96 protein-coding genes and 3 pseudogenes (2 of these 99 only partly in view) are annotated in these 115,343 nt (G+C 59.8%); 53 read left to right on the top strand and 46 right to left on the bottom strand.

Features of this window, described 5'->3' with window-relative positions; translation table 11 throughout:
- From AB7M25_RS29275 to AB7M25_RS29260, 4 genes are all read left to right on the top strand, one after another.
- Positions 1-534: the 3' portion of a sulfate ABC transporter substrate-binding protein gene (locus AB7M25_RS29275; protein WP_102701901.1), read on the top strand. It extends 480 nt beyond the left edge of the window; 534 of the gene's 1,014 nt are visible here — the last part of the coding sequence; its start codon lies beyond the left edge, outside the window; it ends in the stop codon at positions 532-534.
- A 180-nt stretch (positions 535-714) separates the two neighbouring features.
- Entirely contained in the window at positions 715-1,533 is an 819-nt protein-coding gene (gene cysT, locus AB7M25_RS29270; RefSeq protein ID WP_007972956.1) for a sulfate ABC transporter permease subunit CysT, read from the top strand.
- A gap of 12 nt (positions 1,534-1,545) precedes the next feature.
- Positions 1,546-2,415, top strand: coding sequence for a sulfate ABC transporter permease subunit CysW (gene cysW, locus AB7M25_RS29265; protein ID WP_007972954.1), 870 nt, complete (start codon positions 1,546-1,548; stop codon positions 2,413-2,415).
- A 3-nt stretch (positions 2,416-2,418) separates the two neighbouring features.
- Positions 2,419-3,408 (top strand): sulfate/molybdate ABC transporter ATP-binding protein, encoded by a 990-nt coding sequence (locus AB7M25_RS29260; RefSeq protein WP_429387405.1) that lies wholly within the window; start codon positions 2,419-2,421, stop codon positions 3,406-3,408.
- A gap of 89 nt (positions 3,409-3,497) precedes the next feature.
- Here the strand turns inward: AB7M25_RS29260 and AB7M25_RS29255 are convergent, their stop codons facing one another.
- Complete coding sequence (locus AB7M25_RS29255; protein ID WP_454238320.1) at positions 3,498-4,022, bottom strand: Mpo1 family 2-hydroxy fatty acid dioxygenase; 525 nt, start codon at positions 4,020-4,022, stop codon at positions 3,498-3,500.
- An 84-nt stretch (positions 4,023-4,106) separates the two neighbouring features.
- Between AB7M25_RS29255 and AB7M25_RS29250 the strand changes: the two genes are divergently transcribed.
- Positions 4,107-4,793, top strand: coding sequence for a Crp/Fnr family transcriptional regulator (locus AB7M25_RS29250; RefSeq protein ID WP_429387411.1), 687 nt, complete (start codon positions 4,107-4,109; stop codon positions 4,791-4,793).
- 193 nt (positions 4,794-4,986) lie between these two features.
- Here AB7M25_RS29250 and AB7M25_RS29245 read toward each other — a convergent pair whose 3' ends face one another.
- Positions 4,987-5,991, bottom strand: coding sequence for an AraC family transcriptional regulator (locus tag AB7M25_RS29245; protein WP_429387414.1), 1,005 nt, complete (start codon positions 5,989-5,991; stop codon positions 4,987-4,989).
- Between the two features lie 100 nt (positions 5,992-6,091).
- Between AB7M25_RS29245 and AB7M25_RS29240 the strand changes: the two genes are divergently transcribed.
- A complete protein-coding gene (locus AB7M25_RS29240) occupies positions 6,092-7,165 on the top strand; it encodes a fatty acid desaturase (protein ID WP_429387417.1) in 1,074 nt (357 codons plus the stop codon).
- 90 nt (positions 7,166-7,255) lie between these two features.
- Here AB7M25_RS29240 and AB7M25_RS29235 read toward each other — a convergent pair whose 3' ends face one another.
- Genes AB7M25_RS29235 through AB7M25_RS29225 form a run of 3 tightly spaced genes read right to left on the bottom strand, consistent with a single transcriptional unit; the run spans position 7,256 to position 11,292 of the window.
- The gene (locus tag AB7M25_RS29235) at positions 7,256-8,866 is read right to left on the bottom strand and encodes an arylsulfatase (RefSeq protein ID WP_454238319.1); all 1,611 of its coding nucleotides are present in this window, start codon (positions 8,864-8,866) and stop codon (positions 7,256-7,258) included.
- Positions 8,867-8,881: 15 nt separating this feature from the next.
- Positions 8,882-9,697, bottom strand: coding sequence for an ABC transporter ATP-binding protein (locus AB7M25_RS29230; protein WP_429387422.1), 816 nt, complete (start codon positions 9,695-9,697; stop codon positions 8,882-8,884).
- Positions 9,694-11,292, bottom strand: coding sequence for an ABC transporter permease (locus AB7M25_RS29225; protein ID WP_454238318.1), 1,599 nt, complete (start codon positions 11,290-11,292; stop codon positions 9,694-9,696). Before AB7M25_RS29225 ends, AB7M25_RS29230 begins: the two co-directional genes overlap by 4 nt.
- A gap of 391 nt (positions 11,293-11,683) precedes the next feature.
- On the opposite strand from AB7M25_RS29225, the gene AB7M25_RS29220 reads away from it, so the two are divergent.
- On the top strand, positions 11,684-12,697 hold the full coding sequence (locus AB7M25_RS29220) for an ABC transporter substrate-binding protein (RefSeq protein ID WP_454238317.1): 1,014 nt from the start codon (positions 11,684-11,686) through the stop codon (positions 12,695-12,697).
- A 123-nt stretch (positions 12,698-12,820) separates the two neighbouring features.
- Here the strand turns inward: AB7M25_RS29220 and AB7M25_RS29215 are convergent, their stop codons facing one another.
- Complete coding sequence (locus AB7M25_RS29215; RefSeq protein ID WP_454238316.1) at positions 12,821-13,741, bottom strand: LysR family transcriptional regulator; 921 nt, start codon at positions 13,739-13,741, stop codon at positions 12,821-12,823.
- Between the two features lie 183 nt (positions 13,742-13,924).
- Between AB7M25_RS29215 and AB7M25_RS29210 the strand changes: the two genes are divergently transcribed.
- The 10 genes from AB7M25_RS29210 (at position 13,925) to AB7M25_RS29165 (ending at position 28,388) form a co-directional block, all read left to right on the top strand.
- Positions 13,925-14,845: a TauD/TfdA dioxygenase family protein gene (locus AB7M25_RS29210; RefSeq protein WP_454238315.1), complete on the top strand. Its 921-nt coding sequence runs from the start codon at positions 13,925-13,927 to the stop codon at positions 14,843-14,845.
- 133 nt (positions 14,846-14,978) lie between these two features.
- Complete coding sequence (locus AB7M25_RS29205; protein WP_454238314.1) at positions 14,979-17,339, top strand: TonB-dependent receptor; 2,361 nt, start codon at positions 14,979-14,981, stop codon at positions 17,337-17,339.
- 259 nt (positions 17,340-17,598) lie between these two features.
- Entirely contained in the window at positions 17,599-18,408 is an 810-nt protein-coding gene (locus AB7M25_RS29200) for an energy transducer TonB (RefSeq protein ID WP_429518370.1), read from the top strand.
- Positions 18,409-18,452: 44 nt separating this feature from the next.
- Positions 18,453-19,178: a MotA/TolQ/ExbB proton channel family protein gene (locus tag AB7M25_RS29195; protein ID WP_429387436.1), complete on the top strand. Its 726-nt coding sequence runs from the start codon at positions 18,453-18,455 to the stop codon at positions 19,176-19,178.
- 1 nt (position 19,179) lies between these two features.
- Entirely contained in the window at positions 19,180-19,581 is a 402-nt protein-coding gene (locus tag AB7M25_RS29190; RefSeq protein ID WP_102701888.1) for an ExbD/TolR family protein, read from the top strand.
- A gap of 279 nt (positions 19,582-19,860) precedes the next feature.
- Entirely contained in the window at positions 19,861-20,442 is a 582-nt protein-coding gene (locus AB7M25_RS29185; RefSeq protein ID WP_429387438.1) for an alpha/beta hydrolase, read from the top strand.
- A 56-nt stretch (positions 20,443-20,498) separates the two neighbouring features.
- Entirely contained in the window at positions 20,499-21,425 is a 927-nt protein-coding gene (locus AB7M25_RS29180; RefSeq protein WP_454238313.1) for a sigma 54-interacting transcriptional regulator, read from the top strand.
- Positions 21,426-21,640: 215 nt separating this feature from the next.
- On the top strand, positions 21,641-22,687 hold the full coding sequence (locus AB7M25_RS29175) for a hypothetical protein (protein ID WP_429387443.1): 1,047 nt from the start codon (positions 21,641-21,643) through the stop codon (positions 22,685-22,687).
- A 32-nt stretch (positions 22,688-22,719) separates the two neighbouring features.
- Positions 22,720-27,426: an RHS repeat domain-containing protein gene (locus AB7M25_RS29170; protein WP_454238312.1), complete on the top strand. Its 4,707-nt coding sequence runs from the start codon at positions 22,720-22,722 to the stop codon at positions 27,424-27,426.
- A gap of 179 nt (positions 27,427-27,605) precedes the next feature.
- Complete coding sequence (locus AB7M25_RS29165; protein ID WP_207260355.1) at positions 27,606-28,388, top strand: MetQ/NlpA family ABC transporter substrate-binding protein; 783 nt, start codon at positions 27,606-27,608, stop codon at positions 28,386-28,388.
- A gap of 297 nt (positions 28,389-28,685) precedes the next feature.
- Here AB7M25_RS29165 and AB7M25_RS29160 read toward each other — a convergent pair whose 3' ends face one another.
- Positions 28,686-29,882 (bottom strand): AAA family ATPase, encoded by a 1,197-nt coding sequence (locus AB7M25_RS29160; RefSeq protein ID WP_454238311.1) that lies wholly within the window; start codon positions 29,880-29,882, stop codon positions 28,686-28,688.
- Between the two features lie 177 nt (positions 29,883-30,059).
- Here AB7M25_RS29160 and AB7M25_RS29155 point away from each other — a divergent pair, with 177 nt between their 5' ends.
- From AB7M25_RS29155 to AB7M25_RS29145, 3 genes are read left to right on the top strand one after another with little or no spacing between them, the layout of a single operon-like run.
- Positions 30,060-31,163 (top strand): efflux RND transporter periplasmic adaptor subunit, encoded by a 1,104-nt coding sequence (locus AB7M25_RS29155; protein WP_429387453.1) that lies wholly within the window; start codon positions 30,060-30,062, stop codon positions 31,161-31,163.
- The gene (locus AB7M25_RS29150; protein WP_429387456.1) at positions 31,160-32,224 is read left to right on the top strand and encodes an efflux RND transporter periplasmic adaptor subunit; all 1,065 of its coding nucleotides are present in this window, start codon (positions 31,160-31,162) and stop codon (positions 32,222-32,224) included. The genes AB7M25_RS29155 and AB7M25_RS29150 overlap by 4 nt, the downstream gene beginning before the upstream one ends.
- On the top strand, positions 32,221-35,271 hold the full coding sequence (locus AB7M25_RS29145; RefSeq protein WP_454238310.1) for an efflux RND transporter permease subunit: 3,051 nt from the start codon (positions 32,221-32,223) through the stop codon (positions 35,269-35,271). The genes AB7M25_RS29150 and AB7M25_RS29145 overlap by 4 nt, the downstream gene beginning before the upstream one ends.
- A gap of 98 nt (positions 35,272-35,369) precedes the next feature.
- Here AB7M25_RS29145 and AB7M25_RS29140 read toward each other — a convergent pair whose 3' ends face one another.
- Together AB7M25_RS29140 and AB7M25_RS29135 are read right to left on the bottom strand one after the other, a co-directional pair.
- Positions 35,370-35,999, bottom strand: coding sequence for a class I SAM-dependent methyltransferase (locus AB7M25_RS29140; protein ID WP_429387462.1), 630 nt, complete (start codon positions 35,997-35,999; stop codon positions 35,370-35,372).
- Positions 36,000-36,196: 197 nt separating this feature from the next.
- Positions 36,197-36,538 carry a DUF6124 family protein gene (locus AB7M25_RS29135; protein ID WP_429387465.1) on the bottom strand — a complete coding sequence of 114 codons (342 nt, stop codon included), beginning with the start codon at positions 36,536-36,538 and terminating at the stop codon, positions 36,197-36,199.
- Positions 36,539-37,003: 465 nt separating this feature from the next.
- Between AB7M25_RS29135 and AB7M25_RS29130 the strand changes: the two genes are divergently transcribed.
- Complete coding sequence (locus AB7M25_RS29130; RefSeq protein WP_454238309.1) at positions 37,004-39,715, top strand: RHS repeat-associated core domain-containing protein; 2,712 nt, start codon at positions 37,004-37,006, stop codon at positions 39,713-39,715.
- A 142-nt stretch (positions 39,716-39,857) separates the two neighbouring features.
- Here the strand turns inward: AB7M25_RS29130 and AB7M25_RS29125 are convergent.
- Positions 39,858-40,200, bottom strand: a pseudogene (locus tag AB7M25_RS29125) (DUF6124 family protein).
- Positions 40,201-40,769: 569 nt separating this feature from the next.
- Between AB7M25_RS29125 and AB7M25_RS29120 the strand changes: the two are divergent.
- The gene (locus AB7M25_RS29120; protein WP_454238308.1) at positions 40,770-43,307 is read left to right on the top strand and encodes an RHS repeat domain-containing protein; all 2,538 of its coding nucleotides are present in this window, start codon (positions 40,770-40,772) and stop codon (positions 43,305-43,307) included.
- Positions 43,308-43,462: 155 nt separating this feature from the next.
- Here AB7M25_RS29120 and AB7M25_RS29115 read toward each other — a convergent pair.
- Positions 43,463-43,582, bottom strand: a pseudogene (locus tag AB7M25_RS29115) (ABC transporter permease); the annotation flags it as partial.
- A 135-nt stretch (positions 43,583-43,717) separates the two neighbouring features.
- Here AB7M25_RS29115 and AB7M25_RS29110 point away from each other — a divergent pair.
- Positions 43,718-46,453 carry an RHS repeat domain-containing protein gene (locus AB7M25_RS29110; protein WP_454238307.1) on the top strand — a complete coding sequence of 912 codons (2,736 nt, stop codon included), beginning with the start codon at positions 43,718-43,720 and terminating at the stop codon, positions 46,451-46,453.
- A 71-nt stretch (positions 46,454-46,524) separates the two neighbouring features.
- Here AB7M25_RS29110 and AB7M25_RS29105 read toward each other — a convergent pair whose 3' ends face one another.
- The 11 genes and pseudogenes from AB7M25_RS29105 to AB7M25_RS29055 all read right to left on the bottom strand — a co-directional run bounded on the left by AB7M25_RS29105 (position 46,525) and on the right by AB7M25_RS29055 (position 58,161).
- Positions 46,525-47,169 carry a methionine ABC transporter permease gene (locus AB7M25_RS29105; protein WP_102701880.1) on the bottom strand — a complete coding sequence of 215 codons (645 nt, stop codon included), beginning with the start codon at positions 47,167-47,169 and terminating at the stop codon, positions 46,525-46,527.
- Positions 47,159-48,280, bottom strand: coding sequence for a methionine ABC transporter ATP-binding protein (locus AB7M25_RS29100; protein WP_429387477.1), 1,122 nt, complete (start codon positions 48,278-48,280; stop codon positions 47,159-47,161). Before AB7M25_RS29100 ends, AB7M25_RS29105 begins: the two co-directional genes overlap by 11 nt.
- 2 nt (positions 48,281-48,282) lie before the next feature.
- Positions 48,283-49,093: pseudogene (locus tag AB7M25_RS29095) on the bottom strand (MetQ/NlpA family ABC transporter substrate-binding protein).
- Positions 49,094-49,212: 119 nt separating this feature from the next.
- The gene (locus tag AB7M25_RS29090) at positions 49,213-50,565 is read right to left on the bottom strand and encodes an LLM class flavin-dependent oxidoreductase (RefSeq protein WP_429561012.1); all 1,353 of its coding nucleotides are present in this window, start codon (positions 50,563-50,565) and stop codon (positions 49,213-49,215) included.
- Positions 50,566-51,759, bottom strand: a complete 1,194-nt coding sequence (locus AB7M25_RS29085; protein WP_454238306.1) for an SfnB family sulfur acquisition oxidoreductase — start codon at positions 51,757-51,759, stop codon at positions 50,566-50,568.
- 23 nt (positions 51,760-51,782) lie between these two features.
- Positions 51,783-53,015, bottom strand: a complete 1,233-nt coding sequence (locus AB7M25_RS29080; RefSeq protein WP_454238305.1) for an SfnB family sulfur acquisition oxidoreductase — start codon at positions 53,013-53,015, stop codon at positions 51,783-51,785.
- A 371-nt stretch (positions 53,016-53,386) separates the two neighbouring features.
- Positions 53,387-54,160 carry a hypothetical protein gene (locus tag AB7M25_RS29075; protein ID WP_454238304.1) on the bottom strand — a complete coding sequence of 258 codons (774 nt, stop codon included), beginning with the start codon at positions 54,158-54,160 and terminating at the stop codon, positions 53,387-53,389.
- Positions 54,161-54,642: 482 nt separating this feature from the next.
- Positions 54,643-55,398, bottom strand: a complete 756-nt coding sequence (gene tcyN / locus AB7M25_RS29070; RefSeq protein ID WP_429387493.1) for an L-cystine ABC transporter ATP-binding protein TcyN — start codon at positions 55,396-55,398, stop codon at positions 54,643-54,645.
- A gap of 4 nt (positions 55,399-55,402) precedes the next feature.
- Positions 55,403-56,068 carry a cystine ABC transporter permease gene (gene tcyL, locus AB7M25_RS29065; protein ID WP_007983131.1) on the bottom strand — a complete coding sequence of 222 codons (666 nt, stop codon included), beginning with the start codon at positions 56,066-56,068 and terminating at the stop codon, positions 55,403-55,405.
- A complete protein-coding gene (gene tcyJ, locus AB7M25_RS29060) occupies positions 56,068-56,868 on the bottom strand; it encodes a cystine ABC transporter substrate-binding protein (RefSeq protein ID WP_015093009.1) in 801 nt (266 codons plus the stop codon). The genes tcyL and tcyJ overlap by 1 nt, the downstream gene beginning before the upstream one ends.
- Before the next feature lie 300 nt (positions 56,869-57,168).
- Complete coding sequence (locus AB7M25_RS29055) at positions 57,169-58,161, bottom strand: D-cysteine desulfhydrase (RefSeq protein WP_429387495.1); 993 nt, start codon at positions 58,159-58,161, stop codon at positions 57,169-57,171.
- Between the two features lie 190 nt (positions 58,162-58,351).
- On the opposite strand from AB7M25_RS29055, the gene epsC reads away from it, so the two are divergent.
- Together epsC and betT are read left to right on the top strand one after the other, a co-directional pair.
- Positions 58,352-59,278, top strand: a complete 927-nt coding sequence (gene epsC, locus AB7M25_RS29050; RefSeq protein ID WP_007972891.1) for a serine O-acetyltransferase EpsC — start codon at positions 58,352-58,354, stop codon at positions 59,276-59,278.
- Positions 59,279-59,654: 376 nt separating this feature from the next.
- Positions 59,655-61,610 (top strand): choline transporter BetT, encoded by a 1,956-nt coding sequence (gene betT, locus AB7M25_RS29045; protein ID WP_454238385.1) that lies wholly within the window; start codon positions 59,655-59,657, stop codon positions 61,608-61,610.
- Between the two features lie 24 nt (positions 61,611-61,634).
- On the opposite strand, the gene AB7M25_RS29040 is transcribed toward betT, so the two are convergent.
- Entirely contained in the window at positions 61,635-61,895 is a 261-nt protein-coding gene (locus AB7M25_RS29040; protein WP_454238303.1) for a hypothetical protein, read from the bottom strand.
- A 235-nt stretch (positions 61,896-62,130) separates the two neighbouring features.
- Here AB7M25_RS29040 and mgrA point away from each other — a divergent pair, with 235 nt between their 5' ends.
- The gene (mgrA, locus tag AB7M25_RS29035) at positions 62,131-63,168 is read left to right on the top strand and encodes an L-glyceraldehyde 3-phosphate reductase (protein ID WP_429518393.1); all 1,038 of its coding nucleotides are present in this window, start codon (positions 62,131-62,133) and stop codon (positions 63,166-63,168) included.
- Between the two features lie 105 nt (positions 63,169-63,273).
- Here the strand turns inward: mgrA and tauD are convergent, their stop codons facing one another.
- The 7 genes from tauD to AB7M25_RS29000 form a co-directional block, all read right to left on the bottom strand.
- Positions 63,274-64,116 carry a taurine dioxygenase gene (gene tauD / locus AB7M25_RS29030; protein WP_454238302.1) on the bottom strand — a complete coding sequence of 281 codons (843 nt, stop codon included), beginning with the start codon at positions 64,114-64,116 and terminating at the stop codon, positions 63,274-63,276.
- Positions 64,117-64,244: 128 nt separating this feature from the next.
- On the bottom strand, positions 64,245-65,078 hold the full coding sequence (gene tauC / locus AB7M25_RS29025; protein WP_429518396.1) for a taurine ABC transporter permease TauC: 834 nt from the start codon (positions 65,076-65,078) through the stop codon (positions 64,245-64,247).
- A complete protein-coding gene (gene tauB, locus AB7M25_RS29020; protein WP_429518398.1) occupies positions 65,075-65,869 on the bottom strand; it encodes a taurine ABC transporter ATP-binding subunit in 795 nt (264 codons plus the stop codon). Before tauB ends, tauC begins: the two co-directional genes overlap by 4 nt.
- A 16-nt stretch (positions 65,870-65,885) precedes the next feature.
- Entirely contained in the window at positions 65,886-66,863 is a 978-nt protein-coding gene (gene tauA, locus AB7M25_RS29015) for a taurine ABC transporter substrate-binding protein (RefSeq protein WP_218485820.1), read from the bottom strand.
- A gap of 280 nt (positions 66,864-67,143) precedes the next feature.
- Positions 67,144-68,727, bottom strand: a complete 1,584-nt coding sequence (gene gshA / locus AB7M25_RS29010) for a glutamate--cysteine ligase (protein ID WP_429387507.1) — start codon at positions 68,725-68,727, stop codon at positions 67,144-67,146.
- Positions 68,728-69,017: 290 nt separating this feature from the next.
- Entirely contained in the window at positions 69,018-69,401 is a 384-nt protein-coding gene (locus AB7M25_RS29005) for a PaaI family thioesterase (RefSeq protein WP_007972875.1), read from the bottom strand.
- Positions 69,401-71,725 (bottom strand): Tex family protein, encoded by a 2,325-nt coding sequence (locus AB7M25_RS29000; RefSeq protein ID WP_429561008.1) that lies wholly within the window; start codon positions 71,723-71,725, stop codon positions 69,401-69,403. Before AB7M25_RS29000 ends, AB7M25_RS29005 begins: the two co-directional genes overlap by 1 nt.
- 361 nt (positions 71,726-72,086) lie before the next feature.
- Between AB7M25_RS29000 and ompR the strand changes: the two genes are divergently transcribed.
- Together ompR and AB7M25_RS28990 are read left to right on the top strand one after the other, a co-directional pair.
- Entirely contained in the window at positions 72,087-72,827 is a 741-nt protein-coding gene (ompR, locus tag AB7M25_RS28995) for an osmolarity response regulator transcription factor OmpR (protein WP_007972873.1), read from the top strand.
- A 115-nt stretch (positions 72,828-72,942) separates the two neighbouring features.
- Positions 72,943-74,256 (top strand): ATP-binding protein, encoded by a 1,314-nt coding sequence (locus AB7M25_RS28990; RefSeq protein ID WP_429387511.1) that lies wholly within the window; start codon positions 72,943-72,945, stop codon positions 74,254-74,256.
- Between the two features lie 183 nt (positions 74,257-74,439).
- Here AB7M25_RS28990 and rimK read toward each other — a convergent pair whose 3' ends face one another.
- Both rimK and rimB read right to left on the bottom strand, forming a co-directional pair.
- Positions 74,440-75,345 carry a 30S ribosomal protein S6--L-glutamate ligase gene (rimK, locus tag AB7M25_RS28985; RefSeq protein WP_007972871.1) on the bottom strand — a complete coding sequence of 302 codons (906 nt, stop codon included), beginning with the start codon at positions 75,343-75,345 and terminating at the stop codon, positions 74,440-74,442.
- Entirely contained in the window at positions 75,342-75,821 is a 480-nt protein-coding gene (rimB, locus tag AB7M25_RS28980) for a retropepsin-like aspartic endopeptidase RimB (RefSeq protein ID WP_007972870.1), read from the bottom strand. Before rimB ends, rimK begins: the two co-directional genes overlap by 4 nt.
- Positions 75,822-76,037: 216 nt before the next feature.
- Here rimB and AB7M25_RS28975 point away from each other — a divergent pair, with 216 nt between their 5' ends.
- From AB7M25_RS28975 to AB7M25_RS28965, 3 genes are all read left to right on the top strand, one after another.
- Positions 76,038-76,442, top strand: coding sequence for an RNA-binding S4 domain-containing protein (locus tag AB7M25_RS28975; protein ID WP_429388075.1), 405 nt, complete (start codon positions 76,038-76,040; stop codon positions 76,440-76,442).
- A gap of 228 nt (positions 76,443-76,670) precedes the next feature.
- Positions 76,671-77,573, top strand: coding sequence for an Hsp33 family molecular chaperone HslO (gene hslO, locus AB7M25_RS28970; RefSeq protein ID WP_015093022.1), 903 nt, complete (start codon positions 76,671-76,673; stop codon positions 77,571-77,573).
- 180 nt (positions 77,574-77,753) lie between these two features.
- Positions 77,754-79,295 carry a phosphoenolpyruvate carboxykinase gene (locus AB7M25_RS28965; protein ID WP_429388073.1) on the top strand — a complete coding sequence of 514 codons (1,542 nt, stop codon included), beginning with the start codon at positions 77,754-77,756 and terminating at the stop codon, positions 79,293-79,295.
- A 136-nt stretch (positions 79,296-79,431) separates the two neighbouring features.
- On the opposite strand, the gene AB7M25_RS28960 is transcribed toward AB7M25_RS28965, so the two are convergent.
- The 4 genes from AB7M25_RS28960 to AB7M25_RS28945 all read right to left on the bottom strand — a co-directional run bounded on the left by AB7M25_RS28960 (position 79,432) and on the right by AB7M25_RS28945 (position 81,055).
- Positions 79,432-79,788, bottom strand: a complete 357-nt coding sequence (locus tag AB7M25_RS28960; protein ID WP_116580877.1) for a DUF1493 family protein — start codon at positions 79,786-79,788, stop codon at positions 79,432-79,434.
- On the bottom strand, positions 79,785-79,973 hold the full coding sequence (locus AB7M25_RS28955) for a hypothetical protein (RefSeq protein ID WP_429388070.1): 189 nt from the start codon (positions 79,971-79,973) through the stop codon (positions 79,785-79,787). The genes AB7M25_RS28960 and AB7M25_RS28955 overlap by 4 nt, the downstream gene beginning before the upstream one ends.
- A gap of 109 nt (positions 79,974-80,082) precedes the next feature.
- A complete protein-coding gene (locus tag AB7M25_RS28950; RefSeq protein WP_429388067.1) occupies positions 80,083-80,382 on the bottom strand; it encodes a hypothetical protein in 300 nt (99 codons plus the stop codon).
- A gap of 394 nt (positions 80,383-80,776) precedes the next feature.
- Complete coding sequence (locus tag AB7M25_RS28945) at positions 80,777-81,055, bottom strand: hypothetical protein (RefSeq protein WP_429388066.1); 279 nt, start codon at positions 81,053-81,055, stop codon at positions 80,777-80,779.
- Between the two features lie 558 nt (positions 81,056-81,613).
- On the opposite strand from AB7M25_RS28945, the gene AB7M25_RS28940 reads away from it, so the two are divergent.
- The 3 genes from AB7M25_RS28940 (at position 81,614) to AB7M25_RS28930 (ending at position 85,592) form a co-directional block, all read left to right on the top strand.
- The gene (locus AB7M25_RS28940; RefSeq protein WP_454238301.1) at positions 81,614-83,548 is read left to right on the top strand and encodes a RecQ family ATP-dependent DNA helicase; all 1,935 of its coding nucleotides are present in this window, start codon (positions 81,614-81,616) and stop codon (positions 83,546-83,548) included.
- Between the two features lie 218 nt (positions 83,549-83,766).
- Positions 83,767-84,993: a 3-hydroxyacyl-CoA dehydrogenase NAD-binding domain-containing protein gene (locus tag AB7M25_RS28935; RefSeq protein ID WP_454238300.1), complete on the top strand. Its 1,227-nt coding sequence runs from the start codon at positions 83,767-83,769 to the stop codon at positions 84,991-84,993.
- A 176-nt stretch (positions 84,994-85,169) separates the two neighbouring features.
- The gene (locus AB7M25_RS28930) at positions 85,170-85,592 is read left to right on the top strand and encodes an acyl-CoA thioesterase (protein ID WP_454238299.1); all 423 of its coding nucleotides are present in this window, start codon (positions 85,170-85,172) and stop codon (positions 85,590-85,592) included.
- Between the two features lie 65 nt (positions 85,593-85,657).
- Here AB7M25_RS28930 and AB7M25_RS28925 read toward each other — a convergent pair whose 3' ends face one another.
- The 4 genes from AB7M25_RS28925 to AB7M25_RS28910 all read right to left on the bottom strand — a co-directional run bounded on the left by AB7M25_RS28925 (position 85,658) and on the right by AB7M25_RS28910 (position 90,669).
- On the bottom strand, positions 85,658-86,149 hold the full coding sequence (locus AB7M25_RS28925) for a glycine zipper domain-containing protein (RefSeq protein WP_104451204.1): 492 nt from the start codon (positions 86,147-86,149) through the stop codon (positions 85,658-85,660).
- Between the two features lie 355 nt (positions 86,150-86,504).
- Positions 86,505-88,853: an FdhF/YdeP family oxidoreductase gene (locus AB7M25_RS28920; RefSeq protein WP_454238298.1), complete on the bottom strand. Its 2,349-nt coding sequence runs from the start codon at positions 88,851-88,853 to the stop codon at positions 86,505-86,507.
- Positions 88,850-89,689: a formate dehydrogenase accessory sulfurtransferase FdhD gene (fdhD, locus tag AB7M25_RS28915; RefSeq protein WP_429561006.1), complete on the bottom strand. Its 840-nt coding sequence runs from the start codon at positions 89,687-89,689 to the stop codon at positions 88,850-88,852. Before fdhD ends, AB7M25_RS28920 begins: the two co-directional genes overlap by 4 nt.
- Before the next feature lie 92 nt (positions 89,690-89,781).
- The gene (locus AB7M25_RS28910) at positions 89,782-90,669 is read right to left on the bottom strand and encodes a LysR family transcriptional regulator (protein ID WP_218475695.1); all 888 of its coding nucleotides are present in this window, start codon (positions 90,667-90,669) and stop codon (positions 89,782-89,784) included.
- A 128-nt stretch (positions 90,670-90,797) separates the two neighbouring features.
- Between AB7M25_RS28910 and lysM the strand changes: the two genes are divergently transcribed.
- A complete protein-coding gene (gene lysM / locus AB7M25_RS28905) occupies positions 90,798-91,238 on the top strand; it encodes a peptidoglycan-binding protein LysM (RefSeq protein ID WP_429388052.1) in 441 nt (146 codons plus the stop codon).
- 118 nt (positions 91,239-91,356) lie between these two features.
- On the opposite strand, the gene yrfG is transcribed toward lysM, so the two are convergent.
- Positions 91,357-92,019 carry a GMP/IMP nucleotidase gene (gene yrfG / locus AB7M25_RS28900; RefSeq protein WP_429388050.1) on the bottom strand — a complete coding sequence of 221 codons (663 nt, stop codon included), beginning with the start codon at positions 92,017-92,019 and terminating at the stop codon, positions 91,357-91,359.
- Between the two features lie 88 nt (positions 92,020-92,107).
- On the opposite strand from yrfG, the gene nudE reads away from it, so the two are divergent.
- On the top strand, positions 92,108-92,674 hold the full coding sequence (gene nudE, locus AB7M25_RS28895) for an ADP compounds hydrolase NudE (protein ID WP_007972833.1): 567 nt from the start codon (positions 92,108-92,110) through the stop codon (positions 92,672-92,674).
- A complete protein-coding gene (gene cysQ, locus AB7M25_RS28890) occupies positions 92,671-93,498 on the top strand; it encodes a 3'(2'),5'-bisphosphate nucleotidase CysQ (protein WP_429388047.1) in 828 nt (275 codons plus the stop codon). Before nudE ends, cysQ begins: the two co-directional genes overlap by 4 nt.
- A gap of 86 nt (positions 93,499-93,584) precedes the next feature.
- On the opposite strand, the gene AB7M25_RS28885 is transcribed toward cysQ, so the two are convergent.
- The 4 genes from AB7M25_RS28885 to rfbC all read right to left on the bottom strand — a co-directional run bounded on the left by AB7M25_RS28885 (position 93,585) and on the right by rfbC (position 97,920).
- Complete coding sequence (locus tag AB7M25_RS28885) at positions 93,585-94,040, bottom strand: YiiD C-terminal domain-containing protein (RefSeq protein ID WP_095964528.1); 456 nt, start codon at positions 94,038-94,040, stop codon at positions 93,585-93,587.
- A 41-nt stretch (positions 94,041-94,081) separates the two neighbouring features.
- Positions 94,082-95,476 carry a sigma-54-dependent transcriptional regulator gene (locus tag AB7M25_RS28880; protein ID WP_429388046.1) on the bottom strand — a complete coding sequence of 465 codons (1,395 nt, stop codon included), beginning with the start codon at positions 95,474-95,476 and terminating at the stop codon, positions 94,082-94,084.
- Positions 95,473-97,281, bottom strand: coding sequence for a sensor histidine kinase (locus AB7M25_RS28875; RefSeq protein ID WP_454238297.1), 1,809 nt, complete (start codon positions 97,279-97,281; stop codon positions 95,473-95,475). Before AB7M25_RS28875 ends, AB7M25_RS28880 begins: the two co-directional genes overlap by 4 nt.
- Before the next feature lie 93 nt (positions 97,282-97,374).
- On the bottom strand, positions 97,375-97,920 hold the full coding sequence (rfbC, locus tag AB7M25_RS28870; RefSeq protein WP_454238296.1) for a dTDP-4-dehydrorhamnose 3,5-epimerase: 546 nt from the start codon (positions 97,918-97,920) through the stop codon (positions 97,375-97,377).
- A gap of 257 nt (positions 97,921-98,177) precedes the next feature.
- On the opposite strand from rfbC, the gene AB7M25_RS28865 reads away from it, so the two are divergent.
- The 3 genes from AB7M25_RS28865 (at position 98,178) to AB7M25_RS28855 (ending at position 102,938) form a co-directional block, all read left to right on the top strand.
- The gene (locus AB7M25_RS28865) at positions 98,178-101,090 is read left to right on the top strand and encodes an aminotransferase (protein ID WP_454238295.1); all 2,913 of its coding nucleotides are present in this window, start codon (positions 98,178-98,180) and stop codon (positions 101,088-101,090) included.
- A 293-nt stretch (positions 101,091-101,383) separates the two neighbouring features.
- The gene (gene aguA, locus AB7M25_RS28860; protein WP_126048659.1) at positions 101,384-102,490 is read left to right on the top strand and encodes an agmatine deiminase; all 1,107 of its coding nucleotides are present in this window, start codon (positions 101,384-101,386) and stop codon (positions 102,488-102,490) included.
- Between the two features lie 235 nt (positions 102,491-102,725).
- Positions 102,726-102,938 (top strand): hypothetical protein, encoded by a 213-nt coding sequence (locus AB7M25_RS28855; RefSeq protein ID WP_429388037.1) that lies wholly within the window; start codon positions 102,726-102,728, stop codon positions 102,936-102,938.
- 177 nt (positions 102,939-103,115) lie between these two features.
- Here the strand turns inward: AB7M25_RS28855 and AB7M25_RS28850 are convergent, their stop codons facing one another.
- On the bottom strand, positions 103,116-105,209 hold the full coding sequence (locus AB7M25_RS28850) for a TonB-dependent receptor (protein WP_429388034.1): 2,094 nt from the start codon (positions 105,207-105,209) through the stop codon (positions 103,116-103,118).
- A 263-nt stretch (positions 105,210-105,472) separates the two neighbouring features.
- Here AB7M25_RS28850 and AB7M25_RS28845 point away from each other — a divergent pair, with 263 nt between their 5' ends.
- The 13 genes from AB7M25_RS28845 to AB7M25_RS28785 form a co-directional block, all read left to right on the top strand.
- Positions 105,473-106,144, top strand: a complete 672-nt coding sequence (locus AB7M25_RS28845; protein WP_429388032.1) for a DsbA family protein — start codon at positions 105,473-105,475, stop codon at positions 106,142-106,144.
- Between the two features lie 259 nt (positions 106,145-106,403).
- Positions 106,404-107,690, top strand: coding sequence for an OprD family porin (locus AB7M25_RS28840; RefSeq protein WP_429518422.1), 1,287 nt, complete (start codon positions 106,404-106,406; stop codon positions 107,688-107,690).
- A gap of 166 nt (positions 107,691-107,856) precedes the next feature.
- Complete coding sequence (locus tag AB7M25_RS28835) at positions 107,857-108,171, top strand: hypothetical protein (protein WP_429388026.1); 315 nt, start codon at positions 107,857-107,859, stop codon at positions 108,169-108,171.
- On the top strand, positions 108,171-108,461 hold the full coding sequence (locus tag AB7M25_RS28830; RefSeq protein ID WP_429388023.1) for a helix-turn-helix domain-containing protein: 291 nt from the start codon (positions 108,171-108,173) through the stop codon (positions 108,459-108,461). Before AB7M25_RS28835 ends, AB7M25_RS28830 begins: the two co-directional genes overlap by 1 nt.
- 264 nt (positions 108,462-108,725) lie before the next feature.
- Positions 108,726-108,947: a tautomerase family protein gene (locus tag AB7M25_RS28825; protein WP_007972813.1), complete on the top strand. Its 222-nt coding sequence runs from the start codon at positions 108,726-108,728 to the stop codon at positions 108,945-108,947.
- Complete coding sequence (locus AB7M25_RS28820; protein ID WP_454238294.1) at positions 108,944-109,600, top strand: DsbA family oxidoreductase; 657 nt, start codon at positions 108,944-108,946, stop codon at positions 109,598-109,600. Before AB7M25_RS28825 ends, AB7M25_RS28820 begins: the two co-directional genes overlap by 4 nt.
- 44 nt (positions 109,601-109,644) lie before the next feature.
- Positions 109,645-110,355 (top strand): SDR family NAD(P)-dependent oxidoreductase, encoded by a 711-nt coding sequence (locus AB7M25_RS28815; protein WP_429388017.1) that lies wholly within the window; start codon positions 109,645-109,647, stop codon positions 110,353-110,355.
- Positions 110,356-110,711: 356 nt separating this feature from the next.
- Complete coding sequence (locus AB7M25_RS28810; protein WP_429388015.1) at positions 110,712-111,977, top strand: hypothetical protein; 1,266 nt, start codon at positions 110,712-110,714, stop codon at positions 111,975-111,977.
- A complete protein-coding gene (locus AB7M25_RS28805; RefSeq protein WP_429388012.1) occupies positions 111,974-112,666 on the top strand; it encodes a WbqC family protein in 693 nt (230 codons plus the stop codon). Before AB7M25_RS28810 ends, AB7M25_RS28805 begins: the two co-directional genes overlap by 4 nt.
- Entirely contained in the window at positions 112,663-113,604 is a 942-nt protein-coding gene (locus AB7M25_RS28800; RefSeq protein WP_217836904.1) for a glycosyltransferase family 2 protein, read from the top strand. Before AB7M25_RS28805 ends, AB7M25_RS28800 begins: the two co-directional genes overlap by 4 nt.
- Entirely contained in the window at positions 113,601-114,263 is a 663-nt protein-coding gene (locus AB7M25_RS28795) for an acetyltransferase (RefSeq protein ID WP_454238293.1), read from the top strand. Before AB7M25_RS28800 ends, AB7M25_RS28795 begins: the two co-directional genes overlap by 4 nt.
- Before the next feature lie 30 nt (positions 114,264-114,293).
- Positions 114,294-115,214 carry a hypothetical protein gene (locus AB7M25_RS28790; protein WP_454238292.1) on the top strand — a complete coding sequence of 307 codons (921 nt, stop codon included), beginning with the start codon at positions 114,294-114,296 and terminating at the stop codon, positions 115,212-115,214.
- Between the two features lie 23 nt (positions 115,215-115,237).
- On the top strand, positions 115,238-115,343 hold the 5' end (the start) of the coding sequence (locus AB7M25_RS28785) for a GtrA family protein (RefSeq protein ID WP_240629032.1). 287 nt of this gene lie beyond the right edge of the window; only the first 106 of its 393 coding nucleotides appear in the window; the start codon lies at positions 115,238-115,240; its stop codon lies beyond the right edge, outside the window.

Below are 115,343 nucleotides of genomic sequence, written 5' to 3'. Positions count from 1 at the left end.
AACTTCCTCGCGGCGTGGGCCTATGGCCTCAAAGCCAATGGCGGCGACGAAGCCAAGGCCAAGGAATACGTGCAAACCCTGTTCAAGCACGTGCCCGTGCTGGACACCGGCGCCCGCGGATCGACCATTACCTTCGTCAACAACGGTCAGGGCGACGTATTGCTGGCCTGGGAAAACGAAGCCTTCCTGGCGCTGAAGGAAGAGGGCGGCGCCGACAAGTTCGACATCGTCGTGCCTTCGCTGTCGATCCTCGCCGAGCCACCAGTGGCGGTGGTCGACAAGAATGCCGAGAAAAAGGGCAACGAGCAGATCGCCGAAGCCTACCTCAAGCACCTGTACAGCCCGGCCGGCCAGGAAATTGCGGCGAAGAATTTCTATCGCCCGCGTGACAAGGACGTGGCCGCCAAGTACGCCCAACAGTTCCCGAAACTTGAACTGGTGAGCATCGACAAGGACTTCGGCGGCTGGAAAACCGCACAGCCGAAATTCTTCAATGACGGCGGGGTGTTCGACCAGATTTACCAGGCGCAGTAATCTTAAATAGCCACTACGAGCCCAATGCAAGTCAGCTAAGGTGCTTAACATGTGGGAGCGGGCTTGCTCGCGAAGACGGTGTATCAGGCGGCATTAACGTTGACTGACACACTGCTTTCGCGAGCAAGCCCGCTCCCACATGAGTGGGTTTAGCAGATCGCTTTTTAACCAAGGACTTTTATGTCGCGTCGTATCTCCCCCGTCATACCCGGCTTCGGGCTGACGCTGGGCTACACCTTGGTGTACCTCAGCCTGATTGTGCTCATACCACTGGCAGCGATGTTCGTGCATGCCGCTCAACTCACCTGGGATCAGTTCTGGGCAATCATCTCGGCGCCACGGGTGCTGGCGGCGCTGAAGCTCAGCTTCGGCACTGCCCTGTGTGCCGCCATCATCAACGGAATCATCGGCACGCTGCTGGCCTGGGTATTAGTGCGCTATACCTTCCCTGGACGAAAAGTGATCGATGCAATGATCGACTTGCCGTTCGCATTGCCCACGGCGGTAGCCGGTATTGCACTGACGGCGCTGTACACCCCTACCGGCCTGGTCGGTCAGTTTGCAGCGGATCTGGGTTTCAAGATCGCCTACACCCCTCTGGGCATCACCCTTGCCCTCACTTTTGTGACACTTCCATTCGTAGTACGTACCGTACAGCCAGTATTGGCGGACATTCCTCGTGAAGTCGAAGAAGCGGCGGCGTGCCTGGGTGCAAAACCCTTGCAGGTTTTCCGCCATATCCTGCTGCCGGCACTGCTGCCTGCTTGGCTGACCGGTTTCGCGCTGGCCTTTGCCCGCGGGGTCGGCGAGTACGGTTCGGTGATTTTCATCGCCGGTAACATGCCGATGAAAACCGAGATTCTGCCGTTGCTGATCATGGTCAAACTCGACCAATACGATTACACCGGCGCTACCTCCATTGGTGTACTGATGCTGGTGGTTTCCTTCGTCCTGTTGCTGCTGATCAACTTGTTGCAGCGGCGCATCGAAACCCCATAAGGAGGCGCACCCATGTCCCAATCGTCTATTGCTGCCGCTTCCTCGAACGCTGCCCGCCGTGGCAGCGCGACTTCGCGGCGAATCCTGATCGGCCTTGGCTGGCTGATTTTTGCGTTGTTCCTGCTGCTGCCGCTGTTCATCGTGGTGTCCCAGGGACTGAAGCTCGGCCTCGGTGCGTTCTTCACCGCGATCTTTGAGCCGGACGCGCTGTCGGCACTGAAACTCACGGTCATCGCCGTACTGATCTCCGTGCCGCTGAACCTGGTGTTCGGCGTCAGCGCTGCGTGGTGCGTGAGCAAGTACTCGTTCCGCGGCAAGAGCATGCTGGTGACGCTGATCGACCTGCCGTTCTCGGTGTCGCCGGTGATCGCCGGTCTGGTCTATGTGCTGATGTTCGGCGCCCAGGGCCTGTTTGGCCCATGGCTGCAGGATCACGATATCCAGATCGTCTTCGCCCTGCCGGGCATCGTGTTGGCGACGATTTTCGTCACCGTGCCGTTCGTGGCCCGTGAGCTGATCCCGCTGATGCAGGAACAAGGCACTCAGGAAGAGGAGGCTGCGCGCCTGCTCGGCGCCAATGGCTGGCAGATGTTCTGGCACGTCACCGTACCCAACATCAAATGGGGCCTGATCTACGGTGTGGTGTTGTGTACTGCGCGGGCCATGGGTGAATTCGGTGCGGTGTCGGTGGTGTCCGGGCACATTCGCGGGGTGACCAACACCCTGCCGTTGCACGTCGAGATCCTCTACAACGAATACAACCACGTGGCCGCGTTCGCCGTGGCGAGCCTGTTGCTGATCCTGGCGCTCTTCATCCTGCTGCTCAAGCAGTGGAGCGAAAACCGTATTAACCGCCTGCGCGCCAGCGCCGCGGAGGAATAATTCATGTCGATCGAAGTGCGTAACGTCAGCAAGAATTTCAACGCGTTCAAGGCGCTGGACAACATCAGCCTGGACATCCAGAGCGGCGAACTCGTCGCGTTGCTCGGTCCGTCGGGCTGCGGCAAGACCACGCTGCTGCGGATCATTGCCGGTCTGGAAACCCCGGACAAGGGCAACATCGTGTTCCACGGTGAAGACGTTTCCGGCCACGACGTGCGCGATCGCAACGTCGGTTTCGTGTTCCAGCACTACGCCCTGTTCCGCCACATGACGGTGTTCGACAACGTCGCGTTCGGCCTGCGCATGAAGCCGAAAAACCAGCGCCCGAGCGAAAGCCAGATCGCAACCAAGGTTCACGAGCTGCTCAACATGGTGCAACTGGACTGGTTGTCGGATCGCTACCCGGAGCAACTTTCCGGTGGTCAGCGTCAGCGCATTGCCTTGGCCCGGGCGCTGGCGGTGGAGCCGAAAGTGCTGCTGCTCGACGAACCGTTCGGCGCCCTCGACGCCAAGGTTCGCAAGGAGCTGCGCCGCTGGCTGGCGCGTCTGCACGAAGACATCAACCTGACCTCGGTGTTCGTGACCCACGACCAGGAAGAAGCGATGGAAGTCGCCGACCGTATCGTGGTGATGAACAAGGGTGTGATCGAGCAGATCGGCTCACCGGGCGACGTCTACGAAAACCCGGCCAGCGATTTCGTTTATCACTTCCTCGGTGATTCGAACCGCCTGCACCTGGGCGAAGACAACCACGTGCTGTTCCGCCCGCACGAAGTGTCGCTGTCGCGCCATGAACTGGACGATCACCACGCGGCTGAAGTGCGCGATATTCGTCCGCTGGGCGCGACAACACGGGTGACGTTGAAGGTCGAAGGGCAGAGCGATCTGATTGAGGCCGAAGTGGTGAAGGATCACGACAGCCTGATCGGGTTGGCGAAGGGGGAGACGCTGTTCTTCAAGCCGAAGGTCTGGCAGAAAGTCGCCAACATCTAAGGCAAAAGCTTCGCGAGCAAGCCCGCTCCCACATTGGATTTGTGAACGACGCAAATCAGTGTGGGAGCGGGCTTGCCCGCGAATGCGATCTAGACAGCGGCACGCTTCGGATTGATCCGCACCCCACCCGCCCGCGCCTCGATCTGCTCTTTGAGCTCATGCCGCATCCCCAGCATGAACGCCAGTTCCGCCACCACAAACAACGGCCCGACAATCAACCCGGTCACGTCATCGACAAAGGCCGGTTTGCGCCCTTCGTAGTGATGGCCGACAAACTGGATCGCCCAACCGATCACGAACATCGCCACACCGCTGCCCAGCCAGACCAGCGTGCCTTGCTGTGCCAGCGCATGACCGGCCCACACGCATAGCCCGAGCAACACGGTCATCAACACGCCCAGGCGCAATTCCAGGCGCAGGTAAAACCACACCGATGCCAGCGAAACGAGCACCGCCGGTGACAGCCACAGGCCACCCAGCGACCACTGCGGCCGGGACAGCAACACCGCGACGGCGACCACGATCAGCGGAATACCGATAAAGTGCGATGCAATATTGCGCGGGTCACGGTGGTAGGCGGCGTATTGACTGAGGTGGTCGACGAGGCTTTTCATTGTTGTTCTCCTGTGGGGGTGATTGATCATGCCCCGGGGCCACTTCCCGCTCTGTCAGCCAGGCGACAATCTCTAGGAGTTTTCATGGATATGCAGGTCTGGCGCCCACGCCTGATGAGCGGTCAGTGGTTCAGTCATTTACCTGATTCCCTACAGGATAGTCTGCTGTCGGCGGCCAGGCTGCGGCGCCTGTCGCCGGGCCAGCGGCTGTTCAAGCGTGGCGATCCGCCCTGCGGCCTGTACGCGGTGCTAGAAGGCGCGGTACGTGTCGGTGCCGTGAGCGAGCAGGGCAAGGAAGCCTTGCTGAGCCTGGTGGAGCCGCCGCACTGGTTCGGCGAGATCTGCCTGTTCGATGGCCAGCCACGCACCCACGATGCCTACGGCGTGGGCCCGTGCACACTGCTGCACATTCCCCAGAACACCTTGCTGACGTTGCTCGACGAGCATCCGCAGCACTGGCGACAACTGGCGTTGCTGATGAGCCAGAAACTGCGCATGACCTTCATCAACCTTGAGCAATTGAGCCTGCTGCCGGCCCCGGCGCGGCTGGCGCACCGCTTGCTGATGATCGCCGAAGGCTATGGCGAGACCACCCCGCCGCGGCGCGTCCTGCAACTGCCCCAGGAGCAGCTTGCCGCCATGCTGTCGCTGTCGCGCCAGACCACCAACCAGATTCTCAAGGAGTTGCAGGGGCAGGGGGTTATCGGACTGAGTTACGGCGAAATCGAAATCCTCGATGCTGCTCGTTTGCGGGAACTGGCCACGATCTGACGGTGAACCCCGAACCATTGTGGGAGCGGGCTTGCTCGCGAAGGCGTCAGGTCAGGTATATCAATTTCAACTGATACACCGCTTTCGCGAGCAAGCCCGCTCCCACAGTGGTCTTTTGTGAACTTCAGATCTGTGGTTAACCGAACAACCCTGTAGGAGCGGGCCAGACCAGCCAACTCACCTTCCGGATCAATCACCGCAACCCATCCCGAAACTGCCCCGGCGTCATCCCCGTCCAGCGCTTGAACGCGCGACTGAAGCTGCTGGTATCGGCAAACCCGAGCAGATAACTGATTTCGCTCAGTGACACCTGCGGGTCCCGCAGGTGCAACAGTGCGAGGTTTTCGCGGCTTTCGTTGAGCAGCGTATCGAACCGGCAGCCCTCGTCCGCCAGGTGCCGTTGCAGGCTGCGCAGGCTCAGGTGCAGGGCCTTGGCGATGTGTTCGGCGCTGGGTTCGCCTTCAGGCAGTTGTTCTTCAATGGCGTCGCGGACCTTGCGCTCCCACGTCAGCGGCTTGAGTTGCGCCAGGGTACGCTTGAGCACGGTTTCGTTGTGTTCGGCCAGCTCCGGGTTGGCGTCGTCCAGGTGGCTGTCGAAGTCGACGAGGGCGAATTCCAGCCGGTCTTCCTCGGCGCCGAAGTGCACGGGCGAGCGAAAGACTTTATGCCATTGATGCGCGTCTGCCGGCTCCGGGCGGCGCAAGTAAGTCGCCAGCGGTGCGTAGTCGCGGCCCAGGCGATTGCGGCAGGTGCGTACGTAAATCGCCATGAACGCATCGATGGCTTCGAGGGCCGGGGCGGGATTGCCCGCGGGGATTTTCAGGCGGAAACGGTAGCGATCCTCGGCGCGGGTCAGTTCCAGCTCCAGGGCATCGCTGACCACCTGGTGATAGCGCACGATGCGCTCGAACACTTCCCGCAGGCTGCCGCTGGCCACCAGCGCGTAACCCAGCGCGTGGAAGGTGGTCGGGCTGACGAAGCGCGAAACCCGCAAGCCGATCGCCGGGTCGCCGCTGGCCTGCACCGCCAGATTCCACAGGTGTGTGGTGCCGGACAGTGGGTAGCGCGCGTTCGGGTCGTCCATCAGTTGAGGGTCGAGCCCCGATTGCTGGCACAGGGCGGTGCTGTCAATGCCAAGGGCATCGAGTTGCTTGCGCAGGGCGCGGGTCCAGCTGGCGAGGGAGGTCGGTTCAGTCATGCTGATTGGCGCTTCCAGTCAACAGGTTGGCGTTCACGGCTACCGCATTGCGAGGTTCCGCAAGGCAGGATGCAACCATCAATAACCAGAGGATGGAAGCATGGACCGTACTTCTGCAAGCCCCCAACGACTGAATGCAGCCCAACGATCAGCCCATATCCGTGAAGTGGTGCTGGCCAGAGGCGTCGAGCTGCGTGAGCAATACCCGATTCTCAAGCATCAGGACGCCCTCGGCGCAGGCATTCTGACCTTCGCCATCGCCGGTATGGTCGGTTCGGGGGCGCTCTACATGACCGGGCACATGGCCTGGTGGGCGTGCCTGTTGCTCAACGCTTTTTTTGCCTCGCTGACCCATGAGCTGGAACACGACCTGATCCACAGCATGTACTTTCGCAAGCAGAAAGTGCCGCACAACCTGATGATGGGATTGGTCTGGCTCGCCCGGCCGAGCACCATCAACCCCTGGATTCGCCGCCATCTGCACCTCAATCACCACAAGGTGTCGGGCTCTGAAGCCGACATGGAAGAACGCGCCATCACCAACGGCGAGCCTTGGGGCTTCGCACGCTTGTTGATGATTGGCGACAACATCATGTCGTCGTTCATCCGCATGTTGCGGGCCAAGACCTGGGCCATGAAGTTCAGCATCATTTACCGCACGCTGAAGGTCTACGCACCGCTGGCACTGATGCATTGGGGGGCGTGGTACGTGTTTCTCGGTTTCCATGCAGCGAACGGCGTTGCGCACCTGATGGGCGCACCGATCGAGTGGTCGGCGACGACGTTGTCGGTGATGCAGGTGATCGACATCGCAGTTGTCGTGATCATTGGCCCGAACGTGTTGCGCACCTTCTGCCTGCACTTCATCAGCTCGAACATGCATTACTACGGAGACGTGGAACCGGGCAACGTGATGCAGCAGTGCCAAGTACTCAATGCCCCGTGGCTGTGGCCGCTGCAGGCGTTCTGCTTCAACTTCGGCAGCAGTCACGGGATCCATCACTTTGTGGTGAAGGAACCGTTCTACATCCGCCAGTTGACCGTACCGGTGGCGCACAAGGTGATGCGCGAGATGGGTGTGCGGTTCAATGACTTCGGTACGTTTGCGCGGGCTAACCGGTTTGAGCGCAGGGAGACAGTTGAAGGGCAAACCGTGGAGGGTGTGCGGGTCTGATGGCCTCATCGCTGGCAAGCCAGCTCCTACAAGGACCGCGCACATCCTGTAGGAGCGGGCTTGCCAGCGACAGCAATCTTTCAGGCAACCTCAATCCGGCTGAAACGGCGACTCACTCAGTATCACCCCGGTCTCATCCACATACCGCTGCCAATGCTCGATCAAGGCACTGAGCCTCTGCGGCTGGCTCGACGCCAGGTCATGAATCTCCCCCGGATCACTGCCCAGGTCATACAGCTGCCAGGTCGCCGGTCCAACGGGCCCGGGGATGTACACCGCCTTCCATTGCCCCTGGCGGATCGCCCGCCGACCGAACAATTCCCACCCGGTCACCGTGTGCTCGTCATGCACGTGCGCCGTCTCGCCCGACAGGAACCCCAGCCACGACTTCCCGCGAACTGGCGCCACGGGTTTGCCGTGCCATTGCTTGCCCGGATGGCGCACGCCGGCCAGGTCGAGAATGGTCGGCGTGATGTCCATCACCGTGCCGAACCCATGGCTGATCTGGCCCTTGAGCGGCAGCTGCGGATAGTGCACCAGCGCCGGAACGCGAATCCCGCCTTCGGTGGTGAAGGCCTTGAACAGTCGCGACGGCGCGGTCGCCACTTGCGCCCAGTTCGGTCCGTACCAGACGTAGGAATTGGCCCGGCCAATATTGTTCAGGCTGTTGTCGTAGTGTTGGTTGAGATAGGTCAGCAACTGCGGGCCGAATTTCGGAAAGGCCTCCAGCAACGCCCCTTCGGCGCCGTTATCGGACATGAACAGGATGAAGGTGTTGTCCAGTTGTCCCTGCTGGCGCAAGTAATCGACGACACGCCCGATGTTCCAGTCCATGCGCTCGACCATCGCCGCATACACTTCCATGGCCCGCGCAGAAATCTGCCGCTGTTCATCACTCAACGCATCCCACTGTGCGCTCAGTTGGATCAGGGGATGCGGCTCGACATCGGCCTCGATCAATCCCAGCTTCTTGAGTTTTTCCAGGCGTTCCAACCGCAGCACTTCAGGGCCGGCGTCATAGCGCCCGCGGTATTTTTCCACCACCTCGGCCGGCGCCTGCAGTGGCCAGTGCGGTGCGGAAAACGGCAGGTAGGCGAAGAACGGCCGGGTCTGGTCGCGCTCATTGAGGTATTGCAGCAGCTTGTCGCCAAAGGCGTCGGAAGAATAAAAATCCCTCGGCAGCTCGTCGATGAACTGGTCGTCTTCGATATACAGCGCCGGCGTGGATTTCAGCAGCCGTGGTGTCGTTTCATCGTAGGTCGGCTCGAAGCCGTAATGGTTGGCCGCACCGGGCAACAGCGAAAACGAACGCTCGAAACCCCGGGCGTGGGGCGCCCGTTCTGCGGTCAGGCCCAGGTGCCATTTGCCGCTCATCAACGTCTGATAACCTGCCTCGCGCAGCAGCTCGGGCAGGGCGACCACGCGGTCGTTCAAGTGCCCTTCGTAGCCTGGCTTACCGATCAGGTCCGGGGTCAGGGCTTCGGCCATGGTGCCGATGCCGGCGATGTGGTGATCGGTGCCGGTGAGCAACATCGAACGGGTCGGCGAGCAGGTCGGTGCGGTGTGGAAATCGGTCAGGCGCAGGCCATTGTTGGCCAGGGCATCGAGGTTCGGTGTATTGATTTCGCCGCCGAAGGCGCCAAGGTCGGAAAAGCCCAGGTCATCGGCCAGGATCACTAAAAAGTTGGGACGTTGCGGCATCAAGCATTTCCTTTTTCAGTAGGCAATGAAGGACAGCGGCAGATCGCGGACCTGCACCGGCACGGGGGGCTGGTAGTGACCGTCGCTGGTGAGTTCGTGAAGCAGTTCTTCGCGCAACTGGTGGAAGTCGAAACTGCTGCGCTGGCGCGGATGGGGCAGGGCAATGTCGACCACTTGCTTGATCCGCCCGGGTCGCGGCTCCATCACCACCACGCGGTCGGCGAGGAAGATCGCTTCCTCGACATCGTGGGTGACCAGCACTGTGGTGATTTTTGCCCGCGCGCGGATCGCCAGCAGTTCGTCCTGCATCTGCTGGCGGGTCAGCGCATCGAGGGCGCCGAAGGGCTCGTCCAGCAGCAGAATCCGTGGGCTGGCCACCAGGCCGCGAGCAATGGCCACGCGCTGCGCCATGCCGCCGGAGAGTTGGTGCGGATAGGCGCGGGCGAAGTCGCCCAGGCCCACCAGCTCGATGAAGTCATGGATACGCTGGTGCTTTTGCGCGGCGCTCAATGGCTCGTTGACCAGGCCCAGACCGATGTTGTCGGCCACGCTCAGCCACGGGAACAAACGGTGTTCCTGAAAGACGATGCCGCGCTCGCCACCGATGCCGCTGACGGCTTTGCCGTCGACGCTTATCTGCCCGCGAAATTGCCTGTCGAGGCCAACCAGCAGCCGCAGCAAAGTGGATTTTCCGCAACCGCTGGAGCCGACGATGGCGACGAATTCGCCCTCGGCGATGTCCAGGTTGAATTCGCGAATGGCCTCCAGTTCGAAGCCGTCGACGTCGAAGGTCTTGCCCACGTGATTGAAGCTGACAATCGGTGCGTTCATGCGTGTCTCCAGCGAGTGGCGCGGATTTCCAGGCGTTGGCCAATGAGGTTGAGCAGGGCGCCGGTCAGGCCCACCAGCAGCATGCCGGCCATGATCAGGTCCATGCGCAGCAGTTGCTGGGCGCCGATCATCTGGCTGCCGATGCCGCCGTTGGACGGCATGAAATATTCGGCGCCGATGGTGCCGAGCCAGGCGTAGATCAGGCTCAGGCGAAGCCCTGCGAAAATCCCCGGCGCGGCGCCCGGCAACACCAGTCGACCGAGGCGCTGGGGCAGGTTCAGGCGCAACACCTGCGCAGCCTCGTTCAGTTGTGGCGAGAGATTGACGACGCTGCGTTGGGTGGCGATGAACAGCGGGAAAAACGCGGCGAGGGCGACGAACACCCACTTGGCCAATTCCCCCAGGCCGAACCACGCGGTGAGCAGCGGCACCCAGGCGAAAATGGCGATCTGGCGGAGGGCGGCGAGGGTCGGGCCGAGCACGCGTTCACTGGTGCGCGACAGTCCCAGCAGCAGGCCCAGAGCAAAGCCGAGCCCGCCACCGAGCAGTAACCCGCCAAGGGTTCGGCCCAGACTCAGGGCCATGCCGCCAATCAGCGTGCCGTCGAGCAGGCCATGCCAGGCGGTGTGCAGGACGGCCAGCGGGCTGACCAGAATGTTCGGGTCAATCCACTGCTGATCCGAGCTCAGTTGCCACAACGTCAGCAGCGCCAGTGGCAGCAGCCACGGTTGCAAACGTTGCCAGCCTTGATAACGCGGCCCGCGACGGATTTCGGCGGTGGCCGGGTGCGGCCAGTGCACCAGCGTCCTGTCCAGCAGGCCGATGCCGCGGTCCATCGCCATGCCGATCAAACCGATCACCACGATGCACACGAAGACGATGTCGAGCATGAACAACTGGCGTGCCCAGACCATCAGGTAGCCGATGCCTTCGCTGGACGCGAGCAGTTCGACAGCGAGCAGCGAGGTCCATCCGGCGGCCAGCGCAAGGCGCACACCGGCCATGAAGGCCGGCAGTGCGGCGGGCAGCACCAGGCGGCGGATCAACAGGTGCCCGGGCAGGCGCAACACGGCGGCGGCTTCGCGCAGCCTGGGTTGCGCATCGCGCACGCCGACCAGTGTGTGCAGGGTCACCGGCACCACGATGGCCTTGATCAGCACCACCAGTTTCAGCACTTCACCGATGCCGAAAAACACCATGAACAAGGGAATCCAGGCCAGGGTCGGGACTTGCGCCAACCCGGCGAAGGTGGGAAACACCAGGCGTTCGAGCGTACGACTGAAACCCAGCGCCGCGCCCAATACCGCACCGACACTGATCCCCGCGAGCAGGCCCCAGGACAAACGTTGCAGGCTGATCCACAAATGGCTCCACAACTCGCCCTGGGACAATTCAACGGCGCTGCTCCAGACCAGGGTCGGCGCCGGCAGGATCTGCTCGCTCATCCATTGGTTACGGCTGGCGATCCACCACAGCGCAAACAGGCTGAGGGGCAATAGCCAAGGCAAGAGACGCTGGCTCAGCGTCGGCCAATGCCGTCGACCATCAAGCCGGGGTGCGGCCAGCGGCAGGCTGAGCAGGGAAACACGGGCCATGGGGCAACCTCCGTTGTCGGAATGGGTGCGTCTTAAACAACGCAGACTCTCTGTAGGAGCTGGCTTGCCAGCGAGGCGGTGTGTCTGACCGACCGGGTTGTCCGGGATCGCTGGCAAGCCAGCTCCTACATATATGTGTTTTTGATCTATAAAATATTAATTAAATGCTATTGAGAGATAAGAGAGACCATTTAAGGCCTTACGGTCGACGTGCATCCAATGCATTCGAAGAATATTTTCGATGCTGCCAAGGCATACCTGGCGGAGAGGTCCGCCGGTGTTGATATAGATCCATATGGTCTAAAAATGTGAATTTATAGTATTTAAGTGTTGGTTCTGATTCGGCCTACTTTCGGCTCATCAACGCCCGTTGCCCCAAGGAGCCGTACCCATGAACCTTCCCTTCAAACGTGTCATCAGCCTGTTCGCTGCACCGGCCCTGGCGGCTCTGCTGGCCTTCACGGCCAACGCCGGTGAGCTCAAGGAAATCCGCATCGCCGTGCCGGACCTGAGTGCCGGTACCCAGCACAGCGGTGGCGGTGTAGTGGATGTGTTGCGCGATCAACAGATCTTCGAAAAGGCCTTTGCCGAGCAAGGCATCAAGATTCAGTGGAGCTTCTTCAAGGGCGCAGGCCCGGTGATCAACGAGGCGTTCGCCAACGGTCAGGTGGACCTGGCCTACCTCGGCGACCTGGCAGCCATCATCGGCAAGTCCAATGGCCTGGATACGCGATTGCTCAGCGCCTCGGCGCGCGGGGTGAAGCACTACCTCGGCGTGGTACCGGGTTCGGGGATCAAGACCCTGCAAGACCTCAAGGGCAAACGCGTGGCGATCTTCCGTGGCACGGCCAGCCAGTTGTCCTTCGATGCGGCGCTGGCCAGTCAGGGGTTGAGCGAGAAGGATGTGAAAGTCATCAACCTCGACTTCAACGCGGCGGTGGCGGCGCTGGCGGCGAAGCAGATCGATGCTTCGTGGGGTGGTTCGGGGCTTACCGCATTACAGGCCAAGGGACTGGCCGAGTTGCCTTTGACCACCAAGGACCTGGGCGGCGCCGGCAGTGTGCAGGCCGTGTTGGTGGGGACCGGGAAGTTTGTCGATGCGCACCCGGAGGCGGTGGCGAAACTGCTCAAGGCCCAACAGCAGGCCGTGGAGTGGCTGACCCAGGACAGCAACAAGGACGCCTACATTCAACTAGTGTCCGGGCTGGCGAATTATCCGGCGGTGATCCTCACGCAGGACCTGAAGGATCAGAAACTGAGCGAGGTGTTCCCTTCGACACTTGACCCGGTGTTCCTTGGCAAATTGCAGGATGCCGTGGACCTGGCTTCGCAGCAGAAGCTGATTCGCAAGTCGTTCAAGGTAAGCGATTGGGTGGCGCCGGAGTTGGCTGCGGCAAAACTTTGAATCTCTAGCGTCAATTCGGACGCTTTCGCGAGCAAGCCCGCTCCCACACTGGTTCTGCGCCGTACACAAATTTTGTGTTCGCGGAAAATCAAATGTGGGAGCGGGCTTGCTCGCGAAGAGGCCCTAAACCGCGACGCTGACTTGCTGCCTGTCCACCGCCACCAACGTCTCGATCATCGCCCGTGCCGCCGGCGACAACCGGAACCCGGTGCGGCTGACAATCCCGCACCGCGCATTCATGCTCTCGATGTTCTGCGGCAAATTGCGCCAGTGCAGCAGCACCAGCGCACCCTGGGCAATGTCTTCGATGAACGCCTCTTGCGTGCCCACGCCGATGGCGTTGGATTGCAGCACCACCTTCACCAGCGCCGGAAAATGTTCGGTCTCGAGGGTCGGCGAAAAATCCACCCGTCCACTGAGGTTCGCCAGCAGTTTGCGAATGCCTGGCGGGATCTTTGTGGTCGCCAGCGGGTAATCGAACATGTCGTTGGTCGACAGGCTCTCCTTGGCCAGCAGCGGATGCCCCGGACGGCAGAAAAACACACCGCGCTTGGGCGTCAGCGCCTGGGTCTGGAAGTTCGGGTCGGACTCGAAATGGCGGATGTCGGCGATGAAGAATTCGATCTCCTCACGGCTCAGGGCGCGGCTGAGTTTTTCCCAGTTATCCACTTCGAAGCAGGTGCGCACTTTCGGGTGTGCATTGATGAATTGCGCCACCGCCTCCGGCACCAGTTTTACCGCCGGTGCCGGGCCGCAACCGAAGCGCAGTTCACCGGCATCGAGCTTGGTCATCTGCGTCACTTCCGAGCTGAGCAGCGCCGCACCCTGCACCAGGCTGCGGGCATGTTGCAGCACCACCAGGCCTTCGGGGGTGGGGCGCAAATCCTTGTTGCCACGGTCCACCAACACGCAGCCGAACTCGTGCTCCAGCCCCTGGATGCTGCGGCTGAAGGCCGGTTGGGTAATGCCCATGGCCTCGGCCGCGCGCACGAAACTGCGGTGTTCGTCGAGGGCGATGAAGTAACGCAACTGGCGAAGATCCATATGCTTTTCCGGCATCCTAAAAATAGCTCGAAGGCATTTGCGACGAGGGTTGACTGAGGTTTTAAATGCAACCTCTTATTCCGTCAACGAAGCATGTTGATATCTATTAGATCTAAATAGAATATAGATAGAGCAGTGTTTCGCGGCCGGTTCAACCGCAAGCAGTCTGATGAGGGTCTACCCATGAGCAATGCCGCTTTCGCAGTACAACCCGCTGTTCACACGCTTGAAATCCATCCGGTGGCCGGTCGCATCGGTGCCGAAATCCGTGGCGTACAGCTTTCCGGCGAGTTGGATGCCGCCACCGTTGAAGCCATTCAACAGGCGCTGCTGCAATACAAAGTGATCTTCTTCCGCGAGCAGACCCAACTCGACGATCAGCGCCAGGAGGCGTTTGCCCACCTGCTCGGCGAGCCGGTGGCGCACCCGACCGTGCCGGTGCGTGAAGGCACGCGTTTTCTGCTGGAACTGGACGGTGCCGAGGGCCAGCGTGCGAGCTCCTGGCACACCGATGTGACCTTCGTCGAGGCCTACCCCAAAGCCTCGATTCTGCGCTCGGTGGTGGCCCCGGCTTTCGGTGGCGACACCCTGTGGGCCAACACCGCTACCGCCTACAACGGGTTGTCGGAGGAGCTGCGTGAGCTGGCCGACAAACTGGTCGCCGTGCACAGCAACGAATACGACTACGCCGGCACCCGGCCGGACGTTTCGGCGGAGAAGCTGGAGCGCTATCGCAAGGTCTTCACCTCGACGGTCTACGAGACCGAACACCCGGTGGTGCGCGTGCACCCGATCAGCGGCGAGAAGAGCCTGTTGCTGGGGCATTTCGTCAAACGCATCAAGGGCTATTCCCAGGCCGATTCGGCGCACCTGTTCGGGTTGCTGCAAAGCCATGTGATCCGCCAGGAAAACATCGTGCGCTGGCGCTGGAAGGCCGGTGACGTGGCGATCTGGGACAACCGCTCGACCCAGCATTATGCGGTGGATGACTACGGGACCCAGGACCGGATCGTGCGCCGTGTGACGCTCAAGGGGGAAGTGCCGGTGGGTGTGAACGGGCAGGTCAGCCAGACCGTGAAAGGGCCGGATATCGACGGCGTCTGAGCCGACGCCTTCGCGGGCAAGCCCGCTCCCACAGGGGATCTCCAGTGTTCACACGGTCAGTGTGGGAGCGGGCTTGCTCGCGAAGGCGGCCTGGCAAGCAACAAAGAATTTCTTTTGATCGGGAACCCGTCTTATGAGTCCGTTGCATTTCGCCCCAACCCACTCTCCACAACGGCTCAAACGCCTGCCCCTGGCTCTGCTACTGGCAGGCAGTGCCAGCTGGACCCAAGGCTATGCGGCCGAAAGCGCCAGCCCTGAAACCACCCCGGCAAAAACCGCCACGGCCGACAATACCCAACTGGCAACCGTGACGGTCACGACTCGCCGCCGCGAAGAAAGCTCGCAGGACGTACCCACCCCGATGAGCGTGGTCAGCGGCCAGACCCTGGAAGCCCAGCGGGTCTATCGCATCCAGGATTTGCAGCAACTGGTGCCCAGCGTCAACGTCGCCTACATGCATGCGCGCCAGTCCAGCGTGTCGATTCGTGGCCTGGGCAATAACCCGGCCAGCGATGGCCTGGAAGGCAGTGTCGGCCTGTACCTCGACAACGTTTATCTCGGCCGGCCGGGCATGGCTGTATTCGACCTGATGGACATCGAGCAGCTCGAAGTGCTGCGCGGTCCGCAAGGCACCTTGTTCGGCAAGAACACCACCGCCGGCGTGATCAACATCAGCACCCGCGCGCCGACCTTCACCCCGGAACGCAGCATCGAGTCTTCGGTGGGCGAGGATGGCTACTTCCAGACCAAGGGCACGATTTCCGGCCCGCTGAATGACCAGCTCGCCGGGCGCTTTTCTGCGTATCGCACCCGCAGCGACGGCGATATCAAGAACGAATTCGACGGCCACGATTTGAACGGCGGCTCGCGCGATGGCTTCCGTGGCCAGTTGCTGTTCAAGCCGAACGAAGCGTTCAACCTGCGCTGGATCGGCGACTACAACGAAGAAGATTCCAGCGCCGGCACCCGCGTGTTGTTCAACAGCGGGCCGACCATCAATGGCACCAACCTCTACCAGACCCGGGCCAATGCCGCGGGCGCGACACTGGTCGATGGCACCCACCGCAAGGTCAACCTGAACAACGACCAGCATGTCACCGTGCATCAGGGCGGCACGTCGGTGGAGGCCAACTGGACGCTGCCGAGCGACTTCACCCTGACGTCCATCAGCGCCTATCGCTGGTGGAATTTCACCCCGCGCAATGATGACGGCCTGAACGCCACCGTCTTCTACAACGCCGGGGTTTCGGTGGAGGACAAGCAGTACTCCCAGGAGTTTCGCCTGGCGTCGCCTACAGGCGGGTTCTTCGATTACGTGCTCGGCGCCTATTACTTCGGCTCCGACCTGGACAACAAATCCTTCACCTTCTACGGGCCGCAAGCGGATATCTGGAGTGGCACGCCCAACGGTGCGCTGAACAACATCGACAGTGTCGGTAACGGGCATATCGAAACCAACAGCTTCGCGCTGTTCGCGCAGGGTACCTGGCACCTGACCGAACGCCTGGATTTCACTGCCGGCCTGCGCGGCACCTATGAAGAGAAAAACGCCTGGGTGACCCGCAATGCGCCCGCCGGTGGTGCCGCAGTCACCGGCGCGGCGGCCGCGGCACGACGTGCTCGTGCGGGGGCCTACGATTCCGGCGATCTGAACCAGTACAGCTCCAGTCCTTCGGGCCTGTTGAACCTCAGCTACCACCTCACCGACGACCTGCTCACCTACGCCACGTTGTCCCACGGCGAAAAATCCGGTGGGGTCAACCTGGCCGTCGGTATGGCGCCGGTGGCCGGTGCCGACTCGTTGCTGATCGGCACCGAGCGCGCCAACAATGCCGAGCTCGGCTTCAAGAGCACCCTGTGGGACCGTCGCCTGCAACTCAACGCCAACCTGTTCTGGACCCAGGTCAACGGCTATCAGACCAACGCCTACGACGACGTCAATCGCGTGCAGTACCTGACCAACGCCGGTTCCGTGCGCTCCCGTGGCGTGGAATTCGAAAGCACCCTGATCCCGCTGCGCGGCCTGACGCTGAACATCAACGGCTCGTACAACGACGTCAGCTACCTCTCCTACAAGGATGCACCGTGCCCGCCGGAAGTCAGCCTGGCGCCAGGCGCTCCGCCGTCTTGCGACCTCAGTGGCCATCAAGTGGTCGGCGCCTCGAAATGGATCGGCAATGCCAACGGCGAATACAAGTGGAACCTGAACAACGGCTTCGAGGAGTACGTCACCGCCAGCTATGCGTTCCGCTCCAAAGCGGTGGGCACGGTGGAAGACTCCGACTTCGGGCAGATCCCGAGTTATGCGGTGGTCAACCTGTCCACCGGTCTGCGCGGCGACTTCAACCAGGGGCAGTGGGACGTTTCGTTGTGGCTGAAAAACGCCTTCGACAAAACCTACTACACGACGCTGTGGACAGCCGCCAATGGTGGTTATGAAGGCCTGCTCGGTACACCACGCACGCTTGGTGTGACCGGCCGATACGACTTCTGACGGCGAAAAAGCATGCTTCGAATGAATACTTTCAATGCCCGAAAAGCATCGGATTTTTTCCGTTGCGCCAGAGCCCTTGAACGGCGGGCTCTGGCGGTGGGTTGAGGGTTTTATTTATTCGTTCAGGTTCTAAATATAAATTTAAACATTACTTTAAGAACTAAGCGTTCAAGCCAATGATTGCTCTACCGGGACGTCGTCGGGGGATGTTCAGCACGACGTTCCGGTTATCCGCAAAGAGACCGCAGGGAGTTAAAGAATGGGCAATGTCCAGATCGCCGCCGGTGCACATGAGGTGCTTTGGCGCCAGGTACCCGGTGGCGAATTGGTCGACCTCGGCCGACCGCACCGCGTGCCCTTGGGGCAGTTGCGTTTGCAGCGAGCCCCCAAAGGCGTCCTTCGCCGGCGTGAAGCAATCGTGCTGGGCATGCTGGCGTTGCTGGTGCATGGCGCGGTGATCTATTGGGTCAATCAGCAACCGACCCCGGTGCTGCCGATCGTGCCGCCAGAAGTCCCGCCCATGACCATCGAATTTTCGCGTCCAGCGCCACCGGTGGTCGAGCCGCCGCCACCGCAACCCGTACAACCCGTGGTTGAGCCGCCACCGCCTGTGGAGGATGAACTGGCGGTGAAGCCGCCTCCACCGAAGCCGGTTCCCAAGCCAAAACCGGTCGCCAAACCGCTACCGAAACCGGCGCCAAAAGCTGTTGAGCAGCCACCCACGCCAGCGAAGCCGGCAGCACCCGTCGCGGCCCCGGCACCACCTGCACCACCGGCCCCTGCGCCTGTGACACCGGCCTCCGCCACCGCCGGCTACTTGAAAAACCCGGCGCCGGAATACCCGTCGCTGGCCCAGCGTCGCGGCTGGGAAGGCACGGTGTTGTTGCGTGTGCATGTGTTGGCCAGCGGCAAGCCCGGCGAGATTCAGATCCAGAAAAGCAGCGGTCGCGATGCGCTGGACGACGCCGCGCTGAACGCGGTGAAACGCTGGAGTTTCGTGCCGGCCAAGCAAGGTGATGTCGCCCAGGACGGCTGGGTCAGCGTGCCCATCGATTTCAAGATTCATTAAACAGAAACCAATTTCGCGCGAAACGTTTACACGAGGAATACATCATGACGTTACTGGCCTCTCCACTTGAATCCATCGAAAGCGCGGTGATCTGGCTGCTGGTGGTTTTTTCCGTAGCGACCTGGGGCCTGGCATTGCTCAAGGGCGTGCAGTTCGGTCGCCTGAAGGCACAGGATCGAAAGTTTCATCAGCAGTTCTGGGCCGCTTCGAGTCTCGACTCGGCGGCCGAACTGAGCGAAACCCGGCCTGGCGCGGCAGCCCGGGTGGCGCAGGCCGGTTATGCGGCCATCCAGGTGGGCGAGACGCCACAGGCGGCGGACTTGAGTCAGGCGATCAACCATCAGGATCGCCTGGAGCGAGCCTTGCGACAGCAGATCGTGCGCGAGCGCCGGTCGCTGGAAACCGGGTTGGCCGTGCTCGCGAGTATTGGCAGCACCTCGCCGTTCATTGGCTTGTTCGGCACGGTGTGGGGAATCATGGAAGCGTTGAAAGGCATCAGCGCGGCGGGCTCGGCAAGCCTTGAAACGGTCGCCGGGCCGATTGGCGCGGCACTGGTCGCTACGGGCGTGGGGATCGCCGTCGCGGTGCCGGCGGTGCTGGTTTACAACTACTTTTTGCGTCGCTTGAAACTGACGGCGGCGGATCTGGATGACTTCGCCCATGACTTCTACAGCCTGGCGCAGAAGAGTTCGTTCCGCGTGCTGATCCACCCGACGGCGCACAAGGCGGCAGCTCAGGGCAACGCACAGAAAGTGAAGGAGGCGTCCTGATATGGCCTTCTCCACGCAAGACACCGATGAGGTGCTCAGCGAGATCAACGTGACGCCGCTGGTGGATGTGATGCTGGTGTTGCTGGTGGTGTTCATCGTCACTGCACCGCTGCTGACCAACGCCATTCCGATCAACCTGCCCAAGACCGAGGCGGTGGCGCCGGTGGAGCAGAAGGACCCATTGGTGGTGAGCATCGACGGTGCCGGCAAACTGTTTATCAACAAGGACGAGATACAGCCGGACTTGCTGGAGTTCAGCCTCAAGTCGGCGAAGGCCAAGGACCCCGAGGTGCGCGTGCAGTTGCAGGCGGACGATGGTGTGAATTACGGCGAGGTGGCGCGGGCCATGGCATCGATTGAACGGGCAGGGATTACCAAGTTGTCGGTGATCACTGCGCGTTAACAGATTTTCGTTTTCCGGGGCCGTCTCCTTGGCAGGGTGCGGCCCCTTTTTTATTCCGAATAAATCCCAAACCTGTAGGAGCTGGCTTGCCAGCGATGAGGCCCTGACATTCAGCATCGACGTTGACTGTTAAACCGCTATCGCTGGCAAGCCAGCTCCTACAGGTTATGTGTTTTATATTCGATACAGATCTTAATAAATAGCTTCTTATTCCTTAACGAATATAACTCTCCTCCCTATACTCGACCGGGAACAGACACACAGCAGGAGAGCTCCCCCATGCGCAACGAATCAATTCGCTACCTGATTGTGCCGGGCTGGCAAGGATCGCCAGAAGATCATTGGCAAAGCCACTGGCAGAACAGCCTGCCGAACAGCGCACGGGTGGAGCAGGCCGACTGGCTGACGCCGCGACGTGAAGACTGGGTCGCGGCGCTGGCCGAGGCGATTGCCGCCGACAGCACGCCGGTCATCCTGATCGCCCACAGCCTGGGTTGCATCACCGTCGCCCATTGGGCGGCTACCGCGCCTGTGCAGTTCTTGCGTCAGGTGCGCGGTGCCCTGCTGGTCGCACCGGCGGATGTCGAGCGTCCGGCCTGTGCGCCGGCCTTGCGCAACTTCGCGCCGATCCCGACGGACCTGCTGCCATTTCCGAGCCAGGTCGTCAGCTCCGACAACGACAGCGCCGTCAGTGCGTCGCGAGCCCTGGAGCTGGCGCGCAACTGGGGTGCCGAGGCGGGGATTCTGGCGGGGGCGGGGCATATCAACGTGAAGTCCGGTCACCAGCGTTGGGAGCAGGGTTTTGCCTATCTCTATCGCCTGCAAAACCGCATGGAACACCACGCCCTGCGCCGCGCTTGAACACTTTCTTTATTTAACGCCCCCGTCTCCCGGCGGTTTTGGGCGCGGAGTCTGCCATGAGCTTTGAAACCTTCGGTCAGCCGCTGCTGACCTTTCCCGACGCCGAAAAAAGTCCCCTGAGCATCCGCGCCAAGGCGCTGGTGTTTGTCGACCCGCGTTCGCGGCAATTACGTGAAAACCTTGAGCAACTGGCCACGCGTTCAGTCTCGGTGCTGATCCGTGGCGAAACCGGCACCGGCAAGGAGTTGCTGGCCCGTCATATCCACCGCGCCAGTGATCGCGGCGGGTTGTTCGTGTCGGTCAACTGCGGCGCCATCAGCCCGACCTACGCCGACGCCGAGTTGTTCGGCTATGCGGCGGGCAGCTACAGCGGCTCGGCGAGCAGTCGTGCCGGCTGGTTCGGCTCGGCCAACGGCGGCACGCTGTACCTGGACGAAATCGGTGACCTGCCGCTGCCGATCCAGATCAAGCTGCTCGCTGCCCTGGAGAACCATGAAGTCACCCGCGTCGGTGCTCAGCAACCGAGCCCGGTGGATGTGCGGCTGGTCGCGGCCACCAGCATCGATCTGGCCCAGGCGGTGGCCGTCGGAAAATTCCATGAACGGCTCTATCACTACCTCAGCGAAGGCCCGCTCGAACTGCCGGCGCTGCGCGAGCGTACGGGAGACATCCTGCCGCTGGCCGAATACTTCCTCGGCATCTACAGCCAGCGCCTCGACCTGCCGGTGCCGCTGATCAGCGAAGCGGCGCAGCTTGTGCTGGAACGCCACAGTTGGCCGGGCAATACCCGGGAGCTGGAAAACATCATTCACTTTGCGCTGCTGGTGAGTACCGGTGATGAAATATTGCCGGAGCATTTAAATCTTTCGATTGTCCGGCCATCTCCGATTCTTATACAAGGATGGATAGATCAACTTGTTCAACACGGAGATATCGCTGAAGTCCAGGCGCTGAAAAAATATTTTACAAGCATCAATATATAAGTGCTTTTATTGGCTTTATAACGAAACCAGGCAATTGATGATTGCCTGGTTTTTTGTGGGCGCTGATTCTTGCTGTTATATTTTGTACTATTTGCAGTGTGGCTGTAACAATTTTCTGTTTTGTGGGTTGATAGGTTTTGACATATCTTCTTATTTCTCCCTGGATACATTGATATCCGTCATTGTTAAATATTATATGAAAAAAGGATTTTTCTGTGAAGTTTGTTGGAAATAATGCTGCGATAGCTCCAGGTGTCGACGATGAGTTGAAAGATATCAATCCCCTTGTCGAGGGTTATATGTCTGCAGATCCGGGGATGGCGCCCCAGTCTTTTCAAGAGGCTGATTCTCCTGAGTGGATAGACCTCAAACGACTTCAGGTTTTCTCGACTTCGGGCGGAAATATAATTTACGCCAATGGGTATCAGCAGTTGAAGTTGATGGTAGTTGGGCAAGTTGTAGACCATGGGGGAAAGGCAGTAGAAATATTAAAAAGCGAGTTAGACAGTATTCAACTGCTGGATGCCTATTCCGGCAAAGCCCTGCCGATAGACAATATTCGGGATGGCGAGGAGCTGGCGTGGAAGTGCACGCTGGAGCGACGCTTGCCATACGAGCCGTTTCCTCACACGGGTGAACTGCATGGCCCGGTTGTGCGGGGGAAAGCCATCTTTCTCAAGGCGTTCTACATCAGCAGCAACTCTCCCGAGCCCATCAAACTAATTGCGACCATTACCCGTTCGGATGGGGAGACGTTCTATTCGGAAGAAACCTCGGAATTCGGTGAAATAAACCTGAGGACCGTTCCACCGCCGATCTATCGAAAAGAACAGTTCAGGGTCAAACGACTATCCGGAAACTGGAGACCGACAGAGAACGTTACCAAGGTTGATCGATATGTTCTGGACCTGTTGGTGGATCAGCACCATATAAAATTCGTCAGTTGCTCAATTACCGGCGTGTTGCATGCACGTAGTGAACATCCAGACTTTCTCGGGTATTACGCCGTTGGCTACTTTAAAGGGCTAAAAGCTAATCATGGCGCGGAGGTCTCCTGGGAAACAGCTGATCAACTTGCGACTGACCATGAAGAGCAAGGAAAAGTCACATTTTTGATGCATTTTGCCAAGAAGGGCGGTACGTCTCAGGTCCGGTATGATCATTTGTTGGTGAAGATGTTTGTTCGGGATATGTATGGGAACAGACATGAAATTGACGTCGCGATGAACACCGAAAATCCTTCGATGATCGAAGTTGTTTAATTTTACTGTGTCTGCAAAGTCAAGGAATGATGATGAGTACAGCAGTGCCAGAAGTGGAGTCCAACGCATTCAATTTTACTGAGTTTATTCAGTCTGGAGTTGATGTTCGCACCGGCTCTTATAGTACCAGTATTAATCTCGCGGGGTGGGTTGCTAACAACATCAACGGTCCGCAGATATCATTTAATATTTCATTCGATAGTTTCCGCACAACGGATTTCGGTTGGGGACGCGGCTGGTCATTGGGGTTGAGCTCCTACAACCGGAAGACCCGTAAGCTGACCCTTGCAAGTGGGGTTTCTTATCGTGTTTACATCAGCAGCGGGCGGATCATCGTCAGGGATAAAAAGCTCCAGGACACATGGGTCACGCTCGACGGCGACAATCTGATTGTCAGCCACAAAAACGGTCTGATCGAGAGGTTGGCCAGGCCGGATGAAACGTATGACGAATGGTTCCCCGAACATGTCTACTCCAACGAAGGGCGCTCGATCAGTCTGAAATACATGTTGGTACGGGGCCGCCGCGTCCTGCACGAAGTTCACGATCAGCAACACCGCGTCGTGGCGCTGAGTTATGAAACGAACGATCAATCCGCCAGCATTACCGTATGGCCTGATCATCCGCAAAGATGCTTGAAGTTTGATTTACTGGTTCGTGATGGATGGCTCCGGCAGATAACCCTTGATCACGGCCCCGCCGAGCATCTTGCATGGTCATTCGACTACCAATTACTCAACGGTTTTCTGGTCATGACAGATGTCCGCGCGCCTGGCGGTAGTGTCGAAAGTATTGAGTACTCTCCTCAGAAGCATCAGTTGCCGCTCGGGGCACCAATCAAGGCTTTGCCGGCGGTCCGGCGCAGTGTTCTGGCGCCGGGTTCAGGGTTGCCCACTATCACCCGTGTCTACGAATACACCGCCAAAAACTTCCTCGGCTATCAATCGGGACTTCGCTGGGCGCAGGACGGGGACCATCTGCATGCTCACAAAGGACATTACACCTACTCTTGTACCGAACGTCTGGTTACGGGTGTGGGCGACAAGACAGTTGAACTGAGTCGCATCGAAAGAACCTACAACCGCTTCCACCTGATGATCTCGGAAAAGTCCGTTGCCAACGGGAAGGTGCAGCAGAGAACGATTACCTACCACGATGTTGACGGCCTGGACTTCTCCGATCAACCCGCCCATTTTCAAATGCAGAAAACATCTGTCGTCAGCTATGTCGACACTTCTACGAACGCCGCGCCCCGAACCGAAACCACCCATACGACCTATGATGAATCCGGCAATCTGCTAACGCAGATCAATCCGAGCGGAGCCCGGGAGGATTACGTCTATTATCCGGCAGAGGGTGCCGAGGGTTGCCCCCCCAACCCGCTGGGTTTCATTACGGCATTGAAGGAGCGATCGATCACGCCGTCCCCTGATTTTGCCCCGGCGCCGGTGGTCATTGTCCGTTTTTCCTACATTGACTTGCCGTCCATGCGCGAGGGTGGTCACCGGTTTTTGTTGCTGCATAGCGAAAAGCTGTTTGAAGGTGGGAATACAAAGCCACACGTGGATACTCGATTCGAGTACATCGAAGATACCGGTGATGCGTTCTACGGACGCCTCAAGAGTCGCTTGCAAGCCGAACACAAAGGCAGCCGTCGTTTCGAATTCAAATATTCAATTGATGGAGATTGGGTGGAAATCCTTCAACAATTGCATGCGGGTAGCGACAGGCATGATCGCAAAGTCTGGCATGACCGATTTACCGGACAGGAAGTCAAGGTTTGGGATGGGGCCGGTAATGAGTTGGTGAAGAAGTACGACAATCTGAACCGTGTTGTCAGCGAGACGGCGGTATTCGATGGAGCGGATATCGCGTCACGCATCACCGAATTCTATGGGGAAAGTTCGCCAGAGGAGGGCGCAACCATAGGCATCACCAGCATGCGGGGTGTGCTGAGCAAGGTTTGGCTCGACGGGGTCGGGCGCACGACCAAAGTCAAGATTCAGGATGTCGATTCTCCCGAAAAGCCAATGCGTCTGAGCTATGAGGCCCACTACGACAATGTTGGCCGACTGGAAAGCGAAGTCAGCCAGGACTGGATCGATGGCAAGGCCATTGCGTCAACGACGACCTATAGCTACGACGGCTGGGGACGCGTATGCAGAACGGTAGGTCCTGATGGTGTCGCGGTGAACGATGTGTTTGACCCGGTTTCATTGACTCGAACATGCTGGTGCGACGGCGCTGGAAAAAACCGTTCTGTATTGAACGTGTTCGGTAAGCCCGATCGGGAAGAGCGCATCGATTCCGAAGAGGTGGTCACTGTTACCGCGACTTTTTCCTACGACGGACTTGGGCGTTGTCTGACGCAAACCAACGAGGCAGGATTCGAAACGAGCTTCAGTTATGATCTCTTCGGTCGCCTGGTCGAGACGATTCTACCGGATGGTACTTCGATAAAAAAAAAGTATGACCCACTGAGCACGGGTAATCATCCGATCGAAATCAGTGCCGATGACTACGTGTTGGGCACCCGGACTTATGACGGTTTGTTGCGTGCCACCCGTACGACCGTCGGTGGCAGAACCGAAACAAAGACCTATGAGGGTGGGGGCGCTCAAGCTGTGCAGCAGGTGACGGCGGCGGGTGATGCTTTCAGGTTTACCCTTGATCCCATGCTCAACGGCGCGGTGACCGCGCGGATGGGAAGCCACGCTCAGTCAGCCAGATATCGATTTGATCCATTGACCGGGCAACTCGTCGAAACCTCCAGTCCTGCCATCCAGCGCCGAGTTGAGTACGGCCCGTCGGGCAAAGAGAAGTCCCAGGAATGGATTTCCAGCGAAGGCCGCTTCAGCACCGTCACTGCCCGTTCATTGAATGGGCTGCCCATCAGTTTCACCGATGTTAACGATGTAGAAACTACCTATGTCTATGACGCTGCGGCGCGGCCCGTAGAAATTCGGCAGGGGCCGGTTCTGGCGAAGTACGCCTACGGTGCCCAGGGCCAGTTGTTGACATTGAGTGTCGAGGATACCGCCTCGAAACGTTCGCTGATGACCACCTTGACTCACGATGAGTTCGGTCGTGAAATCAAGCGTGTTTCGCAGTTCGGCGATGGATCTCGCCTGGAAATCCTTCAAGTGTTTGGGGCCGATGACAAACTTCAACAACGATCGTTGCTGTCCGGTACGCAATCGCGCAGAGAAACCTTCGCCTATGATAGACGCGGGCGCCTGAAACGCTATGACTGCGAAGGTACGCAGGCACCGACCGATGCCTGGGGAAAGCGCATTGATTTCCAGGAGTTCACCTACGACTACCTCGACAACCTGTTGACGGTGCGTACGGGATTCGATGGGGAGGAGAACCTGTGCAGGTTTTCCTACGATCGTCCTGACAAAACCCAGTTGAGTTCAATGACTCACAGTCACGCGCACTATCAGCCCGGGCAAGTGAGCTTCGAATACGATGCCAACGGCAATCTGCTCAACGATGACCAGGGGCGCACGTTCAGGTATGACGCCCTGAGTCGGCTCGAAAGTGTGGCCAGCGCTGGCGGTCGCACGCACTATCAATTCGACGGCGAAGATCAATTGCATGCAGTGGCTGCCGAATCTGGAGAACTGATCAGGCTTTTCCATAGCGAACATGCGCTGTGCAGCGAAGTGGCAGGTAACCATCGACGCAGTCTGTTGTCAGGCGACGGCAAGTTCTTGGCCGAGCAGCAAGGTGACGACGTCGTCTTGTTTGTCACGGATGGACAGGGCACGGCCCTTGCGCGCCTTGGATCTCAAGACGAATCTGTTTTGTCCTATGTTCCTTATGGGGATCGCCCTGCATCGAGCGGACTTGGCGCCCTGCTGGGCTTTCAGGGTGAGCGACTGGACCCGTCAACCGGGTGCTATCTGCTCGGCAGGGGTTATCGGGCCTATAACCCACGATTGATGCGATTTCACAGCCCCGACAGTTGGAGCCCCTTTGAGGATGGCGGTATCAATGCCTATGCATATTGTCTGGGAGATCCGATCAATCTCAAGGATCCCACCGGGCATATCTCGACCTGGGGGTGGGTGAAAATCGGTGTGGCCGCCGCTCTGGCCGCCGCCGCGATTGCCCTGACGGCCGTTACCTTGGGTGCAACCGCACCACTCGTGCCGATCACGGCCAATGCCTTTGCCTTGTTAACACTGGAGGTCATTTCCGCGACGGTTTCAATTGCCTCGGCGGTTGTCGATGAGCTGGCTCCGGATACCGTTGGCGCCCAGATATTGACCTACTCGTCGATAGTGCTGGGTGTGGTGTCGTTCGGGGCCGCCGCGGTTGCAAAAATTGGCAGTAAAGGCGTCGGTTTTGCGTTGACGAAAAGTGTGGGCTCCCTGGCGGACGTGGTGACTGTGCAGCGAGGTGTCGCGCGCGTGGCGGTGGGGCGGCGTCTATACGGTGCTGTTTCCACGGCAAATGAGGCATTGAGAAGTACAGTCAAACTGCAGAGCCGGCTCAACAACGTGTTGACGGCAAAAAAGGTAGTCAGCGGGACGGGTATCGTTTCTACATTAGCGTTCATGGTCGCGAATTCGAAAAAGTACGCCGCCCAAGTCGACGAACTTCTTCAAGATCACTGGCCATCGCTGGCCGAGGATTTCAGTGCTCAGAAGATTCGAAGCGATGCGGTGGACGCTCTGGAGTCATTCACCTATGTGATTGGCGAGCAGATCATCAAACTGCGCCGCGAGTGACCAATGATGAGCATCGAGTTAGATGCTTTAAAAATGGAATATAAAAGCGAATAAAAGTTATTTATTCGGGAATAAAAAATCCCGGTATTGTCCGCTTCACGCCAGCGATAGCACTTCACTGGCACTCTCATCTTCAAGCCGTCGCCACAAGCGACTGTGATTTTCGATAAGGACACTGCATGAAAAAGGTTCTGTTGTTCACCGCACTGGCGGCTGCCCTGACCGCGGGCCTGGCCCAGGCTGGCGAGAAACTGGTGGTTGCCGCGACCCCGATTCCACACGCCGAGATTCTTGAGCTGATCAAGCCAACCCTCGCCAAAGAAGGCGTGGATCTGGAAATCAAAGTCTTCACCGACTACGTTCAGCCGAACGTGCAGGTCGATCAGAAACGTCTTGACGCCAACTACTTCCAGACCCTGCCCTACCTGAAAAGCTTCAACGAAGGCAAAGGCACTCACCTGGAAACCGTGATCGGTGTGCACGTCGAACCTTTCGGCGGCTACTCGAAGAAAGTCAAAACCCTGGCTGAGCTCAAAGACGGCGCGACCATTGCCATCCCGAACGAAGGCAGCAACAGCGGCCGTGCCCTGATCCTGCTGCAGAAGGCTGGCCTGATCGAATTGAAAGACCCGAAAAACGCCCTGGCCACGCCAAAAGACATCGCCAAGAACCCGCACAACTTCAAGTTCAAGGAGCTTGAGTCCGCGATGTTGCCGCGTGTGCTGGATCAGGTCGACCTGGACATGATCAACACCAACTACGCGCTGGAAGCAGGTCTGAACCCGGCTAAAGACGCGCTGGTGATCGAAGGTGCCGACTCGCCTTACGTGAACTTCCTGGTGGCCCGTCCGGACAACAAGGACAGCGTTGCCATCCAGAAACTGGCCAAGGCCCTGACCAGCCCGGAAGTGAAAGCCTTCATCGAGAAGAAGTACAACGGCGCGGTACTGCCAGCGTTCTGATTCGCGAAGCAAACCCCTTCAAGGTTTCAAACGCCGACGGCTAGCAATAGCGTCGGCGTTTTTTTATGGGTGGGAGAATTGCTTTGTGTAGGAGCCGGCTTGCCGGCGATAGCGTCCTTGAGAGCGCCATCGCCGGCAAGCCGGTTCCTACATTCAAACTACTTCAAGGCGCCTTGGTGTTCACGGCCCTGCGCAACGCCATCAGTAATTTCAGAATGTCTTGCGGATCCATCCGTTGCGGCGGTTGTGCGTCTGCCACGTTCTCGTCCTTGTGAGGTGTTGGCCGGGAGTCGCCGTTCAATCCGGCCAATACCATGCCGGCTCATCCAGCATGCGCTGGCCGACGATTCCGGTCTGGCCAAGATTTTTCTCTAGCACGATGCAGTTACAGTCCGGGTCCTCCTGCAACGCCGAAATCAAGCGCCGGGCATGGGACACCACCCACACCTGGCACTGCGCCGAAGCACGCATGATCAAGCGTGCCAGCGCCGGCAGCAGGTCTGGATGCAGGCTGGTTTCCGGCTCGTTCAGCACCATCAGTGTCGGCGGCCGTGGCGTCAGCAGCGCCGCGACCAGCAGCAGGTAACGCAAGGTTCCGTCCGACAGCTCGGCGGCTGACAGCGGCCGCAACAAACCTTCTTGAAAGAACTCGATGGCGAAGCGTCCACCGGGCAGAGGTTCGATGTTCAGTCGTGCGCCGGGGAAGGCGTCGCTGATCGCCGCCCGCAAGGCGTCGGGATCGCCGATTTCGATGATCGTCTGCAAGGCCGCCGCCAGGTCGCGTCCGTCGTGATGCAGCACCGGCGTGCGAGTGCCCAGTTGCGGTTGACGCGCCGGGGCGTCGGCATCGCTGCGAAAATGATCGTAAAAGCGCCAGCGGCGAATGAACTCGCGCATCTCCAGCACTTCCGGCGAACCGCGCAGGCTGCCGACCTGATCGAACAGGCTGTCGAACGTCGGCGTGTGCTGCGCCAGCACATCCCACTTGCGCTCGGTGCGGGCACGGATCATCGGGCCGTCACGATCGACTAGTAGACTGGCCGGGCGGTAGAACGCGCCTGCCCACAGGCATTCGCGTTTGATCTGCGGGTCCAGGCTGAAATAGGACGGGATCGGCGAGCTGTGCCCGGGCAGCATGAAATGCCCATTGGAATCGGGAAGGCCGAGGCTGATCGAGTAGCCGAAATCCTCTCCCGCAAACCCCAGGCGCAGGCGCTTGACGCCTTGGCGAACGGTGGGCTCGATGGCGACTTCGCCGGTGCGCATGCGCCGGGAGAGGGTTTGCGGGCCGGCCCAGAAGGTCGAATCCAGCCCACCTTCGCGGGCCAGGGCATTGACCACGCCGCCGTGGGCGGTTTCCGCCAGCAGTCGCAGTGCACGGTACAGGTTGGACTTGCCGCTGCCGTTGGGGCCGGTGATCAGATTCAGTCGGCCCAGCGGGATCACCAGTTTGTTGATCGAGCGGTAGTTGGCTACCGCGAGCGTGTTGAGCATGTGGGTTCCTGTGGCCGGGTCGAGCGACGCCCATTGTCCGGTACGGGCAGGTGTCTAACGCAAGTGTTCTGGACGTAAGGCAGGGCGAATTTTTTCTTCATAAGACGCTCGTGCAAGGTTCCTATCCTGTTCTAAGCTCTCTGTCGAGTTGTCCATAAAAAAGGCCAAGGAGTTTGCATGGCGGTTCGCGGATTAAAAGTAGTCATGGCCTTGAGTGTCGTCACCCTTCTAACGGCTTGCGAGGAGAAAAAAACCGTGCAGGAATACCTGCCACGGGTGTTCGTGCAAGTCGTCAAGCCGGCGGATTACGCGGCCCCGGTTACCCTCACCGGTGATATCCAGGCGCGGATACAGACGGAGCTGTCTTTCCGGGTGGGCGGCAAGATCATCCAGCGTTCGGTTGACGTCGGCGATCGAGTGACCGCCAAGCAAGTGCTGGCCCGGCTCGACCCCAAGGATTTGCAGACCAACGTCGACTCGGCCCAGGCGCAAGTGGCCGCCGAACAGGCGCGTGTGAAGCAGAACGCGGCGGCATTCGTACGCCAGCAAAAACTCCTGCCCAAGGGTTATACCAGCCAGAGTGAATATGACTCGGCCCAGGCCGCCTTGAACAGCAGCCAGAGCGCCCTGAGCGCCGCCCAGGCGCAGTTGGCCAATGCCAAGGATCAGTTGAGCTATACGGCGCTGATCGCCGATGCGCCGGGGATCATTACCGAGCGTCAGGCGGAGGTCGGCCAGGTGGTTCAGGCGACGATGCCGATCTTCAGCCTGGCCCGTGACGGCGACCGCGATGCGGTGTTCAACGTTTATGAATCGCTGCTGGCCGAGAAGCCGAGCGATGACACCATTGTCCTGAGCCTGCTCGACAACCCGGCGATCAAAACCACCGGCACCGTGCGCGAAATTACCCCGGCGGTCTCGGCGCAATCCGGTACCGTGCAGGTCAAGGTCGGCCTCAACAGTCTGCCCGACGGCATGCAGTTGGGCTCGGTGGTAAGTGCCACGGCCAGGGGGTCGGGCAAGTCGGTTATCGAGTTGCCTTGGTCGGCGCTGACCAAAAACATCAGTGAACCCGCTGTCTGGATTGTCGACGACAAGGGCAAGGCCCAATTGCACTCGGTCACTGTCGGCCGCTACCTGACCGGCAAGGTCATCATCAGCGGCGGGTTGAAAGACGGCGACAAAGTCATCATCGCGGGCGGCCAACTCTTGCACCCTGACATGGAAGTCGAGATTGCCGAAGACACTTACAAGGATCTGACGTGGGGAGCCAAGCCATGAAGCCTTTATGGGCGTTGTCCATCGGGCTGGTGCTGAGCGCCTGTTCCAAAAGCGAACCACCGCCGGCACCGGTACGGCCAGTGTTGTCGATCAAGGTCCAGACCTTGAACGAAGAGGACCTGGGCCGCTTCGCCGGCAGCATCCAGGCGCGCTATGAAAGCAATACCGGCTTCCGCGTGGGCGGGCGGATCGCCAGCCGTAACGTCGATATCGGCACCGAGGTGGAAAAGGGGACGCTGCTCGCCACCCTTGATCCTTCCGATCAACAAAACCAATTGCGTTCGGCCCAGGGCGACCTGGCGAAAATCCAGGCGCAACTGATCAATGCCAAGGCCAGTGCCCAGCGTCAACAAGCGCTGTTCGATCGCGGGGTCGGCGCGCAAGCGCAACTCGACGCGGCCAACACGGACCTGAAAACCACCCAGGCCTCCCTCGATCAGGCCCGGGCGGCCGTCAACCAGAGCAAAGACCAATTGGGCTACACCGAGCTGCGCGCCGACCATAAGGCCGTGGTCACCGCGTGGAGCGCCGAGGCCGGGCAAGTGGTGACGGCGGGTCAGCAAGTGGTGACCCTGGCGCAACCGGACATCAAGGAAGCAGTGATCGACCTGCCCGATACCCTCGTTGATCAGTTGCCCAGCGATGTGGTGTTTCAGGTCGCTGCGCAACTCGATCCGAGCATCAACACCACCGCCATCATCCGTGAAATCGAACCCCAGGCTCAAAGCGCGACACGCACCCGTCGCGCCCGCCTGACCCTGGCCGAAACGCCACAGGGCTTCCGCTTGGGCACGGCCATCAGCGTCACCCTGAGCTCGGCGGTCAAGCCGCGCATCGAGTTGCCTGTCACTGCGTTGCAGGAGGTCGATGGCAAGCCGCGCATCTGGGTGATCGATGCACAGAGTAAAACCGTCTCGCCCCGTGACGTCACTGTGATCAGCCGCACCGACAGCACCGTGGTGCTGGCCGACGGTGTGAAGAACGGCGAGCGGGTGGTCAGTGCCGGTGTCAACAGCCTCAAACCGGGGCAGCAAGTGAAAATCGACGAGGACAGTCAATGAAAGGGCCTTTCAACCTCTCGGAATGGGCCCTCAAGCATCAGTCGTTCATCTGGTATCTGATGTTCGTCGCGTTGCTGATGGGTGTGTTCTCGTATTTCAACCTGGGGCGCGAAGAAGACCCGTCGTTCACCATCAAAACCATGGTGATCCAGAGCAAATGGCCGGGGGCGACCCAGGAGGAAACCCTCAAGCAGATCACCGACAGGATCGAGAAAAAGCTCGAAGAACTCGACTCCCTCGACTACGTGAAAAGCTACACGCGCCCCGGCGAATCGACGGTGTACGTGTACCTGCGCGACACCACCAGTGCCAAGGACATCCCGGAAATCTGGTACCAGGTGCGCAAGAAGATCAACGACATCAGATACCAGTTCCCGCAAGGCATTCAGGGGCCGTCGTTCAACGACGAGTTCGGTGACGTCTTCGGGTCGATCTACGCCTTCACCGCCGACGGCCTGACCCTGCGTCAGTTGCGCGACTACGTGGAACAGGCCCGTATGGAAATTCGCGGTGTGCCGGGCCTGGGCAAGATCGAAATGGTCGGCCAGCAGGACGAAGTGCTGTACCTGAACTTCTCCACGCGCAAACTCGCCGCGCTGGGCATCGATGAGCGTCAGGTGGTGCAGAGCCTGCAATCGCAGAACGCCGTGACCCCGGCGGGTGTGATCGAGGCCGGGCCGGAGCGGATTTCGGTGCGCACGTCAGGCAAGTTCGCTTCGGAGAAAGACCTCGCCGAGGTCAACCTCAAGCTCAACGACCGCTACTATCGCCTGGCCGACATTGCCGACATCAGCCGCGGCTACGTAGATCCGGCCTCGCCGGAATTCCGCTTCAACGGCAAACCGGCCATCGGCCTGGCGATTGCCATGCAGAAGGGTGGCAACGTCCAGGCGTTCGGCAAGGCCTTGCACGCCCGTATTGACGAGTTGACCGCCGACCTGCCGGTGGGCGTCGGCATTTACAACGTGTCCGACCAGGCCGTGGTGGTCGAAGAGGCCGTCGGCGGTTTTACCAGCGCGCTGTTCGAGGCGGTGGTGATTGTGCTGCTGGTCAGCTTCGTCAGCCTTGGCGTGCGCGCCGGGCTGGTGGTAGCCTGCTCGATCCCGCTGGTGCTGGCGATGGTGTTCGTGTTCATGGAATACAGCGGCATCACCATGCAGCGGATTTCCCTCGGTGCACTGATCATCGCCCTCGGCCTGCTGGTGGACGATGCGATGATCACCGTGGAGATGATGGTCACGCGCCTGGAATTGGGCGAGACCAAGGAGCAGGCGGCGACCTTCGCCTACACCTCCACGGCGTTCCCGATGCTCACCGGTACGTTGGTGACGGTGGCGGGCTTCGTGCCGATCGGCTTGAACGCCAGCTCGGCCGGTGAATACACCTACACCCTGTTTGCTGTGATTGCCTGTGCGATGCTGGTGTCGTGGGTGGTGGCGGTTCTGTTTGCGCCGGTGATCGGCGTGCACATTCTCAGCACCAAGGTGAAACCCCATGAAGGCGAACCCGGGCGCATTGGCAAGGCGTTCAACGGTGGGCTGCTGTGGTGCATGCGCAATCGCTGGTGGGCCATCGGCATTACGGTGCTGTGTTTTGTGCTGGCGCTGTTTTGCATGCGCTTCGTGCAGAACCAGTTCTTCCCGTCGTCGGACCGGCCGGAAATCCTGGTGGACCTGAACCTGCCGCAAAACGCCTCGATCGACGAAACCCGCCGGGCCGTCGATCGCCTCGAAGCCACGCTCAAGGACGATCCGGACATCGAGCGCTGGAGCACTTACATCGGGCAGGGCGCGATCCGCTTCTATCTGCCACTGGACCAGCAACTGCAGAACCCCTTCTACGCGCAGTTGGTGATCGTCAGCAAAGGCCACACCCGTGAGGCCATGATGCAGAAGCTTCGCGAGCGCTTGCGCAACGACTTCGTCGGCATCGGCAGTTATGTCCAGGCACTGGAAATGGGTCCGCCGGTAGGGCGTCCGATCCAGTACCGGATCAGCGGCAAGGACATCGACCAGGTGCGCCGACATGCCATCGACCTGGCCACGGAGCTGGACAAGAACCCGCACGTCGGCGAGATCATCTACGACTGGAACGAACCGGGCAAAGTGCTGCGCATCGACATCGCCCAGGACAAGGCGCGGCAGTTGGGGCTGTCTTCCGAGGATGTGGCCAACCTGATGAACGGCATCGTCAGCGGCCAGTCGGTGACCCAGGTCGATGACGACATTTACCTGATCAACGTGGTCGGTCGTGCGGTGGATTCCGAGCGTGGAACGCCGGAAACCCTGCAGAACCTGCAAATCGTCACGCCGAACGGCACGTCGATTCCGCTGCTGGCGTTCGCCACGGTGCGCTACGAACTGGAGCAACCGTTGGTATGGCGTAGGGATCGCCTGCCGACCATCACCATCAAGGCGGCGATTCGTGACGAGATCCAGCCGACGGACCTGGTGAAAGTCCTCAAGCCGTCCATCGACGCGTTCGCTGCCAAACTGCCGGCGGGCTACAAGGTCGCCACCGGTGGTACGGTGGAGGAAAGCGGCAAGGCCCAGGGCCCGATTGCCAAGGTTGTGCCGCTGATGCTGTTCCTGATGGCGACCTTCCTGATGATCCAGCTGCACAGCGTGCAGAAGCTGTTCCTGGTGGCCAGCGTTGCGCCGCTGGGGCTAATCGGCGTGGTAATCGCGCTGGTGCCGACGGGTACACCCATGGGCTTCGTGGCGATCCTCGGGATTCTCGCGTTGATCGGTATCATCATCCGTAACTCGGTGATCCTGGTGACCCAGATCGAGGAGTACGAGCAGAAGGGTTATGCGCCGTGGGATGCGGTGGTGCAGGCCACCGAACATCGGCGCCGGCCGATCCTTTTGACCGCGGCGGCGGCGAGCATGGGGATGATCCCGATTGCCCGGGAAGTGTTCTGGGGGCCGATGGCCTACGCGATGATCGGCGGGATCGTCATCGCCACCTTGCTGACGCTGCTGTTTTTACCGGCGCTGTACGTGGCCTGGTACAAGATTCGCGAGCCGAAGAAAGAGGCTGTTTAAAAAGCGAGCGCTTCGCGCTCATCGCGAGCAAGCTCGCTCCCACAGGTGTACGCGGTCAACTGTGGGAGCGAGCTTGCTCGCGATGGCGTCGGGACTGACTACACAGCTTTACGCCACACACTCGCCAACCACGGCTGCTGCTCCCGCGGCAGCCCGGCCGGCCGGTAGTAATGCTCCAACTCCACAAACCCCGCCTCGATCAGCAACTGCTGCCAGGCCGCCAGGTCGTGATAGGCCCCATAACGCGGCCCGTTCCAGCCTTCCTGATTCTCGCCACGGGGATTGGAACTGAACAACACCCCACCCGGTTTCAGCGTTCCCCACAACTGCTTCAGCACCCGTGGCAGTTCCTGACGCGGAACATGAAACAACACTGCATTGGCAAAGATCCCGTCGAAACGCTCGGCCGGCAGATCAAGCTTCAGGAAGTCCTGTTGCCACACCTCGCAACCGCTGTCTTCACGGGCCATCTGCGCGAATTTTTCCGAACCGTCCAGACCGATGGCTGTGTGGCCCATGCGGGTGAAGGTTTGCAGATCACGACCGGGTCCGCAGCCGAAGTCGAGAATGTCGAAAGGCGCCTTACCCTGGATATGCCGCAACAGGGCATCGATGTTCTGGCTGACGTCGTGATCGCGCGTGCCTTCACGGAAGTCTTCGGCCACTGCGTTGTAATGGCCCAGGGTGGTGGCGGTGATCTGTTCGAGGTCGTCGGGCGTCTGTTTCATCGTCGGGCTGCGCGGGCAATTGAGATTTGGCCAATATACGCCATCAAGTTGGGGGCTGCTTCGCAGCCATTCGCGAGCAAGCCCGCTCCCACACTTAACCGCGTCGAACAAATGGTTTGTGTTCGCCAGAGACCAAGTGTGGGAACGGGCTTGCTCGCGAAAGCTGCATCACTGACAACGGATTACTAACGCCCGGCTCAGCTTTTTTTCATCCCCAAACACTCAATGGAGTGATCCACCATCGCCTTGGCAATCTCCAGCAAATGCCAGATCGAATACACCATTGCCCGGTCGGCACCCGTGAGCTGTTCGCCACACTGATACGCCGTAACCGACGCACAGCGCAGCAGATCGGCGACATAGAGCTGGGTGTCTTCGAAGCTCACGTCTTTGCTGACGTTGTAGAAGCGCATTTCATCAGGTGGTGCGGGTTGCTTGCCGGTGAGGTAGAAATCGATGGCGCGGTAGAGCGCAGAGCGATCCCTGAGTGGGTCTTCGGTGGGGGTTTCTGGGGGCGGATCGGGAACGGATTTTTTCATTGGTAAATCTCCTGGTATCTATTGGAGCCAACCAATATCGCGACTAAACGAACAGGGGTGGCGGCTGCACGCAGGTTAGTCGACCGGATACCAGGAACCCCGGCGCACCCGAAGGTGCCCTGCGCACAGCCACCATGACTTTCAGGTAATAAAAAACACCTGACATGGGGTGGCGCTGCACGCCTGGTAAGATCCGGGCGACTAAACCCGATCACTGATGAGCAGTGACGGGCCGAGACTATCCACGGAAATTGGCAGGCGCAAGCGAGCGAAATGATCTAGGAAATGTCCTGCAAAGGAAAGGGAACGGGCCTGCAAAATCGCTGATTTCCCTGTACGAAAATTCCCCTTTTGATCAGGGATCTTGACTGCATTCAAAGACATCGATCTGTAACTTCTTACAGTTTCGGCTTGGCCAGAAATGGCGCAGTCTTTCAACAGTCATAGCGAAGGACCGTCAGCGTCGTGAACACCTCTCACCATGTAGCGACACCAACACTGTCGGTCATCGATTCGCGTGCTTTGACAATTTGCAGCGTGAGTTATTGCCGTCACCCGGACAGTCCGTTGATTGACCCGCGCATCATCCGGCAACGCTTCGACGCGGCAGGGCGCTTGGTCGAGTCCTGGGATCCACGATTGTGGGGCACGGCGCCGAAGCCAAATTTGGCCACGGTCTACGGTTTGAGTGGGCAACCGTTGCTGACGGACAGCGTCGATGGCGGATGGCAATTGAGCTTGCCGGATCAGGCGGGTTCGCTTTGTTCCTTCTGGGATGCGCGCGGCAGCCAGCGCCACATCGAATCTGATCTTCAACGGCGTCCTGTTGTGGTGATGGAGCAGGCAGCAGGAGAGGCTGCGCGCGTGGTCGAGCGCTTGACCTACGCTGGCTCCGATCTAGCATCCGCTATACGCAACCAGTGCGGTCAACTGATCCGTCATGACGATCCGGCCGGCAGTCAGATTTATCCCGAGTATGGAATGGCCGCTGCGGTGTTGCGGGAAGAGCGGCGCTTTCTTGCCGAGCTTGAAACGCCTGACTGGCCTCTCGAACCCGAGGCTCGCGATGAGTTGCTGGAAACCCACCAGTTCATCACCCGCTACACCTTCAATCCCACGGGCGAGTGGCGGCAGCAGACCGACGCCATGGGCAACCTCCGCACTTTCGGTTACGACCTCGCGGGCAAACCGGAAGAGGTCTGGCTGCAAGTGGCCGGGGAGGGGAAACCACCAAAACGATTGGTCAGCACCATCCGCTACAACTCCCTCGATCAGGTCGAAAGCGAAACCGCCGGCAATGGCGTGGTAACCCGCACCGAGTACGGTGCCGATGATGGCCGGCTTATCAGGCTGATGGCGGCAGTCGGCAACCAGAGTCCCTTGCAGGACCTGAATTACGTCTACGACGCGGTCGGCAATATCGTCGAACTGCAAGACCGGTCCCAACCGGTGATCCACTTCAACAACCAGCGCATCGACCCGATCAACCGCTACCGCTACGACAGTCTGTACCAACTGGTCGAAGCCCGAGGCTGGGAGGTCAGCCAGCCGAGCCACGGCCCGGCCCTGCCAACACTTTTGCCCACACCGCTGGACCCCAATCAACGGCGCAATTACACCCAACGCTTCGAGTATGACCGGGGCGGGAACTTGATCACCCGCCAGCACAACGGTGCCCCCGGTTTCTCGATGTTCACCTCGGCACGAAGCAATCGCAGCCTGGCGCAATGGGACGACGACTCACTGCCGGGCGAGTCCGATATCGATTCGGGCTTCGACGCCTGTGGCAATCAACAGGAATTGCAACGCGGGCAAGCCATGGACTGGGATATCCGTAATCAGTTGAGCCGCGTCACGTTGGTCAAACGCGAAACCGAGCCCGACGACTACGAAAGCTACCGCTACGACCGCCCCGGCCATCGCTTGCGCAAAGTGGGATTCGCCCAAAGCAGTGGTCGAACCCTGCGCACCGAGGTCCGTTACCTCCCGGGTCTGGAAATCCACCGTCAGGCCGATGGTGAAGAACATCACGTCATCAGCGTCGAAGCCGGCCGCAGCAACATGCGGGCGCTGCACTGGCCACAGGGTGAACACAGCGATCAGTTGCGTTACAGCCTCAGCGATCACCTCGGCTCCAGCACCCTGGAACTGGATGACGAGGCAGGCGTGCTGACCCAGGAACACTATTACCCCTTTGGCGGCACGGCGTGCTGGGCGGGGAAAAGTGCGTTGGTGGCGCAGTACAAAACCATTCGTTATTCGAGCAAGGAGCGGGATGCGACAGGGCTGTATTACTACGGGTATCGGTTCTACGCGCCATGGTTGCAGCGCTGGATAAGTACAGATCCTTTTGGAGTTGTCGACGGTTTAAATGTTTACCGATCCTTTAATAACAGTCCGATCACTTTTTTTGATGCGGAGGGCACAGTCGTTCTACATTTTGCAAAGGAGGCGCGAGGTGGTGTTGTGCTTCTTCAGAACAAAATAGTTGTGAATTATGAAATTCCGAAGATGTATCCTGGCTCCAGGCTTGCGTATTACCTGGAACAATCAAAGCCTGGTAATAGTTTTACTGGAATAATAAGTGTTATGCCGGCGGAGCTTGATAAAGAAGTTAGCGGGTTGATTGATATTTATCCTCTGGGTGGGGGACCGAAATTACGCTCTGTGGAAGAATGGCAATCTCCGTATGATGGACGTCTACACGATGGAGGTGATCCGATAGTGCATAAAAGTGTGAGCAGTGGATTTAAGGTCTCGCATCTGCAGGCCGCGGATATTTTTTCGAGGCAGGAGACTTTTACAGCTGGATTTACTTTGCATGATGTTCGAAATCTTCCATCAGTTTCCGAGGGTGGATATCGAAAGGTACCCGCGATAGTTGGAACGTCTCGATCGTTGAATGCGAAGAAGACGTATCGAGTTCCAGATGGGTTTACGTCGGTTGGGGGAAATATAGAGGATTTTAATAAAGCGTCTGACATGTTCAACAATGAAATTAATGGTGTTGAGGATTTCCCCGAACTTTCAGTTGAGATGAAAAGAGACTTGCTGGCTGTATTAGCGGAAGTCAGCGATACGTTAGAGCAGAACTCATCATCCTTTAGGCATTTGTTTGAGGCGGAGCTGCTCAGGCCGGAGCTGCAGTTGCCTCGGAGGAAAAGTTTAGCTGCGTAAGAGCTTCGCAGCCATTCGCGAGCAAGCCCGCTCTCACACTTAACCGCGTCGAACAAATGGTTTGTGTTCGCCAGAGACCAAGTGTGGGAGCGGGCTTGCTCGCGAAAGCTGCATCACTGACAACGGATTACTAACGCCTGGTTCAGCTTTTTTTCATCCCCAAACACTCAATGGAGTGATCCACCATCGCCTTGGCAATCTCCAGCAAATGCCAGATCGAATACACCATCGCCCGGTCGGCACCCGTGAGCTGTTCGCCACACTGATACGCCGTGACCGACGCACAGCGCAGCAGATCGGCGACATAGAGTTGGGTGTCCTCGAAGCTCACATCCTTGCTGACGTTGTAGAAGCGCATTTCATCGGGTGGTGCGGGTTGCTTGCCGGTGAGGTAGAAATCGATGGCGCGGTAGAGCGCTGAGCGATCCCTGAGTGGGTCTTCGGTGGGGGTTTCTGGGGGGCGGATCGGGAACGGATTTTTCCATGATTGTTACTCCTATTGCTGCATGGGAGCCATCACTTTTCGCCTACTAAACGATTGGGTGGCGGCTGTACGCAGGTTAGTAGGCCGGTCAATAGGAAAACCGGTGCACCCGAAGGTGCCCCACGCACAGCCACCATATTCCGCATGCGGCAAAATTTGCCGGACATGAGCATGGAATCGCTATGCGCCTATTGTTCCGGGCTACTAAACCCGATCACTGATGAGCAGTGACGGACCGAGACTAGCCACGGGAGTTGGCAGGCGCAAGCGAGCGAAATGATCTAGAAAATGTCCTGCAAAGGAAAGGGAACGAGCCTGCAAAACCGCTGATTTCCCTGTACGAAAACTTCCCTTTTGATCAGGGATCTTGCCTGCTTTCAAAGACATCGATCTGTAACTTCTTACAGTTTCGGCTTGGCCAGAAATGGCGCAGTCTTTCACCAGTCATAACGAAGGACCGTCAGCGTCGTGAATACCTCTCACCATGCAGCGACACCAACACTGTCAGTCATCGATCCGCGTGCTCTGACAATTTGCAGCGTGGGTTATTGCCGCCTCCCGGATAGCCCGATGATTGATCCACGCATCACCCGGCAACGCTTCGACGCGGCAGGGCGCTTGATCGAGTCCTGGGACCCGCGATTGTGGGGCACGGTGCCGAAGCCGAATTTGGTCACGGTCTACGGCTTGAGTGGGCAACCGTTGCTGACGGACAGCGTCGATGCCGGATGGCAATTGAGCTTGCTCAATCAGGTGGGTTCGCCTTGTTCGTTCTGGGATGCACGAGGCAGTCAGCGCCACACCGAGTTCGACGAACAACAGCGGCCGATCTCAGTCACCGAACAGGCTTTGGGAGAACTGCCACGCGTGGTGGAGCGCTTGACCTATGGAGATTGCGGTCCAGCTTTCGCCGAGCGCAACCAATGCGGGCAGTTGATCCGTCATGACGATCTGGCCGGTGTTCAAACCTTCCCCGACTACGGGCTTGGCGGCGCCGTGTTGGTGGAAGATCGACGCTTTCTCGCTGATCTCGACACACCTGATTGGCCCTTGGACATCGAAGAACGCGAGACATGGCTGGAAGCTCAATCGTTCATCACCCGCCACACCTTCAATCCCGGCGGTGAGCTTCAGCGACAAATCGATGCGATGGGTAACGTTCGCACCTTTGGCTACGACGTGGCCGGCAAATTGAGTGGGGCCTGGCTGCAGATGGCTGACTCTGGAAAACCGCCGCAATGCCTGGTCAGCGCCATCCGTTACAACGCCCAGGATCAGGTCGAAAGCGAAACTGCCGGCAATGGTGTGGTGACCCGTGTCCAGTACGCGGCGGATGACGGTCGCTTGCTCAGGTTGCAGGCCGCGCTCGGCAGTGAAAAGCCCTTGCAGGACCTGAACTACGTTTACGACCCGGTGGGCAACATCGTCGAGCTGCAAGACCTGTCCCAACCAGTGACCCATTTCAACAACCAGCGCATCGACCCGATCAACCGCTACCGCTACGACAGCCTGTACCAACTGGTCGAAGCCCGGGGCTGGGAGGTCAGCCAGCCGAGCCATGGTCCGGCACTGCCGGCGCTGTTGCCCACACCGCTGGACCCCAACCAACGGCGCAATTACACCCAATGCTTCGAGTATGACCGGGGCGGGAATTTGATTACCCGCCACCACAGCGACGCCCCCGGTTTCTCGATGTTCACCTCGACCCGAAGCAATCGCAGCCTGGCGCAACGGGGCGACGGCTCATTGCCGGGAGAACCCGAGATTGCCATGGGCTTCGACGCCTGCGGCAATCAACGGGAACTGCAGCGTGGCCAAGCCATGACCTGGGACCTGCGCAACCAGTTGAGCCAGGTCACCTTGGTCAAACGCGAAACCGAGCCCCACGACTACGAAAGCTACCGCTACGACCGCCCCGGCCATCGCTTGCGCAAAGTGGGATTCGCCCAAAGCAGCGGCCGCACCTTGCGCACCGATGTCCGTTACCTCCTGGGTCTGGAAATCCACCGCCAGGCGGAGGGTGAAGAACTTCACGTGATCAGTGTCGAGGTCGGACGCAGCAACGTGCGAGCGCTGCACTGGCCCCAGGGTACGCACAGTGACCAACTGCGTTACAGCCTCAGCGATCACCTTGGCTCCAGCACCCTGGAACTGGATGACGAGGCAGGCGTGCTGACCCGGGAACACTATTACCCCTTTGGCGGCACGGCGTGCTGGGCGGGGAAAAGTGCGTTGGTGGCCAAGTACAAGACTATTCGCTATTCGGGCAAGGAACGGGATGCGACGGGGCTTTATTACTACGGTTATCGGTACTACGCGCCATGGTTGCAGTGTTGGATGTGCCCGGATCCTGCTGGGAGTGTAGAAGGACTCAACATTTATAAAATGGTCAGGGGGAACCCGGTTTTGTTGTTTGATGATCAGGGGTTGTCTCCTCCAGAAAAAACGAAAAAAAGGCACTTGGGTGATGGCTTCGCCGAAGGGAATAGTGAAGTTGAATCGGGTGTTGATGTTAGTCGAGAACTGAGAGAGCGTTATATTAATGAATATTTCAGTCATGTACTTGTGGGGAATACATTGACCTCGACGTCTCACGATAAAATGGATGTTTTTAGGAATGAGTACAGGGAGGATCGAATAGTATTTAAAGAAAACTATAAAGACTCCATGTCGTCGGAGTATTTTGCTAGTGATATTGCGTGGGTCCAGCGTCAATTGGTTCGAAGGTTGACCGGTATGATTGATTTTCCATCAACGATAATAAGAGAAAGAGTGGTTAACTTTGAAACATACCATGCTACTAAAGAACTTGTTGGCGATAATCTTGGTGATGTTTTTTTAAATAAAACCCCCAACGGAAGAGCTACAAAAAGAGTGCTTGAAAGATTGGGGTTGGAAGCTATTAAAGTATACAGGTTTGAGCGTGAGGAAAGACCAGAAGATGATCCTAGTGCAGATTTTCAAATTGACGTTTCGCCTGTAAAAGATACTGGTCGATACAATTCTGCTCCAGTGCTTTCAGTTGAGCAGTCTGCTTTGGTACAAGAGTCGGAGCAGACTTGGCATTATCTAAATAAAAAACGGCGTTTTTTGCTGGACAATAAATAGAGGAAAAAAGAATACAGAAATCGCTGAACAAAGATCTTGGGCTGACAACAAAGGTTTTATTAAATAATGCTGACTCATACATACGCCATGCTCGTTGCATCTATTAGGCTTAGATAGTGGTTTGCGTGATCCATTGAGTGAGGGTTTCCTCCGGTTCAACGTTTGTTAAACCCCCGCGCCAACCGATCCCCACCCAACTGCATCACCGCCACCAACGCCACCAGCAGCCCAATCATCGTCAACATGAAAGTGCTGACAAACCACGGATATCCATACGGCGCGATTCATTGTGGGAGCGAGCCTGCTCGCGATGGCCAATTCACGGACACCGACCTGTAAGTTCTTACAGTTTCGGTCCGGTCAAAAAAGGCCCAGTCTGTCCTCAGTCAAAGCGAAGGACCGTCCACGTCATGAACCCTCATGCCGCCACACCCACGCTGTCGGTCGTCGACCCGCGTACCCTGGCAGTGCGCAGCGTCGGCTATTGCCGTCTTCCCGACAGCCCGATGATTGATCCACGCATCACCCGGCAAGGCTTCGACGCGACAGGTCGCTTGGTTGATTCCTGGGATCCGCGATTGTTGGGCACCTCGAAGCCGAACCTGACCACGGTCTACGGCCTGAGCGGCCAACCGTTGCTGACGGACAGCGTCGACGCCGGATGGCAGTTGAGCTTGCCGGATCAGGCGGGTTCGCCTTGTTCGTTCTGGGATGCTCGCGGCAGCCAGCGTCACACCCGGTTCGACGAACAACAGCGGCCGATCACCGTTACCGAACAGGCTGCGGGAGAACTGCCATGCGTGGTCGAGCGCTTCACCTACGGAGATTGCGGTCCTGCTTATGCCGAGCACAACCAGGGCGGTCAACTGATCCGTCATGACGATCCGGCCGGCAGTCAGATTTATCCCGAGTATGGAATGGCCGCTGGGGTGTTGCGGGAAGAGCGGCGCTTTCTCGCCGAGCTTGAAACGCCGGACTGGCCTCTCGAACCCGAGGCCCGCGATGAGTTGCTGGAACCCCAGTCGTTCATCACCTGCCACACCTTCAATCCCACGGGCGAATTACGGCAGCAGACCGACGCCATGGGCAATCTCCGCACTTTCGGTTACGACCTCGCGGGCAAACCGGATGAGGCCTGGCTGCAAGTGGCCGGGGAGGGGAAACCATCGCAACGACTGGTCAGCGCTATTCGCTACAACGCTCTCGATCAGGTCGAACGCGAAACTGCCGGCAATGGCGTGGTAACCCGTGTCGAATACGCGGCGGATGACGGTCGCTTGCTCCGGTTGCAGGCCGCGCTCGGCAGTGAAAAGCCGTTGCAGGATCTGAACTATGTCTACGACCCGGTGGGCAACATCGTCGAGCTGCAAGACCTGGCCCAACCGGTGACCCATTTCAACAACCAGCGCATCGACCCGATCAACCGCTACCGCTACGACAGCCTGTATCAACTGGTCGAAGCCCAGGGCTGGGAGGTCAGCCAGCCGAGCCATGGTCCGGCACTGCCAACACTGTTGCCCACACCGCTGGACCCCCACCAGCGGCGCAATTACACCCAGCAATTTGAATACGACCGGGGTGGCAACCTGATCACCCGTCACCACAGCGGGGCGCCGGGTTTCTCGATGTTCACCTCGGTGCTGAGTAACCGCAGTCTGGCGCAACGTGACGATGGTTCGCTGCCGGGAGAGGGTGATATTGGGTTGGGTTTCGATGCCTGCGGCAATCAACGGGAACTGCAGCGCGGCCAAGCCATGGACTGGGATCTGCGCAACCAGTTGAGCCAGGTCACGCTGGTCAAACGCGAAACCGAGCCTGACGACTACGAATGCTACCGCTACGACCGCCCCGGCCATCGCTTGCGCAAAGTCGGGTTCGCCCAAGGCAGCGGCCGCACCCTGCGTACCGAGGTCCGTTACCTCCCCGGTCTGGAAATCCACCGCCAGGCCGATGGCGAAGAACACCACGTCATCAGCGTCGAAGCCGGGCGCAGCAACGTGCGGGCGCTGCACTGGCCCCAAGGTGCGCACAGCGACCAGTTGCGTTACAGCCTCAGCGATCACCTCGGCTCCAGCACGATGGAACTGGAAGACGACGCCGGCGTGCTGACTCAGGAACACTATTACCCCTTTGGTGGAACGGCCTGCTGGGCGGGCAAAAGTGCGCTAGTTGCAAAATACAAAACAACTCGCTATTCGGGTAAAGAGCTAGATGCGACGGGACTTTATTACTACGGCTATCGGTATTACGCACCGTGGTTACGGCGTTGGATAAGTGCTGATCCAAGTGGGAGTTTGGATGGTCTTAACTTATATGTATTTTGCGGGAATAACGCGATTAACTATAGAGATGCTCTCGGTCTGGTCAAGTACAAAGGGAAAGGCGATAAGCTGGAAAAAACAAGAGAAAGATGGGGGAGCGAAATCGTTGCGCGGGGACTAAGTGAGATAAAGCGAGTAGATGCGGAGAAGGGGGAGCGTTTAGAGGCGGCGTTGAGGTATGTTCAAATTGCAACAGGCGAGGCGATCAGAGTACTGCAAGAAGATAATGTGGATACCGTATATCGCGATTTTACATCGAGAATTTTCGGCACGTTTGCCAAGCCTGAAGAATTGAGGAGAGCTTTACTGAAAATACTCATTCCGTTAAAGAAAACTGCCGACAAGTACGCGGGCGACAGGGCTGAGCAGCTAGTTTGGTCAACGAAGAGTGAAATGCTCCCGAGTGTGGCATCTACACATCCCGAAGATAAAGAGAAGCGGATATTTTTAAGTGGGGACGCTCTTGATAAGTCGCCGGTTGAGTTGATGACAATCATTGTTCATGAGTCATCACATCGTCTTAAAAAACCCACATGGGATTTTGTATATTATGCGGCTGATAGGGTTTTAAAATCCGATGATGTAAACAAAACTGATTCGATAGTCGATGTGATTTCAAGTGGTCTGCAAAACTCAAGTATAGGAGAATCCTCAATGAAACATATCATTGCGGAAAGGAGAGAAAAGTATTTTGGCAAAGCGGATGCTGTCGGTATTGAGAGGCAATTAAATGATAGTTCTGAGCTTTTAAATCGTGTCCTTCTATCTAATGCAGACTCTATCGCCATTTTGGTGAAGTCGTTGGCATATCCATTAGTTAGGTAATTCATTGTGCCATTAGCTGCATTTATTTGTTGGCTATTCCTACAGTCTACGTAGGAATAGTCTTCCACAGGTCAGCGCTTATTCAACCCCCGAGCCAACCGATCCCCACCCAACTGAATCACCGCCACCAACGCCACCAGCAGCACAATCACCGTCAGCATGATCTGGCTATCAAACCGCTGATACCCATACCGATAGGCAATATCCCCCAACCCGCCCGCACCGATTGCCCCGGCCATGGCCGATGAGTTGATCATCGTCACCAGGGTGATGGTGAACCCACCTACAATCCCAGGCAGTGCTTCCGGCAACAACACATGCCAGACGATGTGCCAGCGCCGGCAACCCATGGCTTGCGCCGCTTCGATCAACCCATGATCGACCTCGCGCAAGCTGACCTCGGCAATGCGCGCAAAGAACGGCGTGGCCGCGATGGTCAACGGCACCACGGCCGCCCATACGCCGTAAGTAGTGCCGACAATCAACCGCGTGAACGGAATCAAGGCCACCATCAAAATCAGGAAAGGTACCGAGCGAAACAGGTTCACGAACGCACCTAAAACGCGGTTCAGCGCCGGGGCTTCGTAGATGCCGCCCTTGGAGCTGGTGACCAGGATTACCGCCAGCGGAATGCCCGCCAACAGTGCGATCAGCGACGACACGCCGACCATCAGGAACGTGTCGATAAAACCCTGCAGCAAACGATCAAACCACATAACCCAGCACCTCCACCTGTTGCGCCCATTGGCTGGCGCGTTGACGCAATTCTTCGGCACCGAGGGGAGAGCCCGTCACCGCCAACAGCAGTTGCCCGAGCGCATGGCCCTGGATCCGTTCCACGCCGCCTTGCAGCAATCGAACACGGCCACCTAAGGCGCTGAACAGTGCCGCCAGGTCCGGTTCGTCGCGTTGGTTGCCGGTGAACTGCAAGCGCAGGACCACGGCTGCATCCGGGGCGTTCGATTGCGGCTGCAAACGGCTTTGCAGCTCTTCCGGCAAGGCGTGTTGCAACGGCGCCAGCAACGTCTTGCTGACCTCATGCTGCGGATTGCCGAAGACTTCCCACACCGGCCCTTGCTCGACGATGCGGCCGTGTTCGAGGACGACTACGCGATCACAGATCTCGCGGATCACCGCCATCTCGTGGGTGATCAGCACAATGGTCAGGCCCAGGCGTTGATTGATCTCGCGCAGCAGGCCGAGGATCGATTGCGTGGTCTCCGGGTCCAGTGCCGAGGTGGCTTCGTCGCATAGCAGGATTTGCGGGTCATGCACCAGCGCCCGGGCGATGCCCACGCGCTGTTTCTGTCCGCCGGACAACTGCGCGGGGTAAGCCTTGTGTTTGGCCTGCAAACCGACCAGCTCCAGCAGCTCACGGACCTTTTGCTCGCGCTGTTCCTTGGGCACGCCGGCGACTTTCAGCGGCAACTCGACGTTCTGCCAAACGGTCTTGGCCGACATCAAATTGAAGTGCTGGAAGATCATGCCGATGCGTCGACGCAGCGCCACCAGGCGGTCTTCGTCGAATTCGCCGATGTCCACTTGATCGATCAGCACCCGACCACTGCTCGGCTGCTCCAGACGATTGATGGTGCGGATCAACGACGACTTGCCGGCGCCGCTACGGCCGATGATGCCGAACACTTCGCCGCGCTGGATCGCCAGGTCGATGCCGTGCAACGCGGCCACCGGTCCTTGCTGGCCGTTGTAGGTTTTGCCCAGGCCGATGAAGCGCACGTGGGCATGGTTGAGTTCGGGATGCAGTTCGGTGCGCTCGGCGCTTTGCGGCTCTGGATTCTCCAGTCGCCGTTGGATGGCGGCGGTCATGCTCAGCTTTCCCAACCGGCTTGATAGAGCTTGCCGTGAGCTTTATCCAGTGCGGCGCGCACCGCGGGTGAGTGCTGGTAGATGTCAACGAACTTGATCAGGCGCGGGTCGGTTTTGCTCTTCGGCTGGATCACGAACTGAATCACGTACTCCTTGTGATCGAGGCCGTCGAACAGCAGCGCGGAGCCGGCATCGAAGGTTTTCGACAAGCGAATGTAGGCCGGGTAGCCCTGCACCAGATCGGCATCGTCATAGGCACGTACCAGTTGCACGGCTTCGACCTGGAGGATCTTGATGTTCTTCGGGTTGGCGATGATGTCTTCTTCGGTGGCCTTGTAGCCAACACCGGGCTTGAGGGTGATCAGGCCGGCCTTGGCCAGCAACTGCAAGCCTCGACCGCTGTTGATCGGGTCGTTGGCAATGGCCACGCTGGCGCCTTGCGGCAGTTCGTCGAAGCTTTTGTATTTCTTCGAGTAGAGGCCGACGTTGTTGATGATCCCCGGCGCGAACGGCACCAGGTCGAAGCCCGAGGCGGCCTTGGCGTTTTCCAGGAACGGGATGTGCTGGAAGTAGTTCACGTCGATGTCGCCGGCGGCGAGGCTGACGTTCGGCGCGATCCAGTCGGTGAACTCCACCAGCTCGACTTTCAGGCCTTGCTTGGAAGCCTCTTCGACGGCTGCTTCAAGGGGAATGGCGAACGCGGCGGTGGGTGCCGATTTTCAGCGGCGCGTCGGCGGCGAAAACCGCAGAGCTGAACAGGCCGAGGGCCAGGGCCAGTGCTTTGACTGGGTGAGAGAGGTAGTGCTTTTTCATAATGTTTTTTCCAGTCAGGGCAATGAATTTTTGGTGTTTGGTCGGGCCTCATCGCTGGCAAGCCAGCTCCTACAGGGGAAATGGGGGACCTTGTAGGAGCTGGCTTGCCAGCGATGCTTTTAGCGGCGGTAAGCCGAGCCCGTGTGTTGCTCAGGCAAATGCGCCTCCTGCTGAAACAGCTTTTCGCGCAAGGTGCCGCTGTCGTACGCCGTCTTGTACGACCCCCGCCGCTGCAACTCGGGAATCACCAGCTCGATGAAATCCTCATAGCTTTCCGGGGTGACGATGCGGGTCAGGTTGAAGCCATCCAGCCCGGTTTCGGCGATCCACAATTCCAGCTCATCCGCCACTTGCGGCGGTGAGCCGACGACGGTGATGTAGCGGCCACCCAGGGCGTGTTGTTCGAGCAATTTGCGCCGGGTCCAGTCGTTGTTTTGCAGGTGTTTGGTGGCGGACTGGATCGCGTTGCTCTTCACGTACTGGATCGGCTCGTCGATTTCATATTGGGAAAAATCGATCCCGGTGGATGCCGAGAAATGCGCCACGCCGGCCTCGGCACTGGCGTAGCTCAGGTACTCGGCGTGCTTGGCCCAGGCCAGCTCTTCGGTGGCGCCGACGATCACGTTCAGGCCCATGAACACCTTGATGTCTTCGGGATTGCGCCCGGCTTCGACGGCACTGGCACGGACCTTGTCCACCTGAGCCTTGGTCGATGCCTTGGTCTGGCCGCTGATGAACACGCACTCGGCATGCCGCCCGGCGAACAGCAAACCGCGATCCGAGCTGCCGGCCTGGAACAGCACCGGTGTGCGCTGCGGTGAGGGTTCGCAGAGGTGATAACCCTCGACCTGATAGAACTCGCCCTTGTGTTCGACCTTGTGCACTTTCTCAGGCTGCGCATAGATCCGCTGCTGTGGATCGTTCAGCACCGCGCCGTTTTCCCAGCTGCCTTCCAGGAGTTTGTAGAGCACCTCCAGGTACTCGTCGGCCTGGTCGTAGCGGCGGTCATGCTCGACCTGTTCGCTCAGGCCCATGGCCTTGGCGGCGCTGTCGAGGTAGCCGGTGACGATGTTCCAGCCGACCCGGCCACGGCTGAGGTGATCCAGCGTCGACAGGCGTCTGGCGAACAGGTACGGGGATTCGTAGGTGAGGTTGGCGGTCAGGCCGAAACCTAGGTTTTTCGTCACCGCGGCCATGGCCGACACCAGCAACAACGGGTCGTTGACCGGCAGCTGGATCGACTCTTTCAATGGCACGTCCACCGAACTCTGGTAGACGTCGTAGACCCCGACGATGTCGGCGATGAACAGGCCGTCGAACAGCCCGCGCTCGAGCAGTTGCGCCAGTTCGGTCCAGTATTCGATCGTGTTGTAACGGGTGGACGTGTCGCGCGGGTGCGTCCACAGACCGTGGTTGATGTGCCCGATGCAGTTCATGTTGAAGGCATTGAGCAGGATCTTCTTTTTAGCCATTCAGATGGTCCCCCGCAGTGGCGGGTTTTCATCGTTGAGGTAGTAGTTGCCCACGGCGTGGTACTTCCAGCGCGCCGGGTCGTGCAGGGTGTGCACCCGGGCGTTGCGCCAGTGGCGGTCGAGGCCGTGTTCGATCAAGGTCGCCTGGCTGCCGGCCAGTTCGAACAGCGTGCTGCCGGCGGCCAGGGAGATTTCGGTGCTCAGGGCACGGGCTTCGGCGACGGCAATCGATGCGGCTGCGACGGTTTCGGCATTTGTGTCGGCCTGGGCTTTGTCGAGGTATTCGCCGGCACGCTCCAGCAGTGCCTCGGCGGCGTGCAGGCGAATGCTCAGGTGGCCGAAGCTCTTGAGGGTCAGTGGATCGTCCGTGGCTTTTTCGTGGGTGGCGTCGATCCACGGCCGGGTTTTGCTGCGTACGAAGTGCAGTGCATCCTCATACGCGGCGCGGGCGATGCCGGTGTCGATGGCAGCATGGAGAATCTGCGCCAGCGGGCCGACCGGGGTCGGGCGTTCGAAGGCGCTTTGAAAGGGGATGACATCTTCGGCCGCGACGTAGACATCTTCGAACACCACCGAACCGCTGCCGGTGGTGCGCTGGCCGAAGCCGCTCCAGTCGTCAATCACCGTCAGGCCCTTGCTATTGCGCGGGACGAACGCCAGTTGCTGCACACCGTTTTCATCCACCACCGAGGTGGGAATGCGCTGGGCGTAAATCGCACCGGTGGCGTAGAACTTGCGGCCATTGATGCGATAGCCGCTGCCATCGCGAGTCAGGCTGGTGATGCGATCGTGGGCGGTTTTGGTGCCGAGTTCGGCGAGGGCATTGCCGAAGCGCTGGCCGGCCAGCACTTCGGCATAAAGACGTTTTTTCTGCTCATGGCTGCCGTTCACGCGCAGCACTTCGAGGGCATAAAAATGGTTCTGCGGAATTTGCCCCAGCGAGCCGTCGGCCTGGGCGATCAGGGCGATGACCTTGGCCAGGGTGACGTTGGAAACACCGGCGCCGCCATACTCCTTTGGCACGCTGATGCCCCACAGGCCCGAGCGGGAAAACACTTCCAGCTCCGGGTGTGGCAAGCGGCGCTCGCGATCGCGCAGGGCGCTGTCGCGTTTGAAATCTTCGGCCAGATCGCTGGCGACAATCAGGGCTTGCTCATCGCTGGTGATGACCGCGACGTGTTGAGAAATGCTCATGTGCTTCTCCAGATGTCTGGTCGTTAAATCCAGGAATGACGATTAGGCAGCGTGCCGTTGAGGCGATAGGCGCCGATGGCGTGGTATTTCCAGCGCACCGGATCGTGCAGCGTGTGCACCCGGGCGTTGCGCCAGTGGCGGTCGAGGTTGAATTCGGCGAGGGTGGCGCGGCTGCCGGCCAGTTCGAACAGCTTTTCGCTGGCCAGCAACGAAATCTCGGTGGTCAGCACTTTGGCTTCGGCCACGGCAATCGAGGCGCGGGCGGCGGACCCGGCGGTGAGCGGTGCGGCGCTGACTTCATCGAGCACTTGCCCGGCCTTGCGCAGCAGCGCTTCGGCGGCGTGCAATTCGATTTTCAGCTTGCCGATATCGGCGATCACATACAGGTCATCGCTGGCCCGCTCGACCTTGGCGTCGATCCACGGCCGGGCGCGGGTTTTCACGAAGTCGATGGCGTCGTCGATGGCGCCCCGGGCAATACCGGCGTCGATGGCAGCCTGGATCAGTTGGGAGACGGCGCCCTGGATGTTCGGCGTGTCGTTGATTCGCCAGTTATCCACCACCAGTTCGGGATCGACCTGCACGTTGTTGAGCAAAATCGTGCCGCTGGCGGTGGTGCGCTGACCAAAGCCGGACCAGTCATCGACGATGCGCAGTCCCGGGGTGCCGCGACGGATGAACGCCAGCACTTGTTTGCCGTCGTCGTTCAATGCCTTGACCGCGACCCAATGGGCGAACAAGGCACCGGTGGAATAGAACTTCTGGCCGTTGAGGACGCCGTCGGCGGTGAGGCGTGCCTTCAGTTCCAGAGTGTTTTTGGTGCCGCGTTCCGGCCCGGCATTGCCGATGCGCCAGCCATCGAGGACGCTTTTGAACAGTTGCCTTTTCTGCGCTTCGGTGGCGCTGCCGAGAATCAGGTTAAGAATGCCGAACTGGTTTTGCGGGATCTGCCCAAGCGCCGGGTCGGCGGCGGAAATGATCGCGAAGACCTCGGCCAGGGTGACGAACGAAACCTGCGGGCCACCGTACTCGCTGGGGATGGAAATGCTGCCCAGGCCGCTGCGGGTGAACAGTTCGATTTCAGACCATGGGAGCTTGCGCAACTGGTCACGTTTGGCCGCTTGCAGGCGCGCGACGTGCGCCAGTTCGTGGGCTGCCTTGATGGCTTGGGCGTCGTTGTGCAAGATTTGTGCGGGCAACAACAACGGGGCGATGTCCAGATCACTCTGGACGATTGCATCTGCCAGACTGGACATCATTGCCACTCCTTGGCTGCTCGCAATGCCCTGGCGATCTGCACTGGGGTGATTGTGTTCCGGACCATACCTACCTCACATCTCATGGAAGCGCCGCTTGTGGCCGCGCATGAAAACAAGAATGTCCGGTGGTCCGGTGTATATACCCTAAACGTGTATAAATATTTTATGAACTAACTTTTAGGAATATAGATAGAAGGGTGTTCTGTGGGGGCGCAATCCCTGTGGCGAGGGGGCTTGCCCCCGTTCGGCCGCGCAGCGGCCGCAAAACCTGCTTACGCGATGTCCTGATGGACCGGAGTTGCATATTTTGGGACGCTTCGCGTCCAACGGGGGCAAGCCCCCTCGCCACAAAAACACGATGGGCACATTCACTGCCGCCGCTGTCTGCAGGGTTCAGCAGCCTTGAGGTGATGTCTCTTCGGGACTTTCAGATAAGGATTGGCGCAACCGATCTTCAGCGTGCGGGCCGGTGCCCAGCGGGAGTTGTTGCCCACCCTGTCGAGAATGCAGTAGGTCACTTCCAGCCGCAGATCTTCGCCGGCTTCGAGGATGATGGCCGGTGGTATCCAGACCTGGATCGGCTGACCCACATCGGCGGGCTTGAGCGGTGGCAGATCCAGGCGCACATCGCCCCAGCGCAGGGTGATTTCGTCGTCGACGGCCATGTTCAGGTATGGCTCGATTGTCAAGGGAACACCGCGTTTGACCTGGCTCGGATTGACCCCCTGACGGCGAATTGCCTCGGGAATGCTCACCGGTGCCAGGCACTGGTTTTCATCGCCGCACAGCGCCGAGGGTTGGCCGCCTGGACAGTCGAGTTTGATCTGCACGTTTTGACTGGCCGATATCGCCGGCCCCCGACCAATCTGCATGACCCGGTAGTGAATGCGCGAGGTACCGTTGGCGACAAAACTCTCAGGCACCCGCAACTGTACCGGTCGGCCGACATCACTGGCCGTCAGCACGCGGGAAGCCACGTAGCAGTTGTCCCAGAACAGTTCGACCAGGTCTCCTGCGTCCATGGCGGGGTAGGGTGCCACATCGATCAGCAGGTGTGCCGCGCAGGTGACGTTGATGCCGGCCTTGTTCGATTGCGCCAGGGTCGGGGCTGCGAGCCCGGATTTGTTCGAGGTGCTATTCATGAAGTCTCCTTGAAGTCTTGCAACGAAGTCCGTTTCTGGAATATCAAAAACCAATAATCGAACAGATAAACCATTCATTACTTTGAGCGGGAATAATGAGTTGAATGTGGTGAGTGTCGCTGGCTGGAGACTAGATAAGAGTCAGGGGGATCCGGTGTCAATAAGATTTGTTAGTTGTGGTGGGTGTGTGGTGTTATTCAGAAAGTTCCTACGGTTCCAAGTAATTAAACCATGCCTGTGCGTCGAAGTTTTCTGCTGAAAGCGGGTGAATACGGGCGAATTTGTGCAAGTCGTGGGCACCGTCTTACGACAGAGGATCTGGTTGAATTGGCATTGCTTAATTATCGTGACGCATATATTTGTACCGTGTGCGCGTACAGGATATGCATGTTTAATAGGTGAGTTTTGTTCGGTGTTAATGAAGGGTATTTCGAGGGGTGTCACTTCCATCCATGGAAGTTTACCGTTGTTGCGTAGGGCTGTTAGTTATGAACGTTATTCAGGAACTTGCTCAGGAACTGCCGGGTTCGCTCTTCTTTCGGGTTAGCAAACAACGCCTTCGCTTCGCCTTGTTCGACGATCACGCCCTTGTCGAAAAACACCACACGGTTGGCCACGTCCCGGGCAAAACCCATTTCGTGGGTGACGATCACCATGGTGCGTTTCTCTTCGGCCAGGCCGCGGATGGTCGCCAATACCTCGCCCACCAGTTCCGGGTCGAGGGCCGAGGTCGGCTCATCGAACAGGATCACTTCGGGCTCCATTGCCAGCGCCCGGGCAATCGCCACGCGCTGTTGCTGGCCACCGGAGAGGCGACGCGGGTAAGCGTCCTCCTTGCCCGCCAGACCGACCTTGGCCAAGAGTTTTTTACCCAGGGCTACAGCGTCGGCGTGCGGGGTCTTCTTGACCACGATCGGGCCTTCGATGACGTTTTCCAGGGCGGTGCGATGGGGGAACAGGTTGAAGTTCTGGAACACGAAGCCCACATGCTGGCGCAAACGTCGCACCAGGCTCTGCTGCTGGTTCAGGGGACGGCTGGTATCGATCTCGATATCGCCGACCTTGATCCGGCCGCTGGTGGGTTCTTCCAGGAAATTCAGGCAGCGCAGAAAGGTGGTCTTGCCTGAACCGCTAGGGCCGATGATCGCAACCACCTCGCCTTCCTTGACCTCAAGATCGATGCCGTTGAGCACGACTTGACCCTTGAACTGCTTTGTCAGTTTTTCCACGACAATCATTGGGTCAGGACTCCTGGTCGTGCCGATTGACCCGCGCTTCCAACTGGTTCTGCAGGTGCGACAGCACCGTGGCCAGGACCCAGTAGATCAGTGCGGCGGCAAGATACATGGTGAAGATTTCGAAGGTACGGGCGGTGATCAGTTGCGCCTGACGGAACAGCTCCGGCACCTGGATGGTAGCGGCCAGCGCGGTGTCCTTGACCAGCGAAATGAAGCTGTTGCCCAGTGGCGGCAATGCGGTGCGCATGGCCTGCGGCAGGATGGCCCGGCGCAGGGTCTGCGCGCGGGTCATGCCGATACTGGCAGCGGCTTCCCACTGGCCGCGCTCGATGGAGCTGATCGCGGCACGCAGGATTTCGCAGGCGTAGGCGGCCATGTTCAGCGAGAAGCCGATCAGGGCCGCCGGCAGCGGATCAAGTTCCAGACCCAATTGCGGCAAGCCGTAATAGATCACGAACAGTTGCACCAGCAACGGCGTGCCGCGAAAGAACGACACGTAGATGCGGGCGATCCAGCTCACCAGTTTGAAGCGCGACAGGCGCATCAGCGCCAGGCCGAACCCCATTACCAGGCCGAAGAACATCCCGCCCAGGCTGAGGATGACCGTGTAGTACGCGCCCTTGAGCAGAAAGGGCGCGGAGTCCAGTGCGAGTTGGAAAGCTTCTTCCATTATTGAGTGACGTCAGCGTTGAAGTATTTTTCCGAGAGTTTTTTCAGGGTGCCATCGGCGCGCAGCTTGTCGATCGCCTTGTTCACCGCAGCCAGCAGTTCAGGCTCGCCTTTGCGCAGGGCAATGCCGGCCTCCTGACGGGAGAACGCGTCACCGGCGGCGGTGGTGTCCTTGGCTTTCTTGGCGTATTCCAGTGCGGCCAGACGGTCGATCAGAATGGCGTCGATACGGCCGACACGCAGGTCCTGGAACTTGGTCGGATCATCTTCGTAGGTGCGGACATCGGCAGTCGGCACGTTGGTTTTCACCCACTCTTCGTAGTTGGTGCCCAGACCCACGCCGACTTTCTTGCCACCCAGGTCGGCAGCGGTCTTGATGTTCAGCTCGGCGGCCTTCTTGGTCAGCACCAGCGCCTGAATACCGGAAACGGTGTATGGCTCGGAGAAGTCGTACTTCTTCTTGCGCTCTTCGGAGATGGTCACCTGGTTGATCACTGCGTCCAGACGCTTGGATTCCAGGGCGGCGAGGATGCCGTCCCATTTGGTCGGTTGCAGTTTGACCTTGACACCCAGTTCTTTGGCCAGGGCTTCGGAGAACTCGACTTCGAAGCCGGTCAGTTTGCCGTCGGCATCGACGAAACTGAACGGTGGGTAAGTGCCTTCCAGGCCAACGTTGATCACGCCGGCGTCTTTGATTTTTTGCAGTTGCTCACCGGCAACGGCTTGGCCAATCAGGCCTGCGCTCAGTGCCAGGCCCAGCGAGCCCACCAGCAGATTGCGACGTAGTGCGGAAAAATTCATGACAAGCCCCTGTGTTTTCTTATGGAAGACGCTTTAGGAAAGTTGGCAAATTCGGGAATTCAGCGACAGCGCTATCCTGCCTTAAAGCAGCGTATGCGTCTCTCGGGAAATTCGCCTGTAGCATGACTATATGATGGCGTTTTTAGATTGGAAAATAATAATTATTCTTCTGGTTATTCCATTTTTGAATAGCTTGCGTTTTTACTGTAGGAGCGAGCTTGCTCGCGATGGTCGTCAACGATAACGCGGGCAACTTGACACCCCGCGGTGCCCTGTCGTCCATCGCGAGCAAGCTCGCTCCTACAGAAAGTCCTTATAGGCAAACAACGCCGGCGCCCCGCCAGTGTGCAGGAAGATAATCGGACCTTCGTCGAAACGCTGACGCCCGATCCCGTCCAGCAAGCCCGCCATGGCCTTGCCAGTGTAGACCGGGTCCAGCAGCAAGCCTTCCTGACTCGCCAGCAGCTTCACCGCCGCCAGTGTTCCGGCATTCGGCTCGCCATAACGAGGGGCGAAATATTCGTCCCACAACTCGACCTTGAAAGCCTCCGGCAGGTCCACGCCCAGCAGCTCGGCAGTGCGTTCGGCCAGGCCTTGAACCTTTGGCCGCTGATCTTCATCGCTGCGCGAGACCGTCACGCCGATCACTGGCAGGTCCGGCAGTGCTTCACTCAAGGCCAGTGCCAGGCCGCTGTGGGTACCGGCACTGCCCGAGGCCAGGACCACGGCGGCGAACGTCAGGCCGGTGTCCTTGATCTGCTCGGCCAGTTCCAGCCCGGCACGTACGTAACCGAGTGCGCCCAGCGCGTTGGAGCCTCCGATCGGCACCAGGTACGGCTTCTTGCCGTTGCTGCGCAGTCTGTCGGCCAGGGCTTGCAGTTGTTCGTCGGCGTTGTCGAGGTTTTCCACCAGCTCGACCTTGGCATCGAACAGGTCGAGCAGCAGGCGGTTGCCGTTGCCGGTGTAATTGTTGTCATCGGTGCCGAGGGGGTTTTCCAGAAGGGCTACGCAGCCCAAACCCAGTTTCGCTGCAATGGCGGCCGTCTGGCGCACGTGGTTCGATTGCAGCGCGCCGGCGGTGATCAAGGTGTCGGCGCCCTGGGCCAGCGCATCGGCGGCCAGGTATTCGAGTTTGCGCAGCTTGTTGCCGCCCATTGCCAGCGGCGTCAGGTCATCGCGTTTGACGTACAGTTCACGACCCAGCCAGTTCGACAGGCGTTCGAGCTTTTCCAGGGCGGTGGGTTGACCGAGCAGGTCGAGGCGGTTAAAGCGGGCGAGCTGTTGTTTGATCATGGGTCCGTACTGGCCGTGGAAGATCTCAGGACTATAGGCACGCGAAAAAGGCTGGGCAACCGTCAATTGCTTATAGCCAATTGTAATGAGCACAGCATTATTGGTTCTTAATTTGCCCCGCTGCCCTTGCCGTAAAGTAATCGCCGTCAGTGCGGCCAGACAGTCCGGTCGCCCGTGAGGAGTTTTTACCGTGAGTGAGCGTTCCAGCCATTGGCAATTGCAGACCATCGTCAGCCAGCTGCGCACCGCGCGTGAGCAGTGGCGAGCGCAAAATGGCCGGGCCAGTACCGAGCAGGGCGGTCGCGAGCTGCCCTCCCGGGCGGCCATGGCAGAGATTCTCGAAGCCTTGTGCGGTGCGCTGTTCCCGATGCGCCTGGGGCCGGTTGACCTGCGCGAAGAGAGTGAAGACTTCTACGTCGGCCACACGCTGGATGTGGCGTTGAATGCGTTGTTGGCCCAGGCGCGACTCGAATTGCGCTATGCCGCGCGCCACAGTGCCCAGGCCGATACCGAAGTCGAAGCCAAGACCATCCAGATCATCCAGGACTTCGCCCTCGCCCTGCCGGGCTTGCGCAGCCTGCTGGACACCGACGTACTGGCGGCCTATCACGGCGACCCGGCAGCGCGCAGTGTCGATGAAGTGTTGTTGTGCTACCCGGGGATCCTGGCGGTGATTCACCATCGGCTGGCCCACCATTTGTACCGTGCCGGGCTGCCGTTGCTGGCGCGGATCAGCGCGGAAATCGCCCACTCGGCCACGGGTATCGACATTCACCCCGGCGCGCAGATCGGCCGCAGTTTCTTCATCGACCACGGGACCGGCGTGGTGATCGGCGAAACCGCGATCATCGGCGAGCGCGTGCGGATTTATCAGGCCGTGACCCTGGGCGCCAAGCGCTTCCCGGCGGACGAAGACGGCCAGTTGCAGAAAGGCCAGCCGCGGCATCCGATTGTCGAAGATGACGTGGTGATTTATGCCGGGGCGACGATCCTGGGGCGGATCACCATCGGCCAGGGTTCGACCATTGGCGGCAACGTCTGGCTGACCCGCAGCGTGCCGGCGGGCAGCAACCTGACCCAGGCGAATCTGCAGCATGAAGATGGGGCACAGAAGTAAGGCCGCGAAATTAATGCCGAGCAACACGCCGCCATCGCTGGCAAGCCAGCTCCTACAAAGGCGATGAAATACCTGTAGGAGCTGGCTTGCCAGCGATTGATCTCACGTCGAATCGAGAGAATGGCTCTCCCCAAAACCCCGCCTCATACCCCTCCTTAAGCTAGTGTAGGAAAACTACCGCCGAGCCCTGCGATTAGTCCTTAGCCCCCTATCCATGTTTAACTTGAACGTTCATTCAAGTTAAACCGGCGGTTCGCTGCCCGCTCACAACAGGAGGCTTGCCTTTGCTGAGTCCGATTTCTACAGCCACGTTTTACCCCTTCGAGGTGCACCGTACATGAGTGCATCGTCCATCCCTCCAAGCGGCCTGGTCCGCATGAATCCGCCGGTGTTCTGGTTCTCGGCGAGTTTCATTCTGTTGTTTGGTGTCGTTGTCATCGCCATGCCCGAGCAGGCCGGTGCCTGGTTGCTGGCGGCGCAAAACTGGGCGGCCAACACGGTCGGCTGGTATTACCTGCTGGCGATGACCCTGTATCTGGTCTTCGTGGTGGTCACCGCCTTGTCCGGCTACGGCAAGATCAAGCTCGGTGCCGACCACGACGAGCCCGAATTCAGCTATTTGTCATGGGCCGGCATGCTGTTCGCCGCGGGGATCAGCATCACCCTGTTTTTCTTCTGTGTGTCCGAACCGTTGACCCACATGCTGCAGCCGCCGCAAGGCGAGGCCGGCACGGCGGATGCGGCGCGTCAGGCGATGCAGATATTGTTTCTGCACTGGGGCCTGCATGGCTGGGGCGTGTTCGCCTTTGTCGGTATGGCGCTGGCCTATTTCGCCTATCGCCACAACCTGCCGCTGGCCCTGCGCTCGGCGCTGTATCCGCTGATCGGCAAGCGCATCAATGGCCCCATCGGCTACGCGGTGGATGGCTTCGGCATCATCGCCACGGTGTTTGGCCTCGGCGCGGACATGGGCTTTGGTGTGTTGCACCTCAATTCGGGCCTGGACTACCTGTTCGGCATCGCCCACACCCAGTGGGTTCAGGTCGGCCTGATCACCCTGATGATGGGCGCGGCGATCATCGTTGCGGTGTCGGGCGTCGACAAGGGCGTGCGGGTCATGTCCGACATCAACATGCTGCTGGCCTGTGCGCTGTTGCTGTTCGTGTTGTTCGCCGGCCCCACGCAGCACTTGCTCAACACCCTGATCCAGAACCTCGGCGATTACCTCGGCGCCTTGCCGATGAAGAGTTTCGACCTCTATGCCTACGACAAACCCAGCGACTGGCTGGGCGGCTGGACGGTGTTCTATTGGGCCTGGTGGATCGCATGGTCGCCGTTCGTGGGTTTGTTCATTGCGCGGATTTCCCGTGGCCGCACCATCCGCGAATTCGTCTTCGGCGTGCTGCTGATTCCGCTCGGTTTCACCCTGGCGTGGATGTCGATCTTCGGCAACAGCGCCATCGATCAAGTGCTCAACCACGGCATGAGCGCGCTCGGCCTGTCGGCTATCGACAATCCGTCGATGACGCTTTACCTGCTGCTGGAAACCTACCCGTGGAGCAAAACCGTCATCGCGGTGACGGTGTTCATCAGCTTTGTGTTCTTCGTCACCTCCGCCGACTCCGGCACCGTGGTGCTGTCGACGTTGTCCGCCAAGGGTGGCAATCCCGATGAAGACGGGCCGAAATGGCTGCGGGTGTTCTGGGGCGCAATGACCGCCCTGGTGACCAGCGCGCTGCTGTTTTCCGGCAGCATCGATGCGTTGAAGTCGGCGGTGGTCCTGACTTCTTTGCCGTTCTCGCTGATCTTGCTGTTGATGATGTGGGGTCTGCACAAGGCGTTTTATCTGGAGTCGCAGAAGCAGATAGCGCAGATGCATTCGCTGGCGCCTGTGTCCGGGTCACGACGCGGCGGTTGGCGGCAACGCCTGAGCCAGGCCGTGCACTTCCCGTCGCGCGACGAGGTTTATCGCTTCCTCGATACGACGGTGCGACCGGCCATTGAGGAAGTGTCGACGGTGTTCCGCGAAAAGGGGCTGCACGTGGTCATGCACCCGGACCCGGCCCATGACAGCGTCAGCCTGGAAATCGGCCATGGCGATCAGCATCCGTTCGTATATCAGGTGCAGATGCGTGGCTATTTCACGCCTTCGTTTGCCCGTGGCGGCATGGGTTCCAAGCAACTCAACAATCGCCGTTACTACCGGGCAGAAGTGCATTTGAGCGAGGGCAGCCAGGACTACGACCTGGTGGGCTACACCAAGGAACAGATCATCAACGACATCCTCGACCAGTACGAGCGGCACATGCAGTTCCTGCATCTGGTGCGTTGATCACGGGCAGGGCGCCGGGGCTTTTCAGCCCTCGGCGCTCAGCACCATGAACAACACCAGCGCCGCCACCGGAATGCTGAACACCATCGTGCCGATCCCCAGTTCCGTGCTCAGCGACTGGCCGGCATTCACCACGCCGATGGCGCCATTGATCACCGTCAGCGCCAACCACAGGACCACGAAACTATAGGTAAGTGTCTGGCGGCTGAAGCCGAGTTTCTCGCCGATGAACAGCATCATCGCGAGCAGGACCAGGCCGAAGGTGATGATGATGGTGGTGTGCATGGCTTCATCCATCCTTGCGATCGTTATCGCGTCTTCGTTACTGGCGACTGTGTTCCTGTCGACCCGGATCACGCAAGCCTGTCGCTGTTCTGTTCGATTGTGCGGGCAGAATGAATTTCTGTGAAACGTTTCAGCAATTAGTCGAATCCCGGGTTTTCTGGCGTTGATCCGGGCGTATGCTGGGCGACTGGCGAAGCAGTCGATACCAGATTCAAGACCGACAAGAGAGGATTCGATGACCTACACCGCTGCCGAAAACCGCTACGACTCCATCCCTTACCGCCGCGTGGGCCGCAGCGGGCTGGTGCTGCCTGCGTTGTCGTTGGGCCTGTGGCACAACTTCGGCGACAGCACGCCGATCGATACCCAGCGCGCGTTGTTGCGCACGGCGTTCGACCTGGGGATCAACCATTTCGACTTGGCCAACAACTACGGCCCGCCCTATGGCAGCGCCGAAATCAACTTCGGTCGTTTGCTGCGTGAAGACTTCAAGCAGTACCGCGACGAACTGATCATTTCCAGCAAGGCCGGTTGGGACATGTGGCCGGGGCCTTACGGTCAGGGCGGCGGTTCGCGCAAGTACGTGCTGGCCAGCCTCGACCAGAGTCTGCAGCGCCTGGGTGTGGACTACGTCGACATCTTCTATTCCCACCGTTTCGACCCGGACACGCCACTGGAAGAAACCGCCAGTGCGCTGGCCACCGCGGTGCAGCAGGGCAAGGCGTTGTACATCGGTATCTCGTCTTATTCCGGGGTGAAAACCCGCGAAATGGCGGCATTGCTCAAAGAGTGGAAAGTCCCGTTGCTGATCCACCAACCGGCCTACAACCTGCTCAATCGCTGGGTGGAAAAAGACCTGCTGGACACCACTGACGAACTCGGCACGGGCGTGATTGCGTTCACGCCGCTGGCGCAGGGACTGCTGACCGACAAGTACCTCAACGGCGTGCCGGCGGATGCGCGGGTCAATCGTCCGGGGGGTGGTTCGTTGCAGGCATCGCACTTGTCCGAGGCCAACATCGCCCAGGTGCGGGCACTCAACGAAATCGCCAAACGTCGTGGCCAGAGCCTGGCGCAACTGGCGCTGGCGTGGACCCTGCGCGATCCACGGGTCACTTCGGCATTGATTGGCGCGAGCCGGCCGGAGCAGATCATCGAGAACGTCGGGGCGTTGAGGAACCTGAGCTTCAGTGCAGAGGAGCTGGCGGAAATTGACCGGTTTGCCCGGGAGGGCGGGATCAATCTTTGGGAGAAGCCTTCGACGGCTGAGTAAGCGTATCGGGCGGTCCTGCGGACCGCATCGCCAGCAAGCCGGCTCCTACAACGGATCGCGTCTGTAGGAGCTGGCTTGCCAGCGATCGACTGCGCAGCAGTCGGCTTATCGGAAAAACGGCACATCCCCCAACACCGTCGCCCGCTGCATCACCCGCCGCGCCGGCCGGTAATCATCCACGGCGTAATGCTGGGTCACGCGGTTGTCCCAGAACGCAATGTCGTCCTGCTGCCAGCGCCAGCGAATGGTGAATTCCGGGCGCGTGGCGTGGGCAAACAGAAACCTCAGAATCGCCTCGCTTTCGGTTTCCGACAATTCGTTGATCTTCGAGGTGAAGCCTTCGTTGACGAACAGCGAGCGGCGACCGCTCACCGGGTGTGTGCGAATCACCGGGTGCGACAGCGGCGGGTTCTTGCGCCGTGCTTCCTCCCACTGGGCCAGCGCCTCGGGCGTATTGCCATAGCGCTCCAGCGGGAACGAACGGGTGAAATCGTGGGTGGCGGTCAGGCCTTCGAGCAAGGTTTTCACCGGTGTCGACAGCGCCTCATACGCGGCAATTCCGCTGGCCCACAAGGTGTCGCCGCCAAACTCCGGCAGCAGCTTGGCGCTGAGCACCGCGCCCATGGCCGGGGTCGGCAGGAAGGTCACGTCGGTGTGCCAGATCGCGTTATCGCGCACGTCGGTGACGGCGGTGTCGAGGATCAGCACTTCCGGTTGTTCCGGCACATTGGGGTAGATCGGGTGAATGTGCAGGTCGCCGAAACTCGCGGCGAATCGCGCCTGTTGCTGTGGCGTGATCGGCTGGTCGCGAAAGAACAGCACCTGATGCTTGAGCAGGGCCTGCTCGATGGCGTCGCGTTGTTCCGCGCTCAGCGGCTGGCTGATGTCGACGCCGCTGATCTGTGCACCGAGGGCCGAGCTTAAAGGGGTGATGGTCAACTCGCACATGGTTGTTCTCTTCAATTCGGGTGCGCTTTTTGTGGGAGCGGGCTTGCTCGCGAAAGCGGTGTATCAGTCTCAATAAAGTCGCCTGACACTCTGCATTCGCGAGCAAGCCCGCTCCCACATTTATGATTTCAGTGGGCCTGGCCGTGCCATGGCACCAGTTTGCGTTGCAGGGCGCGCAGGCCCAGCTCCATCGCAAAGGCGATCAGTGCGATCACCAGTATCCCCAGGACCACCACATCGGTGACCAGGAACTGCGCGGCCGACTGCACCATAAAGCCAAGACCGCTGGTGGCGGCGATCAATTCGGCGGCGACCAGGGTCGACCAGCCGACTCCGAGGCCAATGCGCACTCCGGTCAGAATATCCGGCAAGGCACTCGGCAAAATCACGTGGCGGATCAACTGTGCGCGAGTGGCACCCAACGACTGCGCGGCACGCAATTTGGCCGGGTCGACCGTGCGCACGCCGGTGGCGGTGGCGATGGCAATCGGGGCGAAGATCGCCAGGTAGATCAGCAGCACTTTCGACAGTTCGCCGATACCGCACCAGATCACGATCAGCGGCAGGTAGGCCAGTGGTGGAATGGGCCGGTAGAACTCGATCAGCGGGTCGAGCACGCCACGGGCGATACGGTTGGCGCCGATGGCGATGCCCACCGGCACGGCGGTGAGAATCGCAAAGCCGAGGCCCAGGCCGATGCGGCTCAGACTCGCGCCGAGGTGCTGCCACAGGGTGGAGTCCATGTAACCCGAGGTTGCCAGCAGCCAGCCTTTTTGCAGCACGGCGGAGGGTGACGGCAGGAACAGCGGCTCGATCAAACCGGTCGCCGTCACGGCCCACCAAATGACAATGAGTGCGGCCAGTGTCAGCACGCTGATCCAGCGCGTGCTCAAGCGGCGTCGTGCCGCAGGCACAGGAGTGCCTGGCTTTATCGCGGCGACGGGAATTTCGTAACTGCTCATGCGCGCTCCTGCCGCTGGGCGGCGCTGCGTTGGGAGAACACTTTGGCGAGTACGTGTTCACGGGTTTCGATAAAACGCGGGTCGGATTTGATTGAGCGGGCCGACTCACCGGCGGCATAACGCTGACCGAAGTCGAGGCTCAGGCGCTCGACGATTTGCCCGGGGTCTGGCGCCAACAGAATCAGGTCGGTGGCGAGGAACACGGCTTCTTCGATGTCGTGGGTAATCAGGAACACCGGTTTGGCAGTACGTTGCCAGACTTGCAGCAACAGCTCCTGCATCTGCTCGCGGGTGAAGGCGTCGAGGGCGCCGAAAGGTTCGTCCATCAGCAACACGCGCGGGTCGGCGGCGAGCGCGCGGGCCAGGCCGACACGCTGCTTCTGGCCGCCCGAGAGCTGCCAGATGCGGCGCTGATCAAAACCGGAAAGATCGACCAGGGCGAGCATTTCCCGGGCACGCGCTTCGCGTCTGTCCCGGGAGATACCGGCGAGCTCCAGGCCGAAGCCGACGTTGGCCAGCACGTCTTGCCACGGCAGCAGCGCGTCGTCCTGGAACACCACGCCACGCTCGGCGCTCGGGCCTTTGACCGGCACGCCGTCGAGGGTGATGCGCCCGGCGCTGGGTTTGACGAAACCGGCAATCAGGTTCAACAGCGAAGTCTTGCCACTGCCGGACGGGCCGAGGGCGACCAGCAATTGCCGGGGCCCCAGGCTCAGGGAGATATCCGCCAACACCGGTTCCGGGTTGCCGGGGTACTGTGCGCTGATGCGCTCCAGCTGTAGCAAAGCCATCGCAGTCAACTCCCGATCAATTGGTGATGAACTTGGCGCTGACGTACGGCGCGTAGTCCGGCAGCACGGCCTCGACCTTGCCTTGTTCCTTGAGGAACGCCGCGGTGTCGGTGATGGCTTTGGTCGTCGGCGCGCCGAGGGTGAGCACCTGGTCAGCTGCCAGCGGGTAGACGTTGCCTTGCAGCAGCAGCGGAATATCGCTGGCCTTGGCGCCGGACAGTTTTACCAGCTTGTCGACGTTGCCCTGGTTGGCGAGCCAGGCTTGTGGGTCTTTGCGGTAGTCGGCGTAGGCGTCGAGGGTCACTTTGGCGAACGCGGTGACGATCTCCGGATGCTTTTCGGCGAAATCCTTGCGCACGATCCAGGCATCGAAGGTCGGAGCACCGAACTTGGCCAGTTCACCGGAAGTGATCAGGACCTTGCCGTTTTCCTTGGCCACGCCCAGGGCCGGGTCCCACACGTAGGTGGCGTCGATGTCACCGCGTTTCCAGGCGGCGATGATCGCCGGTGGCGCCAGATTGAGAACGGTGACTTTCGAGGGATCGATGTTCCAGTGCTTCAGTGCAGCGAGCAGGCTGTAGTGGCCGGTGGATACAAACGGCACGGCGATTTTCTTGCCGATCAGGTCTTGCGGGGTCTTGATCCCGGAGCCGTCGCGGGCGACCAAGGCTTCGGCGGCGCCGATCTGGGTGGCGATGAGGAAGGTTTCCACCGGGACTTTGCGAGTGATGGCAGCGGTCAGCGGGCTGGAACCGAGGTAGCCGATCTGCACGTCGCCGGAGGCGATGGCGGCGATGATATCGGCACCGTTGTCGAATTTGCGCCAGCTGATATCGGCCTTGGTGGCCTTTTCGTAAGCGCCGTCGGCCTGGGCGACTTTCGCCGGGTCAACGGTGGTCTGGTAGGCGACGGTGACGTCGGCCGCCTGGGCAAAGAAACTCGCGGTAGCCAGGGTTGCGGCCGCCAGCAAGCGTAGAGGGAAAGTCAGTTTCATCAGAAAGCTCCTTGTCAGGCGACCGAATGTCGGCGTGAGAAAGAGACTAAATGATCTAAGAATTCGAAAATAAATAACTTTTTCGAATTAGCTTATGAGCGTGAGATGTTTGAGGTGGTTCTTTGTAGGAGCCGGCTTGCTGGCGAACCAGGCAACGTGGTGTGACAGATACACCGCCTTCGCTGGCAAGCCAGCTCCTACAGGATTTTGCGTGGCTGCGCGTTCCCGGGTCTGTAGGAGCCGGCTTGCTGGCGATAAGGTCCGCAGGACCTTCCGAAGGTTAGTTGCTGATCGCCAAAATGCTCGCCTGGTACGCCCCGACAAACACATCGAAATCACCGACCTCGTTCTGTTCCAGCTCAGCCTGTTGAGCCAGCGATGAACGCGCCCGCTCTTCAAACTGCGCTTGTTCTTCAGCCGCCAACGGCTCGCTGCGGAAGAACTCGGCATGCGCCTGGCTTTGGCGCAGCGAGAACTGGGCAAAGCTTTCCTTGTGCTCGGCCATGGCCGCCAACACCTGGGCCGACGGCGTCAGGGACGGGTCCCGGACCTTGGCCATCTGGGCGTCCAGCGCCTTGCTGTGGGCATCGCCACCATGGCTCTGGTCGAGCATCGCCGCCAGCGGAGCGATTTTTTCCAGCAGCTCACCGGCCCATTCCTTCAGATCAACCGGCTGACCGTCGCGTTGCAGTTGCAGGCCTGGACGACGACCTTCCTTGACCACGCTGAGGAAGTTCGAGGTCGCGTTGCCGCAGCTGGTGTTGGTCAGCAGCGGGCTGTCGTTGAGCGCGCAGTACAGCAGGAACGCATCGAGGAAGCGCGACTCGGTAAGGTCGATGCCCATCGGCAGGAAGGGGTTGATGTCCAGGCAGCGCACTTCGACGTACTGGATGCCCCGGGCCATCAGCGCCTGGATCGGCCGCTCGCCGGTGTAGGTCACGCGTTTCGGGCGGATGTTGGAGTAATACTCGTTTTCGATCTGCAGGATGTTGGTGTTGAGCTGCACCCACTCGCCATCCTGGTGGGTGCCGACTTCGACGTACGGCGCATACGGCGTGGCCACCGCTTTGCGCAGGCTGTCGGTGTAGCTGGCCAGATCGTTGTAGCAGGGCGTCAGGCCGGCCTGGGCGTTGCTCTGGTAACCCAGGTCGCTCATGCGCAGGCTGGTGGCGTACGGCAGGTACAACGTGTGCGGGTCCAGTTGTTCCAATTGGTGCGAACGGCCGCGCAGGAAACCGGCATCCAGCGCTGGCGACGCACCGAACAGGTACATCAGCAGCCAGCTGTAGCGGCGGAAGTTGCGGATCAGCGCGATGTAGGACGACGACTGAAAATCGCGGTCGGTGCCGACAAAGCCTTCGGCCTGCCTGAGCAGCGGCCAGAGTTTTTCCGGCAGGGAAAAATTGTAGTGGATGCCGGCAATGCATTGCATGGTCTTGCCGTAACGCAGGGCCAGGCCCTTGCGATACACGTACTTGAGCTGCCCGATATTGGACGTGCCGTAATAGGCGATCGGGATGTCTTCCTCGGCCGGCAACGGGCACGGCATCGATGGGCTCCACAGGTACTCGTTGCCGAGCTTGCTGTAGGCAAAACGGTGAATGCTGTCCAGGCTTGCCAACGTGTCCGCCGGGTCTGGCAGGGCCGGCGTGATGAACTCCAGCAGCGACTCGGAGTAGTCGGTGGTGATCTGTTCGTTGGTCAGCGCGGAACCCAATTCTTCCGGGTGCGGCGTTTGCGCCAGGCGACCTTCGCCGGTCACGCGCAGGCATTCACGTTCGATGCCGTGAAGGCACTGTTCGAGCAGAGAGAGGTTAGCGCGCTCGCCGAGCAGGGCCAGGCGGCGGTTGAGAAGTTCGCTCAAGTTGGATTCCTTCACGCGTCAGTCGCCCCAATATGGGGGTGGGCAAGACGGTCTACAAGGGTGAAGTTAAAACTGGCGTTTTCGCCTGGTTTTGGAACTCGCCGCAATCATTGTGGGAGCGGGCCTGTGGCGAGGGGGCTTGCCCCCGTTGGGTTGCGAAGCAGCCCCAAAATCTCTGATGTTCCAAGATATTGTGAGTGCTTCGCACTCAAACGGGGGCAAGCCCCCTCGCCACAGGCGCTCCCACAGGTTGCGTTGCGCTGAAATTAACTCAAATCGATGACATCTAGCTACAGGACAGCGAACGTGCCTTGTGCTTTTGCGACCAGTTTGTCGCCCTGCATCACATCGGCTTCGACAACCAAGGTGCGGCGGCCCGGGTGGATCACCCGCGCCGTGCACATTACCTCGCCGTCAGAGACGGCGCGGATGTAGTTGATCTTGCACTCGATGGTCGCGCTCTGCTGGTCAAAGCCGTGGGTGCTGGAGCAGGCCAACCCCATGGCAATGTCCACCAGGCTGAACAAGGCCCCGCCGTGCAGCTTGCCACCGCGATTGCGCAGTTCGGGCTCCAGCGCCAGGGCGACTTGCGCCACCCCGGTTTCCAGACTGTGCAAGCGGCAGCCGAGCAGCTTGAAGAACGCGCTTTCGGTCAGCCCGGCGGGAATGTCCATCAGCGTTTCTTCAACTGCTTGGCATTGGCGAACAGCGAAGCCATGGCGTTGTTGCTCGGTGCTGCTGCCGTGGTTTCCTTGCGCGGTGCAGTGTTCTGGGATTGGCGGGGCGCCGACCCCGGACGCGCGCCGCGAGCGCCGTCGATTTTCTCGCCCGGGGTGTCGCTCATGCGCATCGACAGGCCAACGCGTTTGCGCGGGATGTCGACTTCCATGACCTTCACTTTCACCACGTCACCGGCCTTCACCGCTTCGCGCGGGTCCTTGATGAATTTCTCCGAAAGTGCGGAGATGTGCACCAAACCGTCCTGATGCACGCCGATATCGACGAAGGCACCGAAGTTGGTCACGTTAGTTACCACGCCTTCGAGGATCATGCCCAGTTGCAGGTCCTTGAGGTCTTCGACGCCTTCCTGGAACTCGGCGGTCTTGAACTCGGGGCGTGGGTCGCGGCCGGGCTTATCCAGTTCCTGAAGGATGTCGGTGACCGTTGGCAGACCGAAGGTTTCGTCGGTGAATTTTTTCGGGTCCAGGCGCTTGAGGAAACCACTGTCGCCAATCAGCGAACGAATATCGCGATCAGTCTCGGCGGCGATACGCTGCACGAGCGGATAGGCTTCCGGGTGCACCGCGGAGGCGTCCAGGGGATTGTCTCCGTTCATCACGCGCAGGAATCCGGCCGCCTGTTCGAAGGTTTTTTCACCGAGGCGCGCAACTTTCTTCAGCGCAGCGCGGGTCTTGAACGCACCGTGCTCGTCGCGGTGGCTGACGATGTTCTGCGCCAGGGTCGCGTTGAGGCCGGAGATGCGCGCCAGCAGCGCCACGGACGCGGTGTTCACGTCGACGCCGACGGCGTTCACGCAGTCCTCGACCACTGCATCCAGGCCACGGGCCAGTTTCAGCTGCGACACGTCGTGCTGGTACTGGCCGACACCGATGGATTTCGGATCGATCTTCACCAGCTCGGCCAGCGGGTCTTGCAGGCGACGGGCAATCGATACGGCGCCACGGATCGACACGTCGAGGTCCGGGAATTCCTTGGAAGCCAGTTCCGACGCCGAGTAAACCGATGCACCGGCCTCGGAGACCATGACCTTGGTCATTTTCATCGCTGGATATTTTTTGATCAGCTCGGCGGCCAGCTTGTCGGTCTCGCGGCTGGCGGTGCCGTTGCCGATGGCGATCAGGTCCACCGAGTGCTTGGCGCACAGGGCGGCGAGTACGGCGATGGTCTGGTCCCACTTGTTGTGCGGCACGTGCGGGTAAACCGTGGCGTGATCCAGCAGCTTGCCAGTGGAATCAACCACCGCCACCTTGCAGCCGGTGCGCAGGCCAGGGTCGAGCCCCAAGGTGGCGCGCGGGCCGGCCGGGGCCGACAGCAGCAGGTCGTGCAGGTTGTGGGCGAAGACGTTGATCGCTTCGGTTTCCGCGCCATCGCGCAGCTCGCCCAGCAGGTCGGTTTCCAAATGGGTGTAGAGCTTGACCTTCCAGGTCCAGCGCACCACTTCGCCCAGCCATTTGTCGGCGGCGCGGTTCTGGTTCTGGATGCCGACATGCTGGCCGATCATGCCTTCGCACGGGTGCATGGTGCCCGGCAGTTCGTCGCCGACTTTCAGCGAGGAGCTGAGGATGCCTTCGTTGCGGCCACGGAAAATCGCCAGCGCGCGGTGCGACGGCATGCTTTTGAGCGGTTCGTCGTGTTCGAAGTAGTCGCGGAACTTGGCGCCTTCCTCCTCCTTGCCGGCAATCACGCGGGCACTGAGGGTGGCTTCCTGCTTGAGGTAGTTGCGCAGCTTGTCCAGCAGGCCGGCGTCTTCGGCGAAGCGCTCCATGAGGATGTACTTGGCGCCTTCGAGGGCTGCCTTCACATCGGCCACGCCTTTTTCCGCGTCGATGAAACGTGCGGCTTCGGTTTCCGGGCTCAGGGACGGGTCGTTGAACAAGCCGTCGGCCAGTTCGCCGAGGCCGGCTTCCAGGGCGATCTGGCCCTTGGTGCGGCGCTTCTGCTTGTACGGCAGGTACAAGTCCTCGAGACGGGTCTTGGTGTCGGCGAGCTTGATGTCGCGTTCGAGTTGCGGGGTCAGCTTGCCTTGCTCTTCGATGCTGGCAAGGATGCTGATGCGCCGTTCGTCGAGTTCTCGCAGGTAGCGCAGGCGCTCTTCCAGATGACGCAATTGCGTATCGTCGAGGCTGCCGGTCACTTCTTTCCGGTAACGGGCGATGAAGGGAACGGTAGAGCCTTCATCGAGTAGCGCGACGGCCGCTTCGACCTGTTGTGGGCGTACACCGAGTTCCTCGGCGATGCGGCTGTTGATGCTGTCCATAAAACCACCTGACAAATTGTGAAAGCAGGCTCGCAGGCGCAAGGATAAGGGCTCGGCGAGTCTGGTTGAGCGGCCTGGCCTGCGCCGCTACCTGGATCAAAAGGTATCCCGTTGACCCGTGAAATCGAACAATTACTGCCGACGCCATGAAAATAAATGGCGTCTGTCTGTAGTACCTGTCTGATGTTGCCTGACACAAAAGGCCGCGCATTATAACCAGCGTTCTGTCGTTCGGGGGCATCACGGGTTGCCGGTGCAATGGCCGGTTTTCTGGCACTAAAGGAAAAATCTGCTAACAATGCACACGGTGCGTATAACGGCAGCTACGCCATAATGCGCGCCGAGATCAAAGGAGCATCCAATGAGCAGCACTGCACAAACTGCTGAAGGCGAGAAAATTCTTATCGTTGACGACGATCCGGGGCTGAGCAGCCTGCTGGAGCGTTTTTTCGTCAGCAAGGGCTACCGCGCCCGCGCCGTGCCGAACACCGAGCAAATGGATCGACTGCTGGCGCGCGAAGTGTTCAACCTGGTCGTCCTCGACCTGATGTTGCCCGGCGAAGACGGCCTGACCGCCTGCCGCCGCCTGCGCAACGCGAACAACCAGATTCCAATCATCATGCTCACCGCCAAGGGCGACGAGCTGAGCCGCATCAAGGGCCTGGAACTGGGCGCCGACGATTACCTGGCCAAGCCGTTCAACCCGGATGAGCTGATGGCTCGCGTCAAGGCAGTACTGCGTCGCCAGTCGGCGCCGGTGCCAGGCGCCCCGGGCAGCGAAGACGAAAGCGTGACCTTCGGTGACTACGAGCTGTCCCTGGCCACCCGCGAGCTCAAGCGCGGCGAAGAAGTGCACATGCTCACCACCGGCGAGTTCGCGGTACTCAAGGCCCTGGTGATGAACGCGCGTCAGCCGCTGACCCGCGACAAACTGATGAACCTGGCCCGTGGCCGCGAGTGGGATGCCCTGGAGCGTTCCATCGATGTGCAGATTTCCCGTCTGCGCCGGATGATCGAACCCGATCCGTCCAAACCACGTTATATCCAGACTGTCTGGGGCGTGGGTTACGTGTTTGTACCGGATGGTACCGCCACCAAGTGATTGGCGATTTGTAGGAGCGGGTCATGCGGACACCGGATCAATCGATCCTGTCCGCAGACTCGCAAACCGCAATATGCGAGCATCGCTCTCTCCTGCAAGTGTTTAACGGTTATCCATGAAAACCCCCGTTTGGTTCCCCCAGAGCTTCTTCTCCCGCACCCTTTGGCTGGTGCTCATCGTCGTTCTCTTCTCCAAGGCGCTGACCCTGGTTTATCTGCTGATGAACGAAGATGTGCTGGTGGACCGCCAGTACAGCCACGGTGTCGCCCTGGTGCTGCGCGCCTACTGGGCGGCTGATGAAGAGAACCGCGCCAAGATTGCCGATAGTGCACCCCTGATTCGGGTAGTGGGCGCCGGTGTCCCGGAAGGCGAGCAACATTGGCCTTACAGTGAGATTTACCAGCGACAGATGCAGACCGAGCTGGGGCCGGACACCGAAGTGCGACTACGCATGCATTCTCCCCCGGCATTGTGGGTTCGTGCGCCGAGCCTGGGTGAAGGTTGGCTGAAAGTGCCGTTGTATCCGCACCCGTTGCGTGGCCAGAAAATCTGGAATGTGCTCGGCTGGTTCCTTGCTATCGGTCTGCTGTCCACGGCGTCTGCGTGGATCTTCGTCAGTCAGCTCAACCAGCCGTTAAAACGCCTGGTGTACGCCGCACGGCAACTGGGTCAGGGGCGCAGCGTGCGCCTGCCAATCAGCGATACGCCGAGCGAGATGACCGAGGTTTACCGCGCTTTCAACCAGATGGCCGAAGATGTCGAGCAGGCCGGTCGCGAACGTGAGTTGATGTTGGCCGGGGTTTCCCATGATTTGCGCACACCCTTGACCCGCTTGCGTCTGTCCCTGGAGTTGATGGGCGATCGCACCGACCTGACTGACGACATGGTGCGCGATATCGAAGACATGGACGCGATTCTCGATCAGTTCCTGGCGTTCATTCGCGACGGGCGCGACGAGTCGGTAGAGGAGGTTGACCTGAGCGACCTGGTCCGCGAAGTCGCTGCCCCCTACAACCAGAATGAAGAGAAAGTGCGGCTGCGCCTGGAGCCGATCCAGCCGTTTCCGTTGCGTCGTGTGTCGATGAAGCGACTGTTGAACAACCTGATCGGCAATGCGCTGCATCATGCCGGCAGTGGCGTGGAGGTGGCGGCGTACGTGTCCGGGGACACCAGCGCGCCCTATGTGGTGCTGAGCGTCATGGACCGTGGTGCCGGTATTGATCCGTCGGAACTGGAAGCGATCTTCAACCCGTTCACCCGCGGTGATCGTGCCCGGGGCGGGAAGGGCACCGGGTTGGGGCTGGCGATCGTGAAGCGGATTGCTTCGATGCATGGCGGGAATGTTGAACTGCGTAACCGCTCGGGCGGTGGATTGGAAGCGCGGGTGCGCTTGCCGTTGGGGTTGATGTTGCCGCGGGATGCCGTTTAAAACCTGATTTTTTCAGTGGGGCTGATGGCCCCTTCGCGGGCAAGTCGGATCGCCGCACCGCCGCTCCCACAGTGATTTTGGCTAGCCGAAATATCGCTATCAACCCAAAACCCTGTGGGAGCGGCGGTGCGGCGATCCGACTTGCCCGCGAAGGCGGCCTTCCAGCCGCCACAAAAACCAGGGTTAACCCTTGCCTTTGGTCCGCGTCATGTTCGGTCCGCCATTCTTCTCCAGATGCTCAATGATGATCCCCGCCACATTCTTGCCAGTGGTGGTCTCGATCCCTTCAAGCCCCGGCGATGAGTTCACTTCCATCACCAGCGGCCCGTGATTGGAGCGCAGGATGTCCACGCCCGCTACCGCCAGCCCCATGACCTTGGCGGCGCGCAACGCCGTCATGCGCTCTTCCGGCGTGATCTTGATCAGGCTCGCGCTGCCGCCGCGATGCAGGTTGGAGCGGAACTCGCCGGGTTTGGCCTGGCGTTTCATCGCCGCAATCACCTTGTCCCCGACGACGAAACAGCGAATGTCCGCACCACCGGCTTCCTTGATGTACTCCTGAACCATGATGTTCTGCTTGAGGCCCATGAACGCCTCGATCACCGATTCAGCGGCGGTCGCGGTTTCGCACAGCACCACGCCGATGCCTTGGGTGCCTTCCAGCACCTTGATCACCAGGGGCGCGCCGTTGACCATTTCGATCAGGTCGGGAATGTCATCGGGGGAGTGGGCAAAGCCGGTCACCGGCAAGCCGATCCCGCGGCGAGACAGCAATTGCAGCGAACGTAGCTTGTCCCGCGAGCGGGCAATGGCCACCGATTCGTTGAGCGGAAATACCCCCATCATTTCGAACTGGCGCAGCACGGCGCAGCCATAAAAGGTCACGGACGCACCGATCCGTGGAATCACCGCATCGAAACCTTCCAGCGGCTTGCCGCGGTAGTGGATCTGCGGTTTGTGGCTGGCGATGTTCATGTAGGCGCGCAGGGTATCGACCACCACCATTTCATGGCCGCGTTCAGTACCGGCTTCAACCAGGCGGCGGGTGGAATACAGACGCGGGTTCCGCGACAGCACAGCGATCTTCATGCAACACCTGTGGAGGAGGTAGATACCGGGAACACCGGCTTGTCTTGTACATACTTGATGCCCGGATTGACCACCAACTGGCCGTGGATCAGGGCTTTGGAGCCGAGCAGCAGGCGATAACGCATGGACTTGCGGCAGGCGAGCGTGAACTCGACCCGCCAGACCCGATCACCGAGGGCCAGGGTGGTGCTGATCACGTATCGCACCTGCGCGTGACCGTTTGAGCTTTTAATGGTTTTCATCGTCACCAGCGGTGCTTCGCAGCGCCGGTGGCGCAGTTGTACGACGGAACCCAGGTGGGCGGTAAAACGCACCCACTGCTCACCATCGCGCTCGAACAGCTCGATGTCGGTGGCGTGGAGGCTTGAGGTGCTGGCACCGGTGTCGATTTTTGCCCGAAGGCCGGCGACTCCCAAATCCGGGAGCGCCACCCACTCGCGCAGACCGACAACGGTCAAATGGTCAAATGTCTTCAAAAGTGCTCAACCGGTAGAAACCGCTCGGGCCGCACGCGGCCGGATTCGCGGTATTCACGCAGAATAATGATTAAAAGGCGACAGATATCTACGGCCCGGATTTCCAGCCTCGCAGGGAGGTTATGGAATGTCAGTATTGTAATCCGAGCCGGTGAAATTCTTGGTACGTCAGAAACGGTAGTACAGTTCACCAATATTTCAGAATGAGGAAATCCCATGGCACAAAAAAACGAAGAGGACGACAAAGTCCGCCTCGATAAATGGTTGTGGGCTGCACGATTCTACAAAACCCGTGCCCTGGCCAAGGCGGCGATTGAAAGCGGCAAGGTGCATTGCCGGGGCGAACGCTGCAAGCCGGGTAAAGAGCCACGGATCGGCGACGAGTTTGTGATCCGCACCGGCTTCGAGGAGCGCACGGTGGTGGTCCAGGCGTTGTCGATCGTGCGCCGTGGCGCACCGGAGGCGCAGATGCTGTACGCCGAAACGCAAGCCAGCATCGCCAAGCGCGAAAACGCTGCCGCCGAGCGCAAGGCAGGCGCTCTGGGCGTGAGCACCGATGGCAAACCGAGCAAGAAACAGCGACGGGATCTGTTCAAGTTTCGTGGCAGCAGCAACGAATGATTGACCGGGTCCGTCGATCACTCAAACAGGCAAAGACTTGTAATTGTGCTTGCGCGTAGCCATATGGGGTAATTCGCCTACCCTACATGAGCCATTGGCAGTGCCATTCGTCGTAAAGCGCACACAGTCGCCGGCCTGTAAGCCATAACCAGGCAGCAAGACGCTATGACCAAGGCGTAACCTCGAATTCTGTCATCACTTTTGTCACCACTTCAGATACCCAGACTTATGACTGACCTACCGGATAACGACTTCACCCAACGCTTCATCTTCGATGACAGCGACACCCGTGGCGAGCTGGTCTCGTTGGAGCTCAGCTACGCCGAAGTCCTGGCCAAACACGCCTACCCGCAGCCGGTCGCGCAACTGCTCGGCGAGCTGATGGCGGCCGCATCGTTGCTGGTTGGCGCGATGAAGTTCGATGGCTTGCTGATTCTGCAAGCCCGTTCCGAAGGCCCGATCCCGCTGCTGATGATCGAGTGCTCCAGCGAGCGCGAGATCCGTGGCCTGGCCCGTTACGAAGCGGACCGTATCGCACCTGACGCGACCCTGGCCGATCTGATGCCGGACGGCGTACTTGCATTGACCATCGACCCGACTCAGGGCCAGCGTTACCAGGGCATCGTCGACCTCGACGGCGCCACCCTGTCGGAATGCTTCACCAACTATTTCGTCATGTCCCAGCAAGTCGGCACGCGTTTCTGGCTGTACGCCGACGGCCGTCGCGCCCGTGGCCTGTTGCTGCAACAGCTGCCTGCCGACCGTTTGAAGGACGAAGACGAGCGCGCCGCCAGCTGGCAGCACCTCACCACCCTGGGCGGCACGCTGACCGCCGATGAACTGCTGGGCCTGGACAACGAAACCGTGTTGCATCGCCTGTACCACGACGAGCAGGTGCGTCTGTTCGATGTACAGAAGTTGCGCTTCCGTTGCAGCTGCTCGCGCGAACGTTCGGCCAATGCGCTGGTCAGTCTGGGTGTGGAAGATGCGCAGCAATTGGTGGTCGAACACGGTGGCAACATCGAAATCGATTGCCAGTTCTGTAACCAGCGCTACCTGTTCGATGCCGCCGATGTCACCCAATTGTTCGCCGGCGCGGGTGTCGAGACGCCGTCAGATACCCGTCACTAAAACGGTTCAGCGCAGGTAAATTCACTGGCTACCGCCGGATTAACGCCGTTACGACAGGAGGGGCCTACTTTTTTTGGGCTTTTCTGGCATAATCCGGCCCACTTTTTTCGCGGTAGTAGTGCACGACTTTCTACTACAAAAACGTTTGGAGCACTCGGCCACTGGCCGACGGGGAACCTCATGACGCAAGCCAACAATGCCGTGTACACCGATCTGAGTGTTGATGATCTGGTTAAAGAAGCCCTCAATCGCGGTGAAGGCGAGCTTGCCGATACCGGCGCACTGGTTGTTCGTACCGGTCACCGTACCGGCCGTTCGCCAGTCGATCGTTTCATCGTTGATGAGCCGAGCACCACGGGCGCCATCGCCTGGGGCCCGATCAACCGCAAGTTCCCGGCCGACAAGTTCGACGCCCTGTGGAACCGTGTTGAAGCTTTCAACAACGCGCAAGAGCATTTCGTTTCCCACGTGCATGTAGGTGCGGCTTCCGAGCACTACCTGGCCGTGAAGATGACCACCCAGACTGCCTGGCAGAACCTGTTCGGCCGTTGCCTGTTCATCAACCCGGCTCAGTACAACCCGGCGGGTCGTGACGAGTGGCAGGTCCTCAACGTTGCCAACTTCGAGTGCGTGCCAGAGCGTGACGGCACCAACTCCGACGGCTGCGTGATCATCAACTTCGCACAGAAGAAAGTGCTGATCGCCGGCATGCGTTACGCCGGTGAGATGAAGAAAGCCATGTTCTCGGTGCAGAACTTCCTGCTGCCGGCTGCCGACGTACTGCCAATGCACTGCGCCGCCAACATCGGCGAAGAAGGCGACGTGACCCTGTTCTTCGGTCTGTCCGGTACCGGCAAGACCACCCTGTCCGCCGACGAAAGCCGTTACCTGATCGGTGACGACGAACACGGCTGGGGCGAAGGCGTGGTGTTCAACATCGAAGGCGGTTGCTATGCCAAGTGCATCGACCTGTCCGAGAAGAACGAGCCGGTAATCTGGAAAGCCATCAAGCACGGCGCGGTATTGGAAAACGTCGTTATCGACGACGCCAAGCACGCCGACTACGCCGATGTCAGCCTGACCCAGAACAGCCGCGCCGCCTACCCGCTGGAGCACGTTGCCAAGCGTTCCGAGAAGAACCTCGGTGGCGAGCCGAACGCTGTGATCTTCCTGACCTGCGACCTGACCGGCGTGTTGCCGCCAGTGTCGATTCTCAACGAAGAACAAGCGGCCTACCACTTCCTGTCCGGCTACACCGCGCTGGTGGGCTCGACTGAAATGGGTTCGGGCAGCGGCATCAAGTCGACCTTCTCCACCTGCTTCGGCGCACCGTTCTTCCCGCGTCCGGCCGGCGAATACGCTGAGCTGCTGATCAAGCGCATCCGCGGCTTCGGCTCCAAGGTCTACCTGGTCAACACCGGTTGGACCGGCGGTGGCTACGGCGTCGGCAAACGCTTCAACATCCCGACCACCCGTGCCGTGATCGCAGCGATCCAGAGCGGCGCGCTGATCGGCACCGAGACCGAGCACCTGGACACCATCAACCTCGACGTGCCAGTGGCCGTACCGGGCGTTGAGACTGGCCTGCTGAACCCACGCAACACCTGGGCCGACAAAGCCGCCTACGACGAAGCCGCCAAAGCACTGGCCGGCCTGTTCATCGAGAACTTCAAGAAGTTCGAAGTGAGCGACGCGATCAAGGCTGCGGGTCCGAAGTTGTAAGTGTTGGATTGAGCTAACGAAAAAGCCGCCCTTCGGGGCGGCTTTTTTGTAGGTGCGATTCGGAGGATGTGAGGCGTAGCTGCCATTATTCCAGCTGAATAGGCTTCAAACGGCCAGAATAATGATACTTACGCGATCAATCGATCCCTTCCAGCTTTCGCGTATCCCAACGTTGCGCTTTTATCGCTTGGTAAAGCATTTCGATAGTCAGTGGAACTTTATCGCCACGCCCCTTCGCCCGTCGCTTGAGAAACACATCAAAGCCTTCAGGCTGGAAGTAGCGATAGGCATCGTAGTCGACGAAGTCGATGGCGAACTGTTCTTCCAGTGCTTCCATCAGGTGCCGGGCATCAGCGCCTTCGCAGCCCAGATCAAAGTTGATCGAGGTGTTGAGGCTAATGGTTTTGCGTTCGGGCAGACCGATTTCTTCGTGCAGCAACTGCATGAGCAGTTGCATGGCGTGGTCGTCCGGGAAGTTGGGAGCGAGGTTCATTGCGGGGTGTCCGGTTGGGCTTGGGCGGATCTTATGAGTTGCCGAGCGCGAGAGGAAGGCGCGACTGACTTGATCGTTCCTGGGCGCAATGTTTTCAGGTCGCGGGGAAGGCTGACACGTTCATCCCGCAGGATCTCGTTCATCTGTTGCACGCTTTCCATTAGCTCATTAAAAAACTTGCTCATGGTTATCTCCTGCGCTCGATGATGGCTTTCCATGCGTTTTGTCCGTTGGATCAGATTTATTTTTTTGATCGTTCCCATGCAGAACATGGGAACTGATCTTCACGCAACGTCAGACCGGGGCTTTCCAGTTGAGCATTCGTTGCTGGGCGACTTTGAGCAGGTCGCAGCCGTCCTGGGTCAGCAGGTAGAGCGCATGAGTGATGTGCGGGATGTCTTCGAGGTCGCCGTGTTTGAAGCATTGGCAGTGCAGGGTTTGCAGCAGCTCGCTGGAAGCCCGGATGCGTTGGAGGGCGGCTTCGAGGATGTCTTGGGGGTTGGCTTCTGTGTCGATGATCAGGGGCGGGGTGTCGGTGAGGTTGGTGTGGAGTGGGAGATAGCGTTCGTTGGTGAACGGGTTCCATTTGTTCATAGGGATTTTCTCTTTTAGTAGCCGATGAACCGCCGCTATCGTGACCAAGCGATGGGAGGCGGACTGTGTTCAGGTTGGTCAAACCAGGGAGAGATAACCCGGGTACGCCGAAGCGTCCCAAACACAGCCGCCATAAAGCGTGCCGACAAAAAGATGTCGGCAGCATACAAGCGCATGCATTAGTTTTCTCTCATTTTCAGGTGACCAAACCCGAGTCGCTGATTTGGCAGCGACACTCTGGACTATAGGATTGAGTGACTGGTCATCGATAGCCGACAAGGTGTCTTGTTTTGTAGGACCTTGCCGAAGCTTTCATAGGTCGTTGCTGACGGCGTTATCCACAGTGGACCGCGTTATCGTTCATCGCTGGCAAGCCAGCTCCTACAGGGGGACTTCAGGGCAAGCGCTGCCGGGCGATGTCGAGCAGGTCGTTGCCGTCCTGGGTCAGCAGGTACAGGGCGCTGACAATATTGGGGATGTCGCTCGCTTCGGCCTGTTTGAAGCAGGTGCAATAAAGGGTTTCGAGCAGGTCGCTGGCGGCGCGGATGCGTTGTCGGGCGGCGTCGAGGATCTCGTAGGGGTCGGCCTCGGTATCGATGACCAGCACCGGGGTTTCGCTGTAGCGGGTCTTTAGCGGGTGGTAGCGGGTTGTCAGTGAGTCGGGGCTTTTCATTGAGTGCGTCCTGTGCGAAATCGGCAAGTGTTCCCGGCAGGCCGAGACACTGTTTTCAGCCGCGCTGGAAACTATAGGAGGGTATGGCGTTGGGGGACAAGACGGCCGAGATCGACAGGCTTTGTAAGGGTTTTGTCATATTTGGAGGAAGGGGACTACAGGTTGTGGGTGGGTTTTCAACGTGAAATGGCGAGAGGTAAAAATGCTTACAGCGTTCTCAGTCGCTTCGCAGTAAATCTCGGTAGAGGGGGCCTCGGACAATGTCGGGTATTTCGAGTTTTGCGGTGGGTGTGTTGGCCTCTTCGTCGGAACGCCGCCCGGAGCAGGCTCGCTCCCACAGATTTTGAGTCGTACTCAAGTCTGTGGACGGCATGGATCCTGTGGGAGCGGGCTTGCCCGCGAAGGCGATCTGACAGTCGCCTCATCTCTGAAGCCGTGCATTGCCGTCCCGCCATCCGCTGTATCATCCCCTATCGTTTTCACCCCCGACCTTTTCTCGACTCGCTGCAATCGCCGGCTAGGCTTTTGACTCCGCAGCGGTCAATGGAGTGACAGCTTATGCACCACACCCTGGAACAGGTTTTCGGTTATCCACAGTTTCGACCCGGTCAGGAGGCGGCTGTCGGTGCCGTATTGGCCGGGCGTTCGGCGGCGGCGATTTTCCCCACCGGTTCCGGCAAGTCCCTTTGCTACCAATTGCCGGCGCTGTTGCTGCCGCACCTGACGCTGGTGGTCTCGCCGTTGCTGGCGTTGATGCAGGATCAACTGGCGTTCCTGCAACGCCACGGCATTTCGGCGGGCAGTATCGATTCGGCCCAGAGCCGCGATGACGCCAGCGATGTCATGGCTCGGGCAAAATCCGGCGAACTGAAGATTCTGATGATCTCGGTGGAACGCCTGAAGAACGAACGCTTCCGGCATTTTTTGCAGCAAGTACCGATCTCGCTGCTGGTGGTGGACGAGGCGCATTGCATCTCCGAATGGGGGCACAACTTTCGCCCGGACTACCTCAAGCTTCCCGACTATCAACGCCAGTTCAATATCCCTCAGGTGCTGCTGCTGACCGCAACGGCGACGCCCAGGGTCATCGCCGACATGCAGGCGAAATTTGCCATCGCCGCCGACGATGTGGTGACCACCGGCTTCTATCGCCCGAACCTCAATTTGCTGGTGGAGCCGGTTCGTGGAGCGGACAAGCGCCGACGCCTCGTCGAGTGGATGAGCCAGCGTGCGGACCAGCCGAGCATCGTCTACGTCACCCTGCAGAAAACGGCGGAACACATCGCCGAACACCTGAACCGCAACGGCATTCAGGTCGAGGCCTATCACGCCGGGTTGCCCCATGAACAACGGGAAGCGATCCAGCGTCGCTTCATGGGCGGGCAGTCCAATTGCATCGTCGCCACCATCGCTTTTGGCATGGGCATCGACAAAAGCGACATCCGCAATGTGGTGCATTTCGACCTGCCCAAATCCATCGAAAACTACAGCCAGGAAATCGGTCGCGCCGGGCGTGACGGGCAGCCGTCGGACTGCCTGGTGTTGGCCAACCGCGACAGCCTCAACGTGCTGGAGAACTTCGTCTACGGCGACACCCCCGAGCTCGATGGCATCCTTTGGGTGCTGGACGAGATGCTTGCCGCAGCACCTGAAGGGCAGTGGGAGTTTCTGCTGGGGCCGTTGGCGGATCAGAGCAATATTCGCCAATTGCCGCTCAAGACCTTGCTGGTGCAACTTGAATTGCGCGGGTTGATCGCCCCGCGTTACGCGTACTACGCCGAGTATCGATTCAAGTATCTGGAGGAGCCCGAGGCGCTGTTGGCGCGTTTTGAAGGCGAGCGCAGGGATTTTGTCGCTGCGATCATCCAGACCTCCAGCCGCGCCCGGACCTGGGCCACGGTGAATTTCGAGGCGTTGCACGAGCAGCATCAGGCCGAGCGCAGTCGGGTGGTCAAGGCACTGGACTACTTCCAGGAGAAGGGCTGGGTGGAGCTCGAAAGCAAGCAGATGACCGAGGTCTACAGCGTGCTGCAAAGCGGGTTCGACAGCGCCGCCTTGAGCGAAGAGCTGCACCGTTATTTCACTCGGCATGAACACACCGAGATCGCGCGGATTCACGCGATGCTGGATTTGTTCGCCACTGACCGTTGCCTGGGCTATCGCCTGGCCGAGTATTTCGGCGACCACAATGCTCCGCAGCAATGCGGCCATTGTTCGGTGTGTCATGGGAAAGTCGCGCGGCTACCGGCACCACCGGAATTGCCGGCGCTTGTGGATAAAAATTTCGAGGCGTTGTGTGGCGACTTTATCCACAGGCACGAGCAGCACACGGGCAACGTGCCTTCGGCTGAACGCGTGACGCGGTATCTGTGCGGGATCAGCGTGCCGCTGTTCACCAAGCTCAAGGCGCGGGCGATTCCCGGGTTTGCGGCGTTGGAAGATTATCCGTACGCCGAGGTACGTGGGTGGGTCCAGCGGCATCTGGCAGCCTGAACCGAATCCCCTGTGGGAGCGGGCTTGCTCGCGAAAGCGGTGGGTCAGTCACCATCACGGCCAACTGATGGAGCGCCTTCGCGAGCAAGCCCGCTCCCACAGGGATTGGCGGCACATCCATCCGCTGAATGTTGCTCATCACAGGAATAAATTTCAAAAAAACGCAGTGGCTGACTATGGTGATGGCTGTCTTCGGATCGCCAACAAGAGAACAAAACATGAGCCAGACACCGTCGAATATTCAGCGCGCCGCCGTTATCGGCGCGGGCACCATGGGCCGTGGCATTGTCATGTGCCTGGCCAACGCCGGAGTGGCCGTGCAGTGGGTCGACAACAATCCGCAAATGCTGGAACAGGCCATGGCAACCGTGGCGGACACCTATGCCCACAGCGTGCGTCAGGGCCGCATTGATCAGGCAGAAGCCGACGCCCGTATCGCGCGCGTAACGGCGGCCGATGGTTATGTGGCCATCCGCGATGTCGACCTGGTCATCGAAGCGGTGTACGAAAACCTTGAGCTCAAGCAGAAAATCTTCCGTGAGCTCGATGGCCTGCTCAAGCCTGAAGCGATTCTGGCGAGCAATACTTCGGCGCTGGACATCGACGCTATCGCGGCAGCCACACGCCGGCCACAGCAAGTGCTGGGCCTGCATTTCTTCAGCCCGGCGCACATCATGAAGCTGCTGGAGATCGTCCGTGGCGCGCAGACTGCTCCGGCAGTCCTCGACGCGGCGCTGGCGCTCGGCCAGCGCATGGGCAAGGTCAGTGTGGTGGCGGGCAATTGTGATGGTTTCATCGGCAACCGCATGCTCAATACCTATGTGCTTGAGGCGCGGAAAATGCTGCTGGAGGGTGCCTATCCCTACCAGGTGGACGCAGCGCTGCAAGGGTTCGGTTTCGCCATGGGGCCGTTCCGCATGTTCGACGTGGTGGGCGTCGACCTGCAGTGGCGCGCGCGGCAACTGTCCGGTGTCGGGCAGGACGCACCGGAGGTTCAGGTGGATAACCGACTGTGCGAGATGGAACGCTTCGGCCAAAAGAATGGCAACGGTTTTTACCACTATGAACCGGGCAGCCGGCAGGCCGAGCACGATCCGCAGGTCGATGCACTGGTGCTTCAAGTCAGTGAAGAGCTGGGGTTTGCGCGTCGCGAGATCGGCCCGGAGGAGATTCTCGAGCGCTGCTTGCTGGCACTGGTCAACGAAGGCGCGAAGATCCTGCAGGAAGGCATTGCCGGATCGGCTCGGGATATCGATCTGGTCTACCTCAATGGTTACGGTTTCCCGGCGGACAAGGGCGGGCCGATGGCCTGGGCGGATCAACAAGGGCTGGCGGATATCCATCGGCGCCTGATCGACCTTGAGACGCGTCAGGGCGATCACTGGAACCCGGCGCGGTTGATTGGAGAGCTGGCGGCGGCTGGTAAGGGGTTTGCTGACAAGTGATGGATGTGGCGCCTGTGAGGGCGCCATCGCGGGCAAGCCCGCTCCCACAATTGATCTTCGGTGAACACAGATTTTGTGTACGACCGATATCCAATGTGGGAGCGGGCTTGCTCGCGAAGAACGATAACGCGGTTTTCGCCTTAGACTTGGTGAACCCATTCCAGGATGCAACGCTGATGCCCCAACGCACCGACTACCCCCACTTCCAGCCCATCACCACCCGCTGGCACGACAACGACGCCTACGGTCACGTCAACAACGTCACCTATTACAGCTTCTTCGATACGGCGGTGAACACTTACCTGATCGAAGTCGGCGGCCTGGATATCCATGACGGTGAGGTGGTGGGGTTCGTGGTGAGCTCCTCCTGTGATTACTTTGCTTCCATCGCGTTCCCGGACCGCATCGAGATCGGTCTACGCGTGGGCAAGTTGGGCAACAGTTCGGTGCAATACGAACTGGCCGTGTTCAAGCAAGGCGAGGATGAAGCCTCTGCGGCAGGGCGCTTCGTGCATGTGTTTGTCGATCGTGCGTCGAATCAACCCGTGGCGATTCCTGCCGGGTTACGTGGGGCGCTGGAGCGTCTGGTAGTTCAGTAAGGCAAAAAAATCGCAGCCCTTGGGCTGCGATTTTTGTTGTACTGATCAGCGAGGCGCTCGAGGCCTTAGTCGCGGTAGTACTTGTGGTGGTGCTTGCGATGGCCATAGGCATGACCGCGGCCTGGATGGCCGTCACGGTAGTAACGACGATCACCATGGCCGCGATACGAACGACGATCGTCGTCGTCATCATTATCGTACTCTTTGCCCATGTAGTTACCCAGCGCGCCACCGGCGCCGCCGCCTGCTGCGGCGCCGATCAGGCTGCCGGTGGTGCCGCCCACGCTGCGGCCGACCACGTTACCGCCCGCTGCGCCCAACGCACCGCCAATGGCCGCTTCGCCACGGCTGTGTTTGTTTGCGCCGACGGCACTACCACCCGCGCCACCCAGGGCCGCGCCGATGGTGGAACCTGTACTGCCGCCTAACGACTGACCGACGACCGAGCCTAGAACCCCGCCCAATGCGCCGCCTACACCGGCTTCGGTGGTGCCGCCAGCAGACGCGATACCGCTGACCAGGCCAAGGGACAACAAGAGAATCGAGGAGAACTTCATGGAGGAACCTCAAGGGGATGACGGCGCGATCCTGAGGCTCTGGAATGGGCGTGACAATCGAAATCCGACGAATAACACGACTTGTATACAATATTGCAAGTTACTGTTTTTTGAGCGGAACTTAACGTTTTTTTGCCGGTCTTTTACTACTTCGCACAGGCCGTTTCCATGAGGGAGCGGCCTTTTTTGTGGGCGAAAGGAAAGTGCAGAATTCGGAAAGTCTGTTGTTTGATCTATCGCATTCGCGAGCAAGCCCGCTCCCACATTGGATCTTCAGCGAACACAAATTTTGTGCGCGGCAGGGATTCAATGTGGGAGCGGGCTTGCTCGCGAAGAGGCCGGCTCAGGCGAAGCGTTAAGCAGACCTGGCCATGATCAACCCGCTCTCGCTCGCCGCTTCCAACCGGATCGCCACGAATTTCGATGTCGGGGTATGGCTGCCATCGCCGGTGCTTTCCAGCGGCACCAGCGGATTCACTTCCGGGTAGTACGCCGCCGCTTGCCCGGCCGGGATGTCGAATGCCAGCAGGGTGAAGCCTTTCACCCGACGTTCAACACCATCGTCCCAGAGCGAAACGATGTCAGCCTTCTGCCCCGGTTTGAAGCCCAGGCGAATGATGTCGGCCTCGTTGACGAACAACACGTCGCGTTGTCCCTTCACCCCGCGATAGCGGTCATTCAGGCCATAGATCGTGGTGTTGTACTGATCGTGGGAACGCATCGATTGCATGATCAGGTCCGGCAGCACACCGGTGGCGCGGGTGCGTTCGTGCACCAGGTCTTTGGGCAGTGCGTTGGGGCGGAAATTGGCCCGGCCCGAGGCGGTGTTCCACTTGCGTGCGCCGGCACTGTTGCCCAGGTAGAAGCCGCCGGGATGCTTGACCTTCTCGTTGAAGTCCTTGAAGCCGGGAATGGTCTCGGCGATCAGGTCGCGAATGCGGCTGTAGTCGGCCACCAGCCAGTTCCAGTCTACCGGGTGGTTGCCCAGGGTCGCGGCAGCGATGCCGGCCAGGATCGCCGGCTCCGAGCGCATCTGGTTCGACAGCGGCTGCAACTGGCCATTGGAGGCGTGGACCATGCTGAACGAGTCTTCGACGGTGATCGCTTGCGGGCCTTCGTTCTGGATATCGATGTCGGTGCGGCCCAGGCACGGCAGGATCAACGCGTCCTTGCCGTGGGTCAAATGGCTGCGGTTGAGCTTGGTGCTGATCTGCACGGTCAGGTCACAGTTTTGCAACGCCTGGAAAGTACGCGGGCTGTCCGGCGTGGCTTGGGCGAAGTTGCCGCCCAGGCCGATGAAGACTTTCGCCCGGCCTTCGGCCATGGCATGAATCGCCTCGACCACGTTGTGGCCGTTGTGGCGTGGCACCTTGAACTGGAAGCGGCGCTCCAGGGCATCGAGAAAGGCTGCTGGCGGACGTTCGTTGATGCCCATGGTCCGGTCGCCCTGCACGTTGCTGTGACCCCGCACCGGGCACAGGCCGGCACCGGGACGGCCAACGTTGCCGCGCAGCAGCATCAGGTTGGCGATCTCCTGGATGGTCGCCACCGAATGGCGATGCTGGGTGATACCCATGGCCCAGCACATGATGACGTTTTTGCCCTTGGCGTACATGCGCGCCGCTTGCTCGATCTCGACCAGGGTCAGGCCGGATTGCTCGACGATCTGCTCCCACGGGGTGTCGTCGATAGCCGCCAGGTACTCCAGCACGTTGGCGCTGTGCTCATTGAGGAAGTCATGGTCGAACACCGCGGGTGCACCGGTTTTCTGTGCGTCGCGTTCCCACAGCAAGAGAAATTTCGCCATGCCGCGCATGATCGCCATGTCACCGCCCAGGGCCGGGCGGAAGAACGCGGTGTTGGTTGGCTTGTCGCCGTTGGTGAGCATTTCGATCGCATGCTGCGGGTGCTGGAAACGTTCCAGGCCGCGTTCCTTGAGCGGGTTGATGCACACCACTTGCGCACCGCGTTTCACCGCTTCACGCAGCGGTTCGAGCATGCGTGGGTGGTTGGTGCCGGGGTTCTGGCCCCAGACGAAAATCGCATCGGCGTGTTCGAAGTCGTCGAACGTCACGGTGCCTTTGCCGACGCCAACACTTTGCGACAGCGCCACACCGCTGGCCTCGTGGCACATGTTCGAGCAGTCAGGGAAGTTGTTGGTGCCGTAGGCGCGCACGAACAGCTGGTACAAATAAGCCGCTTCGTTGCTGGCACGGCCCGAGGTGTAGAACTCGGCCTGGTCCGGGCTGGACAAGCCGTTCAGGTGTTTGGCGATCAGCGCGAAGGCGTCGTCCCAACTGATCGGTTTATAGCGATCCGTTTCGGCGTCGTAGCTCATCGGCTCGGTCAGGCGACCCTGGTATTCGAGCCAGTAGTCGCTCTGCCCCAGCAATGCAGTGACGCTGTGTTTGGCGAAGAATTTGGCGTCGACGCGGCGCTTGGTCGCTTCCCAGTTCACCGCCTTGGCGCCGTTCTCACAGAACATCACCATGCCCTTTTCTGGCGAGTCGCCCCAGGCGCAACCCGGGCAGTCGAAGCCACCGTTCTGGTTGGTCTTGAGCATGATGCGCAGGTTTTTCAGTGCGTTGTCGCTGGTCAACCAGGCCTGGGCCACGCTGATCAGGGCGCCCCAGCCACCGGCAGGACCTTTGTAGGGCTTGTAGCGAGGGACGGGGGTCTGGTCGGCTTGACGGTGTTGACTCACGCTTGATTCTCCAACGTTGGGCTGTAGACCCGCGGCGCATTCTTCTGTGGCAAATGGATGAGGTTGAGGTTGTGGCGCCGAGCCCATTGCACGGCAAGGCCCGTGGGCGACGACAGGCTGACCAGGGTCTGGATGCCGGCGCGCAGGACTTTCTGGATCAATTCGAGACTGCAGCGGCTGGTGACAATCGCCAGCCCGCCGGCCGTCGGGATGTTCTGGCGGACAAGGGCACCGATCAGCTTGTCGAGGGCGTTGTGTCGGCCTATGTCTTCGCGGCCCATCAGCAATTCGCCCTGGTCGTTCATGAACACCGCTGCGTGCACCGCACCGCAATGCTGGCCCAACGGCTGGAAGGCGCCGATGCGCTGGCGCAGGCCATCGAGCCATTCAACGGGTGGCAGCGGGGCGCCGGGCAATACCTGAAGGTCCGGCAAGGCCTGCTCGACTGCTTCCACGCCGCACAGCCCGCAACCGCTGGTGCCGGCCAGTTGCCGACGCTGTTGCTTGAGGTTCCAGAAGGCGCGATTGGCGATGGTCACTTGCGCGTATTGCGCCGAGCCCGAGCCGGTCAGTTGCAGGTCGTAGATGTCCGTGGCGTCCTGGATGATGCCGCTGCCCAGGCTGAAGCCGACAATGAAGTCTTCCAGATCCGTCGGCGTTACCAGCATGACCGCCTGGCTGATGCCGTTATAGGCAATCGCCAACGCGACTTCCTCGGCCAGCGCGGTGCTGTCCGATTCCGAGTATTCAAAGTTGCTGTAGCTGTACGTCTGGCTGGCGGCGGGCGCGGGCGTTTCGAGGGCAGGCGCCGCGCAGGCAGGGCGCTTGGTGTTCATGGCATCACCCACGGTTTGATCAGCTTTAAGACTAGGCGCGGCAAACTGTCGCGTCTAATCGCTAATACTGATCTACCGATAGATGCCGTCGATCAAGCGCTCGTCAGTGATTGCTGATAAATCGCGAAACAGGCTTCCGCCAGGGCCGAGCGTGGCGCGCTGCGACGCATGATCAGCCCCAGGCGGCCAAGGGTCTGGGCGTTCTCGATCGGTTGCAGGCGCAAGTGCTCGGTCAGCCCTTCGAGGCCACCGTCCAAGGGCATCACGGCGCAACACAGGCCGCCGTGCACGGCTTGAAGCAGTTGATGGACGGCGTCGGTCTGCAGCAAGGGTTGTGGGGTGAGGCCTCGGCTATGGAAGTTATGGTCGATGGACTGGCGAAAGTGCATGCCGCTGGTGAGCATGCCCAGTGGCAGCTCGATCAACGATTCCCAGCTCAGTGGCGCCTCGCCAAAGGTGAAGAAACGTTGGTCGTAGAGCAGGCCCATGCGGGTTTCGCTGAAGGCCAGGGAGTCGAAATGTTCGGCGTCCAGGCGTTCCAGGTAGGAAACACCGAGATCCAGGCGATTGTTCGCCAGTTGTTCGAGGATCTGCTCCGAACTCAACGCTGAAAGCTCGAAGCGCAGGTTCGGGTGTTCGGCGTGCAGGCGTTGCAGCAGCGGCAGCGGATCGAAGCTCGACAACGGCACCATGCCCAGGCGCAACGTGCCGACCAGATTGCCGCGACAGGCGGCGGCCTCGGCATACAAGCCGTCATAGGCCGCCAACACCGTGCGCGCCCAGGCCAGCACCCGCTCGCCCGGCGCGGTGAAGCCTTCGAAGCGCTGGCCGCGATTGACCAGCGGCAGGTCGAGTTCCTCTTCGAGGCTGCGCAGGCGCATGGACAGGGTCGGCTGGGTGATGTGGCAGCGTGCGGCGGCCTGGCCGAAATGGCGGGTTTCGTCGAGCGCGATGAGGAATTTCAGCTGCTTGATGTCCATCTTCGCTCCTGGGCGCGGGAAGGTGCGGATTCTATCGCAAGCGGGGTCATTGGTCGGTTTGGATTCGCAAGTGACGGCCGTGGTCTAGGCTTTTGCGTCTGGAACCCCAAACCCAAGGAGCGTGCACCATGAGTCTTTTGAGCTTTGTGAAGGAAGCAGGCGAAAAACTGCTGGATCTGCTGACGCCAGGCAACGCCAATGCCAGTGAGCAGTTGAAGGAGCACATCAGCAAGGTCGGCCTGGGCAACCCGAATGTGCAAGCGACGGTCGATGGTGACAAGGTGACCGTGACCGGCGAAGTGGCAAGCCAGGAAGAGAAGGAAAAAATTCTGTTGGCCGTGGGCAATATTGCCGGGGTTGGCAGCGTGGATGATCAGATCACTGTGACCGGGCCGGTAGCAGTGGCCGCAAAGTTTGTGGTGGTCGAAAAGGGCGACACCCTCAGCGCGATTTCCAAGCGCGTGTACGGCGATGCCAACAAGTACAACAAGATTTTCGAAGCCAACAAACCGATGCTGTCGCACCCGGACAAGATCTACCCGGGTCAGTCGTTGCGTATTCCCGAGTAACACAAAACCTGTGGCGAGGGAGCTTGCTCCCGTTCGGCTGCGCAGCAGTCGTAAAAAATTTGGGGCCGCTACGCGACCCAACGGGGGCAAGCCCCCTCGCCACAATGACCGTGTCGGTCTACAGCCCTGTAATCAAATCCCGATAATCCCCGACCGCCGCAAACTCCGCCGTGTCCTTCGGACCCTTGCGACTATCCGGCTCGCGCACGGCCAACAAATGCGCCACACCAAAATCCCGCGCACTGCGCAGGATCGGCAAGGTGTCGTCGATGAACAGGCTGCGTGCCGGATCGAAATCGATATCGACTTGCAGCGCATCCCAGAACTGCGGGTTTTCCTTGGGGAAACCGTAGTCATGGGAACTGATCAGGCGCTCGAAGTAGGGCGCCAGTTCGATTTTTTCCAGCTTCAACGACAGCGCATCCCGATGGGCATTGGTGATCAGCACCACGCGCTTGCCGGCCCGTTTGATCGCCGCCAGAAAGGTGTCGGCATCCGGGCGCAGGGCGATCAGGTGCGCGGTTTCCAGTTTCAGGTCGCGCACCGACAGCTTCAGTTCGGCACTCCAGAAGTCAAGGCAGTACCACTGCAGCTGGCCGGCATTGCGCTCGAACAACGGCTGCAATTCCATCTCGGCCATGGCCCGGCTGACCCCGTGCAATTCGGCGTAACGCTGGGGCAGGTGCTCCATCCAGAAGTGGTTGTCGAAATGCAGGTCAAGCAACGTGCCGTCCATGTCCAGCAGAACGGTATCGATGTCGGACCAGGGTAATGAAGGCATGGCAACGTCTCGGGCAGTAGAAAGATTTCTGGCGTAAACAAACGGGAAAGCCGCGTTATAGTAGCGCGTTCACGCCAAGGAGCTTTGCATGCGCCAGAAACCCACCATACTCGCCCGCGAAATTGTCGCCACCAGTCGATTGTTCTGCGTGGAGGAGCTGAAGCTGCGCTTTTCCAATGGCGTGGAGCGTACGTATGAGCGCCTGGTTGGCAAAGGGGCCGGGTACGGCGCGGTCATGATCGTGGCGATGCTGGATGCCGAGCATGCGGTGCTGGTCGAGGAGTATTGCGGCGGCACCGATGAATACGAAATGTCTTTGCCCAAGGGTTTGATCGAGCCGGGTGAAGACGTGTTGGCGGCGGCCGAGCGTGAGCTCAAGGAAGAGGCCGGGTTCGGCGCGCGACAGCTGGAGCACCTGACCGAGCTGTCGCTGTCCCCCGGTTACATGAGCCAGAAGATTCAGGTGGTGCTGGCCACCGACCTCTACGAAGCGCGCCTGGAAGGCGACGAACCGGAGCCGATGCGGGTGGACAAGGTCAATCTGCGTGAACTCTCGGCGCTGGCGCAAAACCCGCAATTTACCGAAGGCCGTGCCTTGGCGGCGCTGTACCTGGCCCGTGATCTGTTGACTCAGCGCGGAGCGTTCCAGTCATGAATTTCCCGCATCCGTTGATGGCTCCGGTCATCGAGCTCGCCCTGCGGGCCGGTGATGTGATCCTGCCGTTCTGGCGTACAGGCACGGCCGTCACGGCGAAGGCTGATGATTCGCCGGTGACCGCTGCCGACCTGGCCGCCCACCACCTGATTCTGGCGGGGCTGACGGCGCTGGATCCGGGCATCCCGGTGCTCTCCGAAGAGGACGCCAACATTGCGCAAAGCGTGCGGGCCGGATGGCAGCGCTGGTGGCTGGTCGATCCGCTGGATGGCACCAAGGAGTTCATCAGCGGCAGCGAAGAGTTCACCGTCAACATCGCCCTGATCGAAAACGGTCGGGTGGTGTTCGGCGTGGTGTCGATGCCGACCAATGGTCGTTTCTATGTTGGTGGCGCCGGTCTCGGCGCCTGGCGCGGCGATAAAGGTGGCACGCCCGTGGCGATCAAGGTGCGTGATGCGCTAGCGCCAGGCGAGTCGTTCACCGTGGTGGCCAGCCGTCGCCATTCGAGCCCGGAGCAGGAACGTTTGCTGGCCGGGTTGAGCGCCAGTCTTGGCGAGCTGCAATTGGCCAACATCGGCAGTTCGCTGAAGTTTTGCCTGCTGGCTGAAGGGGCCGCGGATTGCTATCCGCGCCTGGCACCGACTTCGCAGTGGGACACGGCGGCAGCCCAAGGTGTACTGGAAGGTGCGGGCGGTGAAGTGCTGGAGTTGAGTGGAGAGCCGTTCAGCTATCCGGCGCGGGAGTCGCTGTTGAATGCGTTCTTTCTGGCGCTGCCGGCGAAAGCGGCTTGGCGGGAGAAGCTGCTGGCACTCGCTACCCTGTAGGAGCTGGCTTGCCAGCGAAGCGGTGTGTCAGGCACACCGCGCTGCACCAATCGCCGGCAAGCCGGCTCCTACAGGAGTTTTGGTGCTCACCGGTGCAACACGTACTGCCCGACAAACCTCACCGCATCCTCATCACGGCCTTCATTGACGACCCGCGTATGCAGCGTCAACCGCGCTCGGCTGTATCGTTGGAACGTGGTCAAAAATTTCTTCCAGATCACCGGATCCGGTGCCTGGCAAATGGCGTTGGCATCGCCCGTCACCGGCAGCGGATAGCTGATCTGCCCTTCCTGAATCACGATGTGCCCGTCCGTGATGCCTTCTTCCTTCAGGCGCAGATGCAGCCAGCCCCAACCGGCCAGGACCGCGCCGCAATACAGGCTGCCGCCGAACATGGTGCTCTTGTGGTTGACGTTGGCGTCCAGCGGCAAGTGCAGGCGCAGTTGCTGGTCATGCCAGTCGAGCACTTTGAGGCCCATGTCCCGGGTGAGGGGAATGTCGTGATGGAGGACTGATTCCAGTTGTCGACTGTCGCGGCTCATTCAGGGGGCCTTTTGTTTGAAGTGGATGATTGGACAGTAGCTCAGTCGAGGTCGTCAGGGTGGGCCGAAGCGCCACTGTCCGAAAAGCTCAAACCGTGCTTGCGCAGTTTGTCGTGCAGGGTCTTGCGCGGAATGCCGAGGGCTTCGGCGACGCTGCGCACGGAGCTGTGCGAGCGTGCCAGTTCGGCGGCGATGAGGGTTTTTTCGAAGTTCTCCACTTGCTCGCTCAAACCGCCGCTGACGACCTCGACCCTATTGCCAGCGCCGCCTTCCGGTGTGCTGTTGTCGAGGGCCAGTTCCAGCCCGAGGGCAAAACGCTCGGCCGCATTTTGCAGCTCGCGCACGTTGCCGGGCCAAGTGTGGCGCAGCAGCAAGGCACGTTGTCCCGGTTGCAGTTCATGGGGCGGCAAGCCGTGGCGGGCACTGGCTTCGTCGGCGAAATGCTGGAACAGCATCAACGCATCTTCGCCCCGTTCGCGCAGTGGCGGAATCCGCAGCGGCGCGACGTTCAGGCGGTAATACAAGTCGGCACGGAAGCGCCCTTGATCCGCTGCCTGGCGCAGGTCTTCCTTGGTCGCGGCGATGATGCGGATGTCCAGCGGGATCAGTTGATTGCCGCCCAGGCGTTCGACCACGCGCTCCTGCAGCAAGCGCAGCAATTTGACCTGCACATCCAGGCTCATGCTTTCGATTTCATCGAGGAACAAGGTGCCGCCATTGGCGAATTCGAACTTGCCAATGCGGCGTTTCTGCGCGCCGGTGAAGGCGCCGGGCTCGTGGCCGAACAGCTCGCTTTCGACCACTGATTCGGCCAGGGCACCGGCATTGATCGCCACGAACGGACCGTTGCGACGGCCTGATAGATCGTGCAGCGCCCGGGCCACGACTTCTTTGCCGGCGCCGGTTTCGCCGAGGATCAGCACGTCGGCCCTGGTCGCGGCCAGGGCGCCGATCTGCTCGCGCAGGCGCAGCATCGAAGGTGAGTGGCCAACCAGGCGGGCGCTCAGCTCGTTGCGGTCGCTCAAGGCCAACCGCAGGCTGCGGTTGTCCAGCACCAGGCGGCGCAGAGCCAACGCGCGGCGCACGCTGTCGAGCAGGGCGTCGCTGGCGAACGGCTTTTCGAGAAAATCATAGGCTCCGGCGCGCATGGCCTGCACCGCCAGCGGCACGTCGCCGTGGCCGGTGATCAACAGCACCGGCAGTTCAGGGTCCTGGGCGTGCAGTTCGGTCAGCAGCTCCAGACCGTCCATGCCGGGCATGCGGATGTCGCTGACCACCACACCCGGCCAGTCGCGCTCCAGTTGCGCGGCCAGGCCCTTGGCTTCGGCCAGCGGCAGGATCTTCAGGCCGGCCAGATCCAGCGTCTGGCTCAAGGCCTGGCGCAAGTGGGGATCGTCGTCGATCAACACGACCTGAATGCGGTTGTCGATGGTCATGCACTTCGGTCCTCGGACGGTTGCAGGCTCACGCCTGGTGCGCCTGCGCGCAGCTTCAGGGTAATCAGGGCGCCGCCTTCCTTGTGGTTGGCGAACGACAGTTCACCACCGAAGGCGCGCATCAGCGTTTCGCAAATCGCCAGCCCCAAACCCAGGCCCTGGGTTCGGGTCTTGGTGGTGTAGAACGGCTCGCTGGCGCGTCCAAGGGCCTCCATGCAAAAGCCCGGGCCGTTGTCGCGAATGTACAGGTTGACGCCATCGGGCGTGGATTGGGCACTCAGCCAGAGTTTACGTGGCGGGCCTTTTTCCGTCAGGGCATCCAGGGCATTGGCCAGCAGATTGCCGAGAACCTGGCGCAGGCGGGTTTCCCCGGCCTCGACCCACAGGGTGGCGGCGGGCAGATCACGGATCAGCTCGACGTCCATGCTGCGTCGGCGCTTGGCCAGCAAAGCCAGGGCATCATCCAGCGCCGGTTGCAGAGCTACGCTTTCCGGGGCATGCCGGTCGCGCCGGGCAAAGGCGCGCAGGTGGGCGATGATCGAGGCCATGCGACCGGTCAATTCGCTGATCAGCTTGAGATTGCCGCGGGCATCGTCGGTGCGTTGGTGGTCGAGCAGCACCTCGGCGTTTTCCGCGTAGCTGCGAATCGCTGCCAGCGGCTGATTGAGTTCGTGGCTGATGCTCGCCGACATGGTGCCCAGTGCCGACAGTTTGCCGGCCTGCACCAGATCATCCTGGGCGCGGACCAGCTCCTGCTGGGCCTGCTCGCGTTCCAGTACTTCCTGTTTAAGGCGCCGGTTCAGGCCTTCGAGATCGCTGGTGCGCTCGGCGACCCGACCTTCCAGTTCGCGACGGGCCTTGGCTTCGAAAGCAATGCGTTCGAGGTAATGACGGCGGCGCTGCATCATCAGGCCAAGCAACAGCATCAACACCAACAGCGTTGCACCGCCGATGGCCACCACCGTGCGCACCGGGCGGTCGATCAAGGTGCGCGGGGCGAGGATGCTGACATTCCAGCCGGTTTCGGCGATCTGCTGGGTCTGGGTCAGCCAGGCATTGGGATTGAGCTCCAGCGGTTTGGGCTCGCGGGTTGGATAGGGCTGGATCGCGGTGATGGCCTTGCTTTCGGCCTCGCTCAACGGACGGGTCGAGCGGAATCGCCACTCCGGTCGCGAGGTGAGAATGACCACGCCGTTGTGGTCGGTCAGCAGCAGTTGTTCCGGGGTTTTGCCCCAGAGGCTTTCGGTGTGGTCAAGGTCGACCTTGACCACCAGCACACCGACGATTTTTTCGCCGTCGCGCACGCCGGCGGCGAAGAAGTAGCCACGCTTGGCGGAGGTGGTGCCCAAACCAAAGAAGCGCCCGAGCCGCCCGGCCATGGCTTCGCTGAAATACGGCCGGAAGGAAAAATTGCGCCCGACGAAACTGTCGTGCTTGTCCCAGTTGGAGGCGGCCAGCGTTTTGCCGGTGGCGTCCATCAGGTACATGACTTCGGCACCGGTCTGGGTGGCGATATTTTTCAGCAGGCGGTTGGCGTTGCCCTGGGTGACGCCATCGTCCGGTGCACCGACAACGGCGCGCAGGGCCGGCAGGTCACCGAGGATTTGCGGCAACACTTCATAGCGGTGCAGGGTGCCCAGCAGGTTGGCGACATAGAGGTCGAGGGTCTGACGATTCTGGCTGGCCAGTTCGCTGCGATAATAGCGCTCGGCCAGGTGCTCCAGCGGCCACAGCAACGGCGCCAGGCACAGTGCCAGCAGGGCCAGGCTGCGCCAACGGGGTCTGGGGGGAAGAGTCGGTTTCATAAGCAGCATGCGCCTGTGGGTACAGGCGCATTATGCCTGGGCTTGCCCGCCTTGGGTCAGCGGCATCTTGATAGGCGAGTTTGCGCCGGCCTTTCAGGCAAAGACGTCGGCGTCCTTGAAAAACACGCCGGCCTGATCCTTGGCCGACAGTTGCGGCGTGCCTTCGAGTTGCCAGTCGATGGCCAGGTCCGGGTCGTCCCAGCGAATGCTGCGTTCGGCCGATGGCGTGTAGTAGTCGGTGGTTTTGTACAGGAACTCGGCAAATTCGCTCAGTACGACGAACCCGTGGGCAAAACCTTCCGGGACCCAGAGCTGCCGATGATTGGCGGCGGACAGCCGCACGGCGACCCATTTGCCGAAGTGCGGCGAGCTGCGACGGATGTCCACGGCGACGTCCAGCACTTCACCGGCTGTGACGCGGACCAGTTTTCCCTGGGTATTTTCCAGCTGGTAATGCAGGCCGCGCAGCACACCCTTCTGCGAACGGGAGTGATTGTCTTGAACGAATTCGGTGTCCAGCCCGGTGGCCTCTTTGAAGGCCCTGGCGTTGAAACTCTCGTAGAAGAAACCACGCTCGTCACCAAAGACCTTGGGTTCGAGGATCAGAACACCGGGCAGGTCGGTGGTCACTACGTTCATGGAGGCTCTCCAGTTGCATGCGTTTAATGGTCGCCATTCTTGCGCAAAGTGCCATTCGAGGCGAGTGCCAGAACCAAAACCTGTGGGAGCGGGCTTGCTCACGAAGGCGGAGTGACAGGCAACCTGAATGTGACTGACACGGCCTCTTCGCGAGCAAGCCCGCTCCCACAAATGCCCTCATACCGGCGTGCGGGGGGTTGCGTATCGCCCGAAGCAGTGGCGATATAGGCGCCTAATAAAATTTCAGGGGTTGTTGTATGCCGCTCGCCACGTTGATTCATCGCGCCAGTTTGCCCAGCCCGCAGGTGTCTGCGGAGCAAGCGCTAGAGCTGCTGGAAGAGCATTACGGGTTCAGCGGCAGACTGCAGGCCCTCGGCAGCCAGCAAGACCTGAACTACCGCGTCGACAGCGAGCGGGGACGTTTCGTCCTGAAAATCTGCCGTGGCGACTACTCGGTCGGTGAGCTTCAGGCACAGCATGCCGGGCTCAAGCATTTGGGCGAGCACCCCGATGTCCATGTGCCGCGCGTTATCGCGGCGAAAAACGGTGCAGACCTGCTGTCTCTGGACGTGGGTGGCCAGGCGGTGCACGTTCGCCTGCTCGATTACATCGAGGGCCAGCCGTTGACGAGCCTTGGCCATTTCAACCCGACGGTGGTGTCCGGTTTCGGTCGCCTGTGCGGTGAAATGGACCTGGCCCTGGCGGATTTCGACCATCCGGGCCTGGAGCGAACCCTGCAATGGGACGCCCGCCACGCTCACGCCCTGATCGCGCACTTGCTGCCGGTGATCAAGGATGAAGCCCAGCGCAAACTGATCGTCGACGCGTCCGCACAAGCGGAGCGGCATTTGCAACCGCTGGAAGCCAAACTGCCGGTGCAGGCCATTCATATGGACATCACCGACGACAACGTGGTGTGGCAGCGCGATGCGCAACGCCATTGGCAACTGCAAGGCGTGATCGATTTCGGTGACCTGGTGCGTACCTGGCGCATTACCGATCTGTCGGTCACCTGCGCCGCGCTGCTGCATCATGGCGAGGGCGATCCGTTCTGCATTTTGCCGGCGATCCAGGCTTACCACGCGGTCAACCCGTTGCAACACGAAGAGCTGCTGGCGCTGTGGCCGCTGATCGTCGCCCGTGCGGCGGTGCTGGTGTTCAGTGGCGAACAGCAGGTCAGCATCGATCCGGGCAATGCCTACAGTCGCGATAACCTGGTTCATGAATGGGAAATCTTCCGTGTGGCCACGTCGGTGCCGTTGGCGTTGATGGAAGCGGCGATCCTCACCGCCGTCGGCCAGAACCTGCCCACCATCGGCAGTGAAGGCTTTGCACCGCTGTTGCCAAGCCTGGTGGGGCGTGAGTTCGCCTTGATCGACCTGGGGGTGCTCAGCCCGCATTTCGAGGCCGGGAACTGGGAGCAGGAGGGTGTCGATCAGCGCCTGCTGGATGAAGCAGCTGCGGCTCATGGCCTGGCGGCCAGTCGCTATGGACAATATCGCCTGTCCCACACCCGCCCGGACAGCGCCACTGAACCGGACACTTGCCCCTTGCACGTTGAACTGCGTGTACCTCAGGGCACGACGGTCGAAGCACCGTTTGCCGGTGTGGTGCACCACCCGTCGGCGGGCGTGCTGCAACTGGACGGGCCGCAATTGAGTGTGCGGCTTTGGGGTGTCACGCCGTCGCTGCACAACGGCGCGGCACTGGTCAAAGGCCAGGTGCTGGGTTCGGTCAGCGGGCCATTGATCGTGCAGTTGAGCCGTGGCGCGTCGATCGATGCGCCGTTGTTCTGCACGCCATCGCGCGCCGCTGCCTGGCAGGCACTGTGCCCATCACCTGCGGCACTGCTTGGGCTGGCCTGTGACGCCGAAGCAGAACTCGACGGCGCGACTTTGCTGGCCCGGCGCGACGCCAGTTTCGCCCGTACGCAAAAGCATTATTACGTCGACCCGCCGCGCATCGAGCGTGGCTGGCGCAACCATTTGATCGACATGCAGGGGCGCTCCTACCTCGACATGCTCAACAACGTCGCGGTATTGGGCCACGGTCATCCGCGCATGGCGGCGGTGGCCAGTCGCCAGTGGTCGTTGCTCAACACCAACTCGCGTTTCAACTACGCGGCCGTGGCCGAGTTCTCCGAACGTTTGCTGAAACTGTCCCCTGACGGCATGGACCGGGTGTTCCTGGTCAACAGCGGCAGCGAGGCCAACGACCTGGCGATTCGCCTGGCGTGGGCCTACAGCGGCGGCCGCGACATGCTCAGCGTGCTGGAGGCCTATCACGGCTGGACGGTGGGTGCCGACTCGGTGTCGACCTCGATCGCCGACAACCCCAAGGCCTTGAGCAGCCGGCCGGACTGGGTACACCCGGTGACCGCGCCAAACACCTATCGCGGTGAGTTCCGCGGGCCGGACAGTGCGCCGGATTATGTGCGCAGCGTCGAGCACAACCTGGCGAAAATCGCCGAGCAGAAACGCCAACTGGCCGGCTTCATCTGCGAACCGGTGTACGGCAATGCCGGCGGTATCTCGCTGCCACCGGGCTATTTGAAGCAAGTCTATGGCAGGGTCCGGGCCCAGGGTGGCGTGTGCATCGCCGACGAAGTGCAGGTCGGCTACGGACGCATGGGCGATTTCTTCTGGGGCTTCGAAGAGCAAGGCGTGGTGCCGGACATCATCACCATGGCCAAAGGCATGGGCAACGGCCAGCCACTGGGCGCGGTCATCACCCGCCGGGAGATCGCCGAGGCACTGGAGGCCGAGGGTTACTTCTTCTCCTCCGCCGGCGGCAGCCCGGTCAGTTGCCAGGTCGGCATGGCCGTGCTGGACGTGATGGAAGAGGAAAAACTGTGGGAGAACGCCCAGGTCGTTGGCGGCCACTTCAAACAGCGCCTCGAAGCGTTGATCGATATTCATCCGTTAGTGGGCGCGGTGCACGGTTCCGGTTTCTACCTGGGCGTCGAGTTGATCCGCAACCGCGAAACCCTGGAGCCGGCCACCGAGGAAACCACCGCACTGTGCGATCGCTTGCGCGAGCTGGGGATCTTCATGCAGCCGACCGGCGATTACCTGAACATCCTCAAGATCAAGCCGCCGATGGTCACTTCGCGCCAGAGCGTGGATTTCTTCGTGGACATGCTGTCGAAGGTGCTGGCGGAAGGGCTGTAACCCGATCCACGAATAAATGCGGCCCAATGTGGGAGCGGGCTTGCTCGCGAAGAGGCCGGTACATCCGAAGCATTTCTTGCGCCTGGAGTATTGCTTTCGCGAGCAAGCCCGCTCCCACAGGAAGGGTGGTGCTAATTCGATTGATATCGGCTTTCTGTCGGTTATTTTTGTAACTGTGGATTGACGGTGCTTTAAAAGCCGATATTTATCGGATATAAAGTGGCCAGTCCACGGCGTGTACCCATGCGCTTTCTTTTCTGTCAGGCATCAACGCCACTCCGGAGTCCTGAGTCATGACCACGTTGAACAGCACCCCTCGCGCCGACGGCTTCTACATGCCAGCCGAATGGGCCCCCCAAACCCAAACCTGGATGATCTGGCCCGAGCGTCCGGACAACTGGCGCCTGGGTGGCAAACCGGCACAGGCCGCGCACGTGGCCGTGGCCAAGGCCATCGCTCGTTTCGAACCGGTCACCGTGGCGGTCTCCGCCGGCCAGTACGAAAACGCCCGTGCCCGTCTGGACGTGCCGAATATTCGCGTGGTGGAAATGTCCAGTGACGACGCCTGGGTTCGCGACTCGGGTCCGACTTTCGTCATCAATAACAGTGGCGAAGTCCGTGGCGTGAACTGGGACTTCAATGCCTGGGGCGGTTTTGACGGCGGCCTCTATTCGCCGTGGAACCGTGACTCGCAGGTCGGCGGCAAGATCCTCGAGATCGAGCGCAGCCCGCGTTACCGCACCGAAGGCTTCGTACTTGAGGGCGGTTCGATTCACGTCGACGGCGAAGGCACGCTGATCACCACCGAAGAATGCCTGCTCAACCGCAATCGCAACCCGCACATGAACCGCGAAGAAATCGAAGCGGTCCTGAGTGCGAACCTGGCTGTGGATAAAATCATCTGGCTGCCGGATGGCTTGTTCAACGACGAAACCGACGGCCATGTGGATAACTTCTGCTGCTACGTGCGTCCGGGTGAAGTGCTGCTGGCCTGGACCGATGATCCGCAGGACCCGAACTACCCGCGCTGCCAGGCGGCGATGAACGTGCTGCAAAGCAGCACCGACGCAAAGGGTCGCCCGTTCACGGTGCACAAAATGCCGATCCCGGGCCCGCTGTTTGCGACCGAGGAAGAGTGCGCCGGCGTCGATCCGGTGGACGGTACCCAGGAACGTAACCCGACTGTGCGTCTGGCCGGTTCCTATGTGAACTTCCTGATCGTCAACGGAGGCATTATCGCGCCATGCTTTGACGACCCTCAGGATGGCCCGGCAAAGGAAATCCTGCAGAACCTGTTCCCACAGCATGAAGTGGTGATGGTGCCGGGTCGCGAACTGTTACTGGGGGGCGGCAATATTCACTGCCTTACCCAGCAGCAACCCGCGCCACACAAGGAGTGAGTGAGGTTGTAACAGCTTGAGTTGATTGCGAAATTTCTCAAGCGGCTCCCGCCATGCACACAGCCCGCAGCCCTTCAGGGTTGCGGGCTTTTTTGTATCTGCAAGGTCACACTTCAGACACCTTGGCACAGCTCTTGTATCTCTGCTGTTGTAACTCGGGGAGGGGGAGGACTTCGATGTTCTGTCATAAACCTTGGATAAGTTAGCCGCTCACAAACCGGGAGAGAGCGCTGAAATGAACGCCGAAGTGAACGTAGCGAGCGACAAGGCGTTGCATCCCCTGGCCGTAAACAGCGAATCGCTCCAGATTCTGGCGCACTGGTTCAAGTCCAATGGAATGCGTCAGATCAGTGAAACTGATCCGCGCCGGACGATGATCGAGCGTTACCCTGCTGGTTTATTCAGCGAAGCGGAACTGGATGCGTTGTGGGATGTAATGGAAGGATAAGAAGAACAACAACGGATTGATCAAGAAAAAGCGCTGCCGGGATGGCAGCGCTTTTTTTTTCAACACACTGAACCCTGTGGGAGCGGGCTTGCCCGCGAAAGCGGTGTGTCAGCAACGTTGCCATTGGCTGACACGACGCCTTCGCGAGCAAGCCCGCTCCCACAGGTTTTGTGGTGTCTAGAAGCTGTAGGTGCCCGTCACCACCAGGCTACGCGGTGCCCCCGGCTGGATCTGGAATGCACTGGTCGCCGACGAGTAATACGTCTTGTCGCTGATATTGTTCAGCGCTGCGCGCAAGTCCCAATCTTTCTGACGGAAGCCCGCCAAGGCGTCCCAGCGGCCATAACCCGGCAACACGACGGTGTTGAGGTTGTCGGCATAGCGGTCGCCCACCAGGGTCAAACCGGTTTCGGCGTACCAGCCCATTTCCGGTTTCCAGGTCAGGAACAGGCTGCCGTTGTGCTTGGCCACGTTGTTGATGCGCTTGCCTTCCAGGCCGTTGTTGTCCTTTTCGATGGTTGCGTCCTGCAGACCCACGCCACCGCGCACATACCAATTGCCGGTAATCCTGCCAGCAGCGGTCAGCTCGATGCCGCGTGAACGTTGCAGCCCGGAGAGCAGGGTAATGGTCGGGTTGTTCGGATCGCTGGTGCGGCGGTTGTAGAGTTCCAGCTCGTAGATGGCCAGCGTGGTGCTCAGGCGGTCATCGAGCCAGTCACTCTTCACCCCGATTTCCTTCTGCCTGGTCAGCTCGGGACTCAGGTCATTGCTGTTGCCCGCCGCGCCCGGGGTGATACCGATCAAGCCACCACCGACCGGCGAGAACGTCTTGCTCCAGGACGCGTAGAAGGAGTGATTTTGCAGCGGCGTCCAGACCACGCCAACGCGAGGGCTGGTGCTATGGCTGTCACGGTCTTCGGAAAGGTTGCGCACCTTGTTGGTCGACTCGATATCGAACGTGTCGTAACGCAGGCCGGCGAGCAATTGCCATTGATCGTTCAGGCGCAGTTGATCCTGCACATACACCGCGCGGCTCTCAACCTCGGTATGGGTGTCGCTCGATACCACCATGCGCCCGGTATGACGCAAATTGCGGTCGGGGGCGTACAGGTCCAGCGCCGGCACCGGGGAGCTGCCCGGCCCGGAAGTGGCGGCGGTGTACAGCAGCGGGTCGCGGCGCTGGCTGCCGATCTCGATGCCTGTGAGCAAGCGGTGCTCCAGGCCGAAGGTATCGAAACCACCCTCCAGCTCGACGTTGTTGTAGACATTGCGGGTGTTCAGGTCCTGCTGCCAGTGCTGGCGCGTGACCTTGTTGGTGGCCGGGACATAGCCGCTCAAGTAAGTATTGTCGAAATCGCTGTCGAGCTTGAACACACCCAGGGTCTGGCGCAGTTGCCAGTTGTCGCTCAGTTCATAGGTGAGTTTCGAACGCAGGGATTGCGCCTTGTCGTCGATGAAATCGTTTTCACTGCCGTAGGTGATATCGCGTCCTACGTCGGCCGGGCGACCGTTTACACCGGGGATGCCACGATCCGGCGTGCGGTTGTAGCGGCTGTATTCGTACTGCACCAACCAGTTCAGGTCGGGTGTCAGCTGCCAGCTCATCGAGGGGGCGAACAGCTGGCGATTGCCACTCACGCCATCGCGGAAACTGTTCTCGTCCATGTTGCCCATGTTCAGACGCAGGCTGATGTTCTCGGTAGGATCGGTACTGAGGTCGGCATACAGGCTGCGCAAGTCCTCGCTACCGCCCTGGGCTTCAAGGGTCGAGCGGCGACCGAACTCGGGCAGTTTGCTCACCCGGTTGACGATGCCGCCCTGGCTGCCACGGCCATACAACACGGCGGCGGGGCCTTTCAGGACGTCGATGCGTTCGATGTTGTGCAGGTCGCGCACGTACTGGCTGTCGTCGCGGATGCCATCGAGATAGAAATCGTTGCTGGCGTCGAAACCGCGGATGCGCAGGCTGTCGAAGCGTGTGTCGGCGCCGCTGCTGACGTTGGGGATGCCACTGAGCGCCGTGCCCAGATCGTTGGTGCCGTAATCCATCACGTTCGAGGTTTTGATCGAGTCGATGGCTTGTGGCACGTAGCGCACCGGCGTGGCGGTCCGGGTCGCCGTGTTGGTTTGTGTCACGCGCGGGTCGTCGGCTTCAGCTTCTGCGCTGATCGATGTGGCAGGCAAGGTGGTCGGTGCAGCGTAGGAAAAACCGGCAGACAACAAGGCAGAGAGCCCAAGGCTGTAGGGCGCAAGGCGAAAAGGGGCAGGCATTGAAGAGCGCATCCGTAGGATTTTTAGGTTGAAACAGGTAGAGGGCGCGAATAGTAATGCTTGTCATTTACCGATGTTGGCTGCTATTGAGAATTTATCTCATTTGATTGTTTCTAATTGTTTCTGAGTTGAAACAAAGGGTTTACGCAACCATTCGACCGATTCAAGCAACAGACTGAAAGCTGATCCGGCGTTTTTCCGGGGTTGCTACGGCACTAATCTGTCGACATCGAATTTTCCTGAATTTCTGTCGGAGTTTTCCCATGATCCTGCATTACATCTACGACCCGTTGTGCGGTTGGTGCTACGGCGCCAAACCGCTGGTGCAAGCCGCCCAGGCTGTGCTGCCCGTGCTTGCCCACGGCGGCGGCATGATGACGGGGGCCAATCGGCAAAAGGTTTCGCCACAACTGCGCAGTTACGTCATGCCCCATGACCGGCGCATTGCCGAATACAGCGGGCAGCCGTTCGGTGAAGCTTATTTCGAAGGTTTGCTGCGTGATCACAGTGCCGTGTTCGACTCGGCTCCCCCCATCGCTGCGGTGCTGGCTGCCGAGCAAATGGCGGGTCGTGGGCTGGAGTTGCTGGGACGTTTGCAAAGTGCTCACTACGTGGAAGGGCGCCGCATCGCCGACGAATCGGTGCTGTTTGAACTGGCCCACGGTATGGGGTTGGAGCCTCAAGCCTTCGAAAGAGCCTTCGGGGCGGCCGACACCGAAGGCCATATCAAGGACAGCCGGGCTTTGCTGGCCAAGGTGGGCGGGCAGGGTTTTCCGACCCTGGTGCTTGAGCACAATGGCCAATTCACCCTGATCGATATCGGGCCTTGGCTGGGCAAACCCCCGGCATTTGCGCAGTGGCTGGGTCAGTCGCTGCCGGAGCAGCACTCATCCCATTCCGTAGCAGCCTGTGGTCTCGAAGGCTGCGTCGATTGAATATTCCTGCCGCGTAAAACAGTTTCTTAGACGTTTTTCGCCTGTTTTTAGACGATTCATGAAATTGACACGTTGTTAAGTGCGCAGCTACGATTCGGCCCAACGCCTGTGGCCGACTGCCACGACTCAAAAACAATAAAAGGCCCGCCGCGAGAAATCGTGGGCGGGCCTTTTTGTTTTCGCCTCGAAATAAGAGCGCAATAGCGCCGTTTCGGCCGTTCGACACAGCGCGTATCAACCGCATCAAGGAAAAAACAAAATGTTGAACAAGCGAATCAGCCTGATCGCTCTGGGGATGTTGAGCGCTACACAGGCCATGGCGAACGACCAGGCCGAATCCAAGGGTTTCGTTGAAGACAGCAGCCTCAAAGTGCTGCTGCGCAACGCCTACATCAACCGTGACTACAAAGACGGCAACCCGGATAAGTCCGAGTGGGGCCAAGCGGCCATTGGCACCTTCTCGTCGGGCTTCACCCAAGGCACCGTGGGTGTGGGTGTGGACGCTTTCGGCCTGTACGCATTGAACCTGGAGCGCAGCGAAGACCGTAGCGGCGCGCAAGGCATCGATTTCTTCAAAAAGGGCGACAGCGGCCAGCCGGCGGACGACCTGTCCAAGGGCGGCGCAGCGATCAAGTTCCGCCTGTCCAGCACCACCCTGACCTACGGCGACCAGATGCCGGCCCTGCCGGTGCTGAACTACGACAACTCGCGCCTGCTGCCGGAAAGCTACACCGGCACCCTGATCACCTCCCGGGAGATCAAAGGCCTGCAACTGGACGCCGGTCGCTTCACCGCCGAATCGCGGAAAAGCGCCGAAGGCCGTGACAGCGGTGGCTTGAAGTCGATCAACGTATTGGGCGGTAGTTACCAGTTCACCGAACAGTTCAAGGCCGCGCTGTACGCTTCCGACGTCGAGGACGTGCTGAAGAAGCAATACGTGAACGCCAACTACCTGTTCCCGATCGACAAGGATCAGTCCCTGACCCTGGACTTCAACGGCTACCGCACCAAGCTGGACGATTCCTACGTCCGCGAAAACGCTATCACCGGCGACGACAACAAAATCTGGAGCCTGGCGGCCACCTTCATCACCGGCCCGCACTCGTTCACCCTCGCGCACCAGCGCAGCACCGGTGACAGCAACCTGGGCTACGCCTACGGCGGCTACCAGAAAGACCAGGGTCGCGTCGGCGACGGTGGCAACACCATCTACCTGGCGAACTCCTACTGGTCCGACTTCAACGCCGAAGACGAACGCAGCTGGCAACTGGGCTACGGCCTGGACTTCAGCACCTTCGGTGTACCGGGCCTGAGCTACAACTTCGCCTACGTACGCGGTGACAACATCACCACCTCCACCAGCGAAGGCGGCACTGAGCGCGAGATCTTCAACCAGATCAAATACGTCGTCCAGAGCGGCCCGGCCAAAGACCTCAGCGTGAAACTGCGCAGCTCGGTCCTGCGCGTGTCGCAGAAGTCCAGCGAGTACAACGTGAGCGGCAACGAAGTGCGTGTGTTTGTGGATTACCCGATCAACATCTTCTGATGATGGGGTGTGGTAGCGAGGCCTGATCAGAGGCTGAGAAAGAAAAAGCCCCGACTGGTTCGGGGCTTTTTTTGAATAAAAACTCTGAAATGAAAGACTAATTGCCCTTAACTATCCTGACACCTAGAATTCATGCTATACGCCATTGACGCATAGCAGGGACTGCATGATCTTCATCGAGACGCCGATTTTTACCGCTGACCTTCCAGGTCATCTGGGCGATCACGAATATGGAGAATTTCAACAGTATCTCGCCGAACATCCCGAGGCTGGCGCTTTGATCGAGGGCACTGGCGGGCTTAGAAAAATTTGCTGGGCCGCGCATGGCAGGGGCAAGAGTGGTGGCGTAAGGGTGATCTACTATCACGTAACCTCTGCTTTTCAGATACGTTTGCTACTGATTTACCGGAAAGGGATTCAAGACACCCTTTCGGATAGAGAAAAAGCAGTTCTTTGTGCCATCAATAAAGGATGGAAATAATGGAAAAAAATCTCTTCGATCGTCTTATTGAAAGCATGACGCAGATGGATGAGATCGACCGAGGTGAGCGAGAGCCATCGCGCGAATTCCATGTCGATGCTGCACAGGTCAAAAAAATTCGCCTCGCCACGGGACTTTCCCAAGCCGCGTTTGCCAAGCGAATTGATGTTCCCGTGGGAACGTTACGCAATTGGGAGCAAGGACGGCGTGATCCTGAGGGGCCTGCCCGTGCGTTGTTGCGAGCGATTCATAACGACCCGGAACATGTACTTGCAGCGTTGGGTCACTGATCAGTCAATCTCAGTTTAATGATTGCGGCGTTTCCAGCCTCCGTCACAAAAAACGCAGCCTCCCAAGGCTGCGTTTTTTGTTGGGCGCGGGTCGCCTTGACCCGGATGAGTCTTGCAGTCATGCATTTTCGGTATGCCATACTCATTACACCACGTAACGAATGAAGTTCCCGCTCCCACCTTTATCCCCTCCTGCCAACCCCATACATTCATCTCCAACGCCTCTCCCATCATCCCGACGGGAAGGTCACTGGAGTTGTCCTCATGCCTTTCGTAACCGTACGCATCACTCGCGATGGCGTTACCACTGAGCAGAAAGCTCAGGTGATCGCCGAAATCACTGAAACCCTGGAACGCGTCCTCAACAAGCGCCCTGACCTGACCCACATCGTGATCGAGGAAGTCGACACCGATAACTGGGGTTACGCCGGAATCACCACCACCCAGTACCGCAAGCAACTGGCTGAGGCGGAGGGCAAGTCATGACGTCCTCCGTCACCATCGATTTCATCTCCGATGTGGTGTGCCCCTGGTGCGCGCTGGGGGCGACGGCGCTGGAGCAGGCGATCGCGAACGTGGCCGGGGACGTTTCGGTCGAGCTGACCTACAAGCCGTTCGAACTGAACCCGACCATGCCGGCCGAAGGTGAGCCAGCGGTCGAGCACTTGATGCGCAAATACGGGCGCACTGCTGAAGACGTCGCTGCCGGCAAGGCCATGCAGATCGCTCGCGGCGAGGCCATCGGCTTCAAATTCGATCTGGAGAAGCGCACGCATTTCTACAACACCTTCGATGCACACCGCTTGTTGCTGTGGGCGTTGCAGGAAGGGCGGCAAGTCGAGCTGAAGAAGGTGCTGCTGCGGGGCTATTTCAGCGAAGGTCAGAACCCGAGTGATCACCAGGCGCTGGTGAGTCTGGCGACTGAAGCGGGGCTGGACGGGGCAACTGCACAAGAGGTGCTGGCGTCCGGTGCGTTCGCCGCTGAGGTGCGGGAGCTTGAAGCGTACTACCAGCAGCGCGGCATCAATTCGGTGCCGGCCATGGTGCTGAACGGTCGCCACCTGGTGTCCGGCTCGCAATCGGTTGAGTACTACGAACAGATGTTGAGAGAAGTGGCCAAGGCACCGGCCGACGCCTGATTACAGATTTTCTACCCCACTTTTAATTGTCAGAGGTCTCCATCATGAGCATTTCGAAAAAAGTCATCGTCATCACCGGCGCATCCCAAGGTCTCGGCGACGGTATGGTCAAAGCCTTTCGTGAACTCGGTTATCGGATCGTCGCCACTTCGCGCTCGATCAAGCCATCCACCGATCCGGACATTCTCACTGTGGCCGGTGACATCGGCGAACCGGAAACCGCCCGGCACGTCATCCGTGAAGCGATGTCCCGTTTCGGTCGCATCGATACCCTGGTCAACAACGCCGGGATCTTCATCGCCAAGCCGTTCACCGCGTACACCGCAGAAGACTACGCCAATGTGTTGTCGGTGAACGTCAATGGCTTCTTCTACATCACCCAACTCGCCATCGCCGAAATGGAAAAACAAGGCAGCGGCCACGTCGTCAACATCACCACCAGCCTGGTGGACCATGCCATCGACGGCGTGCCATCGGTATTGGCTTCGCTGACCAAGGGCGGCCTCAACGCGGCAACCAAATCCCTGGCCATCGAATACGCCAAGCGCGGAATTCGGGTGAACGCGGTCAGCCCAGGCATCATCAAGACCCCGATGCATGGCGCAGAAACTCATGAAGCACTGGGCAATCTGCACCCGGTCGGGCACATGGGCGAGATAGACGATATTGCGCAGGCGGTTGTATATCTGGACGGCGCCAAGTTTGTTACTGGCGAAATCCTGCACGTGGATGGTGGGCAGAGTGCAGGTCACTGAGACCTGATTTCCTGGACGACAGAAACAACAAAGCCCTCGTATTTCTACGAGGGCTTTGTTTTGTAGGGTGCCGGCATCAGGAATCGAACCCTGGAACTACTGATTACAAGTGGCTTGTCCCGGCGTTTTTCCATGATTCACAACACGATGAATCAATTCGCCATTCTCCAGGAGGAGCGCTTCACCGGACCGTACATCTAGATTATGATCGCGCTGCCGCCTGACCGTAATCCTCTATAACTACGGGCCATTCCCCCCGATCGCTACCCGATTCTACCTCGTTTGGCAGCAAATGCCGCGTTGGGCCTCCCGCACTGGCACCAATTATCCCAAGCGTATTGCGAATACTGGAAAAGATGATCTTTATAAAAAATAATAAGCTTTTCTCCTGTTTATACTTGCTGGCAGTCGTCATAACCATCGGCGTGGTGTACTCACTGGGCTTCCGGGAAGCGGCAAGCCAGATTGCGATGGCGCCCGAGCGCCTGAGAAACTTCACGTTCCCCATCTGGGAGCAACACGCTTTTTCGCAGCACGGTTTCCTCGTCTTCTATTCGATGGAGGACTACGCAAAAAAGATCGCGTATTCCAACCACTCCACGGCTTATCTGTTCTACATGTACGCACTCTATAAAGTGGAAATGTATGTGTCGGCATTACCGATGAGAGTGACAGGGGCTTTCCTGAACATTATTTCGCTGGCAGGCGTTACGTTCTTTTTTCTGTCCCGTCTGGTGGAAAAGCGCCTGGCATTCGGTCAGGGGCTGCTGATTCTGTTATCGGTCGTATTCATGGTGTCGATGCCGGGATTCTGGATTACTTCGGCCAGATTCAACGTCGACAATACGTTCCCATTGATATTTGCGTTTCAGGCGCTGGCTGCGTTCTTGATCTGGAAAAATCCGGAACGGTCCGCAGCGGTCATGACAGTGATCGTATTGTTTGCCGTGTTTTCTCCGATCTCGGCAGCGTTGCTGGGCCTCGCCTTGATGGTTTGGGCATGCCGCAGCGACGGTCTCGACAGACGGATGTGTCGCCTGGCATTGGTGGCCATCGTTGCGGCCGTTGCCTTCTATCTGCCGTCCCCACTGATATCGAAGGCACTGGGTTTCACCTCGTCCAACAGCGGCTGGCTGTTTCGCGCTGGCCTGGATGGCGACACCACTTATTTCACCAACATCCTGAAGTCGGTACTTGTTCCGCAGTTCCCGCGGCCATTTGGGACCATTGCCGTGCCGATCCTGTTCCTGGTAGCCCAGTTGGCCTGTTTGCGCATGATCAAACGGCGTGAACCTGCCGGCGTTGCGGCACCGGCGGGGACCTCCCCGTTGGCCGGCATCGGCATGTTCTACTTCCTGCTTTTTTCGCAATACGTGATGACCAGCCTGCTGTGGCCGCAGGCCGTTGCCATTCATCCGTACCTGTATGACTACCTGCTGATGGCCCCGGTTTTCGTCGCGATTGTTCTGAATTTTGCGTTCAAACCTTCACCGGTTGCATTGCGTTTCTGGGCGCTGGCGCTGTTGTTCTGCATTTCCTTCCATCTCCAGCAGGTCGCGCAGGCAAAATGCCAGGGGTGTTACTTCCCGGGCGCCTGGGACGCGAGCGTCAAGCAGCCATGAAGACCATCGCCATTCTTCAGTCGAACTACATACCCTGGAAGGGCTATTTCGACATGATCGCTGCGGTCGATGAGTTCATCCTCTACGACGACATGCAGTTCACCAAGAACGACTGGCGCAATCGCAACCAGATCAAGACGCCGCAAGGCGTCCAGTGGCTCAGCGTGCCTGTCGGGCAAGGCATCAGCCGCCGCATTCGCGATGTCGAGCTGGCCCCTGCCTGGCAGGTCAAGCACTGGAAAACGCTGCAGAGCAACTATCGGCGCGCGCCTTTCTTCGATGAGGTCGCCCAGTGGCTCGAGCCGCTCTATCTGGCGGAGACCCACACGGGCCTGTCGTCGATGAACCGCAAGTTCATGGAAGCGATTTGCCGATACATCGGTATTGAAACCCGCATTACCAATTGCTGGGACTATATCTCTGCCGGCGACAAAACCCGGACTGCCCGCCTGGTGGACCTTTGTCAGCAGGCCGGTGCGACGCAATACCTGTCGGGGCCGGCGGCAAAGGACTACATCGAGGCGCCGCTGTTCGACGACGCCGGCATTGCGCTGCAATGGTTCGATTACGCCGGCTTCCCCGAGTATCCGCAACTCTGGGGGGAATTCACCCATGGCGTCACCGTCCTGGATCTGCTGTTCAATTGCGGCAAGGACGCGCGCCGTTACATGAGGCATGTCAAAGCATGAAGCTGTCCATCGTCGCCACGCTTTACCGCTCGGCCAAGTTCATCGAGGAGTTCCATCTTCGTGCAAGCCAGGCGGCACAACAACTGGTCGGAGACGATTACGAGATCGTACTGGTCAACGACGGCTCGCCCGATTCAAGCCTGGAACTGGCCGTCCAGTTGAGCGAAGCCGATCACCACGTGGTGGTCGTCGATCTCTCGCGCAACTTCGGCCACCACAAGGCCATGATGACGGGCCTGCGACATGCCCGCGGTGAACGTGTCTTCCTGCTCGATAGCGACCTGGAGGAAGATCCGGCATGGCTGCTCTCGTTCAGCGAGCAGATGGAGCGCGAAAAGGCCGATGTGGTCTACGGTGTCCAGCAGCAGCGAAAAGGCAAGCACTTCGAGCGCTGGACCGGGCAGGTGTTCTACAAGCTCTTCCGTTTCCTCAGCGGGCTGGATATGCCCGACAATATCGTCGTCGCCAGGCTGATGTCGCGCCGCTATGTGGACGCGCTGATTCAGCACGACGAACGGGAGTTGTTCATGGCGGGCCTGTGGGTCATCACCGGCTTCGATCAGCGTGCACAGACCATCGACAAGCGCAGTCGTGACGAGACGACCTACACGCTGGGCAAGAAAGTGGCGCAACTGGTCAATTCGATTACTGCCTTCAGCAGTGCACCGCTGGTGGGAATCTTCGTGGTGGGCTGCGCGATCTTCCTGCTGTCGGCCGCCTACACGAGCTTTCTCGTCGTCAACTGGCTGCTCCTGGCGAACCCACCCAGTGGCTATACGTCGCTGATGGCTTCGATCTGGCTGCTCGGCGGCCTGATCATCGCATTCGTCGGCGTGGTCGGGATATATCTCGCCAAGATCTATTCCGAAGTCAAACAGAGACCCTACACTATCGTCCGGAACGTCTACCGTCAGGCTGAGACGCGGAGCATCGAATGAAAAAACTCATTATTTTTGGTCTCACCGACGCCGCCGAGCTCGCACTCTATTATTTTTCCAACGACTCCGACTATCAGGTCGAGGCGTTTGCCGTCGATCCCGCCTACATGCCGGCCGACAAGAGCTTCATGGGATTTCCGGTGGTGGCATTCGATGAAGTCACCCAGATCTACCCGCCAGACCGGTATGTCTTTTTCGTCGCGCTCGGCTATTCCAAGCTCAACCAGATCCGCAAGGAAAAATATCTGGCAGTCAAGGCGCTGGGCTACGAAATGGTCAGCTACATCAGTTCGCGAGCCTCGGTGCTGACAGAGGACATCGGCGAGAACTGCTTCATCCTGGAAGACAATACCGTTCAGCCCTTCGTGAGCATCGGCAACAACGTAACCCTGTGGAGCGGTAATCACGTCGGACATCATTCGCGAATCGAGGACCACTGTTTCCTGGCCTCGCACATCGTCGTATCCGGCCGTGTGACGATCGGGGAAAGCTGTTTTCTCGGCGTCAACGCGACCCTTCGCGATCACGTCAACATCGGCGAGAAATGCATCATCGGCGCCGGCGCCCTGATTCTTGGAGATGCCGCTGCCGAAGGCGTGTACGTTGGACAAGCCACCGAACGGTCGCGTGTGCCGAGTACCCGTGTCAGGAACATCTGAAGACCCTCATCATTGGCGTGAAGACATCCCATGTGGAAAAAACTAGGCAAGATATTCTGCGCAGAAGGGCAGAGCGATTGGTTGCATTCTCACGCGATGATTCCCATTGCTGAGCAAGTGGACGGCGACCTGTATCGCATCTATTTCTCATCGCGTGACAAGCATAATCGCGGACACGGCGGCTTCCTCGAGATCGACATGCAGGACCCGACCAAGGTCTTGCGCGTCCATCCGGATCCGGTCCTCGAACCGGGCGACCTCGGATGTTTCGACGACAGTGGCGCCTTGCCCAATTCGATCGTCAACGTCGGTGGCCGCAAGCTGCTGTACTACACCGGGATCAACCTGGGCGTAACGGTGAAGATCCGCAACTCCATCGGCCTGGCCGAATGGAACGAGGCCACCCAGCGCTTCGAGAAGCTGTTCCGCGGCCCCGTCATCGACCGCACCCGCGATCTTCCTCACTTCGTCGCCACCCCCGAGGTGCAGTTCGAGGCCGGACGATTCAGGGCCTGGTTCACCTCCTGTGTGCGATGGGAGCAAGGTCCTTCGGAAGCGAAGCACTTCTATCATCTCGAGTATGCCGAGTCCGCCGACGGGATCGAGTGGGAGCGCGACGGTACGGTTGCCATCGGTTTCCGTGACGAACACGAGTACGCCCTGGGTGTGCCGCGCGTGCTCAAGGATGCGGACATGTACCGGATGTGGTTCTGCTCCCGAGCCACGCAGGACTGCCCCACCTACCGGATCCGCTACGCGACCTCGTCCGATGGCGTGCAATGGACGCGACACGATGAGCAGGTGGGAATCGACGTATCGGAATCGGGTTGGGATTCGGAGATGATCTGTTACCCGTTCGTCTTCGATCATGCCGGTCGACGCTACATGCTTTATAACGGCAACGGCTATGGCAAGACGGGTTTCGGGATTGCCGTCTGGGGAGACGAGTGATTCTCATGCAGCGCTGGCGGCCCATGATCAGGCCCATTCTGCGTTACGCTGTTGTCGGCGTCGCCTGCAATGCCATCGGTTATGCGGCCTACCTGGCATTGACGTGGCTGGGCATCCCCTTCAAGCTGG

It is taken from the genome of Pseudomonas sp. AP3_22 TE3818, from assembly GCF_053628995.1.
This window is presented reverse-complemented; position numbering and strand designations above follow the sequence as displayed.

Coding starts and splice junctions, on each gene's coding strand:
- tauD (WP_454238302.1), bottom strand. CDS start 64,116: ATGTGCGAGTTGACCATCACCCCTTTAAGCTCGGCCCTCGGTGCACAG.
- AB7M25_RS29135 (WP_429387465.1), bottom strand. CDS start 36,538: ATGAAAAAATCCGTTCCCGATCCGCCCCCAGAAACCCCCACCGAAGAC.
- AB7M25_RS29220 (WP_454238317.1), top strand. CDS start 11,684: ATGAACCTTCCCTTCAAACGTGTCATCAGCCTGTTCGCTGCACCGGCC.
- AB7M25_RS29240 (WP_429387417.1), top strand. CDS start 6,092: ATGGACCGTACTTCTGCAAGCCCCCAACGACTGAATGCAGCCCAACGA.
- AB7M25_RS28800 (WP_217836904.1), top strand. CDS start 112,663: ATGAAGCTGTCCATCGTCGCCACGCTTTACCGCTCGGCCAAGTTCATC.
- nudE (WP_007972833.1), top strand. CDS start 92,108: ATGCGCCAGAAACCCACCATACTCGCCCGCGAAATTGTCGCCACCAGT.
- AB7M25_RS28790 (WP_454238292.1), top strand. CDS start 114,294: ATGTGGAAAAAACTAGGCAAGATATTCTGCGCAGAAGGGCAGAGCGAT.
- AB7M25_RS28960 (WP_116580877.1), bottom strand. CDS start 79,788: ATGAACCTCGCTCCCAACTTCCCGGACGACCACGCCATGCAACTGCTC.
- AB7M25_RS29255 (WP_454238320.1), bottom strand. CDS start 4,022: ATGAAAAGCCTCGTCGACCACCTCAGTCAATACGCCGCCTACCACCGT.
- AB7M25_RS29195 (WP_429387436.1), top strand. CDS start 18,453: ATGACGTTACTGGCCTCTCCACTTGAATCCATCGAAAGCGCGGTGATC.
- tauA (WP_218485820.1), bottom strand. CDS start 66,863: ATGAAACTGACTTTCCCTCTACGCTTGCTGGCGGCCGCAACCCTGGCT.
- tcyL (WP_007983131.1), bottom strand. CDS start 56,068: ATGGAAGAAGCTTTCCAACTCGCACTGGACTCCGCGCCCTTTCTGCTC.
- AB7M25_RS29110 (WP_454238307.1), top strand. CDS start 43,718: ATGAACCCTCATGCCGCCACACCCACGCTGTCGGTCGTCGACCCGCGT.
- AB7M25_RS29120 (WP_454238308.1), top strand. CDS start 40,770: ATGATTGATCCACGCATCACCCGGCAACGCTTCGACGCGGCAGGGCGC.
- AB7M25_RS29235 (WP_454238319.1), bottom strand. CDS start 8,866: ATGCCGCAACGTCCCAACTTTTTAGTGATCCTGGCCGATGACCTGGGC.
- mgrA (WP_429518393.1), top strand. CDS start 62,131: ATGACCTACACCGCTGCCGAAAACCGCTACGACTCCATCCCTTACCGC.
- hslO (WP_015093022.1), top strand. CDS start 76,671: ATGACTGACCTACCGGATAACGACTTCACCCAACGCTTCATCTTCGAT.
- AB7M25_RS28910 (WP_218475695.1), bottom strand. CDS start 90,669: ATGGACATCAAGCAGCTGAAATTCCTCATCGCGCTCGACGAAACCCGC.
- AB7M25_RS28850 (WP_429388034.1), bottom strand. CDS start 105,209: ATGCCTGCCCCTTTTCGCCTTGCGCCCTACAGCCTTGGGCTCTCTGCC.
- AB7M25_RS29080 (WP_454238305.1), bottom strand. CDS start 53,015: ATGTCCAGTCTGGCAGATGCAATCGTCCAGAGTGATCTGGACATCGCC.
- AB7M25_RS29215 (WP_454238316.1), bottom strand. CDS start 13,741: ATGGATCTTCGCCAGTTGCGTTACTTCATCGCCCTCGACGAACACCGC.
- AB7M25_RS28975 (WP_429388075.1), top strand. CDS start 76,038: ATGGCACAAAAAAACGAAGAGGACGACAAAGTCCGCCTCGATAAATGG.
- cysW (WP_007972954.1), top strand. CDS start 1,546: ATGTCCCAATCGTCTATTGCTGCCGCTTCCTCGAACGCTGCCCGCCGT.
- lysM (WP_429388052.1), top strand. CDS start 90,798: ATGAGTCTTTTGAGCTTTGTGAAGGAAGCAGGCGAAAAACTGCTGGAT.
- AB7M25_RS29190 (WP_102701888.1), top strand. CDS start 19,180: ATGGCCTTCTCCACGCAAGACACCGATGAGGTGCTCAGCGAGATCAAC.
- AB7M25_RS29140 (WP_429387462.1), bottom strand. CDS start 35,999: ATGAAACAGACGCCCGACGACCTCGAACAGATCACCGCCACCACCCTG.
- AB7M25_RS28855 (WP_429388037.1), top strand. CDS start 102,726: ATGAACGCCGAAGTGAACGTAGCGAGCGACAAGGCGTTGCATCCCCTG.
- AB7M25_RS28990 (WP_429387511.1), top strand. CDS start 72,943: ATGAAAACCCCCGTTTGGTTCCCCCAGAGCTTCTTCTCCCGCACCCTT.
- AB7M25_RS28805 (WP_429388012.1), top strand. CDS start 111,974: ATGAAGACCATCGCCATTCTTCAGTCGAACTACATACCCTGGAAGGGC.
- rimK (WP_007972871.1), bottom strand. CDS start 75,345: ATGAAGATCGCTGTGCTGTCGCGGAACCCGCGTCTGTATTCCACCCGC.
- AB7M25_RS29180 (WP_454238313.1), top strand. CDS start 20,499: ATGAGCTTTGAAACCTTCGGTCAGCCGCTGCTGACCTTTCCCGACGCC.
- ompR (WP_007972873.1), top strand. CDS start 72,087: ATGAGCAGCACTGCACAAACTGCTGAAGGCGAGAAAATTCTTATCGTT.
- AB7M25_RS28830 (WP_429388023.1), top strand. CDS start 108,171: ATGGAAAAAAATCTCTTCGATCGTCTTATTGAAAGCATGACGCAGATG.
- aguA (WP_126048659.1), top strand. CDS start 101,384: ATGACCACGTTGAACAGCACCCCTCGCGCCGACGGCTTCTACATGCCA.
- AB7M25_RS28950 (WP_429388067.1), bottom strand. CDS start 80,382: ATGAACAAATGGAACCCGTTCACCAACGAACGCTATCTCCCACTCCAC.
- AB7M25_RS29170 (WP_454238312.1), top strand. CDS start 22,720: ATGAGTACAGCAGTGCCAGAAGTGGAGTCCAACGCATTCAATTTTACT.
- tcyJ (WP_015093009.1), bottom strand. CDS start 56,868: ATGAATTTTTCCGCACTACGTCGCAATCTGCTGGTGGGCTCGCTGGGC.
- AB7M25_RS29250 (WP_429387411.1), top strand. CDS start 4,107: ATGGATATGCAGGTCTGGCGCCCACGCCTGATGAGCGGTCAGTGGTTC.
- AB7M25_RS29200 (WP_429518370.1), top strand. CDS start 17,599: ATGGGCAATGTCCAGATCGCCGCCGGTGCACATGAGGTGCTTTGGCGC.
- fdhD (WP_429561006.1), bottom strand. CDS start 89,689: ATGAACACCAAGCGCCCTGCCTGCGCGGCGCCTGCCCTCGAAACGCCC.
- AB7M25_RS29230 (WP_429387422.1), bottom strand. CDS start 9,697: ATGAACGCACCGATTGTCAGCTTCAATCACGTGGGCAAGACCTTCGAC.
- tauB (WP_429518398.1), bottom strand. CDS start 65,869: ATGGCTTTGCTACAGCTGGAGCGCATCAGCGCACAGTACCCCGGCAAC.
- AB7M25_RS29160 (WP_454238311.1), bottom strand. CDS start 29,882: ATGCTCAACACGCTCGCGGTAGCCAACTACCGCTCGATCAACAAACTG.
- AB7M25_RS28935 (WP_454238300.1), top strand. CDS start 83,767: ATGAGCCAGACACCGTCGAATATTCAGCGCGCCGCCGTTATCGGCGCG.
- AB7M25_RS28815 (WP_429388017.1), top strand. CDS start 109,645: ATGAGCATTTCGAAAAAAGTCATCGTCATCACCGGCGCATCCCAAGGT.
- AB7M25_RS29260 (WP_429387405.1), top strand. CDS start 2,419: ATGTCGATCGAAGTGCGTAACGTCAGCAAGAATTTCAACGCGTTCAAG.
- AB7M25_RS28930 (WP_454238299.1), top strand. CDS start 85,170: ATGCCCCAACGCACCGACTACCCCCACTTCCAGCCCATCACCACCCGC.
- AB7M25_RS29145 (WP_454238310.1), top strand. CDS start 32,221: ATGAAAGGGCCTTTCAACCTCTCGGAATGGGCCCTCAAGCATCAGTCG.
- cysT (WP_007972956.1), top strand. CDS start 715: ATGTCGCGTCGTATCTCCCCCGTCATACCCGGCTTCGGGCTGACGCTG.
- AB7M25_RS28885 (WP_095964528.1), bottom strand. CDS start 94,040: ATGAGCCGCGACAGTCGACAACTGGAATCAGTCCTCCATCACGACATT.
- AB7M25_RS28925 (WP_104451204.1), bottom strand. CDS start 86,149: ATGAAGTTCTCCTCGATTCTCTTGTTGTCCCTTGGCCTGGTCAGCGGT.
- AB7M25_RS28825 (WP_007972813.1), top strand. CDS start 108,726: ATGCCTTTCGTAACCGTACGCATCACTCGCGATGGCGTTACCACTGAG.
- AB7M25_RS29000 (WP_429561008.1), bottom strand. CDS start 71,725: ATGGACAGCATCAACAGCCGCATCGCCGAGGAACTCGGTGTACGCCCA.
- AB7M25_RS29055 (WP_429387495.1), bottom strand. CDS start 58,161: ATGATCAAACAACAGCTCGCCCGCTTTAACCGCCTCGACCTGCTCGGT.
- AB7M25_RS29005 (WP_007972875.1), bottom strand. CDS start 69,401: ATGGACATTCCCGCCGGGCTGACCGAAAGCGCGTTCTTCAAGCTGCTC.
- AB7M25_RS28810 (WP_429388015.1), top strand. CDS start 110,712: ATGATCTTTATAAAAAATAATAAGCTTTTCTCCTGTTTATACTTGCTG.
- AB7M25_RS28955 (WP_429388070.1), bottom strand. CDS start 79,973: ATGAGCAAGTTTTTTAATGAGCTAATGGAAAGCGTGCAACAGATGAAC.
- AB7M25_RS29245 (WP_429387414.1), bottom strand. CDS start 5,991: ATGACTGAACCGACCTCCCTCGCCAGCTGGACCCGCGCCCTGCGCAAG.
- AB7M25_RS28875 (WP_454238297.1), bottom strand. CDS start 97,281: ATGAAACCGACTCTTCCCCCCAGACCCCGTTGGCGCAGCCTGGCCCTG.
- AB7M25_RS28845 (WP_429388032.1), top strand. CDS start 105,473: ATGATCCTGCATTACATCTACGACCCGTTGTGCGGTTGGTGCTACGGC.
- AB7M25_RS28795 (WP_454238293.1), top strand. CDS start 113,601: ATGAAAAAACTCATTATTTTTGGTCTCACCGACGCCGCCGAGCTCGCA.
- AB7M25_RS28965 (WP_429388073.1), top strand. CDS start 77,754: ATGACGCAAGCCAACAATGCCGTGTACACCGATCTGAGTGTTGATGAT.
- AB7M25_RS29165 (WP_207260355.1), top strand. CDS start 27,606: ATGAAAAAGGTTCTGTTGTTCACCGCACTGGCGGCTGCCCTGACCGCG.
- AB7M25_RS29210 (WP_454238315.1), top strand. CDS start 13,925: ATGAGCAATGCCGCTTTCGCAGTACAACCCGCTGTTCACACGCTTGAA.
- AB7M25_RS28835 (WP_429388026.1), top strand. CDS start 107,857: ATGATCTTCATCGAGACGCCGATTTTTACCGCTGACCTTCCAGGTCAT.
- AB7M25_RS29155 (WP_429387453.1), top strand. CDS start 30,060: ATGGCGGTTCGCGGATTAAAAGTAGTCATGGCCTTGAGTGTCGTCACC.
- AB7M25_RS29075 (WP_454238304.1), bottom strand. CDS start 54,160: ATGAATAGCACCTCGAACAAATCCGGGCTCGCAGCCCCGACCCTGGCG.
- cysQ (WP_429388047.1), top strand. CDS start 92,671: ATGAATTTCCCGCATCCGTTGATGGCTCCGGTCATCGAGCTCGCCCTG.
- AB7M25_RS29085 (WP_454238306.1), bottom strand. CDS start 51,759: ATGAGCATTTCTCAACACGTCGCGGTCATCACCAGCGATGAGCAAGCC.
- AB7M25_RS29100 (WP_429387477.1), bottom strand. CDS start 48,280: ATGACCGCCGCCATCCAACGGCGACTGGAGAATCCAGAGCCGCAAAGC.
- tcyN (WP_429387493.1), bottom strand. CDS start 55,398: ATGATTGTCGTGGAAAAACTGACAAAGCAGTTCAAGGGTCAAGTCGTG.
- AB7M25_RS28840 (WP_429518422.1), top strand. CDS start 106,404: ATGTTGAACAAGCGAATCAGCCTGATCGCTCTGGGGATGTTGAGCGCT.
- AB7M25_RS29225 (WP_454238318.1), bottom strand. CDS start 11,292: ATGGCCCGTGTTTCCCTGCTCAGCCTGCCGCTGGCCGCACCCCGGCTT.
- rfbC (WP_454238296.1), bottom strand. CDS start 97,920: ATGAACGTAGTGACCACCGACCTGCCCGGTGTTCTGATCCTCGAACCC.
- betT (WP_454238385.1), top strand. CDS start 59,655: ATGAATCCGCCGGTGTTCTGGTTCTCGGCGAGTTTCATTCTGTTGTTT.
- AB7M25_RS28865 (WP_454238295.1), top strand. CDS start 98,178: ATGCCGCTCGCCACGTTGATTCATCGCGCCAGTTTGCCCAGCCCGCAG.
- AB7M25_RS29185 (WP_429387438.1), top strand. CDS start 19,861: ATGCGCAACGAATCAATTCGCTACCTGATTGTGCCGGGCTGGCAAGGA.
- AB7M25_RS28940 (WP_454238301.1), top strand. CDS start 81,614: ATGCACCACACCCTGGAACAGGTTTTCGGTTATCCACAGTTTCGACCC.
- AB7M25_RS28880 (WP_429388046.1), bottom strand. CDS start 95,476: ATGACCATCGACAACCGCATTCAGGTCGTGTTGATCGACGACGATCCC.
- AB7M25_RS29090 (WP_429561012.1), bottom strand. CDS start 50,565: ATGGCTAAAAAGAAGATCCTGCTCAATGCCTTCAACATGAACTGCATC.
- AB7M25_RS28945 (WP_429388066.1), bottom strand. CDS start 81,055: ATGAAAAGCCCCGACTCACTGACAACCCGCTACCACCCGCTAAAGACC.
- yrfG (WP_429388050.1), bottom strand. CDS start 92,019: ATGCCTTCATTACCCTGGTCCGACATCGATACCGTTCTGCTGGACATG.
- AB7M25_RS29205 (WP_454238314.1), top strand. CDS start 14,979: ATGAGTCCGTTGCATTTCGCCCCAACCCACTCTCCACAACGGCTCAAA.
- AB7M25_RS29150 (WP_429387456.1), top strand. CDS start 31,160: ATGAAGCCTTTATGGGCGTTGTCCATCGGGCTGGTGCTGAGCGCCTGT.
- AB7M25_RS28820 (WP_454238294.1), top strand. CDS start 108,944: ATGACGTCCTCCGTCACCATCGATTTCATCTCCGATGTGGTGTGCCCC.
- tauC (WP_429518396.1), bottom strand. CDS start 65,078: ATGAGCAGTTACGAAATTCCCGTCGCCGCGATAAAGCCAGGCACTCCT.
- AB7M25_RS29105 (WP_102701880.1), bottom strand. CDS start 47,169: ATGTGGTTTGATCGTTTGCTGCAGGGTTTTATCGACACGTTCCTGATG.
- AB7M25_RS29040 (WP_454238303.1), bottom strand. CDS start 61,895: ATGCACACCACCATCATCATCACCTTCGGCCTGGTCCTGCTCGCGATG.